Consider the following 115,343-nt stretch of genomic DNA (forward strand, 5'->3'; position numbering starts at 1 on the left):
CTAATTAGTTAAACTTAGTTTTAACAAAATGATGACATAAAATAGTAATAGGAGGTATGACAATGGGATCAGCATTTTTTGGTATTGGGGTTGGAACCCAAGGCCTATATACAGCAAAAACTGCACTGGACATCACCAACCATAATATCGCCAACGCTGAGACTGTTGGCTACAGCCGTCAATATGGCTTACAGTCCGCCACCAGACCATTGCCTAACGGTATGAGGGGCATGGTCGGTACAGGATCAGAAATTACCAATATTCTTCAACACAGAGACAGCTATCTGGATAATAAATATTGGAGCATGGTCAATGAACTGGGCGAATACCAAGTCAAAGATGAAATACTCAGCCAGATGGAGATACTCTTTAATGAGCCTTCAGAAACCGGTTACAGTACGTTTTTTAATAATATTTTTGAGAGTCTTCAGACCTTATCTAAGAACCCAGGCGACACAACGGTTAGAAGTGCCTTTGTGACTTCACTGGAATCTTTTGCAACCTATATGAACGATGTGAGTAAGCAATTAACCACTTTACAAAAAGAAACCAATTTTGGACTCAAGACCAATATAGACCAGATAAATTTCTTCTCCCAACAATTGGCATCCTTGAATCATCAGATTGGGAATATGGAATTATCTGGTAAGTCGGCCAATGACTTAAGGGATGAAAGAAACCGTATTATTGACAATTTGTCAAAAATAGTCAATGTCGATACAAAAGAAATAACCGATGCAAACGGCAAGAAAACCTTCCGTGTGTCCATCAACGGCCAAAGTCTAGTATATGATACAACGGCCAATTACTTAGAAGTAAAGCCGAGAACTTATCTAAACAACCCGGAAGATCAGGTAGATATGTATGACATCTATTGGAAGTCAGGAAAAGAGCTCTATCTGAACAATGATAACCTTTCAGGTGAATTAAAAGGCTACATCGATCTTAGAGACGGTAATAATGGACAGAATTTCAAAGGTGCCATCTTATCAGGCGAGGGTACCAATACGCTTGTCATAAATAATCCATCACGCACAGATATTCCGACAGCAGGAGAGATGAATATCGGTGGGACCTTGATTACCTATAGCAGCGCGACTTATGACCCAGTACTGAACCAAATGACCTTTAACTTAGATGCAGCTGCACCGGCAGGTGTTGACGGTACAACTAGCTTTATTGGCGACAACCAATCCTTTAAAGGCATACCCTATTACACACAAGAGCTCAACCATTTTGTTAGAACCATAGCAAGAGAGTTTAACGCCATTAACGAAAGCGGCAATGGTGGGACAGGTACTCAGTTATTTACCTATAAGGGTTATACAGGCACACCCCCTCTTGATGTGAATGATCCAACCAGTTATGAAAAGATGGACATATATAACTTTACCGTAAACCAAGCGGTTATAGATGATTTATCGTTGGTAGAAACATCAGCGACAGTAGATTACGGAGAAAGTGCCAACGACTTAATCTTGAAGCTCATAGAAAAAAGACATGACTCAAATATGTTCGCCAAAGGAAAACCGGACAACTTCATGCAATCCCTTCTTGGAACCTTAGGGATCGATGCCAAGCAAGTCATAAGTTTTAAAAAGGGTCAGGAAAACCTCATGCTCCTAGTGACCAATCAAAGATTATCCGTATCCGGTGTGGACTTAAATGAAGAAACCTTGAATATGTTGAAGTTTCAGCAAGCTTATAATGTATCGGCTAAGATTATCAGTGTTATGGATGAGATTTATAATGTGACCATCAATCAGATGGGCGCGAGATAAGAGGTGATTAGATGCGTATAACCAATTCAATGATGACCAACAACGTACTTCTGAATATTAATAGGAATAGAGAAACACTTAGTTTATACGAAACACAGATGGCTACAGGCAAGAAGATTCAAAAGCCTTCAGACAATCCCATCGTGGCTATTAGAGCCCTGAAGTTCCGTAACAATGTAAACGAGATTAAGCAATATCAGACCAATGCAGAAGATGCTATATCATGGGCAGGCGTTACGGAGCAATCGGTTACCAATGTAACGGAGATTTTGAAAAGGGTTCGAGACCTAAGTGTTCAAGCCACTTCAGACATACTAAATATTGATAACAGGAAAAATGTGGTAACGGAAATTGAACAGCTTATGGAACAGTTTGTGAACGAAGGCAATACAACCTATGCCGGCCGTCATGTTTTTTCCGGTTACAAAACCAACATGCCCCTGGTATTTACTGAAACATCGGGGGACACCTATGAACTCACACAAAGCTTCAAGGCTTCAGATGTGGAAAAGACGAAACGGGTGGTTGATAATGAAATTATTGATGTGCACAGAATCCGTTTAGGCTATACCAATGTTTCTAATCCTGATACGACTTCACTAACCCCCCCTTTTACAACAGTTAATACAATGAACGCCGCAGATCCAGGTGCCATGACCCCTGTTCTTGGTGAGGTGAATTTTATACAAGATACGGGTGAATTGATTTTTCATCCTGATGATGTTGTGAATATTCCTGATCCCTTAGATTTTACCTATGAAAAAACAGGTTTTGATAAAGGGGATCTTATGCCGGAACATTATTACGATGGGCAGAATTTGACTACAGGTACTGTCTTTACTGTCAGTAATGAGAAAATGCTTTATCAAGTTAGTTACAGTCAACAGATGTCCATTAATACTATGGGCTATGACGTCATTGGGATTGATTTGGTTCGAGATATAGAAGAACTGATTAATGCCACAAAAAGCATCACAGATGATGAGACCTTAACCACCGCCCTTCAGGAAGACTTATTAGGTGATGTCTTTAATAAGCTTATAGGAAAGATGGATAAACATATCGGTACATTACTCAACACCAGAGCTGAGATTGGTGGTAAGATTAACCGCTTAGAATTAACCATTAACAGGCTCAGTGAAGACAATCTGAATTTTACAGACTTGCTATCTAAGAACGAAGACGTGGACTATGCAGAGGTCATCATGAAGATGGCGGCTCAAGAAATGGTTTATAATGCAAGCTTGTCCGCATCCTCTAAAATTATTCAACCGACTTTATTGGACTTTATTCGTTAATGAAGAACAAAGAGGTGGTTTAAGAATTATTTGCTAAATAGAGTTAAAAAAGATATTATAGATATAATATCGAAAAGAAATAATATAGAAAACATATAAGGGAGTGTCTATGATGAAAATTAATACCAAGCATTTTGGAGAAGTAGAAATCGATGAAGAAAGAATTGTAGTGTTTGAACAAGGCATCTTTGGATTTGAAGACAGTAAACGCTACGTTATGCTCTATGAAGATGAAGACACAAAAAATGGATTATGTTGGATGCAATCGGTCGATGATGAAGGTTTGTCTTTGCCGGTCATCAACCCTATGTTTTGGTTTCCAGACTATAGCCCGGAAGTGGCAGATGAGCAGATTGCAAGAATCGGTGCGTTGAAGGAAGAAGACTTGAATTTGTTTTCCGTTGTTGTGATTACTGATAATATAGAATCCATGACCACCAACTTGAAAGCGCCAATTGTTATAAATATCCAGACAAAAAAGGGTATGCAGGTCATTGTAGCCAATGAGGAATACGAGATTAAGCACAATCTCTATGAGCAAATGAAGCTTATGAAGGCTGGTGAATAATCATGTTGGCCCTATCAAGAAAGCTAGGAGAGTCCATTATCATTAATGATGACATTGTCATTACAGTACTAGATATCTCAAGAGATCAGATTAAGATTGGCATCGAGGCGCCTAAAAGTGTCCCTATTCATAGAAAAGAAGTTTATCTACAGATTCAAGAAGAAAATAAAGCCGCTGCCGCTGGCAACGACAGCGCCCTCAGCAAGCTGAAAGACTTTATGAAATAAAATAAAACTTTTTTGAATTTACTATTAAGGTCTTTGAAAAAAGGGACGATATATTACCTGTAACGAACAAAGCTCGTTGGCCAACGAGTGCCAGCATGGAAGCTGGCATATTCGACACTAACTTGGTTATTGTAAAATCTAAGTACAATAGCCAAAACTCATGAAATTCAAGGAGGAATAAATTATGAGAATTAATAACAATCTAATGGCAATGAACACACACAGACAATTAGGTATGGGACAAGCAAACGGCGCTAAATCAATGGAGAAATTATCATCCGGTTTTAGAATCAACCGTGCTGGCGATGACGCAGCTGGTCTTGCAATATCTGAAAAAATGAGAGGCCAAATCAGAGGCTTAAATCAAGCTTCAAGAAACTCTCAAGACGCTATTTCTTTAGTACAAACTGCTGAAGGTGCTCTTAATGAGACTCAAGCGATTCTTCAACGTATGAGAGAACTTGCTGTTCAATCTTCAACGGATACGAATGTAGACGTTGACCGTGGAGCGCTTCAAAACGAAGTTAATGAACTTGCAAAAGAGATATCTAGAATTTCAGGTACAACAGAATTTAACACTCAAAAATTACTTGATGGTAATTTTGAAGGTACATTCCATATTGGCGCTAATGAAGGACAAAACTTGAGTTTGACAATCAATGCAATGGATGCAAATACTTTGGGTGTTAGTGGAGATGTTTATACAGCAATTGATTTAGTTGGTAACACTGATCTCGAAGTAAGAAGTTTGACGGGTGATGCATTAGCTATTAATATTACAGTTGGTGGTGATGCAACGACTGCAGCAGATTTTGCAATTGATACAAGTACAGAAGGTGTAATAGCTGTAACTCTTGCATCTGCAGTTGATAGTGCAGATTCTATTACAACATTAAACAATCTTATGGCAGAATTGAATAAAATTGGTGGATTTGAAGTATCCGTAAAAGAAGGTTCAACAGTTGTGGCTGGAGATTTAGCAGCAGCCGGCAATACTACCGTACCAACAACGCTTGATGAAAACTTTGAAGGTACTATTAATGGAATTAATATCTCAACTCAAGAAGTCGCTTCATCAGCAATAACTACTATCAATGATGCACTTGAATCAGTATCAGCTGAGAGATCTAAGCTTGGTGCAGTTCAAAACAGATTAGAGCACACTATCAAGAACTTAGATACATCATCTGAGAACTTACAAGCTTCTGAATCACGTATCAGAGACGTAGACATGGCGAAAGAAATGATGGAATTCACTAAGAATAACATCCTTACTCAAGCTGCACAAGCGATGTTGGCTCAAGCAAATGCTGCACCTCAAGGTGTTTTACAACTTCTGAGATAAGCATTAAGGGTCCTATAAGATGAGAATCTTATATGCACATTGGGTGAATTGCTGGAACTTCCTTAAGCTCTACATACTACAACGTAACTGGAAACGGTATGCGTGAATGTTTGAAAAATATAGAGATTGGATAATCAGCAGCCAAGCTCCTGTACCGAAAGGTTGGAGAAGGTTCAACGACTAGGATATACCATCTAAGGCGAAAGCTATGATGATGAAATCCGTAGGATCAGAGGTGGTCTGAAGTGCCCAACAACCTAATGGTCATTTATTAAAGACAAAATGACTGGGTTGAAGATATAGTCTGGCCGTTAATGAAAGTTAATGGATGGTCCGCAAGCAAACCAAGCACCTCAAGGCGTACTTCAATTATTAAGATAATTAAAATAGTTTAAGCATTAAGGGGTCAGGGGATTTTTCCTCTGACTCTTTTTATCATTTTTCATAGCGGTCAATGATGATTTCATGATTGGGATAATGTATTTGATATCTGGCTTTTGTGGAAATGAGAGCGGATTCTAGATCCATTTTATAGTGCATACATTCTAGTAATGGATGTTGATGTTGAATAATTTGAAGGAAGAAGATAATATGATCTCTATAGTTACACTGTAAGACATAGCCTTTACCATCTTTACGTTTCTTCAAGATGAATTGAATGCCAAAAGTATCAAGAATATGTTTCTGTAATAATATGTTTTCATTTTCTGAAAAAGATTGAGAATAGATTGTAATTCTTGGAAAAAGATGAATTCTGTTTTTTCTAATATATCGATCAATAACAAGTGTACCATCATCTAGGTATAGACAGAGCAGTCCAATGGGATGATTGAGTTTGGTAAGAATTTGAGGTGTAATTCTTTTACGCCCATTACAATAAAAAAGTTTATGATAATAAGTATATAAAAGGTTACTTGGAGATTTAATACTTGGCGCTTCATATTGATCATAATACTTGAAATCAAGAGAGGCCAGCATTTCTGCTTTCCATGCGCGATAGTCAGCTTGTTTCCTGCATCCATGTTCACGATAAAATGATTCTTTGCTACGCCCATAGCAGGCTAGGCTCCCATCACCAAGCAAACTTCCAACAATAATATTTTCTTGAATTTGTGATGGCTTGTACTTTATGATGTTGTCTTCGTATGCCAAAGCTCTTTTGTGTTGTAACTCACGAATAAGCTGTTGTTTAAATGCATGGCTTTTTGAAATTTTGTTTTTTGAAACGATGCGTCGAAGCTGATAAATTGATAGATTAAGCTCCTGAGCTAGTTTTTCAGTATTCATATTTGGATATTTCTCTTTGATTATTTTTAACAGTTCAGTATTTATTTTAGTCATTGAAGTCACTCTCCCTATTCAAGAAATCATCAGAACATACGTTCTATTTTATTGTATCATATTTTAATGAAAAGCATTAGAAAAAGTAAAAAATAAGGCTAAAGTCTTAGGCAGAAAATGTCCATAGGACAGTTTCTGGGTAGACCGAGGGACAGTTCTTGCGGTCAGCTTGGGACAAGTGAAAGGAAGTTTTGTAAATGCAGAATGAAAGAGCTTTACTTGAAGCGGAACTTGAAAGAGTCAAACAAAAAATCGTACTACTTGAAGAAACAGAAGTACGTCTATTAAGTATGCGTGTTATTGCCCAGGATGCGGCAGATAGAAAACTGGATCAAAAAGAAATAAGCGCTTATCAAAGTAGATTAAGTGAACTCGAAGCCGAAGTACGCTTACTAAGCGCAGATCTGAATATAACTTAAACCGAACTTAATACCTTAAATGATCAATCGCCTATTAACTTTCAGCTTGAGAAGCCGATATATAATGTAGGATATAACAATACAAGGAGGTATTACTATGAGAATTGATTCGGTTGGCGGTGCAAACACGATGCCAACACCCCAAAGTGTAGAACGAGTAGGTAGAACGGAAGCTCCAGCTCCAATACAACCTGTGAAAAAATCAGGCAATCAGAATGCATCAGCGGCTAAGCAACAAGAACGTATTCATGTTGATGCAGAAGTGGCAGCGGCAGAAAACACACTTCAACAAGAACAGCAAGTGATTAAGGCTATAGAAAAAGCCAATAAACACATTAGAACCTATGACAGACGACTAGAATTCTCTATACATGATACGACCAAGCAGATTATGGTAAAAGTTATTAACACAGAGAATGATTCAGTCATACGAGAAATACCGTCCGAAAAAGTTTTAGATATGGTCGCCCATCTGTGGGAGATCTCAGGCATACTTGTGGACGAACATAGATAGGAGGTACTTCTATGGCAATACAATTTACAGGACTGGCTTCAGGCCTTGATACTCAGAGTATTATAAGAGATCTTATGAAAGTAGAACGAACAAGGGTGGTGACTGTAGAAAAGGATAAAGTCTTAGCCGAGTGGAAAAAAGAAGCTTGGTCATCCGTAAATGCCAAACTTTACAGTTTTTATAAAGAAGAGCTTTTTTCTTTCAAATCAGCAGGTACCTACAGTAAGAAAAAACTAACCAGCTCCAATGAGAGTATGGTTTCTGTTAATACATCATCAGCAGCCATAAGAGGCAGCCATAGCATTGAGGTTACGACCATGGCAAAAGGCTCTTTCTTATCAGGGGACACCTTAACAGATGTTACGGCTTCAACGACAGCCGGTACGATGATGGGATTTGACGCTTCGACCACAAAAAATCTCACCTTCAGTTTAGATGGCGGAAAGAATACACAACAAATAACCATCGAAGCCAGTGATACTATGGCAAGCATTGTCAAAAAAGTAAAAGACTTAGGTATGGATATGAATATAAGCTATGATAGCAACTTCAATAGAATGTTCCTATCCTCTACCAATACAGGTGCAGGTGTTGAGCTTCAAGTAGGTGGTGACGCACAAGCCTTAGCTGGTCTAGGGTTTACAAATGTAAATGGATCTATTGGTAATGATGCAGCCTTTAAATATAATGGTACAGATTTGACCAGTACTACCAATGAAGTGGTTGTTAACGGTTTATCCTTTAACATATTAGGTGAAGGTGGTAGTTCTACGATTTCCGTTACCCAAGACACAGAAGCCATATATGATTCAGTTAAGAAATTTGTCAACAAATACAATGAACTTATGTTGGAGATGGATGAAAAAATCAGTGCAGATTCAGCCAGAACCTATAAACCATTAACATCAGAAGAAAAAGAAGCCATGACCGATGAAGACATTAAGCTATGGGAAGATAAAATAAAAAAATCCCTGCTAAGAAGGGATGACACCCTAACAAGTATTATGAGTGGTATGAGAAATACTTTAACTTTATCTTCCGGTGTGAACACTGTTGGCTTTACTTTTAGAAGCTTCAGCAGCTTAGGTATTGTTACGGGTAGTTATACTGAAAAAGGTGTCTTACATATTGAAGGCGATGAAGATAATAGTTTATACAGTGTAAAAGAGAATAAGCTCAGAAATGCGATTGAAGAAGATCCGGATGCTGTTATGGAGCTTATGACAAGTCTAGGTAATAAACTTTATGAGGACATGAGCAAAAAAATGCGATCATCTTCACTTAGTAGCGCGTTGACTTTCTATAATGATAAAAGTATGGATAAACAAGTAAAAGATTTTGATGCAAAAATGAGTGATCTTGAAATACGTCTATCTATGATAGAAGACCGTTATTATAAACAGTTCACGGCAATGGAACAAGCCATGCAACAGTCCAATTCAACAAGCAACTGGTTAACGCAACAATTAGGAGGTCTCTAAGATGACAAGTAATCCATACACAAAAATAAAATCTAATTCCATTATGACCGCCTCCCCTCAAGAATTAACGTTAATGCTCTATGATGGTGCCATCAAGTTTGGCAATCAAGCAAAAGTGGCCATGGTGGAAAAAGATATCGAAAAAAGCCATAATCTGATTATGCGGGTGTTGGCCATCATCGAAGAATTCCAGATCACTTTAGATAAGAGTTATGAAGTTGCCGTAGGTCTTGAACTCATGTATGATTATATTAGCAGAAGGCTGATGGAAGCCAATGCATCTAAAGATCCTGAGATACTTGAAGAAGCCATAGGATTTATAAGAGATTTAAGAAATACATGGAAAGAAGCTATGCAACTTACAAAACAAGGAAATACAGGGAGTGAAAATTCTCTAAACTTGACAACGAAAGCACAATGATTTAGACTTATGTAAAAGAATTGATTAAGTTAAGAATTGGTATCACGTGAACTTTTATAAAAGTAAATCATTAGGAGTGAGTTCTATGGATATAGCAGCAATGTCTATGATATTATCCCAAGGCCAAGTGAGACAACAAGCCGGCATACAACTGGCTGCCAAGATTATGGATATGTCAGAAGTTCAAAGCAATGAACTTGTTAAGAGGATGGAACAAAGTGTAACCCCGGAAATCGGTCGAAGCATCGACATACAGATATGAACAATTTGCTTTTTAATTGTTCACGGAGGGAAAACACCTATAATCTTTCAGCCAGGTATCAAGGCTGAAAGCTCAAATTTTCCTGAAAGTAATGAGTAATGAGGATCTGGTCAATGGACTGGGTCCTTATCATTTATTCTCGTGGTGGTAAAATACATCATAATTTGTTATACTCTTAATTAGTAGAAAAAAGGTGGTGCGTTATGGGCGACATGCATGTACAAGTGGATATCCTTCTGGATGCGTTAGAAAGAAAAAAAGTTTTATTAGAAGAGATTCTGGCATATACAAAAGAACAATCGGACTTGCTTGGGAAGGAAGACTTTAATACCACAAGTTTTAATAACATTATGAGCAACAAGCAAATTCGTATCGATAAGCTGATTCAGATTGATGAAGGTTTTGAGAGCGCTTTTGATAGAATCAAGTCGACCTTAAAGTCTCAACCGGCATTATATAAAGAAGCGATTGGGAAGATGAAGCAATATATAACGGATGTAAGTGACTTGGGTGTGGAGATTCAAGTGGCTGAAATGCGTAACAAGCAAAGGTTTGATCTTAAGAGTCAGAACATCAAAGGCGATGTTAAGAACTTTAGGAATCAGAAGTCAGCGGTCTCTAGTTACCACAACAATTACAACAAGCAGAAGAAGGCAGATCAACCCCATTTCTTTGATTCTAAGAAATAGATGACAGTCGTAACCTTATATTCTAGATGAAGCTTGACGATTTATTACTATTTTACACTATCCATTGTATTATTATCAGCTTTTTGAGTGTGACCTTTGAAGCTGTTAAAAGAGCTTGACAAGATGTTGTACCTATGATAAATTTATAGTTGCACGTTTGTAGGGCTTTTTTTTATGCGCTATTTTTAAAAAGAAAGCAGCTTCAAACACAACATATTTTAACAGTAGAACAAGTGGAGGTGGAAGTTGTGCGCGTTAAAATCACGCTAGAATGTACGGAGTGCAAGCAAAGGAATTACAATACAACCAAGGAAAAAAGGTTGCACCCAGAACGTATGGAAACAAAAAAATATTGTAGATTTTGTAGAAAACATACCAATCACAAAGAAACAAAATAGTTTTCTATAAAAGCACAGAAGGAAGTGAAACAATGGGTGATTCAAACACTACGAGAAAAACTGATTTTTTCAAAGGTCTGAAAAGCGAGTTTAAGAAAATCGTATGGCCTAGTTTCCCAGTTTTAATGAAGCAGACAGGTATTGTTATCGCTGTTTCATTAGTTGTCGGCGGTATAGTTGCAGGAATTGATACAATATTCGGTGCAATTGTACGTTTCTTACTACTATAAACAACAGAAGGATGGTTCTATGTCTGAAGAAGCAAAATGGTATGTAGTTCATACCTATTCAGGGTATGAAAACAAGGTGAAAGCCAACATTGAAAAGTTAATTGAAAACAGAAAACTACAAGATCAGATTGTAGAAGTTATCGTCCCCCTTCATAAGGTACTGGAAGATAAGAATGGTCAGCGCAAAGAAGTAGAGAAAAAACTCTACCCAGGCTACGTCATACTCAAGATGTTGATGAATGATGAGACTTGGTACGTTGTACGTAACACAAGAGGTGTTACAGGCTTCGTAGGACCGGGATCCAAACCAGTGGCTTTAACAGAAGCGGAAATCAAAACCATGGGCATCGATTTACATATTACAAAGATGGACGTGGCTATTGGTGATACGGTAACGGTAACAGATGGACCATTCGATGGTTCGGTTGGTGTCGTAAAAGAGATTCACGACCACAAAAGAACCGTTATTGTTAATCTGTCAATATTTGGTAGAGAAACGCCGGTTGAATTGGACTTTTCCAATATGGTAAAAGTCTAGAATCGTAACAATTTGTCCATAACGGACAAGTGGGAGGGAAATCCCCGTAAATACCACATCGGATATAGCTGATTTCCCATAGGCGCTTTGCGCTATTAGTTATATTTTAGAAATCAGGAGGTACGCTATCATGGCGAAAAAAGTTACAGGACTTATTAAATTACAAATTCCTGCTGGGAAAGCAACACCAGCACCACCAGTTGGACCGGCTCTAGGTCAGCATGGTGTCAACATTATGCAGTTTACTAAAGAGTTCAATGCAAAAACAGCGGATCAACCAGGTATGATTATTCCTGTTGTTATTACTGTATATGCAGACAGAAGTTTTAGTTTCATCACAAAGACACCACCTGCTGCGATTTTGCTTAAAAAAGCATGTAACATTAAATCCGGTTCAGGTGAACCTAATAAAACAAAAGTGTCTAAGATTTCAAAAGCAGAAGTTCAAAAAATTGCAGAGCTTAAGATGCCGGACCTAAATGCGGCCAACATCGAAACAGCGATGTCAATGATCGCAGGAACAGCAAGAAGCATGGGTATTGTTGTAGAAGACTAACAACAAACCGGACAATTTGAAAACATCGGTCGACCGATAATCCGTGGAAGGGTAAAACCCGATACTACCACAAGGAGGTATAACAATGAAAAAAAGCAAAAGAAAGATTGAATTACATAAATTAGTTGATAAAACGAAGCAATATGATCCAGCAGATGCTTTAAGCTTAGCTATTGAAACAGCAAAAGCAAAATTTGATGAAACCGTAGAGGTCCATGTTAGACTTGGTGTTGACGGACGTCATGCTGAGCAACAAGTGCGTGGTGCAGTTGTACTACCACACGGTACTGGTAAGAGTGTTCGAGTGCTTGTATTTGCAAAAGGTGCAAAAGCAACAGAAGCAGAAGCAGCAGGCGCAGATTTTGTTGGTGCAGAAGACCTGATTCCAAAAATCCAGAATGAAGGATGGTTGGAGTTTGACGTTGTCGTTGCAACACCTGATATGATGGGTGTGGTTGGTCGTCTTGGTAGAGTCCTTGGTCCAAAAGGCCTTATGCCAAACCCAAAAGCAGGTACTGTAACCATGGATGTAGGTAAAGCAATAGAAGAAATCAAAGCTGGTAAAATTGAGTATAGATTAGATAAAACGAACATCATCCATTGTCCAATAGGAAAGGCTTCTTTTGGCCAGGAAAAACTTGCAGATAACTTCCACACTTTAATGAATGCAATTATAAAAGCAAAACCATCCGCTGCAAAAGGTACCTACCTTCGTAGCGTATCCGTAGCTTCAACAATGGGCCCTGGCGTGAAGGTAAACCCAATGAAGTTAGACAGCTCAGTAGCAAAAAAATAATATATCATGCCTTTGGATCAGCTGTTATGGCTGATCTGAGGGTAAAAAATAGTTGACATAGGGTCTGGCATTTGTTATACTCTATCTCGCAGGTCAGACGGATTCCAGATGACCACTATATCGCTGTAGACAGTAGGTGCGTAAGCATAAAGATATCATTCACCTACCGAGGAGACTTTTTTATCATGAATGATGATATGAATCGACCTTTGTCTATTGACAAGGGTCTTTTGTTTATAACAAGTCTATGGCAAGCCCCAATAAATAATTCAAGGAGGTGTACTAAATGCCAAGAATCGAAGAAAAACAATCAGTAATCAAAACCATCAAGGATTCAATAGAAGGTGCAACATCCATCGTGTTGGTTGACTACCGTGGCCTTTCCGTTGAACAAGATACTGAACTTCGTAAGTCATTGCGTGAAGCCAATGTAACTTACAAAGTGTTTAAGAACTCAATGATGAGTTTTGCATTCCAAGGGACAGAATTTGAAGCATTAGAAAAGCATTTGGCAGGACCTAGTGCAATAGCCATCAGTTATGAAGATCCTACTGCAGGACCTAGAGTGTTGCTTAAGCAATCAAAAGCATTCAAGAACCTTGAGTTCAAAGCTGGTGTTGTAGAAGGTGTTTATTATGACGACGCAACGATTGTCAAAATTGCCGCTATTCCATCTAGAGAAGAACTGCTTTCAAAATTACTTGGAAGTATCAAATCACCAATATCTACATTTGCACGTACCATCAAAGCCGTTGCGGATAAAGCGGCTGAAACTGGCGTGGCGACAGCTGCAGAACTTGTTTCTGACAATGTAGCAGTTGTTGCTGAACCTGTAGCAGAAGTCGTAGAAGAAGTTGCAGTTGAAACTGAAGTAACCACAATAGAAAAAACAGAATAATAATAATATACGGAGGTGTCATACAATGGCAAAATTATCAACTCAAGAACTCATAGAAGCAATCAAAGAATTAACCGTACTTGAACTGAATGAACTTGTATCAGCATGTGAAGAAGAATTTGGCGTGTCAGCAGCAGCGGGCGTAGTCGTAGCAGCAGGCGGCGGCGAAGCAGCGGCAGCAGAAGAAAAAACTGAGTTTGATGTTGAGTTAACATCAGCAGGTTCTCAAAAAATTAAAGTCATCAAAGTTGTAAGAGAAATCACCGGCCTTGGTCTTAAAGAAGCAAAAGACTTAGTTGAAGGTGCACCAACAGCAGTTAAAGAAGGCGTAACAAAAGCTGAAGCAGATGAAATGAAAGCTAAGCTTGAAGAAGTTGGCGCTGAAATTACACTTAAATAATATTATATCTAACCCCTGGATTGCATAATCTAGGGGTTAATTATCATCATTAAACTAGAACAAAAATTATTTGTTTTAGTTTTTTTGTATAATGGCATCAATGGTTAAGTGGAACTTACAAGATGGTTTTCGTAAAGGTTTAGAGAAAGATCGTGGTTTTTACGAAGGTCATCAGAAAAAGCATATTAAGAATGAAACAATCTGCAATCAGAATGTATTTTTTTGTTGGAGTATTATTCTTGACACCTAATATAAGGTGTGATATTATTTGTTAATGCGTTAATATGGCTTTGTATGCTCATTTATAGGTTTTTGTGGATTTCATAAGCCATAAAAGCCAGTTAAACAGGGCGTTTAGCAGGGTATCGTCACTTTTATACACAAACATGAAGTGTGTATTTATAATAAATCATATAGCCAAGGGGTGAAACTAAACCATGGAGAAAAACAGGATTAAACCTACCAAGTACGGAACAGGTCTTAGAATGAGCTATTCTAGTGAAAAAGAAGTTCTTGAAATGCCAAACTTAATTGAGGTACAAAAGAATTCTTATCAATGGTTTCTAGAAGAAGGATTGAAAGAAGTATTTCGCGATATTTCCCCAATAAGCGATTACAGCGGCAATCTGAAGCTTGAATTTATTGACTTTGCTCTGAACAAAGAAATCAAGTATTCAATGGAAGAGTGTAAGGATCGTGATGCCACCTATGCGGCCCCACTAAAAGTCAAAGTCCGACTTTTTAACAAGGAAAAAGACGAAATCAAGGAACACGAGATTTTCATGGGTGACTTACCACTCATGACACCAACAGGAACTTTTGTTATCAACGGTGCAGAGAGAGTTATTGTAAGTCAGCTGGTTCGTTCACCTGGTATTTATTATAATATCAATTATGATAAGATTGGGAAGCAACTTTATTCTGCAACGGTTATACCCAATAGAGGTGCATGGTTGGAGTTTGAAACAGATTCCAATGATATTTTCCATGTTCGTGTGGATAGAACAAGAAAAGTCCCTGTTACTATTCTGATCCGAGCTCTAGGTATAGGCAAAGACGCAGAAATCAAGGAACTTTTTGGTGAGGAAATAAAAATTCTTGCAAGTATCGAAAAAGATAATACAGGGAGTTATGAAGAAGGTCTTATTGAGATTTATAAACGTATACGACCGGGAGAACCACCATCAGTTGAAAGTGCTGAGTCTTTAATCAATTCTATGTTTTTTGATCCAAGAAGGTACGACCTAGCAAAAGTAGGCCGTTACAAATTCAATAAAAAACTTTCATTTATGTTTAGGATTGCAGGACAAACTTTATCGGAAGATGTTATTGACCAAACCACTGGAGAAGTTATTGCAGAAGCCGGTGAAGTGTTAACACCTGAAAAAGCAGATGACATACAAAATGCTGCGGTGCCTTATGTTTATGTGACGGTAGAAGATAAAAAAGTTAAAATTCTATCCAATATGATGGTAGATATTGACAGGTATGTCCAAGTTGATCGAAAAGAGTTAGATATATTTGAGCATGTTTATTATCCTGTTCTTGCTGAATTAATGGCAGAGTATGAGGGTGACGAACTTATTGAAGCCATTTCCAAAAATGTGGCAAGGCTTGTACCAAAGCATATAACAAAAGAAGATATCATTGCTTCTATTAATTATAATATCCATCTAGAGCACGGCGTAGGTGTTAAAGATGATATTGACCATTTAGGTAATCGACGTATTAGAGCCGTTGGTGAATTACTTCAGAACCAATTCCGAATCGGCTTATCAAGAATGGAACGTGTAGTTCGTGAGCGTATGACCATTCAAGATCCTGAAGGCATTACACCTCAAACTTTAATTAATATTCGACCTGTGACAGCAGCCATCAAAGAGTTTTTTGGCAGTTCTCAGTTGTCACAGTTTATGGATCAAACCAATCCACTGGCAGAGTTAACCCATAAAAGACGTTTATCAGCCTTAGGCCCCGGTGGTTTATCAAGAGAACGGGCAGGTTTTGAGGTTCGAGACGTTCATGACTCTCATTACGGCCGTATGTGTCCTATTGAAACACCAGAGGGTCCAAACATTGGTCTAATCAACTCCCTTGCTTGCTATGCCCGTATTAATGAATATGGCTTTATAGAGGCACCTTATCGTAAGATTGATAAAACAGGTGAAAAACCGGTCGTCCTTGATGATATTGTTTATATGACTGCCGATGTTGAATGGAATTATCGTGTAGCTCAAGCCAATGAGCCTCTTGACGAAAACAATCACTTTGTACATAAGTATGTAACAGGGCGTTTTGGCGAGCACATCATTGAGATGGAAGACATTAGAATCGACTTGATGGACGTATCACCTAAGCAGGTATTTTCTGTTGCAACAGCTATGATCCCTTTTCTAGAAAACGATGATGCAAATAGAGCCCTTATGGGTTCAAACATGCAACGTCAAGCGGTACCTCTCTTGGTGACAGAATCATCTATTGTAGGTACGGGGATGGAACACAAATCAGCCGTTGACTCAGGTGTTATGGCAATCGCTAAAAGTGACGGTGTTGTTGAACGCGTATCATCAGAAGAGATTGTAGTAAAGACGAAGGCAGGACAAAAAGATTATTATCGTCTCACGAAGTTCTCCAGAAGCAATCAAGGTACATGTATCAATCAAAGACCTTTGGTTAATAAAGGACAAAAAGTCTTAAAAGGTGATGTATTAGCGGATGGACCCTCAACCAGCAATGGCGAAATTGCTTTAGGTAAGAACCCATTGATTGGTTTCATGACATGGGAAGGTTACAACTTTGAGGATGCTATTCTCTTAAGTGAGAATCTGGTAAAAGACGATGTATATACATCACTACATATTGAAGAATACGAAGCAGAAGCACGAGACACCAAGCTGGGTCCTGAAGAAATAACGAGGGACGTACCGGGTGTTGGCGACGATGCATTAAAAGACTTAGACGAACGGGGTATTATAAGAATTGGAGCTGAGATTAGATCTGGCGATATTCTCGTTGGTAAAGTAACACCAAAAGGTGAAACGGAATTAACAGCTGAAGAAAGACTGCTTAGAGCCATCTTCGGTGAGAAGGCCCGTGAAGTTAGAGATACATCTCTAAAAGTACCCCATGGTGCAAAAGGCATTGTTGTAGATGTTAATGTATTTACAAGAGAAAACGGAGATGAATTAGCACCGGGTGTTAATCAATCTGTTAGAGTTTATATTGCTAAAAAAAGAAAAATCTCCGTCGGTGACAAAATGGCGGGTCGTCATGGTAACAAAGGTGTAATATCTCGAATATTACCGGTTGAAGACATGCCTTTCTTACCAAACGGTAGACCGCTAGATATCGTACTCAATCCCCTAGGTGTACCTTCACGTATGAACATCGGTCAAGTTCTTGAAGTTCACCTTGGCCTAGCTGCAAAAGCACTGGGCTTCAAAGTGGCGACACCGGTTTTTGACGGCGCCAATGAGATTGATATCATGGAAACACTAGAACTAGCCAATGATTATGTCAATTCTGAGTGGAAAGCATTCTGTGGTAAATGGGAAGACAAATTAAACGAAGGTTTATTACAATACCTTGAGGAAAATCAGAAACACAAGGAAGAATGGGCAGGTGTACCAATTACATCTGATGGAAAAATTGCCCTTAGAGACGGAAGAACCGGTGAGTACTTTGATAATCCGGTTACCATCGGTTACATGCACTACTTAAAGCTTCACCATTTGGTTGAGGATAAGATTCATGCACGATCAACCGGACCTTACTCACTTGTAACGCAACAACCACTGGGTGGTAAGGCACAATTCGGAGGTCAGAGATTTGGAGAGATGGAAGTTTGGGCGCTTGAAGCATATGGTGCTGCCTATACATTACAAGAAATCTTGACTGTTAAATCAGACGATGTTGTTGGACGTGTTAAGACTTACGAAGCCATCATTAAAGGTGAAAACATACCTGAGCCGGGTATTCCAGAATCCTTTAAAGTACTACTTAAAGAATTACAGTCACTATGTCTAGACGTAAAAGTTTTAACAAGTGACAATATAGAAATCGATGTCAAAGAGGATTTTGAAGACGACTATGATTTGTCAACGAATACGGCTGTAAGCGATGAAAAGATACCGGATACGGCTGCCGTTGGGAAAGTGGAAATCGGATCTGATATTGAAGACGATACAGACTTGTTGGAAATACAGGATGAAGAAGAAGAAGCTTCCCTTGAAGATAGTTTCATTATTCAAGATGAAGAAGAGTTGTTTGAATAAGCCACATCGATAAAGTAGGTCGTAAGGAAGGAGTTTCCCAATATGCAAAGTGAAGTTAAGCAACAATCTGAAGCGTTGGTATTTGACGCTATTAAAATAGGTCTTGCTTCACCCGAACGGGTCAGAGAATGGTCCAGGGGCGAAGTTAAAAAGCCGGAAACCATCAATTACAGAACCTTAAAGCCTGAAAAAGACGGACTTTTTTGTGAGAAAATATTTGGCCCCAGTAAGGACTGGGAATGTAATTGTGGTAAATATAAGAAAATACGTTACAAAGGTGTGGTTTGTGATCGTTGTGGCGTAGAAGTTACAAAATCAAAAGTGAGAAGAGAGCGTATGGGCCATATTGAGCTTGCTGCGCCTGTATCTCATATATGGTATTTTAAAGGAATTCCTAGCCGAATGGGTTTAATCCTAGATATGTCGCCTAGAACACTTGAAAAAGTATTATACTTTGCCTCTTATATCGTCATTGATGCCGGTGAAACATCACTACAGTACAAGCAAGTACTTACAGAAAAAGAGTACACGGAAGCCTATGAGAAATATGGCCATAAATTTAGAGCAGCTATGGGTGCGGAAGCCATTCGTGAGATCTTATCGCAAATTGATTTAATTGGTGAATCTGAACAATTGAAAAAAGCGTTAAAAGATGCTTCAGGACAAAAGAGAGCCCGTATTATTAAGCGTCTTGAAGTTATTGAAGCCTTCAAAGAATCAGGTAATCTGCCTGAATGGATGGTTTTATCTGTTGTACCGGTTATACCACCGGATATCCGTCCTATGGTTCAGTTAGATGGTGGACGCTTTGCCACTTCAGACCTTAACGATTTGTACCGACGTGTGATCAATAGAAACAATCGTCTACAAAGACTGTTGGATCTAGGTGCACCTGATATTATTGTAAGAAATGAAAAAAGAATGCTTCAAGAAGCCGTTGATGCTTTGATTGACAATGGTAGACGGGGAAGACCTGTTACAGGACCTGGTAACAGACCACTTAAGTCCTTATCTGATATGTTAAAAGGTAAGCAAGGACGTTTCCGTCAGAATCTACTTGGTAAACGTGTGGATTATTCAGGGCGTTCTGTTATCGTTGTTGGACCGGAACTTAAAATCTATCAATGTGGTTTACCAAAAGAAATGGCCATAGAACTCTTCAAGCCATTTGTAATGAAAGTACTCGTAGAAGATGGTCTAGCACATAATATTAAATCAGCAAAGAAAATGGTGGAAAGACTTGAGCCTGGGGTTTGGGACGTATTAGAAGACGTCATCAAAGAACACCCTGTTATGCTTAACCGTGCCCCCACTTTGCACAGACTTGGTATACAAGCCTTTGAACCTGTACTGGTTGAAGGTAAAGCCATTAAGTTGCACCCTCTTGTTTGTACAGCTTATAACGCTGACTTCGATGGTGACCAAATGGCAGTGCATGTACCCTTATCAGTGGAAGCACAAGCAGAATGCCGTTTCTTATTGCTATCTCCTAACAACCTGTTAAAGCCTTCAGACGGGGCACCGGTATCCGTTCCTTCACAGGATATGGTTCTTGGTATTTACTATTTAACATTAGATAAAGCAGGTGAACCGGGAGAAGGTTCTATTTTCAAAGATGAAAATGAAGCGATTTTAGCCTATGACAATAAAGTGATTAGCTTGCATGCGCGTATCAAGGTAGAACGCGTTCGCATCATTGATGGTAAGAGAGAAAGACGACTTATAGAGACAACCGTAGGGCGTATTATTTTCAACGAAGCCATTCCTCAAGATCTTGGATTTATTGAAAGACTTACTGTAGATGACCAACTATTATTTGAAGTCGATTTTCTAGTTGGCAAAAAACAAATGCAGCAGATTTTGAATTATTGTATTAATGTTCATGGTGCTACAAGAACAGCAGAAGTTTTAGATGAAATCAAAAAACTCGGTTTCAAATATTCAACACAAAGTGCCATTACCGTATCTATATCGGACATGGAAGTCCCGGAAGAGAAAAAAGGCTTTGTTGATGAGGCTGAAAAAACCCTTGAAGACATTATTAAGCAGTTCAAGCGTGGCTTGATGACAGAAGAAGAACGTTATAACAGTGTTATTCAAACATGGCGTGAATGTGATGATAAAATCACTAAAGCACTTCTTGGCAATCTAGATAGGTATAACAATATTTATATGATGGCCCATTCCGGAGCCCGTGGATCGGATAATCAGATTAAACAGCTTGCAGGTATGCGTGGTCTTATGGCGGATACATCCGGTCATACGATTGAACTACCGATTAAATCTAACTTCCGTGAAGGTCTTGATGTACTTGAGTATTTTATATCCGCTCATGGTGCTCGTAAAGGTCTTGCAGATACAGCTCTTAGAACAGCAGACTCAGGTTATTTGACAAGAAGGTTGGTTGATGTTTCTCAAGATTTAATTATCAGAGAAACAGACTGTTGTAAAGATGAGCCGGAAGTTGCAGGAATGATTATAAAAAGCTTTATGGATGGTGAGGAAGTCATAGAAGGCTTAGAAGAAAGAATGACCGGACGTTGGTCCATTGAGGATATTAAGCATCCAAAGACCGGTGAAGTTCTAGCAAGAGCCGACCGTATGATTACACCAATCAAAGCAAGAAATATTATAAAAGCAGGCATCGATCAAGTTAAGATTAGAACAGTTTTATCTTGTAAATCAGAAGTGGGTGTGTGTGCTAAGTGCTATGGTTCAAATATGGCAACAGGCATACCGGTTCAAGTGGGTGAGTCTGTGGGTATTATTGCAGCTCAATCTATTGGTGAGCCGGGAACACAGCTTACTATGCGTACTTTCCATACAGGTGGTATAGCAACAGCAGATGACATTACCCAAGGTCTTCCAAGGGTTGAAGAACTTTTTGAAGGAAGAAAACCCAAAGGTTTGGCCATCATCGCGGAGTTTAGTGGAAAAGCTGTTATGCAAGAAACGAAGAAGAAACGTGAAATGGTCATTACCAATGCTGATACAGGTGAATCAAAAGCATATCTAATCCCCTATGGATCAAGAACAAGAGTTGCGGATGGTAGCATGGTAGAAGCAGGGGATGAGTTGACCGAAGGTAGTGTTAACCCTCATGATACCCTTAGAATCAAAGGTGTGAGAGCGGTACAAGACTATATGTTACAAGAGGTACAACGTGTCTACAGGCTCCAAGGTGTTGAAATCAATGATAAACATGTTGAAGTTATTTGCAGACAGATGCTTAAAAAACTCCGTATAGAAGACAGTGGTGACACATCCTTCTTACCGGGCAGTTTGATTGATCGACTTGAATTTGAGAAAATCAATAAAGAAATGGAAGACAAAGGACTTGAACTTGCTGTAGGTACCCAAGTGTTGCTTGGTATTACGAAAGCATCTCTGGCTACGAATTCCTTCTTATCAGCTGCCTCTTTCCAAGAAACAACTAAGGTACTGACAGATGCAGCCATTAAAGGAAAATCAGACCCTTTAATCGGCCTTAAAGAGAATGTTATTATCGGTAAGTTAATTCCGGCAGGAACGGGTATGAAGCGTTACAGAAAATTGAATATCATTGAAAAAGATATTGAAAATGATAATGTAGAAGAACTATTGTTTCAGGACGAATATTAGACGTGAGTACCACTTGGGGAGCCTAGACAGGCTCCCTTTTTAATTTCCAGGAAAGTCTATGCTACGTAAGTATCTGACAGGCTAATCATTTGTCAATATGAATAAAACTGTTTTTCTTGACAGAATAGGTAACTCATGATAGAATTCATCAGTGTGCATTTTGATGCGTATTTTGTCTGTAAGAAACAGTGTATAGACAAGAATGAATTCTTTAATGAAAGAGATGGTTACTATGCACAGATTACAAGAAGGTTCCAAAGTTGTAGGTACAAAGCAAACTCTAAGAGCACTTGAGCGTAACCAAGTAGAGGTGTTGTTTGTTGCAGAAGATGCGAATAAACGATTACTGGCAAAGCTCACAGAAATGGCTGAAACCAACCATATAGCGATTGTATATGTAAAAACAATGGAAGAACTAGGCAAAGCTTGCAATGTTAAAGTGAAAGCCGCAACCGCAGCACTGATCGTAAACAACTTATTTTCAGGAGGTGAAAAGAATGCCAACGATTAACCAGTTAGTTAGAAAAGGCAGAAAAGAAATCGTTAAGAAATCAACAGCGCCAGCACTTCAAAAAGGATTTAACTCCTTACATAAGAAGTCAACAAATATCTCAGCGCCTCAAAAGCGTGGTGTTTGTACAGCTGTAAAAACTGCAACACCTAAGAAGCCTAACTCAGCCCTTAGAAAAATCGCCAGAGTGCGTTTGACAAATGGACTTGAAGTAACAGGTTATATTCCAGGTGAAGGCCACAACTTACAAGAACATAGTGTTGTTCTCATTAGAGGTGGTAGAGTAAAAGACTTACCAGGTACACGTTATCACGTAGTCAGAGGTACATTAGATACAGCAGGCGTAGCTGACCGTCGTCAATCTCGTTCAAAATACGGAGCAAAACGACCTAAAGTAAAAAGCTAATTAAAGTATTAAATGGAACACCTTCTAAATGAAGAAGCGTTGTTCGATGTAGTGCGAGTTATGAATGTATATAACCTGTGGTTGCAGGATCAAATATATGAAAAACTAGCACGACACACAGAAACCATAAGGTTTCTGCGAGTACCTGTGAATTAATTTAGCGCAAAGGCGCAAATCAATAATTAAGGAGGGAAGAACCGTGCCACGTAAAGGACATACACCCAAAAGAGATGTATTACCAGATCCAATATATGGAAACAAGGTTGTAACCAAACTGATCAACAACATCATGTTAGACGGTAGAAAAGGTGCAGCACAAAAGATCGTATACGGTGCTTTTGAAAAAGTAGCAGAAAAATCAGGTAAAGATGCATTAGAAGCTTTCCAAGAGGCTCTTGGCAATATCATGCCTGTACTAGAAGTAAAGGCAAGACGTGTCGGTGGAGCAACTTACCAAGTGCCAATCGAAGTGCGTCCGGATAGAAGACAAGCCCTTGGACTACGTTGGTTAACAATCCACACAAGAAAACGTGGGGAAAAAACCATGGTAGACCGTTTGGCTGGTGAATTATTAGATGCACTGAATAATACCGGTGGGTCTGTTAAGAAGAAAGAAGATACACATAAAATGGCAGAAGCAAACAAAGCATTTGCACATTTTAGATGGTAAAATCTGTCTTGGCTTTATAGTCAAATAATACAGATTGTAATTCATTAACAGTTTAGTACCAAAGGAGGAAATACTTTGGCAGGTAGAAATTATCCGTTAGATCGGACCAGAAACATCGGCATCATGGCACATATTGATGCCGGTAAAACTACCTTGACTGAGCGTATACTATTTTATACAGGCATAAGCCATAAGATCGGTGAAACTCATGAAGGTGCAGCAACAATGGACTGGATGGAGCAAGAGCAAGAAAGAGGTATAACCATTACTTCTGCAGCGACAACATGTTCATGGTTAGATAATAGAATTAACATCATAGACACACCAGGTCACGTTGACTTCACTGTTGAAGTTGAACGATCTCTCCGTGTACTAGATAGTGCGGTTGGCGTTTTCTGTGCAAAGGGTGGGGTTGAACCTCAATCTGAAACAGTATGGCGTCAAGCGGACAAATATGAAGTACCTAGAATGGCATTTGTAAATAAGATGGACATTATGGGTGCAGATTTCTTTAATGTTGTAAGTATGATTAGAGAACGTCTTGGTGCGAACGCCGTGCCAATTCAGTTGCCTATTGGGGCTGAAGAAGACTTTGTAGGTCTAATTGACCTTATGACAATGAAAGCTTATATTTATAATGATGATTTAGGCGAAGATATTTCAGAAGTTGATATTCCGGCAGATATGTTGGAATTAGCTACAGAGTATCACAATGAAATGGTAGAAAAAATAGCGGATACAGATGAAGATCTTATGATGATGTATTTAGAAGGTGAAGAGATAGCGACGGATGAACTTAAAGCAGCCCTTCGAAGAGCAACCATAGGGGTAAAAATCATACCTGTTTTCTGTGGTTCTGCATATAAGAATAAAGGTGTTCAAAAACTTTTGGATGCGGTTATAACGTATATGCCTTCACCACTTGATGTACCTGCAATCCAAGGTATTGATATGGATACAGAAGAACCGGTTGAAAGACCGGCATCCGATGAAGCACCTTTTTCAGCATTGGCCTTTAAGATTATGGCGGACCCATTTGTTGGTAAGCTAGCATTCTTTAGAGTTTATTCAGGAACCATCAATGCAGGTTCTTATGTTTTAAACTCAACTAAAAACAAAAAAGAACGTATGGGAAGAATTCTTCAAATGCATGCGAACAAAAGAGAAGAACTTGAAAAAGTTTACTCTGGGGATATTGCCGCAGCTGTTGGTCTTAAATTGACAACAACAGGGGATACCCTTTGTGACGAAAAACACCCGGTTATTCTTGAATCAATGATATTCCCAGAACCGGTAATATCGGTAGCTATTGAGCCTAAAACAAAAGCCGGCCAAGAAAAAATGGGTATCGCCCTTGCAAAACTTGCAGAAGAAGATCCAACCTTTAAAACATTTACAAACACGGAAACAGGACAAACCATCATAGCAGGTATGGGTGAACTTCATCTTGAGATCATCGTAGACCGTATGCTAAGAGAGTTTAAAGTTGAAGCGAATGTAGGTGCACCACAGGTTGCTTACAAAGAAACCCTTACAAAAGCCGTTGATGTGGATAAGAAATATGCACGTCAATCCGGTGGACGTGGACAGTATGGACATTGTAAAGTAAGATTTGAGCCAATGGATGTTAACGGTGAAATCACCTATGAATTCGTTAATTCAACGACAGGTGGATCCATCCCAAGAGAATACGTACCGGCAGTAGATGCAGGTATCAAGGATGCAATGCAATCCGGTGTTCTTGCAGGTTATGAAGTTGTTGGTGTTCGTGCTGACTGTTACGACGGTTCTTACCATGATGTCGACTCTTCAGAGATGGCGTTTAAGATTGCCGGTTCAATGGCGTTTAAAGATGCTATGAAAAAAGGTGATTCCGTATTACTTGAACCAATTATGAAAGTAGATATACTAGTACCTGAAGAGTATATGGGTGATGTCATTGGTGACATTAACTCAAGACGTGGAAAAATCGAAGGTATGGAGCCAAGAAATGGTGCTCAATCCATACATTGTTATGTTGCTTTATCTGAGATGTTTGGATATTCAACGGACATACGTTCCAAATCACAGGGGCGTGGAACATTCTCCATGCAGTTTTCACATTATGAACAACTTCCAAAGAGTATTCAAGAGAAAATTCTTTCCGGAAAAGGCCTTGAGTAAGGAAATAGTCCTTGCAATTGGATGTACAATAAAATATAATTCTAATTAGAAAAAACTGATAAGTTATGACGAAGGGATTTTTAAAATGCCTTGGTGTCATTGATTAAAGGAGGAAAAAAAGTAATGGGTAAAGCTAAGTATGAAAGAACGAAACCGCATGTAAATATTGGAACAATTGGTCACGTTGACCATGGTAAAACAACTTTAACAGCAGCAATCACAAAAGTACTATATGATAGACTTGGTACAGGATCAATCGTTGATTTTGATAACATTGATAAGGCACCAGAGGAAAGAGAAAGAGGGATTACAATCTCTACAGCACACGTTGAGTACGAGACTGAGAATCGTCACTACGCTCACGTTGACTGCCCAGGTCACGCCGACTACGTTAAGAACATGATTACCGGAGCAGCTCAAATGGACGGTTCTATCCTTGTTGTTGCAGCAACTGACGGACCTATGGCTCAAACAAGAGAGCATATTCTTTTAACACGTCAAGTTGGTGGTACACATATCGTTGTATTCATGAACAAATGTGATATGGTTGATGATGAAGAATTACTAGAATTGGTTGAAATGGAAATCAGAGAATTATTATCTGATTATGGATTCCCTGGAGATGATCTTCCTGTAATCCAAGGATCAGCACTTAAAGCACTCGAAGATACAAGCAGCAAATGGGGCGATATCGTTCTTGAATTAATGCAAGCTTGTGACGATTATATTCCAGAGCCAATTCGTCAAACAGATAAGCCATTCTTGATGCCTATCGAGGACGTTTTCTCAATCACAGGTCGTGGTACTGTTGCGACTGGTAAAGTTGATCGTGGTGTTCTACACGTTCAAGACAACGTTGAGATTGTTGGTCTTAAAGAAGAGTCAAGAAAAGTTGTTTGTACTGGCGTAGAGATGTTCCGTAAGCTTCTTGATGAAGCTCAAGCGGGTGACAACATTGGCGCATTGCTTCGTGGTGTACAAAGAGAAGAGATTGAACGTGGACAAGTACTTGCAGCGCCTGGTTCAATTACACCTCATACAACATTTAAGGCACAAGTATATGTACTTAAAAAAGAAGAGGGTGGGCGTCATACACCATTCTTTGGAAACTACAGACCACAATTCTACTTCACAACGACTGACGTAACTGGTGTTATCAATCTACCAGAAGGCGTAGAAATGTGTATGCCTGGCGACAACATCGAGATGGACGTTGAATTAATTGCGCCAATCGCGATGGAAATCGGTCAAAAGTTCTCAATCCGTGAAGGTGGAAGAACAGTTGGTTCAGGATCTGTAACTGTAATCAGCAAGTAATATTATTAAAAGCACAGGGTTACCCGTCAAGGGTAGCCCTGTTTTACTCTGTAGGAGCACAACTTAGAAAAATAAGAAAAAAAGCTTGCATTAGATAAAACCATAAGTTATAATATAAAGGCTGTGACAATAAAAGCAATGAAGTTAGAGGTTGCCGTATAAAAACTGCGGGTAATTCTAATGGAGCGGATGTCATGTTCAAGAAACTGACGACAAGATCACTGTACGAATAAGATGCCATCAATTTAGTTTGATGAAGGACGTGTGAATGAATGACACGCCAGGCAAGATGTACAGTCACCACTTGTCGTACTCAAGTACGAAAAGGAGGCGACTTTTTTTATGGCAACTCAAAAAATGAGAATTAGCTTGAAAGCGTATGATCATCAATTAATCGACCAATCATCAGAGAAGATTATCGAAACTGCAAAGAAAACAGGAGCGAAAGTGAGCGGACCTATCCCACTTCCTACTAAAAAAGAAATCACCACAATCCTAAGAGCCGTACATAAGTACAAAGACTCTAGAGAGCAGTTCGAACAAAGAACACACAAAAGATTAATTGACATCTTAATGCCAACAGCTAAAACAGTAGATGCACTTATGCGTCTAGAACTACCTGCTGGGGTAGACATTAAAGTAGATGTAAAATAATATCCACATTAGAGGTTTATATAGAAGGTCATGTTTTATATAACCGTCTAGGATGATTACGTCAATGTAATCCGCTGTAGATCAATAGGAGGTGCAATATGCAAAAAGCAATTATTGCGAGAAAAGTAGGTATGACACAAATCTTCATGGAAGATGGCGCGTTGGTTCCTGTAACCGTATTACAAGCCGGTCCATGTACAGTTGTTCAAGTAAAAACCTTAGATAACGATGGCTATAGTGCTGTTCAAATCGGTTTTGAAGACAAAAAGGAAAAACACACAACACAACCTTTACAAGGACATTTCCAAAAAGCTGGTGTTACTGCAAAGAGAGTACTTAAAGAATTCAGACTTGAAAATGCAGAAACATTTGAAGCCGGTCAAGCAATCACAGCTGACATATTTGCTGTTGGCGATATGATTGATGTAAGTGGCACAAGTAAAGGTAAAGGGTTCCAAGGTAACATCAAGCGCCATGGACAAACAAGAGGCCCTATGGCTCACGGTTCTAAGTACCATAGAAGACCGGGTTCAATGGGACAAGCATCATCACCTTCAAAAGTATTCAAAGGTAAGAACTTACCTGGACATATGGGTGCTGTAAAAGTGACGATTCAAAATCTTGAAGTTGTAAGAGTGGACGCAGAGCAAAATTTGATTTTAGTAAAAGGTGCTGTACCTGGACCTAAAAAATCTATCTTAACAATTAGAGACGCAGTTAAGGCGTAGTAATTGCAGGAAGGAGGAACGAAAATGGCAAAAGTATCTGTATACAATATGGATGGTAAACAAGTAGAAGAATTGGAACTTAATGATAGCATTTTTGGAGTAGAAATCAAAAACCATTTAATGCACATGTCCGTTGTTCAACAACTTGCAAATAAACGCCAAGGAACACAAAGCGCCAAAACACGTGCAGAAGTACGTGGTGGTGGTAGAAAACCTTGGAGACAAAAAGGAACGGGTAGAGCTAGAATCGGTTCAATAAGAGCACCACATTGGACAGGTGGTGGTGTGGTTTTTGCACCAAAACCAAGAGACTACTCATTCAAACTTAATAAAAAAGAAAAAAGAATTGCCCTTAAATCTGCACTATCAGTAAAAGTTGCTGATGGAAAATTCATCGTTCTGGATGAATTGGCTTTTGATGGTATAAAAACAAAAGATATGGTTAAGGTGCTTGACAACCTAAGTGTTAAAAAGGCCCTCATCTGTATTAATGAAAACAATAAAAATGTATTATTATCAGCTAGGAACATAGCAAATGTAGCAACAGCTCAAACCAATACGATTAATGTGTATGATATTCTAAAATACGATACATTCGTAACGACTAAGGCAGCTGTGGCAACAATAGAGGAGGTGTACGCATAATGGCAAGCATAAATTACTATGACGTACTACTTAAACCTGTAATCACTGAAAAAAGCATGGATCAGATGGGCGATCGTAAATACACATTTTCAGTGCATCCAGAAGCGACCAAGGTTCAAATCAAAGAAGCGGTTGAAAAAATGTTTAAAGGTGCTATCGTTCAAAAAGTCAATACTATGAATAAAGACGGTAAGACAAAAAGACGTGGTACAACAAGCGGTAAAACAGCTAAAACAAAAAAAGCGATCGTAACTTTGACAGCAGAGAGTAAAGAGATCGACTTCTTCGAAGGAATGTAAAAAACACATTCCGGGGACACACACGGTAGCGTGGTAAGACGCTACAGGAAAGGAGCTAAAAGACAATGGGTATTAGAAAATACAAACCTTATACACCTTCCAGAAGACATATGACGGCTTCTACTTTTGAGGAAATCACAAAATCAACACCTGAAAGATCCTTAGTAGTGGCAATTAAAAAGAATTCAGGAAGAAACAATCAAGGTAAAATTACTGTGAGACACCGTGGTGGTGGCGCTAAAATAAAATATAGAATCATTGATTTTAAAAGAAACAAAGATGGAGTGCCAGCTAAAGTAGCATCTATTGAGTACGATCCAAACCGTACAGCTAACATTGCATTGCTTCAATATGCAGATGGTGAAAAGAAATACATTCTTGCACCTGTAGGCCTTAAAGTTGGATCCACATTAATGAGTGGCGCAGATGCAGAAATAAAAACAGGTAATGCATTACCACTTAGTAATATTCCGGTCGGTTCACAAATACACAACATCGAGATGAAGCCGGGTAAAGGTGGACAACTTGTACGTTCAGCCGGTAATGTAGCACAACTTATGGCAAAAGAAGGTAAGTTTGCAACATTAAGACTTCCATCTGGTGAGATGAGAATGGTACCAAGCGAGTGTAGAGCAACCATCGGTCAAGTTGGTAATGTTGACCATGAGCTTATTACCATAGGTAAAGCGGGACGTAAGCGTCATATGGGTATTCGCCCAACTGTACGTGGTTCTGTAATGAATCCTTGTGATCATCCACATGGTGGTGGTGAAGGTAAATCACCAATCGGTCGTCCAAGTCCAATGACACCTTGGGGTAAACCGGCACTTGGCCTTAAGACAAGAAAGAAAAACAAACATTCTAACAAATATATCGTGAGAAAACGTGGCAGTAATAAATAGTCACTCATCCATATCGATTAATGCAAAAGGAGGCTTTATAAATGGCTCGTTCATTGAAAAAAGGACCATTTATTGATGGGCACCTACTAAAAAAAGTAGAGGCACTCAATGAAACCGATAGCAAACAAGTTATTAAAACTTGGTCAAGACGTTCCACTGTATTCCCTGAGATGGTTGGACATACAATCGCCGTTCATGACGGTAGAAAACATGTACCGGTATACATCAGTGAAGACATGGTTGGTCATAAACTTGGAGAATTCGTTTTAACCAGAACCTTTAGAGGTCATGGCAAAGATGAAAAGAAATCAAAAGTACGTTAATTATATGTACGAAAGGAGGCACTTTTAGATGGCTAAAGGACATAGAAGTCAGATTAAACGTGAAAGAAATGCAAACACAGATAATAGAGCGAAAGCTAAAGTATCTTTTGCAAGAGTTTCTGACACAAAAGCACGAATTGTACTAGACACCATAAAAGGTAAAGACGTTGTATCGGCCCTTGGTATATTAGCTTTTACACCAAGAAAAGCTGCACGTGTTATAGAAAAACTATTGAATTCAGCAATTGCAAATGCTGAAAATAATCTTGGACTTGATCCAAACAACTTATACATTCAAGAGACATTTGCCAATAAAGGACCAACACTTAAGAGAATCAGACCAAGAGCTCAAGGTAGAGCTTTTAGAATTCAAAAAAGAACCAGTCACATCACGATTATCTTAAACGAAAGGTAAAGGAGGTAAGGCATGGGACAAAAAGTTAATCCACACGGCTTAAGAGTCGGTATCATCAAGGATTGGGATTCAAGATGGTATGCCGAGAAAAATTTTTCAGATCTTCTGGTAGAAGACTTTAATCTTAGAAAATTTTTAAAGAAAAAACTATACTCTGCAGGTATCTCAAAAATCGAAATTGAAAGAGCATCTGAAAGAGTGAAAGTCAACATTCATACTGCTAAACCTGGTATTGTTATTGGTAGAGGTGGAACAGCGATTGACGAGACTAAAAAAGAAGTTGAAGCTATGGTAACAGGAAAAGTGATTGTCAACATTGTTGAAGTCAAAAGACCTGAGAAAACTTCTCAATTAGTAGCTGAAAACGTAGCGCTTCAATTGGAGAACCGTGTATCATTTAGAAGAGCTATGAAACAAGTTATGGGACGCGCATTAAAATCAGGCGCAAAAGGAATCAAGGTACAATGTTCAGGACGTCTGGGTGGTGCTGAAATGGCACGAGTTGAAAGTTACAACGAAGGTAATATTCCACTTCAAACCCTTAGAGCTGACATTGACTATGGATTTGCTGAAGCAGATACAACTTACGGTAAAATTGGCGTAAAAGTATGGATTTGCCATGGTGAAGTTCTTCCTAAGAAAGCTAACAAAGGAGGAAACAAATAATGTTAATGCCAAAAAGAGTAAAAAGACGTAAACAATTTCGTGGACGTATGACAGGTAAAGCCACTCGTGGTAACCAAATCATCTATGGTGAATTTGGAATCGTTGCAATGGAAGCTGCTTGGGTACGTTCCAATCAAATAGAATCAGCCCGTGTTGCCATGACACGTTACATCAAGCGTGGTGGTAAAGTTTGGATCAAGATTTTCCCAGACAAGCCTGTAACTACTAAACCAGCAGAAACTCGTATGGGTTCTGGTAAAGGTTCACCTGAGTATTGGGTTGCGGTTGTAAAACCGGGACGCGTTATGTTTGAACTTGCAGGAGTTCCAGAAGAGACAGCTAGAGAAGCCCTAAGACTTGCAATGCACAAGTTGCCATTGAAATGTAAAATTGTTTCTCGCGCAGATTTAGAAGGCGGTGAATAATTGTGAAGTCAGCAAAATATTTAGAAGAGTTAAGAAATAAGTCAGCAGCTGAATTACAAGAAGCGTTGGTACTTGCGAAAAAGGAATTATTCAACTTAAGATTCCAAAATGCAACCAACCAATTAGAGAATACAGCTCGCATCACAGCAGTAAGAAAAAATATTGCAAAGATCCAAACAATTATTGCTGAGCAATTGCAAGCAGCTAAGTAATAATCTCGAAAGGAGGCATTGTTGTGACAGAAAGAAATCTGAGAAAAGTAAGAACCGGACGTGTTGTTAGTGACAAAATGGACAAAACTGTTGTTGTTGCCATTGAAGGCACAGTAAAACATCCATTGTATCATAAAGTAGTAAAAAGAACATACAAGCTTAAGGCTCATGATGAAAACAATGAGTGTGAAGTTGGCGATAGAGTAAAAGTGATGGAAACCAAGCCAATCTCAAAAGATAAGAGATGGCGTTTAGTGGAAATCATCGAGAAAGCAAAATAGTATTCCCGAAAGGAGGTTTTCAGCATGATTCAACAAGAATCTAGACTTAAAGTAGCTGATAATACAGGTGCCAAAGAAATCCTATGTATTCGTGTACTGGGAGGATCCACTAGAAGATATGCTAGTGTTGGTGATGTAATCGTTGCTACCGTTAAAGATGCAACACCAGGTGGCGTTGTAAAAAAAGGCGACGTGGTTAGAGCCGTTGTCGTTAGAACAGTAAAAGAAATCAGACGTAAAGATGGTTCATATATAAGATTTGATCAAAACGCAGCAGTTGTGCTTAAAGATGATGGTACTCCAAGAGGTACACGTATCTTTGGTCCTGTGGCAAGAGAACTTCGTGAGAAGAAGTATATGAAAATCTTATCACTAGCACCAGAAGTATTATAAGGAGGTGTACACATGTCAAAGATGAAACTTAAAACCGGCGATACTGTAAAAGTAATCACTGGTAAGGATAAAGGCAAAGAAGGCAAGATTTTAGATGTCAACAGCAAGTCAGGTAGAGTACTGGTTGAAGGCATTAACAAAGCAACTAAGCACACGAAACCAAGTGCGGCCAATCAACAAGGTGGTATCATACACAAGGAAGCCATGATTGATGCTTCTAATGTTATGTATATGCACAAAGGTAAGCCGACCAAACTTGGCGCAGTCGTTTCCACGGTTGAGCGTAATGGCAAAACCAAAACTGTGCGTAAGCGTGTAGCTAAGACTACCGGTGAAGTCGTCGACAAATAATCGAAAGGAGGTCCATTCAATTGAGTAGACTTATTGATACTTACAGAAATGAAATCGTTGAAGGTATGATGAAAAAATTCAACTATACTAATAAATTACAAGTGCCAAAGATTGAAAAAATCGTCATCAATATGGGTGTCGGTGAAGCTAAAGAAAATCAAAAAGCTATGGATTCTGCAGTGAGTGATCTTACAACTATTGCAGGTCAAAAGCCACTTGTAACAAAAGCAAAAAAATCAGTAGCAGCCTTTAAATTAAGAGAAGGTATGAGCATTGGTACGAAGGTAACCCTTCGTGGCAAGAGAATGTATGAGTTCCTAGACCGACTTGTCAACTTATCTTTACCACGTGTTCGTGACTTTAGAGGTGTTAACCCTAACTCTTTCGATGGTAGGGGTAACTATGCAATGGGCATTAAGGAACAACTTATATTTCCGGAGATCGAATATGACAAGATTGACAAAATCAGAGGTATGGATATCATCATTGTTACAACTGCTAACACAGATGAAGAAGCTAGAGAGCTACTAACTCAATTCGGAATGCCTTTCAGAAAATAAAGGAGGTAATAATCAATGGCTAAAACGTCAATGAAGGTTAAACAACAACGTAAACCCAAATTCTCCACACAAGCTTACACCCGTTGCAGACTTTGCGGAAGACCTCATAGTGTATTGAAAAAATACGGTATATGCAGAATTTGTTTCAGAGAACTTGCATACAAAGGACAAATCCCCGGTGTTAAAAAAGCTAGTTGGTAAACAACATATAGGAAGGAGGCAATTATCATGACAATGAGTGATCCTATTGCAGATATGCTTACAAGAATTAGAAACGGTAACACAGCAAAGCATGACATTGTAAAAGTTCCATCATCAAAGATGAAACTTGCTGTTGTTGATATATTAGTAAAAGAAGGTTATGTCAAAAACTATAAAGTTATAGCGGACGGCGCTTTCAAATCAATTAGAATCGAACTTAAGTATGGTGCGGATAAGAATGAAAAAGTTATTTCCGGTATCAAAAAGATATCAAAGCCAGGACTTAGAGTTTATGCAAGCAAAGATGAGTTACCATCAGTACTTGGTGGACTTGGTACAGCGATTATATCAACAAATAAAGGTCTGATTACAGACAAAGAAGCTAGAAAGCTAAATGTTGGTGGCGAGGTTATAGCCTTTATCTGGTAAATCAACCGGTTATGCTACCAAGCATTATAAAGATTTCTTAAAGCACTAGAAATTAACTTTAAACTATGATAGTCTGTTTAAGACTGTCAATAGACACCTTGAGTATATGCAAAATCCATGCAAGTGTCTGATTAGGTGAAAAGATAGTTTCAAGATAGAAGCTGTTTTAATTTAACCGTAAGGAGGAAAAAAGAATGTCTCGAATTGGAAAATTACCAATTACTGTTCCGACTGGTGTTGATGTTACAATAACAAAAGAAAACTTTGTTACTGTAAAAGGACCAAAAGGAACAATAGCAAAGCAAGTACCAAAAGAAATGGAAATAAAACTTGAGGGTTCAGAAGTCGTGGTTACAAGACCGAGTGAACTTAAAAAGATGAAATCATTACATGGGCTTACAAGAACGTTAGTCTTTAATATGGTTGAAGGTGTAACGAATGGTTACACAAAAGTACTCGAGATCAATGGTGTCGGATATAGAGCTAAAAAAGACGGTAGAAAACTAGACCTAAGTTTAGGTTATAGTCATCCTGTAGTTATGGAAGATCCAGAAGGTATTGAATCTGTGGTTGAAGGCAATAAGATAACCATCAGCGGGATCAGCAAAGAAAAAGTTGGTCAATACGCAGCCGAAATCAGATTCAAAAGACCACCAGAGCCCTATAAAGGCAAAGGTATCAAGTACATTGATGAAATCATCAAACGTAAAGAAGGAAAAGCTGGTAAGTCATAAGCATAGACTTAGTCTTGCCTAAGCACCTTTATATGAAATTGATGATTCTTCGGACAACTTTCATAATAAAATTGACAAAGGGGTGAAATCCAAATGATTAAGAAAATATCCAGACAAGCAGTTCGTGTTAAAAAACACTTGAAAATAAGAAACAAAATTTCAGGTACTCCTGCTAGACCAAGATTAGCTGTTTATAGAAGCAATACGCATATCTATGCTCAGATAATTGATGATGTTAAGGGCAACACACTCGTTGCAGCTTCAACTGTAGAAAAGGCAATCAAGGAGACATTGGAAAAAACCAACGATATAGCCGCAGCAAAAGCTGTTGGTGATGCTGTTGCGAAAAAAGCAATTGAAAAAGGCATCGACGCTGTTGTTTTTGACCGTGGTGGGTATATTTACCATGGCAAGATCAAAGCATTAGCTGACGCAGCTCGAGAAGCTGGGTTAAAATTCTAAGTAAGGAGGTTGACACATGAAGCGAAACATTATAGATTTTAATGGCTTAGAACTTAAAGAAAAAGTCGTAACCATTAAACGTGTAACGAAGGTTGTAAAAGGTGGACGTAACTTCAGATTCACAGCAACGGTTGTTGTTGGGGATGAAAACGGACACGTTGGTGCCGGCATGGGTAAAGCTGTGGAAATTCCAGAAGCAATCCGTAAAGGTATAGAAGATGCAAAGAAAAAAATGATTGAGATTCCACTAGATGAAAATAACAGTATACCACATGACTGGTTAGGGAAATTCGGTAGTGCTTCTGTTTTACTAAAAAGAGCACCTGAAGGTACCGGTGTTATAGCTGGTGGCCCTGCACGTGCTGTGCTTGAGCTTGCTGGTATCAAAAACATCAGAACAAAATCCCTAGGTTCAAACAATAAGGCAAATCTTGTTGCAGCAACCATTACAGGGCTTAGTCAGTTAAAAACACCAGAGCAAGTAGCCAATCTTCGTGGTAAAACAGTAGAAGAAGTATTAGGTTAGGAGGGAACCAAGATGGCAGATAAATTAAAAATTACTTTAGTTAAATCGACAATTGGCGCCAAACCTAAACACAAGTTAACCGCTGAAGCCTTAGGTTTAACAAAACTTAACAAAACAGTAGAACAAAGTGACAATGCGGCAATTAGAGGTATGATTCAGTCGATCGTGCACTTAGTAAAAGTTGAAGAAGTTTAGTCGAAAAAACAATAAGGAGGTGTAACCGACATGAATTTAACAGATTTAAGACCTGTATCGGGTTCAAAAAAGAAGAAATTCATAAAAGGTAGAGGTCACGGTTCTGGAAACGGTAAGTTTGCAGGTAGAGGTCGTGATGGTCAGAACTCACGTTCAGGCGGGGGTACTAGACCGGGCTTTGAAGGTGGACAAATGCCTTTATATAGACGTCTTCCAAAAAGAGGATTTACTTGTCTGAATTCAAAAGAGATCGTTGCCATTAATGTGGACGCGCTAAATGTATTTAGAGCAGGATCCGTCATCACAGTTGAAAAATTACAGGAAAAAGGGATTATCAACAACCCACAAGACGGTGTCAAAATCTTAGGAGATGGAGAATTGACTAAGAAATTGACGGTTCAAGTGAATGCTTTTAGTAAATCAGCCATTGAGAAAATCGAGGCTGCTGGTGGGAAAGCAGAGGTGGTATAATTGTTTAAGACACTTCGAGATGCTTTTAAAATAGAAGACTTAAGAAAAAGAATACTGTTTACATTTTTCATGTTATTTGCCATTCGTTCAGGTGCTGCCATTCCTATCCCAGGGATTGACAGCCGTGGTATCCTAGAGTACTTTAATAATAATAGTGAAGGACTACTAGGGATGTTTGATGCTTTTTCAGGTGGTGCATTCAAGAACATGACCATTTTTGCTCTTGGTATTATCCCGTACATCAACTCATCCATCATCATGAACCTTCTTACAATTGCGATTCCTGCACTTGAAGAAATGCAAAAAGACGGTGAAGACGGTAGGAAAAAGATTGCGAAAATCACAAGATATGCAACGATTGGATTCGCAGTGATTCAAGCAACTGCTATTAGCATCGGATTTAGAAGTTATTTTGTTAACTACAACTTCTGGTCTGTTATTGCAGCCATTGTTACAATGACGGCTGGAACAGCATTCTTGATGTGGTGTGGTGAAAAAATCACTGAAAACGGCGTAGGTAATGGTATTTCACTCATTATTACCGTAAATATCTTATCAGGTCTTGGTAGTGGCGCTTTAACATTATACGAGTTATTTATGAGCAGTGAAGTGGTAAAAGCAATTATACTCTTGGTTGTTTTCTTCTTAATGATTGTGTTTGTCGTCTTGATCCAATTAGGTGAAAGACGCGTACCGGTTCAGTATGCAAAAAGGGTCCAAGGACGTAAGGTGTATGGAGGTCAATCGACCCACATACCCATGAAAGTGAATATGGCTGGTGTTATTCCTGTAATATTTGCATCATCCTTATTACAATTTCCAGCGACCATTACTTCTTTTATCACTGCAAGCCCTTCAGGTTGGTGGGGTAAGACTTTAGAAGTGATTAGTATCAGTAATCCCTATGGTGCTGCAATATACTTTGTACTCATTATAGCGTTTGCTTATTTCTATACAGCCATAACATTTAATCCTTATGATGTGGCAAACAATATGAAAAAGAATGGTGGTTTTATACCAGGGATTCGTCCTGGTAAACCAACAGTAGAATATTTATCAAAGGTGCTTAGTAGACTTGTATTAATCGGTGCTGTCATGCTGGGTATCATAGCTTTAGCTCCCGTAGGGCTAACCGCAGTTACGAAGATTCAATTGAATTTCGGTGGAACCTCACTGATCATCGTAGCCGGAGTTGCACTTGAAACTGTTAAGCAGGTTCAATCACAACTTGTCATGAGACATTACAAAGGTTTCTTAGGATAAGAACTGAAAAACGATTATATAGTTTTTGAATAGCTTTAATTCGACTAGGAGAAGATGGTAAGGGCGATCCGCCTACATCCTTTTAGTCGATTTAGAAGCTTTCATCTATTCACTGAAAAACGAGTACTTTGATGCAAATTGAGTATCTGCTCAAGAAGTGTCTAAAGGAGGTATATGATGAAAATCATTATGTTAGGCGCACCTGGTGCCGGCAAAGGAACACAAGCTAAAAAACTATCAACAAAATACAGTATTCCACATATTTCTACAGGTGATATTTTCAGAGCTAATATCAAAGGTGAAACGGAACTTGGACTAAAAGCAAAAAGCTTTATGGATCAAGGATTGTTGGTACCGGATGAATTGGTTGTAGATCTTGTAGCAGACCGTATTGTAGAAGAAGATTGTTCTAAGGGATTTGTTTTAGATGGTTTTCCAAGAACCATACCACAAGCAGAAAGCTTGGATGCAGCTTTAGAAAAAATGGGTACTTCTATGGACTATGCTATAGATGTGGATGTACCTGATGAAGTTATTGTTAAAAGAATGTCCGGTAGAAGAGCATGCGTAAAATGTGGTGCAACATACCATACAGTATATATAGCACCAAAAGTTGAAGGCATCTGTGATGTGTGCGGCAGTGAGCTGATTCTAAGAGATGATGACCAACCTGAAACTGTACTAAAAAGATTAGGTGTCTACCATGAACAAACCCAACCACTTATTGAATACTACACAAACAAAGGCATACTAAAAACAGTGGACGGAACTCAAGACATAGATGTGATTTTTGAATCCATATGTGAAATTGTAGGTGCGTAGTAGATGGCAATATTAATAAAAAGCGATTCAGAGATTGAGATTATGCGACAGGCCAATGCCATTGTAGCTAATGCCCACGAAGCAGTGGCAAAGGCTATAAGAGTAGGTGTGTCAACTTATGAGCTTGATAGGATTGCTGAAGACTTCATACGGAGTCAAAACGCTACCCCTTCCTTTCTAGGTTATGGTGGTTTCCCTGCTTCTATATGTACTTCTGTCAACGAAGCTGTTGTTCATGGTATTCCCAGTAAACATCAGATTATAGAAAATGGAGACGTTTTAAGTGTTGATATTGGCGCCTATTTCAATGGTTATCATGGTGATGCAGCAAGAAGTTATGCTGTAGGTCAAGCATCTGAGGATGCCATCAAACTCATTGAAGTGACGAAGGCAAGTTTCTTTGAAGGTATTAGATATGCTAAGCCCGGTGCTCATTTACATGAAATATCTGCAGCCATCCAAAATTATGTGGAGGCGCATGGTTTTTCAGTCGTAAGAGATTTGGTTGGACACGGTATAGGTAAAGATTTACATGAAGAACCTCAAATACCTAACTACAAGCCCATCGGACGCGGGCCAAAACTTCAAAAAGGCATGGTACTTGCCATTGAACCAATGGTTAACGCAGGACGCTATAATGTTCGAACTTTAAGTGATGACTGGACAGTTGTGACTTTGGACGGATCATTATCTGCCCACTATGAAAACACAATACTGATAACGGATACAGGTTATGAATTACTGACGATTTTGAATCAAGGTGAGTGCAATGATAAAAATTGAGCTTGGTCAAGTTGTAAAATCTACGGCAGGTCGAGATTGTGGAGAGCTCTTTATTATATTAGATATAAAAGAGGCATATGTATATATTGCAGATGGTAAACGCAGACGCATAGAAGCTCCCAAAAAGAAGAAGTACAAGCATATTCAAATCACTTATAAGATTGCAGATGAAATAGCCGGTAAATTAAAGCACAATGAGAAAATCACCAATGCCGATATCAGAAATAGTTTAAAAGATTATCAACAAACCCTAGAATAAGCCTAATTAGGAGGTAGACCATGTCGAAAAAAGACGTAATAGAAGTTGAAGGTAAGGTTAAAGAAAAATTGCCCAATGCCATGTTTCAAGTTGAACTTGAAAATGGTCATGTTATTTTAGCCCATATATCCGGAAAACTCAGAATGCACTATATCAGAATTTTACCAGGTGACAAAGTAACCATAGAAATGTCACCCTATGATTTGACAAAAGGTAGAATAATCTGGCGAGACAAATAAATGAAAAGCCCTAGATTTCGATCATAGATCAAGGAAGGAGTACCAAAAATGAAAGTAAGAGCTTCAGTTAAACCAATTTGTGAAAAATGTAAAGTTATCAAAAGAAACGGAAGAATCAGAGTAATCTGTGAGAATCCAAAGCATAAACAAAAACAAGGGTGATATACGCCTTTGAAGTTGTAGATATTTACTTGACCTCATTAAGAAGCATTTTATAGTGGGTAAAAGTGGTATATAGTAAGGACTACAAATTTAGACTTGTACTATTGGTCAGAATGTTATATAATATCTAATTGTGATGTTTATACAGACTAATGAACAAAACCACCAGGACATGTTGTGTAAACAATTGAACCTTGTTCCTTAATCAGGGTGAAATTGGATGAAGCGAAGGTACTAGGTGGCTAGTCTAATGAGATGATAATATGATTCAGTACTTTATAGAATGAGAGTTGCATTGAATAAAGAATTGAATGGTATTGAGACCAATGGCATACAAGGGGAGGCAATATTTGCTGACCGAATCTTGTTGCCGACCTATCAAATTTAATGGAGGTGTACAGAAAACATGGCTCGTATTGCTGGTGTTGACTTACCTAGAGAAAAACGTGTAGAAGTTGGTTTGACGTATATTTATGGAATTGGAAGACCAACGGCTGAAAAAATCGTAAAAGAAGCAGGAATTAGTGTTGATACAAGAGTAAGAGATTTAACGGATGCTGAAGTCAGTAGTCTACGTGAGATTATTGAGAAAACAGCACAAGTTGAAGGTGATCTTAGAAGAGAAATCGCTCTTAATATTAAGAGACTAATGGAAATTGGATGTTATCGTGGTATTCGTCATAGAAGAGGTCTTCCTGTAAGAGGACAAAAAACTAAAACGAATGCAAGAACCAGAAAAGGTCCACGTAGAACAGTAGCTAACAAGAAAAAATAGTTGTAAGGAGGCTTAGTAATGGCAAAAGTAGTCAAAAGAACGGCTAAAAAGCGTGTTAAAAAACATGTTGATCGTGGACAAGCACATATTCAATCTACGTTTAACAATACAATAGTAACCTTGACAGATGCACAAGGTAATACATTATCATGGGCAAGTGCCGGCGGTTTAGGTTTTAGAGGCTCAAGAAAAAATACACCTTATGCAGCTCAAATGGCAGCAGAAACAGCAGCCAAAGCAGCTATGGTTCACGGTCTTAAGACGGTCGAAGTCATGGTTAAAGGACCTGGATCAGGTAGAGAAGCAGCTATTAGAGCACTTCAAGCAGCGGGTCTTGATGTAACTAGTATTAAGGATGTGACGCCAGTTCCTCATAATGGATGTCGTCCACCAAAACGTAGAAGAGTTTAATGGAGGTGTCAATAGATGGCTAGATATACAGGTGCTGTTTGTAGACTTTGCCGTAGAGAAGGCGATAAGCTTTTCCTAAAAGGCGAGAGATGTTATACAGCAAAATGTGCAATGGAACGTAGACCATACGCACCGGGACAGCATGGAAACAGAAGAGCGAAAGTCTCTGAATACGGTCTACAATTACGTACAAAGCAAAAAGCAAAAAGAATATATGGTGTTTTAGAAACACAATTTAGAAACTACTATGAAACGGCTGCACATCAAAAAGGCATCACAGGTGAAAACCTATTGGTACTTCTTGAAATGCGCCTTGATAATGTAGTTTATAGAGCAGGTCTTGGACGTTCAAGAACTGAGGCGAGACAAGTTGTTCGTCATAATCATATCCTTGTTAATGGTAAAAAAGTGAATATCCCTTCTTATCAAGTAAAAATTGGTGATGTAATTACGGTTAGAGAAAAATCACAAACAATTCAAGGTATGAAGAATATTATCGAAACTACAGCATCAAGATCCGTTACAGAATGGTTAGATGCAGATCTTGAAAACTTTACTGTTAAAGTACTAGCTAAACCGGAAAGAGATCAAATCTTGATCCCAGTAGAAGAAACTCTTATTGTCGAGTTATATTCTAAATAATGGTTTCTATCTGTATAAACCTTGGTTTATACAGATTATATGCTTAATGAATACAAGTAAAGTAACCAATTAAAGTTAGGAGGGTCTTGTTAGTGTTTGATTTCGAGAAACCAAGAATTGACATTTTATCAATTTCAGAAGACAACAAACATGGTTCGTTTGTTATTGAACCTCTTGAAAGAGGTTATGGTACGACTTTAGGGAATTCTCTAAGAAGAATCATGCTATCATCTTTACCGGGTGCTTCTGTAAGCAGTATTAAAATCGAAGGCGTGCTTCATGAATTTAGTACGATTCCTGGCGTCAAAGAGGATGTTACAGAAATTATTCTTAACATCAAAAGGTTAGCAATTCGTAATAACAGTGATAGTTCAGAGCCAAAAGTAGCGTACATAGAATTTGAAGGTGAAGGTGTCGTTACTGGTGCTGATATTCAAGCAGATCCTGACATAGAAATTGCAAATCCAGATCTACCAATAGCAACTCTTAGTGGTGGATCAGACAGCAAACTTTTTATTGAGCTCACAATCAATAAAGGTCGAGGCTATGTTACAGCTGACAAGAATAAATCTGACGATCAACCGATCGGTGTAATTCCAATTGATGCCATCTACACCCCTGTAGAACGTGTTAATATTAAGGTGGAAAATACCCGTGTCGGGAATGTAACAGATTATGATAAATTAACATTAGAAGTATTCACCGATGGCACCTTGTCACCAGATGAAGCAGTTAGTCTAGCGGCCAAAGTACTCAGTGAACACTTAAGCTTATTCATAGATTTATCAGAAAACGCGAGAAATGCTGAAGTTATGGTGGAAAAAGAAGACGATGAAAAAGAAAAAGTGCTTGAAATGAGCATTGATGAGCTAGAGTTGTCTGTACGATCCTATAACTGTTTAAAAAGAGCCGGGATTAATACTGTTGAAGAATTAACCAACAGAACCCCTGATGATATGATGAAAGTTAGAAATTTAGGACGCAAATCATTAGAAGAAGTACTTGCTAAGCTTCAAGAATTAGGTTTACAACTTAGACCTGGTGACGAATAGGCAATCTTCTTAAAATACACATTATCTGGAAAAGGAGGCTGTATCCATGCCTGGTTATAGAAAACTTGGGAGAGTATCATCCCAAAGAAAAGCATTACTAAGAAACCAAGTAACGAACCTTTTGTATCATGGTAAAATCAAAACCACTGATCCAAAAGCCAAAGAAGTTCGTAAGATTGCTGAGAAGTTGATTGCAATGGCAGTAAGAGAAAAAGACAATTATACTGAAGTAACGGTTACTCAAAAAGTGCCTAAAAAAACTGCTGATGGTAAAAGAGTCAAAGAGGTCGTTGATGGCAAGAAAGTAACACAATTTGAAGAAATTCAGAAGGTCATCAGAAAAGACAGTGCAACAAAGCTCCATGCAAGAAGAGAGATATTGAAAGTATTATACCCTGTAACAGAAGTGCCAAAAGAGGCAGCTGGTAAAAAGGCAAATACTAAAAAAGTAGACCTTGCAGAAGTTTTATTTAACGAGATAGCACCCAAATATTCAGATCGAAATGGTGGTTACACAAGAATCATTAAAATCGGTCCACGTAAAGGTGACGCTGCAGAAGAAGTAATTCTTGAATTAGTATAATAAACAGGGGTTAAGTGCGCTGCACTTAGCCCCCTTTTTGTACTTCTCTAGGAAAGACAATGCTATGTTAATGCGTTGAAGCATCGCATTAACTATCAAGGACCTTTCCTTTCGAACCGTTCAGAAATATGAGCAGAGCTCATAACGAAGCGAAGCATCTTTTCTTGATTAGAAAAGATGCATAAACACAGTCAGTAGTAATAGTTGAGAATCTAATACCTTGGGTTCTGACCTATTCTAAAGACAAAGAGAGAATAGGAGTGACATTAATATGGTAAAAGCGAATAATTTGATATTTGAATATGTTGCTCATAATGATCGAGGTGAAGTGGAAGGTGTTCACAGAGCCATCGATGATGTCTCCTTTGATGTAAAAAAAGGAGACTTTATTGCTATCTTGGGTCACAATGGATCAGGAAAATCTACGTTGGCAAAACACTTGAATGCACTCTTAAAACCAAAATCGGGATCATTGCTTATTAAAAACATGGACACTAAAGATGAGCATCATGTATGGGATATACGACAATCTGCTGGTATGGTGTTTCAAAATCCGGACAATCAGATTATAGCGACAATTGTTGAAGAAGACGTTGCCTTCGGTCCGGAAAATATCGGAATAGAAGCAGAAGAAATCAGAAGAAGGGTGGATATGGCCCTAGAAGTTGTCGAGATGACAGACTATGCAGGACACTCACCAAATAAATTATCAGGCGGTCAAAAACAACGTATTGCAATTGCCGGTGTACTGGCCATGAAGCCGGATTGTATTATTCTAGATGAACCCACAGCGATGTTGGATCCATCAGGGCGAGAAGAAGTCTTAAAAACCGTACAAAAGTTAAATAAAGAAGACAAAATAACAATTATACTGATTACCCATTTTATGGAGGAAGCTGTTATGGCAGATCATGTTTATGTTATGGCGGAAGGTAAGATTGCTTTAGATGGTATTCCTCGAGATGTTTTTACAAAAGTAGAGACCATGAAAGACTTGAAATTAAATGTGCCTGAAGTAACAGAACTTGCCTATGAACTGAAACAAGCAGGTATCCATATTCCGACGGATTTATTAACGATAGATGAAATGGTGGAAAGCATATGTCAATTACAATTGAAAACTTAAATTACACTTATGGCGCCGACACAGCATTTAAAATGCAAGCTTTAAAACAAATCAACTTAAGAATTAGTCCTGGTGAGTTCGTGGGATTGATTGGTCACACGGGATCCGGTAAGTCCACACTTATACAACAAATCAACGGCATATTGAAACCGGATTCTGGAAAAGTGAAAATAGGCGACATATCTATTTTTGAAAAAGGTGTGGATTTAAGGAGCATAAGGCAAAAGGTAGGTTTGGTGTTTCAATACCCGGAGCATCAGCTTTTTGAAATGACGGTTTTTAAAGACGTGGCATTTGGCCCAACCAATATGAAGCTTGGGGAAGATGATATTAATGAAAGGGTTAAGCATGCTTTGAGTATCGTTGGTATTGATGAATCCCTATATGAATCGTCACCCTTTGACCTTTCAGGTGGACAAAAACGGCGTGTAGCCATAGCAGGTGTTCTAGCCATGATGCCCGAAATACTTATTCTAGATGAGCCGACAGCAGGACTTGACCCTCAGGGTCGTTATGAGATATTAAATGAGATTCAGAACTTACACAAAAGCCTGGGTATTACGGTTATTTTGGTTTCTCATAGTATGGAAGACATAGCTCGTTATGTTAACCGAGTCGTTGTTATGGATAAAGGTGAAATCAAGATGGATGGTCTTGTTAAGGACGTTTTTAAAGAAACAGAGGCCCTTGAAGCTATGGGCCTTGCTGTACCCCAAATCAGCTATCTTATTCAAGCATTAAACAAACATGGTTTTAATCTATCTGAGGATATTGTAACACTTGAAGAAGCCAAGAAAGCACTGATTACCTTACTTAAAACAGATTCTGAATAAAGAGGAAAACAATATGATTAGGGATATAACCATCGGACAATTTTATCCGGCTAGGTCAAGGATTCACGAGTTGGACCCACGTACAAAAATCAATGGTACATTCTTTTTTATACTATCATTGTTTATAAATCAGTCTTTCATGACTTATGGTATAGCCTTTTTAGCACTTTGTGCGGTTATCATGGCAACGACCATACCGGTTCGCTTTATGTTAAAAGGTTTAAAATCCATTTTTATCATTATAATGCTTACCATTGTGCTGAATCTTTTTTTGACACCAGGCACAACAATTCTATTAACACTTGGTCGTTTTACAATCACCTTAGAAGGTTTGCAAACAGCTTTCTATATGGGTACAAGGCTCATTATGCTGATTATAGGTTCTTCGGTTTTAACACTGACCACTTCACCTATAACCTTAACGGACGGCATAGAGGCACTCTTAAAACCCTTAGAGCGCATCAAGGTACCCGCTCACGAGATTGCTATGATGATGACGATTGCTCTGCGCTTTATTCCAATTTTATTAGAGGAAACAGATAAAATCATGAAAGCACAGCTTGCGCGAGGTGCAGATTTTGAATCAGGTGGATTGATAAAAAAAGCAAGAAGTATGGTTCCTTTGTTGGTTCCTCTATTTATATCTTCATTTAGAAGAGCAGATGATCTTGCACTCGCTATGGAGGCTAGATGTTATAGAGGTGGCGAAGGCCGAACCCGTTTAAAACAACTCAGATATAAAAAAATTGATTTTTGGGCATACACTATCTTGATGCTTTATCTAATCGTTTTCATTGTCATGAGAGTGTTAGCATAAAAAAGGAGCACCAATATGTATTATTACAAATTAACAGTAGCTTATGACGGTACGAATTACTGTGGGTGGCAAGTACAAAAAAACAATGTAACTGTACAAGGTGTTATGATGAAGGCGGCCAAATCGCTGTTTGGTGAAGACGTCACCTTAACAGGGGCCAGTAGGACGGACTCAGGTGTTCATGCTAATGGACAAGTGGTTCTCATGGCAAGCAAGAAAGCGATGGAGACTTACAAAATACCTCTAGCATTGAACATGCATATGCCAAGAGATATTGTTGTTACCAGTGCAGAAGTAGTTGATGCAACCTTTCATCCTAGATATGTGCCCCATCAAAAAACATACGTGTACCATGTGTATAACGGCCCTCACCACTTACCAAGAGATCAACGTTACAGCATGCACTATAGATATCATTTAAAGCTTGAGCCGATGCTGGAAGCGGCTAAGTATTTCATCGGTACCCATGATTTCGAAAGTTATAGTTCTATTAAGAAAAGTGTCGATCAGACGACTAGAACAATATATGATTTGAAAATAACCCGGGAGGGTTTGATGTATCGTTTCGAAATAAAAGGCAACGGATTTTTGTACAATATGGTAAGAATTATGGTGGGGACATTGCTTGAAGTTGGTAATGGCAGGAGAAAACCGGATTCCATAAGAGAAGGCTTGGAAAAGAAGTCGAGAAAAGCAGCAGGGAAAACTGCACCGGCAAAAGGACTAACACTGGAATGTATAGATTACTCACAAGGAGATTAGGATGATGAAAAAGAATATACTGCGTATTGGCATCATGTTTTTTCTGATACTATTTATAACAGGGTGTGAAAAAAGAGCAAATACATCTGAAGAACAAGATGTTTTTATAGGAAAAATACTCACGATTACTAAAGATGAGATTAATGTCATCGAAACATCAGGAGGTGGCTACGAACAAAGAATACAAGAAGCAGAGGTCGAATTGCTAGATGGTCCATATGAAGGTGAGGTCATCACCGTCATTAATTCAATGGATCAGATGTATGCTTATGATTTGGAGTTGTTTGAAGGCTCAGAGATTTATACCTTTGTTGAATACGATGAAGACGGTAATATATTAGAAGGGTTTGTTTATAGCTATAGAAGAGACAAATATATTTATATACTGGTAGCTATATTTCTTGTTCTTATGGTCGCCGTTGGAGGCTATCAAGGTCTTAGAACACTTTTAACCCTTGGTTTGACCCTTACAGGTATTTATTATATGCTGATTGGGATTGCAGCTGGGGGTAATGCTATACTACTATCTGTGGTAATCTGTGCACTCATTGCTGTTGTAACCATGTTTTTAGTTACTGGATTTAATAGAAAATCAATTTCTGCCATTATCGGGACCATTGGAGGCGTATTGGTATCCGGTACGATCGCAATGATAGTTAGCGACTATGCGGTACTTACAGGTCTAGGAACAACAGAAGCACAAATGTTGGTTTATACTCAAAGCGACGTTAATTTAAACTTTACGAGTATTTTATTTGCCAGTATATTACTCGGAACACTGGGTGCGGTCATGGACGTATGTATGTCCATCGCTTCTGCCATAAATGAAATAACAGAAGCCAATCCTTTTATGAGTACAAAAGATCTTTTCAAATCAGGTATGAATATTGGTAGAGATGTTATGGGTACAATGGCAAACACACTTATACTAGCTTATGCCGGTCCATCTATCTTCTTGATTCTTCTTTTTTTCATGAACAACATCCCATATTTTGATATTATCAATATGGATGAAATTGCAACGGAAATTGTAAGAGCCTTATCCGGTACCATTGGGCTTGTTTTAAGTATTCCTTTAACCGCGTATGTAGCAGCTATTTTGGAAAAGAAAAACGAAAGTAATTATTAGTACGTATTTCACTTGACACACCAGGGTGAATGTACTATAATGTTGTAGCGTGAGTTTGTATTATAAACCCCTTAGCCCCGGGTTTTGACCTACAAAAAACGAAACTAAGAATTCAATAGGAGGTAGAACCCATGAACACATTCATGCCAAACGATCAAACAGTTGATAGAAAATGGTATGTTGTTGATGCGACAGGACTGACACTCGGACGTCTTGCATCTGAAGTTGCTAAAGTACTTAGCGGCAAAACAAAGCCGATTTACACACCACATGTAGATACGGGTGACCATGTAATCATAATAAATTGCGAAAAAGTAGTATTGACAGGTAAAAAACTTGACCAAAAATTATACAGAACATATAGTGGATACATTGGTGGTCTTAAGGAAACCAAGTACAGAGATATGATGAAGAATAAGCCTGAACTTGTAATGACGCATGCTGTAAAGGGTATGTTGCCAAAAAACAAGATTGGTACGGCTATGCTTACCAAATTGCGTGTCTATAGAGGCGCTGAACATAACCACGAAGCTCAAAAACCAGAAGTATTAGAATTTAAATTCTAATAGTCTCGAGAGGAGGAATAGACGTGGCACAAGTAAAATATTACGGAACAGGTCGAAGAAAAAGCAGCGTTGCAAGAGTCTATCTTGTACCTGGAAATGGAAAAATTACAATTAATAAAAGAGATATAGATGATTACTTTGGTTATGAAACCTTAAAAGTAATTACAAAACAACCACTTGTATTAACAGAGACATTAAGTAAATTTGATGTAATCGTTAACGCACATGGTGGAGGATTCACAGGTCAAGCCGGTGCAATCAGACATGGTATCTCAAGAGCATTGCTTGAAGCGGACATTGAGTACAGACCCGCACTCAAAAAAGCAGGATTCTTAACAAGAGACCCTCGTATGAAAGAGCGTAAAAAATACGGTCTTAAAGCAGCCAGAAGAGCACCTCAATTCTCAAAAAGATAAGCAGTTACTTGCGAATCAGAACACATATCAGAGCCCCGGAATGCTTGCATTCAAGGGGCTTTTGTTATTACTATGGGAATTTTCATAATAGAGCATATGACATTGAACCATTGTCATTTGCGTTAATGAAAAATTCCCTCCGTCAGAAACTTCCCTTTAGGAAGACGAGGCGTTACCTCTTTTCTCGATTCATTAGAATGCAAGAAATGGCCGAGGCGTAACGAAGTGAAGTAGAGGCTTTTATGGGGGTCCCATGAAAACCCTTACGCAATGTGTATGATTACGATCTCCGATTGGTGCATCCATGCACCAAAAGTCGACGGTCAGCATCCATGCTGACTTGCTCCACCATACACACTGCTCCAGGAACTTCATGGTCGGTACTTATAGTGGTGATGTTTAGTGGAGAACTGGGGGTCCTATGAAAATCCTTCCACAGTGTGTATGATTAAGCTGTAGATTTATAATCCTATTCATATTATAATGTTTTATAGAAACGAAATAATTTGATTAAAGAAAAGAGGATAATTATGGGTAGAATATGGGGCGTTGTTGCAAGTTTGATTATTGTAATGACGATGTTGTCAGGGTGCATGGATGTTCGTTTAGACTTTTTCTTAAATAAAGATGGTTCGGGAGGCATTCATTCATTTGTTGCTTCCAATCAAAGCTTAGTGGGTGATGGTGAAACGGTTGATATGGATACGGACTTACTTGAAGAAATAGGTATCGATGAAGATCACGCGCAGATAGAGCGTAAACCCTTAGAATTTTATAAAGATGAAATGTTATTTAGAGGAGAAGAAAATAGGGTTCTGTTTAATCATCCACTTATTGCGTTCAACGATATTTCGCAAGAAGAGGAGCTACAGTGGTCCTATCAAGGTGATGGTGTATATCGTTTTGAGATTCCTTTAAGTGAACTAAGTAGTGAAGTTGATGGTCAGAAAATAGGAGATATGGGTGTTATCTTCAAAGCTATGGGTGGCCAGATTATATATTCATTTGAGACAGATTATGAAGTCGTAGGTCATAATGCTGATTATATCAAGGAGAAAGCTATTTATGTCTGGGATCTAACGGATGATATATTTTTACAATCATCAGGACGTGAATATGGATTTATGGAAATCCGTATCGATGTGGCACCAAGTAATAACCTATTAAGACGTGCCCTTGAAGAAGAGAATGATTTAGACAGAGCCCATAAGGATTTTCACGGAGAGATACTAAAAGCATTAGGTTACTTAAAAGGAACAGATAAAGGCTTAGAACTTAATCGGGAACTTACACGAGCAGAAGGTGCCATCATGTACTCAAGGCTACTTGATTTAGAAGATGAGGTAATTGCTTTTGCCAGTGAGCGTTCGGACTATGTTTCAGGCTTTACCGATGTTCCGAGTTGGGCAAGAGATACCATCAATTATCTTCATTATAAGGGACTGGTTAGGGGTCTTTCAGATGAATTATATGGATCCAATGCCAAAATGACAGAGGCCCAATATACCACACTTGTTTTAAGAGCTTTAGGGTACAAGGATCAAGAAGGCGATTTCCTTTGGAATGCTTCCACAGATAAGGCCATAGAGATTGGATTATACGATGATGATCTACGAGAGTATGTATACATACATGACAGTAAGGAGGATATGGAATTTACACGACGCAAAATGAGTTACATATCCTACAATGCTCTTTTCTTTAAAAATATTAAAACGGGTGAAATATTGTATAAAGGTAATTAGGGGTCTCATGAAAACCCTTCCACAGTCTGTATGACTAACGGCCTCCAGTTGGTACGTCCTGTACCAAAAGTCGGCGGTCAGCTTCCTGCTGACTTGCTTAAGTCATACAAACTGCTCCAGGAACTTCATGATCGGTACTGGTGTGGTGATGGTGAATGAATAAATGGTAGTCTCATGAAAACCCTTCCACAGTCTGTATGACTAAGGGCTGACCTTTGGTGTGTATTAGATTGACCTTATGAAGTCAAAATGATATCATTATTGTGTGATAAATCAATATAAAGATAACATTGTAACGTATACCAAGGTGAAGGGAAAGTGAATCATGAAAATACGTAAAGTAATTATTCCAGCTGCCGGGCTTGGAACAAGATTCCTACCGGCTACAAAAGCACAACCAAAAGAAATGCTCCCCATAGTAGACAAACCGACCATACAATATATTATTGAAGAGGCTGTGGCTGCAGGTATTGAAGATATTATTATTATTACAGGTAGAAATAAACAATCTATTGAAGATCATTTTGATAAAAACATTGAACTTGAATTAAGTTTACAAGAAAAAGGTGAAATGGAACTGCTTAAGATTGTTGAAAAATCTACCAATCTAGCTAACATTCATTTTGTTCGCCAAAAGGAACCAAAGGGCCTTGGCCATGCCGTTTTGGTTGCCAAGAATTTTATTGGCAATGAACCTTTTGCGGTTATGCTTGGCGATGATGTGGTTGTATCCAAAGAGCCATGTATTAAGCAATTGATGGATGCGTATGATATTTACGGAAAAAGTATACTCGGGGTACAAACAGTAGCGCCCAGTGAAGTTTCGAAATATGGCATAGCCGATGTTACCATGGTGGAGGGTCAGATTGCTAAAGTTAAAGGCCTTATAGAAAAACCGAGCATAGATGTAGCACCAAGTAATCTAGCGATTTTGGGACGTTATGTTATTACACCAAGAATATTCCATTATCTAGAAACCCAAACCCCTGGCTCAGGTGGAGAAATACAATTAACAGATGCTTTAATGAAATTATCCAAGGAAGAAGATATGTATACCTATGATTTTAAAGGTAAACGATATGATGTGGGAAACAAGCTTGGTTTTATCTCAGCAACTTTAGAATTTGCTTTAAGAAGGGATGATTTGAAGGTGGAAGTTTCTTCTTATTTAAGTAATCTAATGGAGGATTTGGAAAAAAACCTTGAGTACGATTAAATATTAAAGAAGTATCAGGAAAGCAGATGGTAAAGTATCTGCTTTTTTTTCTCAGGTTCTATTTTAGTACATGGGAAAACTTGAGAAATAAAGAATAAAAAGGTATACTATAGGCAACGGAAATTATAGCTTAAACGAAAAAATAAAATAACGGTTAAAGTGTCATAACTAAGCTTCTCGAAATTACAGATAACTATATAGTTTTGTCACATTAACTAACAATTGGAGGAAAAATAATGTCAAAAGAGAAAATATTATCCTGTAAGAAGATACTTACAGTAGATGGTAAAGCATATAACTACTATGATTTGAAAACATTTGAAACATTGGGGTATGGGGACGTAGCGCGTCTACCTTATTCTATGAAAGTGTTACTAGAGGGCGCAATAAGACAGTTTGATGAAAAAACCATCACCTTAGATCATATAAAACAAATAGCATCATGGACATCAGATCGTGAAAAAGTTAAAGAAATACCTTTTATACCGGCAAGAATTATTTTGCAAGATTTCACCGGTGTGCCGGCGGTTGTTGACTTAGCGGCCATGCGTTCTACCGTTAGTAGAGCAGGTTTTGATCCTAAGAAAATTAATCCGTTGATACCGGTGGATCTGGTCATTGATCACTCCTTGATGGTAGATGCCTATGGAACCAAAGAGGCCCTTGAGATTAACAATAATAAGGAATTTATTCGTAATGACGAACGTTATAGATTCCTTAGATGGGCACAAACAGCATTTGACAACTTTAGAGCGGTACCCCCAGCAACAGGCATTATCCACCAAGTTAATCTGGAATATTTAGCAACAGTGGCAGCAACCAAAGAAATTGATAATGAGACATGGGTTTTCCCGGATTCTCTTGTTGGAACAGATTCCCACACGACTATGATTAATGGTCTTGGTGTTGTAGGATGGGGCGTTGGTGGTATTGAAGCAGAAGCAGGAATGCTTGGACAACCTTTGTACTTTGTTATACCGGAAGTCGTTGGTTTCAAACTATCAGGAACACTGCAAGAAGGCGCAACGGCTACAGACTTAGCACTTACAGTAACTCAACGTTTACGTGAAGAGAAAGTAGTGGGTAAATTTGTTGAGTTCTTCGGACCGGGACTGGATACCATGAGTCTAGCAGATCGTGCTACCGTAGCTAATATGTCACCAGAATATGGTGCGACAATGGGGTTCTTCCCTGTTGATCAAGAGACCCTTGATTATTTACGAGCGACGGGAAGAAACGAGTCAGAGATCAACTTGGTTGAAGCCTACTACAAGGCCCAAGGTTTATTTAGAGATAAAAACAGTTTAGAACCTCAATACAGCAAGGTTGTTGAGTTAGATATGTCAACAATTGTACCTAGTTTAGCAGGACCTAAAAGACCTCAGGACCGTGTCGAATTAACACGTATGAAGGAAGATTTTAATGAAGTGATTAGAAAACCTTTTGCAGAAGGTGGCTTTAATTTATCAGAAGATGAAATTGCTAAGGCTGTAGATGTTGAAGTGGATGGAGAAAAAGATACCATTAAAACAGGATCTGTTGTTATTGCAGCCATTACAAGTTGCACCAATACGTCTAACCCAAGTGTTATGTTAGGCGCCGGTCTCGTGGCCAAAAAAGCTGTTGAGCTGGGACTAAAAAAACCGGTTTTTGTTAAGAGCAGTTTAACACCCGGATCCCTTGTCGTAACAGAATACCTAAAAGAAGCAGGCTTGTTACCATATCTTGAAACACTTGGTTTTAATGTAGCAGGATATGGCTGTGCAACCTGTATCGGTAATAGTGGACCCCTTAAAAAACCGATTAGTGACGCGATCTTAGACCATGATATAACAGTAGCGTCTGTATTAAGTGGTAACCGTAATTTTGAAGGTCGCATCCATGCTCAAGTAAAAACCAATTACCTAGCATCTCCAATGCTGGTTGTAGCTTATGCCCTTGCCGGTAATGTGAATATTGATATGATGACAGAACCTATAGGTTTTGGTCATGAAGGACAACCCGTTTATTTGAAGGATATATGGCCAACTTCTCTAGAAATCAAAGAAGCAGTAGCAATGGCGGTTAAGCCGGAGATGTTTAGACAAAAGTATGCCGACGTTTTTTCAGGCAATGTAAGGTTTAACAACATTCCTGTACCGGAAGGCGACCTTTATGAATGGGACAAAGACTCAACGTATATTCAAGAACCGCCGTTTTTCATGAACTTGAAAAAAGAGATCTTTGATATAGAAGATATTAAAAGTGCAAAAGTACTAGCCCTTCTGGGTGATTCGGTTACAACGGATCATATATCACCAGCCGGAAATATCGGTAAAAACAGCCCTGCAGGTGAATATTTAAAAGCCTGTGGTGTAGAACCTCTTGATTTTAATAGTTTTGGTTCCAGACGTGGTAATCATGAGGTAATGATGCGTGGTACCTTTGGAAACATCCGAATACGCAATCAAATTGCGCCAGGCACAGAAGGTAGCTATACAACCTATTTTCCAACAGGCGAAGTGATGTCAATCTATGATGCATCTATGAAGTATCAAGAAGAAGGTAGGCATCTAATTGTTATAGCCGGTAAAGAATACGGTACAGGTAGTTCGAGAGATTGGGCAGCAAAAGGTACTGCTTTGTTAGGTATTCAAGCTGTTATAGCAGAAAGCTATGAGCGGATTCATCGATCTAATTTGGTTGGTATGGGCATACTACCTTTACAATTTCTAGAGGGTCAAAATGCACAAACGCTTAACTTAAAAGGTACAGAAGTTTATGAGATTAAAGGCCTTAGTAATGATATCCAACCAGGCGCTTTAATAGATGTGACGGCCACCTCAGAAGATGGAAAAACCATCTCGTTTAAGGCCAAGGTCAGAATGGATTCAGTAGTGGATCAAGAATACTATCGAAACGGTGGTATCCTTCATACAGTCTTAAGGAGAATGATTCATTAAAGAGTTTTGTTCACACTTTAACCATTAACTTAACTAAAGTTAGTATTTAGATTATAGAAAGCTAGAGCCTATAGGCTCTAGCTTTCTATTTTTTTGTCCTCTAGGAGCGTGTCCAGCAAAGCTAGCCGCTTGCAAATCATACTCTTGCATTTGCGTCAAGGTCCTTTCCTTTCGAACCGTTCAGAAATATGAGCAGAGCGCTTCTATTAACCTATCTATAATGTGGTTTTGTTAATATTGACTAAAAATTCAAGCGAAAAATATAAAAAGTTTGACAAATAAAATTTAATAGGTGTATAATAACAGTAGGAATATTTAATGAGACTAAACAGACCACAAAGCAATAAAAGAGGTAATGGGGCCTTTTATATAAGACAAGTTCTTCTATAAAAGGTTTTTTTGTTACAGACTGTTCTCTATAACCTAGAGTAGGAGGAAACTATGTGTGATGGTATTGTATTAGCCGGAGGGTTTTCCAGCAGAACGCAAATGAATAAAATGGAGTTGCCTATAAAAGGAGAACCGATTTTACGCATAGTTGTCATGACATTACAACAATGTTGTGACAACATTGTTGTTGTAGGTGGTCATTATTATAATGAAGTTGCGAAAATGCTAAAAGATATGGAACGAGTAAAAGTTGTAAATAACCCTAATTATAATGAGGGTATGTTCAGTTCTGTTTTAACAGGCGTGGCTTATATGACTCGAGATTTTATTTTGATTCCCGGTGACTATCCACTCATTCGAGAATCGACCTATAAAAGTATTATTGAGACTAAAGGCGAGATGGTTGTACCGACTTATAAAGGACGGAAAGGTCATCCGATACTCATTAGGCAACATTTGATTCACCCCTTGCTCATGGAATCACCATTATCCAATTTAAAGAAATTCAGAGACCGATATCAAGTGACCTACTTACCTGTTGAGGACGAAGGTATACTTATGGATATAGACACAATCGAAGATTATGAAAATATGAAAGCACAAATAGAAGGGGGTTATTGATTTGAAGATTAAAGCTTACACAATGCCTAATGATTTGGAGGAGGCTTATCAATTACTACAAGAAGAGGATGCTGGGATTATTGCAGGAGGCGCATGGCTTAAGTTGTTACCGAAAACTTTAGCGCCTGCCATTGATTTGTCAGGACTCAAGCTGGACACCATTAATGAAACAGAAGAAAACTATACCATTGGAAGCATGGTGACATTAAGACAGATTGAGACACATGGTAGCCTTCAAACTTATATGAGCGGTGTACTACAGGAAGCCATCTCTCACATCATGGGTGTGCCCATACGCAATATCGCTACTATTGGAGGTACGGTTGCCGGCAGATATGGTTTTTCGGATTTATTAACACCCTTACTTGCTCTTAAGGCCAACCTGGTTTTTTATAAAAAAGGTCAGATGACTTTGGAATCTTTTTTAAAAGAACCACCAAAGGAAAAAGATATATTGCTTGAAGTTATAATAAAAAAAGAATATGGCAAGGCAAATTACACGACCGTTAAGAAAACCGCAAATGATTTTCCTATATTGAATGTAAGTGTTATGAAGATTGGTAGTCACTTTAGAGTGGCGGTAGGCGCTAGGCCTTCTGTAGCTACTTTGGCAACAAAGACCATGACTTACTTAAATGAAAGTAAAACATTAACAGAAGAAGTCATTGAAGAAGCGGCTAGGATTGCGGTTGAAGAAATAAAGTTCGGGAGTAATGCCAGAGGTTCTAAAGCTTATAGAGCCCAGTTATGTAAGGTTCTGGTAGAAAGAGGTATTAAGGAGGTGGCTTATGAAAATACAAATTAAAGTGAATGGAAAAATTAAGACTTTTGAGGTGGAACCGGATGAGTATCTGGTGGATACACTAAGAAAGCATCATTATTATAGTGTGAAAAAGGGGTGTGATACATCCTCATGTGGCGTGTGTACAGTCCTTCTTGATGGTAAACCTATTGCCTCATGTAGCTATTTATCTGTAAAAGCAAACGGACATGCTGTGACCACCGTTGAAGCCATTGAAGAAGAGGCAACATATTTGGCGGAGCTTTTTGGAAAAGAAGGCGCTGATCAGTGCGGTTTTTGTAACCCGGGATTGGCGCTAACAGTCTATGCGATGAAAAAAGAGTTAGCAAACCCTACAGATGAAGACATACGCGATTATTTAGTCGGTAATTTATGCCGTTGCTCAGGTTACGTATCTCAACACCGGGCTATTAAAGCTTATATGGAGGTGAGGAAATTATGAAATGTGTAAACCATAATACAGGTTCAATAGACGGAAAAGGACTCATGCTGGGGCGGTCTGCTTACACCAATGATTTGGCAGACCCTAATGCTTTAACGGTTAAGGTTTTAAGAAGTCCTCATCCCCATGCAAAAATACGAAATATTGATATTAGGAAAGCCTTGTTACTTGAAGGCGTAGAATGCGTTTTAACTTATAAGGACTTCAAAAGAATACCGGTTACACGTGCCGGACAAGGGTATCCTGAGCCTTCACCTCACGATAAGTTTGTACTTGATTCTGTAGTTAGGTATGTGGGTGATGATGTAGCTATTGTAGCTGCAGAAACAGAAGCCATAGCCAGTAGAGCGCTTGAGTTGATTCACGTTGACTACGAGATTCTTGAACCTATTTTGGACTTTGAAAAAGCTTATGAAAATGAAAGTATCATACATCCTGAACCGGAAATTCATGAAATGTTTCCTATTGGCTTTGAGCCACAAAAAAATGTAGCTGCATCCTACCACATGGAAATTGGCTCAGTTGATGAGATTTTGAAGCATTGTGATGTTACCGTATCAACATCTCATTATACCCAAGCCCAAGCCCATGTCATGATGGAACCCCATACAGCTAATGCCAGGTTGGACTTTCAAGATCGTCTGGTCATATACTCATCCACCCAAACACCCTTTCATGCCAGAAGAATTGTTTCACAAGCCCTTGAAATTCCCATGAGTAGAATAAGGGTTATCAAACCTAGAATCGGAGGCGGTTTTGGCGGCAAGCAATGTTTGCATGGTGAATTCTTTGTTGCAGCTGTGACCTTGAAAACCAAAAAGCCTTGCAAACTTGTGTATACCAGGAAAGAAGTTTTTGAATCCAGTTATTCAAGACATCCTATGCGTATTGATGTCACCTTGGGGTCAACAAAAGATGGAAAACTAAAAGCCCTTGATGTAAAGGTTCTTTCTGATACAGGTGCTTATGGTGAGCATGCACTCACTGTATTTATGGTAGCAGGCGCAAAGACATTGCCACTGTATAATAAAGTTGAAGCGGTTCGTTTTGGTGGTAGAGTTGTCTATACCAATCACACACCGGGAGGTGCTTTTAGAGGCTATGGTGCTATACAAGGTAACTTTGCGGTGGAATCTGCTGTAGACCAATTATGTGAAAAACTAGGTATGGATCCAATCAAGTTCAGACAAAATAATATGATTGCTGAGGGCGAAACCTCTCCGGTCTTTGCAAAAATGGGCGAAGGTACTGAGGGTACAGCTATGAATATGGATAGCTGTAAATTAGATTACTGTGTCAATCGAGGCATGGAACTCATTGGTTGGAAAGATAAATACCCAAGAAAAACAATTTCTAAGACAAAAGTAAGAAGTGTAGGTATGTGTCTTGCTATGCAAGGATCTGGTATACCTTATATTGATATGGGCTCGGCTATCATTAAGCTTAATGATACTGGTTTTTATAACTTAATGGTAGGTGCTACAGATATTGGACAAGGAAGTGATACCATCTTGGCACAGATTGCAGCGGAGAGCTTAAAAACAACCATTGATAAAATCATCGTCTATTCCTCGGATTCAGATTTAACACCTTTTGATACTGGTGCCTATGCTTCAAGTACAACCTACGTATCCGGAAATGCAGTAAAAAAAGCTGCGGATCAGATGCTTGAAATGATTGTTGAAGAAGGTGCAAAGGCTCTAAAGGTTAGACCGGAAGACATACACTTTGATGGTGACGTATTAACAGTTAAAGAAACCGATACATCTATGACTTTGGAATCATTATCCAATCGACTCTTTTATAATGAAGATCAAAAACAATTGGTAGCTACGCATTCATATGTAGGTACAAAGTCACCACCACCTTTTATGGCGGGCTTTGCTGAAGTCGAAGTGGACCTTGAAACAGGCGCGTTTAAAGTGTTGGATTATGTCGCTGTGGTGGATTGTGGTACTACCATCAATCCAAGCTTAGCGAAAGTCCAAGTAGAAGGAGGCATCCTTCAAGGCTTAGGTATGGCAATGTTTGAAGAGGTTATTTACAATAAAAACGGTAGCCTCATTACCAATAATCTAATGAACTACCGAATACCAACCCGTAAAGAAGTCACGAACATACGCGTTGAATTTGCTGACAGTTATGAAGCATCCGGTCCTTATGGTGCCAAATCTGTTGGAGAGATTGGTATTGACACACCACCGGCTGTTATTGCCAATGCTATATATAATGCGATTGGTGTTAGAATAAATAGCCTACCTATTACATCCGAAAAGGTATGGGCAGCGATTCATAGTAAGGAAATATAATGAAAAGCATGAAGGAAGGACTATAAGAATCATGGACATATATGAGGAAATCATAAAAATGAAGAAGGCCAATGAACCTTGTATGACGGTGACAGTTGTTGAAAAAATAGGAGACGGTCCGGTAGAGCTAGGTAAAAAAATGTTGGTAGGTGGTAGTGGTAAGCTCATAGGCACTGTCGGTGGTGGCGCCCTAGAACACCTTGCCATAGAAACTTGTAAAGACTTAATAAAAATTCGGAAAAGTCAAATGGAAAAATACCTTTTAAAAGAGGGTGAGATAGTCGATAAGGCAACTACATTGCCTATGACCTGTGGCGGTATTGTTACACTTTTTTACGAGTATATTGGACATGGAGCTCATATCTACCTTTTTGGTGGTGGACATGTCAGTCAAGCGCTCTGCAATGTTCTAAAGACCATGAACTTTTATGTGACCGTTATTGATGATCGTAAAGAAGTCGTCGATCAATTTATCGGTGGTGACAAGGTATATCATCATGACTTTGTGGACTTTATTGAAACGCAAGGTATAACAAAAGGCGCCTACGTGGTGGTGTGCACACCTTCCCATAAGTATGATTATGAGGTCATGCATAAAATCATTGAAAAACAATTGGAATTAAAGTACGTAGGCATGCTTTGTTCTAAGAACAAATTGAAGGATTATTTGATAAAGACCCATGAAAAATTCGGTCAAAACCTTGACCTAACTAACCACTATGCACCTATTGGTATTGATACCGGTGGCGGTTCGCCGGCAGAGATTGCGATATCTATAAGTGCAGAAATATTGGCCGTATATTATGATAAAACGGGCAATAAACACATGCGAGATGCCTATTTCGATTTAGAAAAATAGGTGTAGAAGGAGAAAAATATGTATGATTTGGCAATATTAAACGGACAACTTTATATAGAGGGTAGTCTAAAAAAGCAACATCTCTATATCAATGGGGATCATATTGTTGCCATAAGCGATGAGGTGCATCAAGCTAGAGAGAATTACGATGCGACGGATAGATGGGTCATGCCGGGTTTAATTGACCCTCATGTTCATTTTGAGTTAGATTGTGGCAAATATACATCTTCAGATGATTTTTACACTGGATCTATAGCGGCGGCATATGGTGGAATAACCACAGTAATAGATTTCCTTGATCCTATATCCAGCGAAAAAGAGTTGGAAAAGGCCTTCAATAATCGGAATCAACTGGCTAGTAAGTCCATGATTGACTATAAGTTTCATGTTACTGTAAAAGATCCGGTGAATGAAGTAGCATCTATAGTTGCGACCATGAAAAGTTTAAATCTAAACAGTATCAAATTGTTTACAACCTATTCAGACTCCGGAAGACGCACATATGACGGAGAAATCATTGAGCTTTTAAAGCTTTCACAGGAAGAAGGTTTTATCGTTTTAGCCCATATAGAAAAAGATGAAAGTATTACCATGGAGCCCAGTTATACAGCAGCTGATTTACCCATTAGTAGACCTGAGATGGCTGAAACAGAAGAAGCTTTAAAGCTGGCTGCTATAGCAAAAGAAACGGATGGCCGATTATATATGGTTCATGTTAGCAGTGGTAATACCTTAGAAGCCTTGGTAAGTAGTTTTTCAGAGATTCTTGGAAAAAACCTTTATCTGGAAAGCTGTCCTCACTACTTTGAATTTAATGAAGAACGTTTTGAAGGTAGCCAAGGGCATCTTTATACCATGGCACCACCACTTAGAAGTGAAGCTTCCAGAGAAAAACTCGTTAATGGCTTTGATTATTTGCATACAATTGGAACAGACCACTGTTCATTTACAGCCCAACAAAAAAAACAAAAACATCTTTTGGGGATGCCTTTGGGTATAGGTGGTGTTGAACATAGTTTTAGTTTGATGGCGACCAGATACGGCATAAAAGCGATTGATAAAATGAGTACCATGCCAGCTAAAATATTCGGACTCTATCCTAAAAAAGGAAGTCTTAACGTGGGAACAGATGCGGATTTAGCCATTTATAACCCTCATATGACCCATAAAATTGAAACAGATCATTCAAAAGCCGGCTATACAGTATATAAGGACATAGAAGTTAATGGTCAGATTGAAAGTACTTTATGTAAGGGACAGTTTATTATTAAAAACAATTCCCTCGTCATAGGAAGTGTAGGACACTTCATAAGTTAAAGTGGCAAAAGGCTATAGTTGAACTTACCATATAATATATAGTTGCAAATGTATCAAGGATTAAAGGAGGGTGACCATGATTGCACTAACCCATGTCAATTATTATGATTTTAAGACATATGCGAAGGACCAATATATCATTTTTGATGATAAAATAATTGAGGTAGGACCTATGGCGAACTTTGTGAACCAGGATTATGAAGTCATAGAGGGTATGGACCAACTGGTTATGCCGAGTTTGATTAATGGTCATCATCATATTTATTCAACCTTTGCAAGGGGCTTGTTATTACCTTTTGACCCTAAGAATTTCCAAGAAATATTGGACCAGTTGTGGTGGAAGCTAGATGGTAGCCAAGACCTGAACAATGTTTATTACTCCGGCATTGTAAGCGGTATTGAGGGTGTTAAAAATGGCATCACCACCATCATCGACCATCATGCCAGTGGCTTAGATATTAAAGGTTCATTGGAAACCTTAAAAAAAGCCATATGTGATGAAATTGGGCTTCGAGGGATATTCTGTTTTGAAAGCAGTGATCGTTTTGATATTGAAGCCTGCATTGAAGAAAATCTAAGCTTTGCCAAGAAATATAAGACCACTAAAACAGTAGGCCTATTCGGTCTTCATGCAGCAATGTCCTTATCAGAGGAGAGCCTTGCAAAGATTTCAAAAGTCATAGAAGACATACCAATTCATATTCATGTGGCTGAAAGTCATATGGACGAAGACTTAAGTATGGAGAGATATGGGGAAAGAATCATACACAGATTGGATCGACACCAACTCTTAAGAGAAAACAGTCTTTTGGTCCACTGCCTATATATTGATGAGGATGAGGCGCATCTTATTGGTCGAAGAAAATGTACAGTAGCCCTTAATGTCACTTCAAATATGAACAATGGGGTAGGTTTACCAGACCACGAGCTGTTTGAAAAAGAAGGTATACCGGTTATTATCGGTAATGATGGCATTGGAAGCGGCATAACGCCGGAATGGCTTAACTTGAATTTTGCCATGCATCATCGGGACCTCACACCGGTTCGATTCGGTCTAGATCAAGTGCTTAAAATGGTCAATCAAACATATGTTTATGCATCCAGTATCCTAGGTTGTAAACTTGGGCGGATTCAAGCAGGTTATGAAGCCGATTTGTTGATGATACCTTATATACCACCAACACCTATGAATAAGGACAATGCCTTTGGACATGTATGTTTCGGTCTGGCAAATAGCTTTAAACCAAGTTATGTTTGGTGTGGAGGAAAGAAGGTCTTGGATTATTATGAAGTTGAGGATAATCTTATGAACACCTATAGAGAAGCATCAAAGTCAGCTGAAAAGTTATGGGATAGAGTTCAAAAGACATCCAATTACGAGGGGGGAATAGTATGAAATTAGATATAACCTTTGATGGTTTAACACTAAAAAATCCATTAATGCCGGCATCAGGTCCATTGGTAGGAGACCTTGAAAAGTTGAACTTCATACGTGATGAAGGGGTGGGTGCTGTTGTTACAAAAACCATTTCATCAACTGCAGCCATCGTACCAAGGCCTTGTATATATGGTGACAAATATTTTGTTATGAATTCTGAGCTTTGGTCTGAACATAGCAAAGAAGTTTGGCTTGAAGATATTTTACCTAGCTATCGTAAAGAAGGTGTACCATTAATTATCTCTGTAGGGTATACCAAAGAAGATATGGCACTCTTGATACCCTTGCTGGACCCTTATGCAGATGCATTTGAGATCTCAACCCATTATGTTGGCAAGGACTTATCGGTTATTAGGGAAACAGTACGCACCATAAGAGCCCATACGAAAAAGCCTATCTACATGAAAGTCAGTCCACACATGGATGATCCGGTTGCCTTTGCCAAAGCCGTTAGAGAGGCAGGCGCCAGTGGCATCGCGGCTATCAATTCCCTTGGTCCAACAATGAAAATAGATATTAGCACAAGAGAAATAACATATGGTGGTGAAAGTGGGTTTGTATGGACGTCCGGTCCGGCCATTAAGAATCTAGCTTTGGCGACAGTCTATAGAATCAAGCAAGCCATGCCGGATTTTACTGTTATCGGTGTAGGCGGTGTTTCTAGTGCCGATGATGTCATAGAATTTTTATTAGCAGGTGCCAGTGGTGTACAGATGCTATCAGCAGCCCTGTTAAAAGGCAAGGATTTATATAGTAAGATTATCAAAGACTTACCAAAAGCACTTGAAAAATATGGTTTTGCATCCATTGAAGAAGTCACTAAGGCAGGACTTGGTAAAACACTAAACTATGAACCGATTGTACCGGAGGTAGATACGCAACTTTGTACCCAGTGTATGCTGTGTGTGAAGATTTGCCCGTATTTTGCGATTCGTTTTGAAAATCAGATTATGTTTGATCAGGAAAAATGCTTTGGTTGTCATTTGTGTGTCAGCAAATGCCCGGTTAAAGCCATATATGTAGATAACTATTAGTAAGATGTCACTGGGAGGTGGTATGGTGTTAGACATTAGCAAATCCATTAACAAGGTTGATAATTTTGAAAAAATAACAGGTACAGCAAAGTACATCGATGATATAAAGCCGGAAGGATGCCTTTATGCCAGAACACTAAGAGCAACCATTCCATGCGGTCGTATTGTTTCTAGACATTATCCTGATATGCCGGAAGGCTATGCCATTGTTGACCATCAAGATATAACCGGGCAAAACTTTGTAAAAATTATCTTTGAGGATATGCCTGTTTTTGTTGAAGAGACCGTCAATTATTATGGTGAACCCATTTTATTGGTGGTTGGTGAGGACAAAGCCACGATTGTAAGCTTGATGAATCAGATTAGCATCCAATATGAAACATACGAACCGGTTTATGATTATGTAGACAGTAAGATTCATAAGTCTTATATCAAAGGCCAAGGTGAAGCTGTTTTTGATAAAGCCTATAAGGTGATTGAACACACCTATGAGACGGGCTATCAAGAGCATGTTTACATTGAGCCTCAAGGTGTCATAGCTTTATATGAACCGGATAAGGTTTCCTTACTTGGCTCCATTCAGTGTCCATATTACGTTAAAAATGCTTTGATGAATGTGTTAGGATGCAATGAGGAGGAAGTTAGGGTTGAGCAAGCGACAACAGGTGGTGCTTTTGGTGGGAAAGAAGAGTTCCCGTCTTTGATAGCCTGTCAAGCTGTTGTAGCCTCGAAAAAAATGAAAAGGCCTATTAAGTTAATCTACGGCAGAGAAGAGGATATGGCCTATACAACAAAGCGTCACCCTGCAAAGATTAAGATAGAAGCAGCCATTTCAAAAGACCATGAGATTATAGGCCTTCGAACCCATGTTGGCTTAGATGGTGGTGCTTATATTGGCCTTTCAGGTGTTGTACTTTTAAGAGCCATGATTGCCGCTACCGGAGCTTATACCATTAATCATCTTCATATTACCGGCGATGTGTATATAACCAATACTGTACCAACCGGTGCGTTTAGAGGTTTTGGCGCACCACAAATGATTTTTGCCGTTGAAATGATGATGCATCATATTGCAAAAGAGTTAAATGAAGACCCTTCCACCTTAAGAATGAAATATTTGGCAAAAACAGGCGATGTAACATCGACCAGTGGTCATTTTATTGAACCTATTATTATGGAAAAGATGATTCAAAGGGCAATGGAGATATCTGACTTTGAACACAAGATAAAAAAACACAAGCATGAGCGTATTAACAAAGACAGTCATAAAGGTGTCTATAAAGGCATTGGCATGAGTTGGTTTTTACATGGTTGTGGTTTTACTGGAAGTGGTGAACAAGTCCATATAAAAGCCGTCGTCCGTCTTAAAAAGGATGAGCTAAATAGAGTCCACATACTGGTTGCAGCTACAGATATGGGACAAGGCGTTAAAACGACTTTTAGAAAACTAATTGCCCACAAATTAAATATACCAATTGAGCAAGTAATCTTTGAGAACCCGGATACGGATAAAGTACCGGATTCAGGACCGACGGTCGCATCCCGAACCATGATGATTGTAGGTGGGTTGTTGGCAAAAGCGGCAGATCAACTTAAACATCAATGGAATGATCAAAAAGAAGTTATGGTTGAAGAACGTTATAAACAACCTGAACATATAAAGTGGGATGATGAAACCTTACAAGGCGATGCCTACCCAGCTTATTCTTGGGGCATTAATATTGTTGAAGTAGAAGTGGATCCAGTTACTTTCGAAGTAACTTTGCAAGGTGTATGGTCGGTTTATGACGTGGGTAAAGCCATAGATGAGCAGGTTATTCTTGGCCAGGCAGATGGTGGTTTACTTCAAGGGATTAGCTACGGTATGCTTGAAGTCATGGAGAATAAAGACGGGCGGGTCCAACAAAAGACTGTGACGGACTACATCATACCAACAGCCAAAGACACCGTATTTATGGAGACAGAATTGATGGACAACCCATATGCCCTTGGCCCTTATGGTGCAAAAGGTGCGGGTGAGCTCACTTTGATTGGAGGTGCACCTGCGGTTGCACTGGCGATAGAAAATGCAATTGGAAAGCACGTAACTAGGATACCTGTGGTACCGGAATACATTATGGAGTTGATGAAAAATGGTTGAAGTAAGATTTGAATTAAACGGTGAAACAGTCATTGCAAAAGAAGATCCGACTAAAAGACTATTAGACGTTATCAGAACAAGCTTTGGATTAACCGGTCCTAAAGAAGGCTGTGGTGAAGGCGAATGTGGTGGATGTGCGGTTCTGATAGATCATAAGATCATGAATGCCTGTATAACACCTCTTGGGAATGTGCATGGAAAATCTGTAGTGACCATCGAGGCTTTTGCAAAAACTCAAAGAGGACAGACAATTAGAAAAGCTTTTGAAGCCCATGGAGCGGTTCAATGCGGCATATGTACACCGGGTATGGTCATTGCAACAGAATCTTTACTTCATGCTAACCCTCATCCGACAGAGGCAGAGATCAGAGAGGGTTTGTCCGGTAATTTGTGTCGCTGCACAGGTTATAATATGATTGTCAAAGCCATACAATCCTTAGTAGAAAAGGAGGGATCTTTGTGGTAAATACGTATTACCCTACTTCTTATGAAGAAGCCCTTGAACTATTAAATACCCACAAACCGACAATTATTGCAGGCGGCACAGACCTTATGGTCAGGAAACGAGCATGGAGTGATTTACCTACAGGCTTTGACCAAGATGTTTTATTCGTCGGACAATTGGAAGAACTGAACTATATAGATCGTCAAGGCACCAATATTCATATCGGTGCCGGTGTGACTTTAGAAGATATTATGGATCATTTTCATACACCGACTTTATTATCAGATGCCATTAAAATTATGGCCTCGCCAGCCATAAGACATAGAGCTACTTTAGCCGGCAATGTAGTGAATGCATCACCGGCGGGTGACACCTTACCTGTACTTTATGTTCTAGATAGTGTGGTGGTGTTGGAGTCTTTAGATGGTATTAGACATGTACCGATTGATAGCTTTATAAAAGGTCCGGGAAAAACAATCATCAACCATAATGAAATGATTAAGGAAATCATTTTATCCGGTCATAAGTTTAACCATAGTGTTTACAGAAAAGTTGGTGGACGTAAGGCAGATGCAATCTCAAAATTATCGGTATGTATGATTATGGACATCAAAAAAGGCATCATTCAGAATTTTAGAGCTGCTTTCGGCGCGGTTGGGCCAACAGTTGTAAGAGATTTGGCAATAGAGTCCAAGCTTATAGGTAAATCCCTGGCTTGGTTGGATGAAAATGTTGAAGAAATCGGAAAATACTATGAATCGATTATTAAGCCTATTGATGACCAAAGGTCCTCGGCAACCTATAGAAAAGCATGCACCATTAACCTGCTCACTGATTTTATAAAGCATATTAAGCATCACGCATAGAATCCCAATGATTTATAAGTGGAGGTAGGACAATGTTAGGCGAAAAAATAAGACTAAAACGTATTGAAAAAGCCATGAGCTTAAAAGACCTTGCAGAGGCGTCCGGTTTAACTTCCGGATTTATTAGTCAGATAGAAAGAGACCTTGCCGAGCCGTCCATTACATCTTTAAGAAAGATAGCAGAAGCTTTGGAAGTAGCTGTGTTTCATTTTTTTATAGAAGAAATGAATGAAAATCCGGTGGTTAGAAAACATGAACGACAGCCCATACAATTTCCCGGTTCTAAGGTTTCATATGAGTTATTATCACCGGACTTAAACCGTCAAATGGAGACTTTCCTTGGGAAGCTCAAACCTGGCGGTGTCACTTGTGATGAACCAATGGCCCATGCAGGTGAGGAAGTGATTTTCGTTTTAGAAGGGGAAATGCTCATACGCATTGGTAATACAACCTATAACTTATCAGAAGGTGACACTATTTACTATTATGCCAGTATTCCCCATCAGATTGAGAATCCCGGTAAAGATCTATTAAGTTTTATATCTACAATAACCCCACCAAGATTTTAGAGTCTTAACAGTTAATATAGTGTAGTAGGTAGGAGGAATGACATGCCCATAAAAGAGATGATTATAGCAAGAGGTGATCAAAAGGCAGAGCTGGTACTGAAAAACTGTCAAGTTGTTAATGTACTGAATGGACAGATTGAAACAGGTGATATTGCTATAGAAAAAGGTCGAATTGTTGGTGTAGGAGAATATGAAGGCATTAAAGAAATTGATCTGAATCACAAATATGTATGTCCCGGTTTCATTGATGGTCATGTCCATATTGAATCCTCGATGTTGACCCCATCACAATTTTCAAGATTGGTCATGCCCAAAGGTACTACCAGTATCATAGCAGATCCCCATGAGATAGCGAATGTATGCGGTTTAAACGGTATTGAATATATGTTAAAGGCCAGCGAAAAAGTACCCCTTGATATCTATATCATGTTACCTTCTTGTGTGCCGTCAACAGAGTTTGAAGTAGCAGGCGCCGTCTTATTGGCAAAGGATCTTAAGAAGCTAAAAGATCACCCTAGGGTCATTGGTCTTGGTGAGATGATGAATTATCCAGGCGTTATTGCCGGTAATTCCATGGTCCATGAAAAAATAGATATGATGTCAGATCGTTTAATTGACGGTCATGCACCGGAAGTAACAGGTAAAGCATTAAATGCCTACATCTCAGCCGGGGTAAAGACAGATCATGAATGTACCACCAAAGAAGAAATGTTAGAAAAAGTCGGTAAAGGGATGTATGTTCATTTAAGAGAAGGTTCAGCTACCAGAAACCTAGATGAACTTTTAAAAGGCGTAACACCAAGCAACAGCCGTAGGCTTATGTTTTGCTCAGATGATAAACAACCCATTGATATCATGAACGAGGGCCATATGGATCATAATGTTAGACGGGCCATAGAACTGGGTCTAAGTCCGATTACAGCGATTCAAATGGCCACCCTAAACATTGCAGAATGCTATAGTTTAAAAGGCAAAGGTGCCATAGCACCAGGTTATGAAGCAGATCTATTGATACTAGATAACCTAGAAAAAGTAAGCATCCGTCAAGTGTACAAAAAAGGTATACTGGTGGCAACGGATCATCAGCCACTTTTTGAAGCACCTCAGATTGAAGATGAAAGTGTGCTTAAAACAGTTAAGCTTGAAAATATTAGGGCTATTAATCTAGACCTTAAGATACCAACAGGTATTGCGAAAGTTATTGGTTTAAGAGAGAGAAGTATTATAACGGATTTAGTAATTAGAAAAGTAGATACAAAGAATGATCTTTTTATACACAACCCTAAACTAGATCTTCTTAAATTGGCAGTTATAGAACGTCATAAGAACTCAGGCAACGTAGGTATAGGTCTTGTAGAAGGTTATGGTTTAAAACATGGCGCAGTAGCCCTTACCATAGCCCATGATTCACACAATGTCATTGTTATAGGAGATAACGATGCAGATATGAGGCTAGCCATAGAAGAACTCAAAAGATGTGACGGTGGTATGACCATCTGTAGGGACGGTGTGGTTATTGAGACATTAAGATTAGAGGTAGGAGGACTTATGACCAATGCACCCCTTGAAGAGGTCATAGCAAAGATTGAGAAAATGGATCGTTTGGCCCTTGATAGTGGTGTCAGTACAAAAATCGAACCATTTTTAACATTGGCGTTTTTGGCATTACCGGTCATACCGGAATTAAAACTTACAGATCAAGGTCTGTTTGATGTTACACAATTTGCCTTTGTTAAAATTGATGTATAGAAGGAGGACCTAGAATGTCCTATGTATCAGGTTATACATGTACATTGTGTGAAAAAGAATATACAAATGAACAAGGACCCATGACCACTTGTCCTCAATGTGGTGATTTGGGTATTATAGATGTAAATTATGATTATAAAAGTATAGCAAAGGTCTTAACAAGAGACGGTCTAAAAAAGCATGAAGATCCATCTATTTGGCGTTATGCACCTTTATTACCGGTTGAATCTACGCATTTAAAAAAGACTTTAAAGGTTGGTGGCACACCCTTATATCGAAGCCATCAACTGGCTCAGCATATGGACATAGATACCTTATATATAAAAGATGATGGTGTCAATCCAACAGCCTCTTTAAAAGACCGAGCATCCATCATTGCGGTTGTAAGAGCTTTAGAAGAAGGTAAGGATACCATAGCCTGTAGTTCAACAGGCAATGCAGCCTCATCCTTAGCCGGTAACGCAGCTCACATGGGTCTAAAGACAGTCATTTTTGTTCCAAAGCGCGCCCCAAAAGGCAAATTAACCCAACTTATGGTTTATGGTGCTAAGGTTATATCCGTGGATGGTGATTACAAAAGTACCTTTGAGTTATCCAAGGCGGCCATTGATCATTATGGTTGGTATAATAGGAATGCAGCGATTAACCCCTATCTTGTTGAAGGTAAAAAGACAGTGGCCCTAGAAATTGCAGAACAGTTATCTTTTGATGTACCGGACTGGGTAGTGGTATCTGTAGGAGATGGATGCACCATTGCCGGAGTGTATAAAGGCTTCTTCGACCTTGTATCCATTGGCTTAATAGATAGAATGCCTAAGCTACTTGGGGTTCAGGCAGAAGGTTGTGCCCCCTTTTATCATGCCTTTAAAGAAAAAAAAGCATTAGAAGCCACAGAAGAAAATACATTAGCAGATAGTATTGCGGTTGGTGTACCTAGGAATCCGGTTAAAGGTATTCAAAGCGTTATAGCTTCTAATGGTACCTATCTAACCGTAACAGATCAAGAAATACTAGCATCAATAGCCTTACTTGGTAAAACAGAGGGTATTTTTGGAGAACCTGCCGGTGTAGCCGGTGTAGCCGGTCTGAAAAAAGCACGAGATGAAGGTATCATTCATAAAAAGGATAAAGTAGCAGTTATCATTACAGGTAACGGACTTAAGGACGTTGAACATGGCATGGAAGCGGTAGGAGAACCTATGCGACTAAAGCCGGACATCCAGAGTTTTATAAAAATAATGAACGAAGCGGAGGGCATAACAAATGAGTAAAATACCATACGGACCAACTTATGATGAAATGTTGGATCCTTCCAAGATCTCAGAAAACATTATGGAAAAAGTGATTCTTGCCAAAGAGGAAGAACTGAATCCTTTAAATCTTTTTAATATTACATGGCGAGATTCAAGCAATGAAATCCGAAAAGTGGTGCTACCAAAGGCCATAACCGGCGTGGATGCCAATATAGTGGTTATGCTTGGCAAATATTTCCCATCCGGTTCTCATAAGGTAGGGCCAGCCTATGCAACCCTTATCGAAGGTTGTGTGGATAAAGAAATTCTACCAGGAGAACATACCATTTTAGGACCTTCTACCGGTAATTTTGGCATTGGCGTGTCTTATATATGTAATCTCATGGGCTATGATGCCATTGTTATTATGCCAGATAATATGAGTAAAGAACGTTATGAGAGAATTAAGAGGTATGGGGCGAGATTAGATCTAACACCCGGCACCGAATCGGATGTTATATTGACCCTAGAACGTACCTATCAATTGATGAAAGAGCCGAAGAACAAAGCCTTAGCTCAGTTTGAATTGTTTCCAAACTATAGATTCCACAGACATGTCACAGGGCATAGCGCGGTTGAAGCGGTCAAAGGCATAGGAAACGGCCGTATTGCTGCTTTTACATCAGCCCTTGGTTCTTCAGGCACCATAGCAGCCGGCGATCATATAAAACAAGTCTACCCCGATGCGAAAATCGTAGCCCTTGAACCTTATGAATGTTCAACCTTGACAGATGGTGGCCGTGGCCAACATAGAATCGAAGGTATAGGCGACAAAATGTGTACCTTGATTCATAATGTTTTAAACACAGATTTTGTTGTCATGATTGAAGACGATGATTGTGTCAAAGGTTTAAAAGTCATCCATGATGGGGCACACATTCTTGTTGAAGCAGGTGTGGACAAAGACTTAGCGGAGTGTTTAAGAGACCTATTTGGCGTTTCAGGTATTTGTAATATACTTGGTGCTATAAAAATGGCCAAACATCTTAAGCTTGGACCGGATGACAATGTTGTGACCATAGCAACAGATGGTTTTGATCGGTATGACTCTGTTATTCTTGACCTTGAACGACGTTCTCTTGAGACTTCTGATAATGTACTGCGAAGATGGAAAAAAGATGTTTTTGATGAAGCCGATACAGGTAGAATTACAGACTTTAGAAGTCATGAAATGAAAGAGCAACTTTTTAATCAAAAAGAAAAAGACTGGTTACCTTTTGGTTATAAAAAAGAATTTTTGGAGGCTATGAAAGTCCAAGAATTCTGGGATACAGAATATGCAAAAGTACAAGCTTACAATGCAAAAATCAAAGTACTAAGAGATGAGGATGATGATAATGACAATACCCTTTAATATGATATTAGAAAGTGCAAAAACTTACAGGGATGACATTTCCACCTTTCTTCGGGATATGATTCGTATATCCAGTGAAAGCTGTGATGAAAGATTGGTTGTTCTTAGAATAAAGGAAGAAATGGAGAAAGTAGGATTTGATCACATAGAAATAGATCTGATGGGCAACATTCTAGGTTACATAGGCCAAGGATCTACTTTGATTGCCATGGACGCACACATTGATACAGTGGGTATCGGTGAGCTGGCTAACTGGGACTATGATCCTTATGAAGGTTACGAAGATCATGAGATTATTATTGGTCGGGGCGCCAGTGATCAAGAAGGCGGTATGGCTTCTATGGTATATGCCGGTAAGATTATAAAAGATCTGGATTTGGCCGATGATTATACTTTACTTGTTACTGGAACGGTACAAGAAGAAGACTGTGATGGATTATGTTGGCAATATATTATTGAAGAATCAAAAATCAGACCGGAATTTGTCGTCATTACAGAACCCACCTCCCTAAACATCTACCGAGGTCAACGTGGGCGTATGGAAATCAAGGTGGAAACCATGGGTGTTAGTTGCCATGGTTCAGCACCTGAGCGTGGAGATAACGCCATTTATAAGATGGCGCCGATTATAAACGAACTTAAAGTACTCCATGAAAATCTCCTAGATAATGCATTCTTAGGAAAAGGCAGTCTGACTGTATCTGAGATTTTCTTTAGTTCACCTTCAAGATGTGCTGTAGCCGATGGCTGTGCCATTTCCGTTGACCGTCGTCTAACCCATGGTGAAACCTATGAATCTGCCTTAGAAGAAATTCGCAACCTACCGTCTGTAAAAGCAGCAGAGGCAAAAGTGTCCATGTATACCTATGAGCGTCCTTCCTATACCGGTCTGGTTTATCCAACAGATGCCTATTTTCCTACATGGGTATTGCCAGAAGAACATGAGGCCACTCAAACGCTGGTAGATGCTTATAGAGGCCTATTTGATAAAGAACCTTTGGTGGATAAGTGGACGTTTTCAACCAATGGTGTTTCGATTATGGGTCGATATGAGATCCCATGCATCGGTTTTGGACCCGGTCATGAGGACCAGGCCCATGCCCCTAATGAAAAAACATGGAAAGATGAATTGGTGTATGCGGCAGCGATGTATGCCACCATTCCAAAAGCCTATATAAAAAGAAAGAGAGGTTTATAATATGCAGACACGTTTTAAAGGAAAACATTTCATTACTCTTCAAGATTGGACCAAAGAAGAAATCGATACGCTGCTTGAGGTGTCTTTTGATCTGAAAAAGAAATTCGCCATGGGTATACCAACCCCATATCTACCTTATCAAACGATGTTTTTAATGTTTTTTGAGCAATCTACTAGAACCCGTAACTCTATGGAGGCAGGTTTTGCACAACTTGGTGGGCATGCCAATTATCTGGATACTTCCACTATGCAGATCAGTCACGGTGAGGTGGCCAAAGACACAGCCATTATTTTATCCAGTTATGGTCATGGGATTGCTTGTAGAAACTGCTTCTGGGAAATTGGTAATAAATACTTAAGAGAACTAGCAGAGCATTCAAGCGTGCCGATTATGAACCTTCAATGTGACCTATATCATCCAATGCAAGGGATAGCTGACTTAATGACCATCAAGGAAAAGGTGGAGACCACCAAAAACCTTAAAGTATCCATTATATGGGCCTATGCAAAAAGCCATAAAAAACCTATATCTGTACCTTTAACTCAAGCATTGCTATTCCCAAGGTACGGTATGGATGTGACATTGGCTTATCCGGAAGGGTATGACTTGCCGGACTGGGCGATTGAGCAGGCGAGAGAAAATGCGAGACAAAATGGCGGAAGTTTTAGAATTACCCATAACATGGAAGAAGCTTATAAAGATGCGGATGTGGTTATTCCCAAAAACTGGGGTAGTTGGGTGAACAATCAAAGTGACGCTGTTATTGATGATCTATTAGAGTCTTATAAAGGCTGGAAATGTACAGAAGAAATGATGGCACTAGCCAATGAGAATGTTATGTATATGCATGCTTTACCGGCAGATAGAGGTAACGAAGTTGAAGACAGTGTTATTGATGGTCCTCATTCTATCGTTTTTGATGAAGCAGAAAATAGGATTCATACATCGAAAGCGGTTATGGTTCTTACTATGGGCGGTAAAGGTTGATATGGCATTAAATGATGGAGGCGAGGCATCAGATGGAAAAATTAGCGGTTATTGCCATTGGCGGTAATTCCTTAATCAAAGATAGTGAGCATCAATTTATTGAAGACCAATACATGGCTGTCTGTGAAACGGTCCGTCATATTGTGGATCTTATTGAACTGGGGATTAATGTGGTCATCACCCATGGCAATGGTCCACAAGTGGGTTTTATCATGAGACGTTCAGAAATCGCCGAAGAAGTAGAACATATGCATCCGGTGCCTTTGGTAAGTTGTGACGCAGATACCCAAGGCGCTATAGGGTATCAAATCCAACAAGCCATGCAAAATGAGTTTAATAAAAGAGGCATGGCAAATAAGGCCGTTACATTGGTGACTCAGGTGGAAGTCAAACCGGATGATCCGGCATTTCAAGCGCCTTCAAAACCCATCGGTACATTTTATACAGAAGCACAAATCGAACGGATTATAAGTCAACATCCGGACTGGCATATGGTTAAAGATGCCGGTCGTGGGTATAGAAGGGTTGTACCTTCCCCTATGCCACAGAAAATTGTTGAAAGAGAAGCCATTGAGACACTTATTCAAGCAGGGTTCTCGGTGGTGGCTGTCGGTGGTGGTGGGATTCCGGTTACAAGAGATGCAGATGGAAAGCTCGTTGGTGTCAATGCGGTTATTGATAAGGATTATGCCAGCAGTTTGTTAGCTACCCAACTGGATGCAGATTATTTTATTATTTCTACAGCGGTGGATCAGGTTTATGTTAATTATAATAAGCCGACTCAAAAAGCGTTGAGTGTGTTGACCTTGGATGAAGTAGAAGCATTGAAGCAGGATAATCAATTTGCACCAGGTAGCATGTTGCCAAAGATTAATGCGGCGACGGATTTTATTAGGGCAGGTGGGAAAAAGGCGATTATTACCAGCCCGGCCTGTTTGAGTGATGCGGTTAATGGCCTTGCAGGGACAACGATCATCAACCAGGGGGGCAGTTCTTCCGACTGAAACTTAAGAGATTGGTCCAATAGCCTCACGGTTATTGGACCTTAATATTAAAGCGACATTTTCTGATAATATACTCGGAAAACCTTTATACACAGGAACAAACTGACTTCGACTAGGGTTGATCTGCTCTATATTTGTTCAAGGGTTTGGAAGTTCTTTCGGAATCGTTTCGGGGTCATGTTCTTATAGAGCTTGAACTGTTCTATGAAATAACTGGTGGTAGAGAAGCCGACGTTTAATGCGATGTCGGTGACACTCAGCTCTGAAGTAGTTAGTAAGCTCTCGGCTTTTGAAATCCTGATGAAATTAACATAGGCACTAAAATTTCTATTCATGGCAGATTTGAAAAACCTAGAAAAATAGCTATAACTCACAGCGCATAGTTTTGCCATATCTTGAATAGAAATTTCTTGGTCAAAATGTTCGTCCACATAGTCGAAGACTTTTTGCAAGCGTTCTATATTGGTTTTATCAAGAGCTTGAGTTAGATTTAAATCAAGTCCTTTTTCCTGCCAACTTCTAAGAATCCAAAGAAATACTTCACCAATGTAGGTGCGAATTGCCAGTTCGAAACCATAGGCTCTTTCTTGATCTTCAAGTAGAATTTTTTTAATAAGTTCCGGTATGGGTGTGTTGACTGTTTCTTCATAAGTAAATAATTTTTGGTGAACGGATGTTTTCATGGTAAAGGGAAGTACATATCTGGATTCGAATATAGACTGAGTAGTGGTATAGAGTAACTCAGGATCAAACCGGATTACTATGTATTTGTTAACACCTTCTGAGGCAGCAAAGATATTATGAACTTCCATGGAGTTGATTACCACCATATCACCTACACCAAAAACATAACCCTGACCATCCAGAAAGATATTAATACGACCGGACAAACAGAATAAAATCTCAATATGGTCATGATAATGTGAACCGACAATCAGTTTGCGACCTTCAATAGCTTGGGTATGGGTTCTGAAAGGGTAAGATATACCATCTTCAATAAATTTTTCATTTTCTAAGTAGCCTTCCATAGTTATCTCCTTAAGGACAAATAATTGATATTTTTTTATGATTTTATTATATTATATATAATGACGATTGGCTATACTTAAAACATGGAAAAACCGATTAAATCATATTGTGAAGGAGTGAAGGAATTGAAAAAAATAAAAATTGGAATTATCGGATGCGGCGGCATTGCCAATAACAAACATATGCCGGCTCTTCTAGAACTTGACAATGTTGAGATGGTGGCATTTTGTGATATTGATGAAGAAAAAGCTCAAAAAGCGGTCAAAGAGTTTGGTGCTAAGGGTGCAAAAGCATATATCGATTACCAAGACTTGTTGAAGGATAAGAACATACAAGCTGTTCACATCTGTACGCCAAATAAATCTCATGCAAAGATTACCATAGCATCTTTAGAGTCAGATAAACATGTTATGTGTGAAAAGCCTATGGCAAAAACCGCAAAAGAGGCAAGAACTATGCTAGAGGCAGCAAAAAGAACACGAAAGCTTCTAACTATAGGTTATCAGAATCGTTATAGAGAAGACAGTCAGTATTTATATAAAGCTTGTCAAAGAGGTGATCTTGGTGAGATTTACATGGCAAAAGCCCATGCGATTCGCAGACGTGCTGTACCTACCTGGGGTGTATTTTTGAATGAAGAAGAACAAGGTGGTGGACCTCTCATTGACATTGGTACTCACGCTCTGGACTTAACACTTTGGACCATGAACAATTATAAAGTAAAGAGTGTTAAAGGTAGTGTTTATAGAAAACTGGCGGATCAAACAGAAACAGGCAATGCTTGGGGAGATTGGGATACAAAAGCTTATACAGTTGAAGATTCAGCATTTGGTTTTATAACCATGGAAAATGGTGCGACTATATTCCTTGAATCAAGTTGGGCTCTTAATACTCTAGATGTTGGTGAGGCCCAAACCACCTTATGTGGCACCAAAGCCGGTGCAGATATGAAAGAGGGCCTTAGAATTAATAAAGTTGATTTCAACGAGTTAACGACGGTGAAACCAAGTCTTGGGGGTGAAGGTGTTGCTTTTTACGAAGGTAGTGCAGAAGAACCTGAAGTGACAGAAGCTAAAACCTTTTACAATGCCATAATAAATAGGACAGAACTTACGGTAAAACCTGAGGAGGCTCTAGTAGTCACAGAAATCCTTGAAGCCATCTATGAATCGGCAAAAACAGGGAAGACCATTGAATTCTAAAACAACACATGAATCAATATAATACTTTTAGAAAGAGGTGTATCATGAAATTAAGTGTTTTTACAGTACCTTATAGCGGTTTATCTTTAGAAGAAACCTTAAAAAAGCTTAGTGCTATGGGGGTTCAAGCAGTTGAATTAGGCGCAGGTGGTTATCCGGGTAATGCTCATCTAAATGCAAAGGCGCTTTTGGCTGATGACGAGAAAGTGCAAGCGGTTAAAGCCTTGGTAAAAAAATACAATATAGAAATTGCAGCTATATCTTGTCACGGGAATCCCGTACATCCCGATGCGACCATAGCAAAGGACTTCCATGACCAATTTATCGATGCTGTTTTATTGGCGGAAAAACTAGAAGTACAAACAGTCATCACCTTCTCAGGTTGTCCTGGTGATAGTGAAGGGTCCAAATACCCGAATTGGGTTACCTGCCCATGGCCGGATGATTTTGGCACCATATTGGACTATCAATGGAATGAAGTGTTGATTCCTTATTGGAAAGATACAGTTGATTTTGCTAAACAGCATAATGTCAATAAGATAGCTCTTGAAATGCATCCTGGATTCTGTGTGTACAATCCTGAAACATTATTGCGCCTTAGGGAAGCCGTTGGTGATGTTATTGGCGCCAACTTTGACCCAAGTCATTTGTTCTGGCAAGGTATAAACCCTGTAAGTGCTATAAAAGCATTAAAAGGTGCAATTTATCATTTCCATGCAAAAGACACCAAAATTGATGAAAGAAATGTAGGCATCAACGGTGTTCTTGATAATAAAAATTATGGTGATGTACTTGGCCGCTCTTGGGTGTTTAGAACAGTTGGTTATGGACACGATCAAGAGATATGGAATGATATGATTAGTATGTTAAAGGCTGTAAAATATGATGGTCCTATAAGTATAGAGCATGAGGATGCATTAATGTCTATAGATGAAGGTCTTTCAAAAGCGATTGAGTTTTTAAAAGAAGTGATTATTTTTGAAACCCCTACAAGTATGTGGTGGGCCTAGTTAGGAGAAAAAAATGTTAAAGCTTGGCATAATTGGATATGGTGGTATTGCGGCCTATCATTATAAAAATCTGAAAAAATATAGAAGACTAAAGGTAAAAGGCATATATGACCTTAACCCACTAAGGCAAGAAGCAGGTAAGAAGGATGGCCTAATAGCCTATACTTCAAAAGAAGCATTATTAGCGGATTCTGAGATTGATATTGTTTTGGTAGCGACAACCAATGAAGTTCATAAGGAGTTATCAATTGAAGCTATGGCAGCCGGTAAACATGTGATATGTGAAAAACCGGTTACCATGTCTTCAAAAGAACTGGAAGAAGTTATGGAAGCGGCTAAGAAATACAACAAGGTATTTACCATTAATCAAAACAGACGGACCAATAAAGATTTTGTTTTAATGAAGCGTTCAGTGGAAGCAGGGCTACTGGGAGATGTTTATGTTATAGAATCCAGAGTTGAAGGTTCAAGAGGTATGCCTAAAGGGTGGCGCACGATAAAAGCGCTTGGCGGTGGTATGATGTTCGATTGGGGGGTTCATTTGATTGATCAATTGATGTATATGATTGATGAGCCTGTCGTAAATGTCTTCTGTAAGATGTATAACATCGAGTACCCTGAAGTAGATGATAACTTTAGGTTAACCATGACATTTGAAAGTGGCTTGACAGCTCAAGTGGAAGTATCTACCAATAATTATATCACCCATCCTAGATGGTATGTTCTAGGAACTCATGGAACCCTAAGAATTGAGGATTGGGACTGTGACGGAAAAATAGTAAGGTGTTTGGACAAGGAAAGTGTATGGGAAGATGAGATTGTCTATACCAAAGCAGGACCAACCAAAACCATGGCGCCAAGACGCCCGGAAACGATTGAGACAATTATCTTATCGGAACCCATGGATGTGGAAGACAGCATTACTAAAGTCTATGACAATCTTATAGATGCTATTGAAGGTATTAACTCACTGACCATAACAGCAGAACAAGCTATGAGGGTGATGAAGGTGATGGAAGCTGCCTTTGAGTCCGTAGAAAAACAACAAGCGATACAAGTTAAGATCTAATTGTAATAGTATTAAGCATTGAGAAGGCTGCCTCTAAATGAGGCAGCCTTCCTTAAGTCACATAGCCAGTTTTAGGAACTTCATGGTTGAGGTAGGTTGCTGTTGAAGGATGGGTAGTATATTTGCATGGTTAGTTCATTGGGGTGATTATTTTTTCAACAGAGAAATCGTGACAATATAAAATAATTTCTTTTTCGGTCATGGGTTTGCCATAATAATAACCCTGTATAATATGACAACCTTTTGCTTCTAAATACCCAGCTTGGAACTCTTTCTCCACACCTTCAGCGACCACTTTTAGATTGAGGCCTTGAGCCAACATAATAATGGAGTCAATGAGGATATAGTCTGTATCCGGTTGGGTGATTTCATCGATAAACTTCTTGTCAATTTTTAGTTCTGTTAGAGGTAATTGTTGTAGGTAACTCAGTGAGGAATACCCTGTACCAAAATCATCCAAAGATAGTGAAATACCATGAGCTCTAAGCTTCTTAAGCTTACCTAATAGGATTTCATAGGATTCAATGAGTATAGATTCAGTAATCTCTAACTGAAGATAGCTGGGCTCAAGGTCAAAAGAAGCGAGCGTCTCTAACAGATCCTCAACAAAAGAAGCTTCTAAGAGTTGAATGACCGATATGTTCACCGAAACAAGGAAAGGCTCTTCCATATAATCTAACATATCTAGAGTAAATCGTATAGCTTGTTCCAAAACACATTGACCTATTGGTAGAATGAGGCCACTAGATTCTGCAAGTGGAATGATCTTAAGGGGCGATACGATTCCAAGTTCAGGGCTTTGCCATCTGAGCAAAGCTTCAAAACCAACAATTTTATGGGTTTTTGAATCAATCTGTGGTTGAAAGTTCAAGGATAGTTCTTTATTTTCATAGGCTTTCCTCAAGTGGGAGACCAAGATAAAATCATTTTCCATTTTATCACTCATTTGAGGTTCATAATGCCTATAAGTGGATTTTCCCGTTTTTTTTGCATGATACATAGCCATATCTGCTTGTATCAAGAGTTCATCTAGATCCGGGCCGTCATCAGGGAAAATACTATATCCTATACTGGAGGTTAATCGAATATTTTCATCATCGATGTGGACTGGACGGATGAAAAGATTTTTTAGGCTATTCATTACTTGAAACAAGTAAGCTTCAGTATCATCTTGCGCTACTGGAATAAGAAGAATGAACTCATCGCCATTAAGTCTTATTGTAAAGGTACTTTCTTTAAAGTCATTAAGTCGAACAGCAATGACTTTTAAAACCCGATCACCAAAGGGGTGGCCATAAGTATTATTAATATATTTGAAATTATCTAGATTAATAAAAACCAAGGCTGTTTTTTGGGTCTGATTATCTGAGGACAGTACCATTTGACTAAAATGTTGGTTTAAAAAATTACGGTTAGGCAATGAGGTGAGAGGGTCATGATAGGCTTCATGTTCCAGATTCAATTGATAAGATAAAAGGGCATCATTCTGAATTTTGAGAGCCTGTTCGGAAGTGGATAATTGTTCATTTAATATTTGTAAATCATTTTTCTGAGAAAGGATTTTCTGTTCAGACAACCTATACTTTCGTATACCAATCATAAGAAAGAAAATAAAAAGTATGAGGATACCAAGGATTATTTCGATGGTTAAAACCAATTGGGAATAGGTTTCAAAAAATGAGAATTGTTCATTTAATATCACAATATCTTTTGGCAAAGCATTTTTATCCAATTTAAAACGGTTCATTTGATTTTCATCTACAGCGGTAAAAACAGTTGCTTCTTTTACATGTTCTAGGTCATCTGCGTGCCTACCCTCTAGAATTTGGATTGCCAGTTTGCCCATTTCATGGCCTTGCAATCGACCACTCAAAAAAGTGCCACCGATGATGCCTGTACCAAGTAAAAATTCATCAATAGAATAAACAGGGACAGCACTTGTAGAGGATATCATCCGACCAAAGTATTCCGGTATCTCCATCAAGCCATCTACTGAACTATTATAAGAAATCATCATAATGACACTGTCTTCTTCAAAAGTCGCTACTTCAAGTAGAAGATCATCAAAGGACAAATGTGAAATATTATTAATTTCATATGCGTTTGAATCGAAGCGGTCAAGTGCATCAAAAAAAGCATCCGCTGTTCGGAGTCCGCTTTCGCTGAAATCATGAATTAGATGGATTTTGTTTACATCAGGTTGTAAAAGAGAAATCAAATTAAGAGTCCCCTCAGGACGCATTACCTCATAGACGCCGGTTACGTTTGTAGCTTCACCTAGAATCTCATTAGCTGTAGACTCAATTATGCCACTAAACACGATAGGGGCATCATGAAACAATTCTAGACGGTGATCCAATGCAAAAGTCAGACCCATGTCATCCGTGGTTAATATAAGATCGATTGTTATATCTTTATATTTATTTTCGAAAAAATGACGACTTTCATCTAGAAGTGAGGTTTTTGGAAATCTTTTCCAGTCTAAAAATTCAGTATAAATGATGGCATTGGGATACTGGTCCTTTAAGATTTCAATTAAACCTTGGTTTTGCTCCAGAGTCCACTCATAAGTAAAGTGGTAGGCGTTAATTATTAATATATTTCTGGAGCGTGATTGCTCACTGGCACTTGTAAAGCTTGAAGCCATATAAATCAAAAATAGGGACACAAAAACAAGCAGAAAATTTTTCATAAATAACCTCCTTAAACCCTCATATGTAGTACCCTTATACTACAAACTTAACTTAACGACTTATAAAAAAGTTGAGCTATTATTATTGTACCATACATGAACAGGTATTCAAACATTACCTTTAGGACAAGATTGATTTTTTGAAGTTATTATAATATGATAGTTGATAGGAAGCGCGAGATAGAAGGAGGCTTTAATATGTTCAGGGAACAAATAAGCAGTTATACACCGGTAAATGAACAAGAACGTAGTGATAAGAGGCATATTTATCACTTTATTGAGCAGTTTCCATATAACATTCTATATAGAGAGAACACCTTAGCTCACATCACAAGTTCGGGCTTTATAATGAATAAAGATTTAACGAAGGTCTTGGTTATTTATCACAAGATTTATCAAGCTTGGGGGTGGACCGGCGGACATGCCGATGGAGACGAAGACTTATTGAAGATTGCCTTAAAAGAGGCAAAAGAAGAAACAGGTCTAGTGAACATCAAACCATTATCAAAACAGATTATGGCAATGGATATATTACCGGTTTGGGGTCATATGAAGCATGGTCGTTATATAAGTGCGCATTTACACTTGAATGTAGCATATGTGTTAATTGCGGATGAATCAGAACCTATTCATGCTAATGAAGTAGAAACAAACGGTGCAAGGTGGATCAATATCAGTGAGATTGGTCATCAGTCATCAGAACCAAAATTAATCTATGTTTATGAAAAGCTAATAAAAGCGGCTCAAGCATTTGATCCTAAAAAAGAGTATACTAACAGCGCTAAAAAAGAAACGAAAAAGACCAGTGCTTATGACGCTATTAAAAATGCGGCCATTCCTATTGCCATCCATGAATCGAAAAGTGCTTATTATAAAGCTAAGCTTGTTAAAGAGATTGTTGTTAGAGGTGGTGGTGGCATAAAAGGCACTTCAAGTAGTATCATTAGGCAAATCATGAAAAGCAAGAAGAAATAAAGTATGAATCATCATACTTCCATCACACTTCCATCACAATTGGTTTGTATAATACAAACATAAAGTTAATCATACTTTAAAACAAATCATAAGGAGATGGAAAAAATGAAAAAAGCAAAAAAATTAGTCGTAACAATGGGTGCTTTAGTATTAGTAGCAGCAACAAGTATTGGTGTATATGCAGCGGAACAAGGTAGTCCGGCACAAATCCTATCAGAATGGACAGGTAAGAGTGTTGAAGAACTGTATGAGGCAAAAGGGGATTCGACATTTGGTGCATTAGCACAAGAACTTGAAGTTGCCGAAGCATTTAGGACAGATATGGTAGCGAATAAATTGGCAATTATTGAAGAACGTGTTGCCCTGGGAACCTTAACGAGAGATGCAGCGAATGAAATGATAGACGTTTTTTTAGAAAATCAAGAAAATTGTGACGGTTTAGGGTTGAGTCAAGATAAAGCAAAACTTGGCTTAGGATTTGGACGAGGTAATGGTATGGGCAATGGTAATGGTGAAAAAGTTGGAGGTGGCAATGGGTTTGGAACTCAAAGTCGATCCGGACAAGGTCAAGGTACACGTAATAGATAGCACAACATTCTTAGAAGATTTCTAAATATGGGTAAAGGGTCAAAGCTAAGTTTCACTAAATTTATGAAGTCCTCAATAGAACATTGGGGGCTTCTTTATGTGTTATTAAGTAATAATACTATGCTTCACGATAGGCGTGAATAAATGATATAATGGTTAAAGAAAGAGGTTAATTATATGAAGCCAGTAAAAGTTCTAATTGCAGACGATGAAAAAGGTATACGTAATATTATTGCAGAATACTTAAGCCAAGAAGGCATTGAGGTAATTGAAGCTGTTGATGGTGTGGATGCATTGAATCAATTCAAAAATCATAGCGTAGATCTTGTGATTTTAGATGTGATGATGCCCAAAATGGAAGGCTGGACTGTATGTAAAGAGATTAGAAAAGTTTCTAAGATACCAATCATCATGTTAACGGCTCGAGGAGAAGAATACGATAAACTATTAGGTTTTGAACTGGGGATTGATGATTATGTGGTTAAACCTTTTAGTCCTAAGGAACTAAGAGCCAGAGTCAAGGCACACCTAGCAAGAAGACAGGATTTATTAGATGAAATACCAAAAAAGCAGGAGATGACTTTTGGTGAACTCAGAATTAACTTGGATGCAAGAAGTGTTTGGCTTATAGATGGCTATCTGCAATTAACACCAAAAGAATATGAATTGCTTGTCTTTTTTGCTAAGAATCCGAATAAGGTATTTAGTAGGGAACAACTATTGAGCGCAGTATGGGGCTATGATTATTTTGGTGACGACAGGACGGTCGATACCCATGTTAAAACATTGAGAGAACATTTGAAAAGCTATAGAAAATGGATTGTGACCATTTGGCGCATAGGGTATAAATTTGATCCGGAGGCTGATTTATGAAAAAAATAGGCACAAAACTTTGGATAGGCATGATGGTATTAGTTGTTTGTATGCTTCTGCTATTGTGGCTTTTTCAAGTGGTATTTCTAGAAAAATTCTATATGTCAATGCAAATCAATAAACTAGAAAGCAGAAGCGAACAAATTGTATCCAATTTGATGAAACAAGAAGGTGATTTAAGCAAAGTTCAAGTCATGAATATGCGAGATGAACTTGAGGCTTTTGTGTATACCTATAATACGAGTGTACAAATTATTGATGCTACCGGTGAAATTGTTTTTCAGATGGATTACAATAATGAACAGCCTTTCTCAGGAATGAACAGAAGACAAAATACTCAAATTCTAAACAACACCTTGAATGGAAAAAAAGATAGAAGTCTTTTTAAACATCCTAGATTTGATATAGATTACCTAACTTTAGGTGTGCCGATTATGAGTATGGACACGAGTCAAGTACAAGGCGCACTGTTAATTATGACGACTATGGCGCCTGTTTCAGATACAGCAGGTATTATTAAACATCAACTCATTTATATAACCGCAATCTTATTATTAGTAGCATTTGGAATAGCCTACATGATATCTTATCATTTGAGTCAGCCAATCATGAAGATTAATAGAGCGGCCCAAGAAATAGCACAGGGGAACTGGGATATTCATATGAATAAAATGGGAGAAGACGAAATAGGTCAGTTGGCTGAAACCATAAAGAACATGGCCGTATCCCTAAAAAAAACAGATAAATTAAGGAAGGAATTAATTGGGAATATATCCCATGAACTTAGGACACCTCTTAGTCTCATTCGTGGGTATGCAGAAACCATTCGGGATATTAGTGGGAAAGAACAGGAAAAAAGAGAAGGACACTTGGAGATTATTATAGACGAATCTGAAAGATTAGGACGCTTAATTGACGACATTTTAAACCTGTCTCAATTAGAAGTGGATGGGATCAAATTGAAACAAGAACCGATAGATATAAAAGTACTTTTTGATAGTATAAAAAATAGGTTTATGGATTTGGCACAAAAAAAAGCCATAAACCTAGAAGTAATCCTAGGAGACGCCCAGGTTGGTTTTGGTGATTATAAGCGCATCGAACAAGTCATGATTAACCTAGTGGGCAATGCATTTAATCATACCCCATCAAATGGTCATATTTTTATAAAAACCAATCAGATAAAGAATTATATTAACATAGAAGTCATCAATGAAGGTGTTGAAATTAGAGAGGAAGATTTAGAACATATTTGGGACCGTTATTATAAAGTTAATCGAGTCACCGATGAAAACTCGATAGGTAGTGGCTTAGGGCTCGCTATTGTAAAAAATATTTTACACGCTCATAAGGTTGATTTTGGCGTAGAAAGCCATAAAGGTGGTACAACTGTTTTTTGGTTCCAATTAAACCGTGGTGATTCTAGCATCAAAAAATAAGACGAATAATACCGACAGCTATGGCAAGACAGACTATAGGAATAATAAGCGCTAGCCCAACAGGTATAAGAACAAAAAACAGTAGTACACCAACAATACCAAGAGCAAGACGAATAATTCCGATGCTGACTTTAAATAGTAGGCTTAAAATAAGACCTAGGATAGCAAAAAATAACAATAATTCTAACATATTCAATCATCCTTTCTTAACAGATGTCATTCAGAGAAACTATATAGTTTTGAAACCTTAACCATAGTATAAGAGTATATATTTATCAGGCCCTTAATAGAGGATTAAGATTTAATTAAAAAGACGATTTGCAAATCTTTACAAATATGAAGGTATATGGGATTATTAATGTAAGCTTAATATATAGATGAATAGCTTCTTAATATGAGAAGCATGAAAGGGTGACAAGATGAAAAAAGATTGGAATAACCCATTGGTGATTGGTATAAATAAAGAGAAAGCAAAGCACGAAGCCGAGAGTCATCATTCTCTTGAAGACTATTTGAATCAAGTGTCAAATAGAAAATCCTTAAATGGTATTTGGAAATTCTATTATTGTAAAAATGATATGGAACGACCCAATGGTTTTTTTGATAAGGCGCTGGATACCAAGGGCTGGGATCATATTAATGTGCCTTCTGTTTGGGAAACGCAAGGCTATGACAAACCTTATTATTTAGCCTTTGATTATCCGCCGGCAATCAGCAAAAAAGCCAAGGAGATACCTAGGGTAGATGAAGAGAAAAATCCTGTAGGTATATATAGAAAGGATTTCACCTTAGAAGACACAGGGACTCAGAATGATATTTTTTGCCATTTTGGAGCTGTAAAGTCAGCTTTTTACCTATATGTTAATGGTCATCAAGTAGGATATTCTCAAGGTTCAATGACACCATCCGAATTCAATATAACTGGGTTTGTAACGCCGGGTGAAAACCAAATGACCGTTGAGGTGTATAAATACAGTGACGGTACATATCTTGAAGATCAGGACATGTGGTTTATGGCCGGTATTTATAGGAATGTTTACATCTATCAAGAATCAAGAAGTGGCATTAAGGACTTTTATTTCTATAATACCTTTGATGCTGCTTATGAGAATGCTTTTTTACACAGCGAAATAACACTTAAATCTTTTAGTGATGTTCACAGCTTAGAAGTATATATAAGTGAAAAAGAAGGGGAATTGGGCCGGTGTATCTTGAACAAGTCTGAGTTAACGATGGTGAATCAAGATGTACTTCAGATTCAAAATCCTAATAAATGGAACCATGAAACGCCCAATCTATATTTTTTAACTTGTATCCTTAAGAATGAAGATGGAGAAATTATTGAAATAAAAGGTACGTCTTATGGCTTTAGAACTGTAGAAATCAAGAATGCCCAGTTTTTAATTAATGGTGTTCCAATCATTTTCAAAGGGGTTAATCGACATGAGTTTAATCCAGACACAGGCTGGTATTTGCCAAGGGCTTTAAGAGAACAAGACATTAAGATTATAAAACAGCATAATATCAATGCAATTCGTACAGCACATTATCCCAATGATCCTCATTTGTATGAGCTTTGTGATCGTCATGGTCTGTATGTTATTGATGAGGCAGATGTTGAAACCCATGGTGTACGTAAAAAAAATATACCTGGTGATAATCCCATGTGGACCAATGCTGTCGTAGATCGTATGAATCGTATGGTCCTTAGAGACCGACAACACCCAAGTGTTGTGATGTGGTCTCTTGGCAATGAAGCCGGATATGGTGATAATTTTAGAATTATGAAAAAAGAGGCTATGAAGTTAGACCAGACAAGACCGTTTCATTATGAGGGTGACTTAGATTTGAAAGTGTCAGACGTTCTGAGCATGATGTACCCTTCTCCGGATAAGGCAGCACAGTATGGTAGATTAGAGAATACGAGAATAACCCTAGTCCAGAATATAATGAATCAACTATCAGCAGACCAAAAAGCCTTCAAGCGAGAACAATATATGGACAAACCAGTCATGAGTTGTGAGTTTGCTCATGCTATGGAAAACAGCTTAGGGAACTTTGCAGAGCATATCAAGGTTTTCGAAACTTATGACAACTGGTGCGGTGGTTTCATTTGGGACTTTGTAGATCAATCCCTTAGAAAAGGCACCAAAGAAGATAAAGATTACTGGGCCTATGGTGGTGATTATAATGAAGAAAAACACCATGGACACTTTTGTGCCAATGGCATTGTTTCGGCAGACCGAACCTTACATCCTGCTATATTGGAAGTGAAAAAAGTATATCAAGATTTTGAGATTCGTAAAGAAAAGGAAGGCTATTTTTTAATTAACAAGAGATTTTTTACTGGACTTGAAAACTATGAGTTCGTTTTCTTAAGAAAAGTAGAAGGTTACATTGTAGAGGAAAGAGTTCTAGAGACACCTTGGATTGAACCTGGTACTTCAAAGTTGATTTTGGTACCGGAAAGTTGGGAAAATAAGGAAGATACTGTTCATGATGTATTTGTTGCCAAACTTAAAAAGGATAATTGGTTTGCAAAAGCTGGTTATGAAATGGGTTTTGAGCAGTTTTGTGTTCAAGAGGTAAGCACTTCTGTGATTGAGGAAGGTGATAAGGTTCAAGTTAAAAAGATCGATGAAGGTCTAATGGTTAAAGGTGGAGAACTGGTGGTTCATTTCATGCGGGAGGATGGATTGATTCACAAAATTCTATTTGACGGGCAATTAATTTTGGATCATAAGTTTCAAATGAATTTCTGGAGACCGCCAACGGATAATGATATGGGCTTGGCAAATTTTAGACCTGAGCTACAAGGACTTATAAATAGAAGTGTATACAAAAAACTAACTGAACACCCCCCTAAAGCTGAACGTTTTCTTGTGAATAGAAAAGAGGATAATGTGATCATCACATCTATTTATGATGTTCCTGTGTTTAAAAAGCTTGAAATCAGATATTATGTGAACAGCCTTGGCGATCTGCAGATACGAACGATAGCTGAGCCCAAAAAAGATATGATTAGACTGGGTTTTACTTCAGAGTTTAGTGGTGCTTTCAATAAAGTAGCTTGGTTTGGAAGAGGACCACATGAAACTTATATGGATAGAAAAAGCGGTGGCAAGTTTGGACGGTATCAACAGGATGTCGAGGATATGCCTCATCATTATATGCGACCTCAAGAGAATGGTCTAAGATCAGATGTTTATGAAGTAAGGTTGATGGCTCCTGACAAATCATTAAAAGTACAATCATGTCAAACACCTTTATCTTTTTCAGTATGGCCATATAAGATGAGTACTTTAGAGCGTGCGCGCCATAGTTATGAAATGAAAAATGAAGGCATTGTTACCATGAATATTGATGGTTATCATAGAGGGGTGGGTGGTGATGAACCTGGTATGCTAAGTCTGCTCGAAGCCTATAAATTGCCAAAGCATAAGTTGTATGACTATCGATTTGTGATGCGTTTTTCAAATAATGGTAGACAGTAATCACATAATGTGATAATATATATCCTATAAGATTCATTATTACCTAACAGGACAAGGGGGCTCGGATTATGAATGAAATTAGCAATAAGATTCTATATTATGCTTATCGAGCAGGGGCTCAAGAAGTCATTCGACATAGAAACCAACTTAACAGCATTAATGTCTTCCCAGTGGCAGATGGAGATACAGGTTCTAATCTTTCTTCCATGATGCATAGTATACTAAATGAATCAAAACTGGAGAAAGATGTGGGAAATACTATGCGTTCTATTGCAGATGCAGCCATCATTGGAGCGAGAGGCAACTCCGGTATTATATTTGCTCAGTATTTAAGTGGTATTAGTATTGGTTTGGAAAATGGTGCAGGTATTATTAATGTTCATCATTATGTAGAAGCCAACAAAACAGCGGTAGATTATGCCTATGATGCTGTAGAAATGCCGACAGAAGGCACAATGTTAACCTTGATTCGAGTCTGGTCCGAGGCCCTATACCGCTTTATGAAAAAGACGACAGACTTTGGTGAATTACTTAGTTATGCTTATGGTGATATTGAAGAGGCTTTAATAAAAACACAATATCAATTGGCCAGTCTTAAAAAAGCAGCGGTTGTTGATGCAGGAGCCAAAGGATTTGTCCATTTTGTCGACGGATTTTTAAGATTTCTAAAAGGTGATTATGACGCTGAGAATGAAAGTGATTTTACGGATATAGATCAAGAGCTAGAACCGTTGGTGAAAATGGACCATCATGAAGAGATTGATTTGGCGCATCGTTACTGTACAGAAGCGATGTTGAAAGACTTAAAGAGACCACTAAAAGATATTAAAAAAGACCTTCGTGTTTTAGGTGATTCATTAATAGTAGCCGGGAATGAAAGAAGGATGCGTGTCCATATTCATACCAATCAACCAGCCACCTTTTTTGAATCACTTCGCGCTTTTGGTCAGATCACGTATCAAAAAGTAGATGACATGGTTATGCAAAGTAGTTTAGTGAATGAACGTAAATACAAAGTTGGATTAGTGACAGATTCCATTGCAGATATTCCCCAGTCTTTTATTGAGGCGCATCAGATACAAGTGGTTAATTTGAATATCCTTCATAAAGACGATATATATATTGATCGGATCACCATCAATAATGAAAGGGCCATTCGATTACTAGAAGAAAGCAATGAACGTGCAACATCTTCACAACCGGATAAGCAAACCGTCATGTTACAACTTCAAAGCCTTCAGGCCTATTATGATGAGATTATCGTTATTACAGTTTCAAAAGCCTTAAGTGGTACTTATAATGTTTTTAAAAAAGCGGCAAATGAGTTAGAAGCTCATCCATCCAAAATCACAGTGGTTGATTCAAAGCAAAACTCTGCGGCCCAAGGTTTGTTGGTTATGGAATGTGCGAAACTTATAGAACAGGATATGCCTTATGATCAAATAATTGAAACAATGAAGCTATTGGTGGGTAAAAGCAAGATTCTAGTGAGTGTTAAAAACCTTAATGCAATGATCATGTCAGGCAGACTCAGCACAAAAGGTGGAAAAATTGCCAATCTTATAAATCTTAAGCCTATTGTCACATTAGATAAGGACGGAGAAGGTGGACTTGGAGGATTTGCATTTAGTCATGAAGCCAGTCTTAAGAAAATCAAGAAAAAGCTCATTAAGATTAATGATACAATAGGTTTAAAAGCTTATTGCGTGGTTCATGCACAGAATTTTGAAGCGGCTAAAGCCTACACTGAGGGTCTAGAGCAAGCTTTAAGTATGCCGCCGACTTACTTAGAAGATGTTTCCTCAATCATTGCAATTGGCGCAGGTGACGGTGCAATAGCCGTCGGTTATATCACTCAATAGGAGGGGATATCATGTTTTTGCAAGCATTAATCATACTTTTTATATATTTTACAGGTTTATTTATATTAGGACAAGTCTTAGCGGACAATTCTATTGTAGATATTGGATGGGGTGGCGGTTTTGTTATTTTGGCCATTGCCGGATTGCTTCTAGGCAGGGAAATAGGAGCAGTGCATATACTTACTACGTCTTTTGTTCTTATGTGGGGAATTAGATTGGTTATACATTTGGCAAAACGAAACATTGGCAAGCCAGAGGATTATAGATACGTCCAAATGCGTATCAGATGGGGAGAAAAATGGCCAAGACTAAAAGCTTTTTTTAATGTTTATATGCTTCAGTTGGTGGTTATGTATGTTGTAGCGTTACCAATTATTGCTCTAGCAGGTGAGTCGGTTGATGGTTTAGGTTTTTTTTCTCTAATAGGAAGCATTGTCTTTGCGATTGGTTATCTTTTTGAAGTGATTGGTGATGAACAATTAAGACGGTTTAAAACTTTACCGGAGAATAAAGGTAAGATTATAACGACGGGGTTATGGCGATATACTAGGCACCCTAACTATTTTGGTGAAGCTATGATTTGGTGGGGTATATACTTAACAGTGCTTGAGGCTTCCGGAACAGCTTGGACTTTTATTGGTCCGTTGTTGATTAATCTATTTCTAAGGTATGTATCAGGTGTTCCATTATTGGAGAAGAAGTATAAGGATCGAGAGGATTTTAAGGCGTATAAGGCGGTTACGCCGGTTTTTGTGCCTTGGTTTCCTAAAAGGTGAATTAAATTAAAAGAGTTCTATGTAAATAGGTCCCAAGAAAACCCTTCCATACACACATTGCTTCCAGGAACTTCATGGTCGCTTTTGATTATTGCAATAGGTCCCATGAAAACCCTTCCATAGTGTGCATGACCATCGAAATATTTTAATATTAGTGTATTGTAACAAGTGTTCATTTGTCGCATCTCTCTATGAGAAAAGATAGAAAATGAATGCTTGTTTTTTTCTGTCGTCAAATCATAATTGTGCCATATTTTGATTCTATAATGAGACTATAGTAAGAATATAAGAAAACGAAGGAGGTAGTACAATGATGATACTTATTTGGGCACTGATTGGATTTGGTATCTATTATATGATTAGAGAACAAAAAGGTTCTGGGTTTGGAAATGATGTTAAGACAAGTCCGGAAGAAGTATTGAAACAAAGATACGCAACTGGCGAAATAGATGAAGAGACTTTCATTAGAATGATGAAGACCATTAAAGGTTAAGGAGGAATAAAAGATGATGATGTTTCAAAGAGGCTTTCAAGGTGGTTACAGAGGTGGTGCATGTTGGTCAGGTGGTTACTTAGGTGGCGGATGGCATATGCTGTTTATGGCGGCTGTTCTATTGGTTGTAATTCTCACAATTATTTATCTGGTTAACAAATCAACACATAGACAGGACAACAAAGATGTTCTAGATATTCTGAAGATGAAATATGTTCAAGGTGAACTGACAGAAGAAGAATATATGAAGAAAAAAGAGCTGCTGTTAAAAAAGTAGGAAGAAAGATTTAGGATGATGGACAATTCAGTCATGCTCCTGTAAAATCAGAATGAGGTGATTGAATGAAGTATCAGATTATGATGGTTGAAGATCAAAAGGATATACGAGATATTGTAGTCAAATATCTAGAAAAAGAAGATTATGAGGTTCTCATAGCTGAAGATGGTTTTTTAGCTCTCGAACTTTTTAGTCAATCTTTGATCCATCTCGTCCTACTTGATATCATGATGCCCGGCATTGACGGATTTGAGGTCTTGAAAGAGATTCGAAAAATATCCGACGTGCCGGTAATTATGTTAACAGCAAAGAAAGAGGAAATAGATAGAATTAAAGGCTTTGATCAAGGTGCGGATGATTATGTGCTTAAACCCTTTAGTCCCAGAGAACTTATGGGAAGAATTAAAGTTCTTTTAAAAAGGGTTTATCATGAATCAGAGACTATGGTTTATAGATTTAAAGATTTAAGTTTACACATGGGAAGCATGAAGCTATACAAAAATCAAGAGGAAATCACCATCACCTCTGCTGAGTATGGCTTGTTATGCGTGTTTTTCAAAAATCAAGGTCAGGTTCTTAGTAGAGAGCAGCTGATTAGATTGGCTTATGGACAGAATTATGAAGGCTATGACCGCAATATCGATAGTTATATCAAGCGTATTCGACAAAAAATAGAAGTCAATCCCAAAAAACCGGAAATACTAATAACAAAATATGGTGCCGGTTACATGTTTGGAGGTAAATGATGGTATCTGTAAGACAACAGTGGTTAGGTGTTCTTATCTTTATAGCCGTCCTATCTGTAGCTGTTAATGCTTTGGTCCTTAGTGCACTTATTAATCGATATTTTGTTGAATATACGACAAAAAATTATGAAGCACATGTGGAACAGATCACAACTTACTCGAAAAGAATATTGGAAGAATCAAATACCAATAGAACACAAATGGCCATGGACATGGAAACACATCTTAGTGACCCGATTACCAGTATTAAGTTGTATGATGCCCAAGGTGGGCTTTTGATTGATGTGGCACGTGAACTGAGATTAGGACCGGACATGATGCGCGAAGGCATGATGTCTAGAATGATGGGTAGTTTCTTTGAGGAAATGGATTATATTGAGATTGAAGATGATCTAGGTATGAAAATTGGTCAACTTAATATTTTGCGTTATAGCTCCCTTGAAAACTCTATGGCAACAAGGATGTTTAGAGTGGCACTTTTTACCAACAGCTTGATATCTATAGGATTGGTACTGATTTTGTCAGTTGTTATAGGTTTAATTGTGAGCAAAAAAATGAGTAGGGATCTTACAGATACATCTGTTTTAGCACAGAAGATTGACATTGGAGAAGATTTGGAGATTCAGTCATCTAAAGTCATGGAAATCCGAATCATACAGGAACGCTTGGAAGCACTAAGATCCAAGCTAAAGCTAAAGCAAAGAAGTCGAAAAAATCTGACAGATGCCTTATTGCATCAAACAAGAACACCTTTAACAATTTTGAAGTCACATTTTGAAGGCTATGAGGATGGTTTAATTCATTTTTCAAAAGATGAATTAAAAACCTGTGAGAACCAAATAGAAGACTTGACAGCGATTATTGAAAATATGAGTGGTATGATAGATGCAGATCAAGATATGGATAAGGTTAGAGTTGAAGAGTTTGATCTTCATACTATGCTAACTAGAATTGTGAAGGGTTTATCTGTCCAATTTGAAAGAAAAGCAATAGCCTTGATACTCAATAATCATAGGAAAATCAAAATGAAAACAGACCCATATATGTTAAGCCAGGCAATTTATAATATTTTGACCAATGCCTATAAATATACCAATGCTAAAGGCCAAGTCATCTTAGATTATCAAGAAAAAGAAGAAAGCATAAATATTACGATAAAAGACGATGGTATGGGTATAGAAAAAGAAGAACTATCCTATATCTTTAATGCTTATTACCGAGGCAGTAATGCTAAGGGAACACAAGGAGAAGGCATAGGTTTACATGTTGTGAATGAAAACATAAAAGGAATCGAAGGCACTGTTGCTGTGACTTCGATACTGGGTGAAGGTACTGAATTTGATATTTGGATACCGAAGGAGATATAGTAAGAAGCCATTTTAGTCCTTGGCTAAATCAACAATGATATTCCATAAATCTTTTAAGAAGAATTCAACTTCATCATTAGGATCATATATTAAAAAGGGTTTGTTATGGTCAGATGCATTTTGAGCAAAAGTGACAATCTCATCAATATTATCATCCACTTGAATCAAATAGACAAAAGGTAGGTTTGATCCATACTGTGTTGAAATTATTGTATCAGCATTATTAGGGAGTTGTAATGTACCATCCAAAATTATTAAAGCAAATTCGTTTTTTGATAAAGGGTTGTGACAATGGTAACTTACAATGTTTTTTTGGTCCCTTGCAGTAATGTTATAGCCATAATCATGTATATAGTTCAGAACTTTTTCGTGCTTCATGTGGATACCTCATTCGTTTTTTGGCAAATAGAGCGTCAATTAGAATCAACTATTACTATATCATCTAAATATTATTTTTAAAAGAAAAAAATAGAAAAATCATATAGTATAAATAAAAAGACGACTAATAATCGTCTTTTTATTTATACTAATAATTTAATAATAAAACATATAAATAAAACAAATAAAATAAAAAAAATAAAAATCAATATAAACACAATATATTATTATTTAAAAATAATTAAAAAAAATACTTTTATTAAGATAATAATAATTATTATTAAAAATAAGATAAAAAGATATTAAAAATTGATGAAAATTAATTGTTTTTTCCCAAGACTTATGGTATGATGATTCTAATATTATTTCGGGAGAGTGATGATATGTTACGTTTCAAAAACATGCGCCAGCGTGTTGAATTTGCCTACGAAAGAATGAATATCGATATTTACTATGAAGGTGATTACCGTTACACCATTGAGCATCATAGTGATCATAAGATTTTTGAAAAGCTGTCTGAAGAACAGGTAGATGAAGTCTTGAATCAGATATGGCAGGAATTAAAAGTAGAAAAAGTTGGGTAGGGGACTGGTATGCATGGATTTCAAGAGATTAGAGCAGATGTTCTGATTAATAGTGATGATTTGAGAAGAAGATTCAAAGACGTAAGAGAGCTGGTACATAGCCGAGGGAATGCGGGTGTGTTGGTCAACAATCGAGTTGATATGGTTCTTATGGATATTGAAGTGTACAATAAATTAATTGAAAATCAGTCTGTAGGCCAGGGTGAATCCGTTTAGAAAGATGGGTTTGCCTTTTATTGTTAGAAAACAAATCGGTGAAGGGAGATAAATGATGAAGAGCTTTAATATGTACATACCAACAAGAGTATATTTCGGTGAGGGTGCCATTAAGGATTTGAACATTGAGATAAAAAAATATGGTAATAGGGTTCTAATGGTTTATGGTCACGGAAGCATAAAACGTAACGGTATTTATGAGGATGTTATGGCTGCTTTTGAGTTAGGTGACATTACCTATGTGGAGCTTTCAGGCGTTGATGTGAACCCTAGGTTAGTAACGGTGAACGAAGGGGTAAGACTCTGCTTATCAGAGGGGATTGATCTTATTCTTGCCGTGGGTGGTGGAAGTGCTATTGATTGTGCAAAGGCTATAGCTGCAAGTGTATACTATGCAGGTGACCCTTGGGAACTTGTGACCTATAAAACTAAAATTCAAAAGGCTATGCCCTTAGGCGTTGTATTAACACTCTCTGCAACAGGTTCGGAACTTAACGGTAACGCTGTAATAAGCAATATGCAGTTAAAAGAGAAGCGAGGTTTTTCGAGTGAATGGATGTGGCCTAAGTTTTCGATATTGGATCCAACCTATACCTATACTGTATCTCAGCATCAAACGGCTTGTGGTATTGTCGATACCTTAACCCATTTATATGAATTTTATTTTAGTGCTAAAGATGAGGCAGAGCTCTCGGACGCTATGAGTGAAGCCGTTATGGCAACTGTTATTAAATACGGCAAAAAAGCCATGACCGAGCCTGACAATTATGAGGCTCGATCCAATTTGATGTGGGCAAGTGCGGTTGCTCTAAGTGGGATGACCAATCGAGGAAAAACATTTGAAGGGTTTAATCACGCAGTTGAACACGGGCTAAGTGCGATTTATGACATAACCCATGCGGATGGTCTAGCCATATTGGCCCCCTATTGGATGGAATATGTTTTGGATGAAAAAAATGTGATTAGATTCGCCAGATTTGCCAGAAAAGTATGGGGCATCGTTGGTGAAGATGATATGAAAGTTGCAAAAAAGGGCATTGAGCGTACCAGAAGGTATTACGAGTATTTGGAAATGCCAAGTAAGTTGAGTCATTTGAAAATAGATGATGCACGTTTTGATGAAGTTATTGATCATGCTTTTTTAGGTGAAACGGTAGGTCATTTAAAAGCTTTAAGAAAACAAGATGTAAGAAGAATTTTAGAAGCGGCATTATAAGGAGAAGGTGTTACAGGTAACCCTCAATTAGGGTTAAAGGGTCGAAATTAAGCGTGATACTATAAAAGTGGCTATGTCAAAGAATAATTCGACATAGCCACTTTTTATTTCATGCAACATTGTTTGTATTTTTTTCCGCTACCACATGGACAAGGATCATTTCGTCCTATTTTTTTATCTTTTACGATAATTTTAGATTGATTATAAGCCTTTTTAATTTCTTTTCTTTTTTCCATGGTGAATATGTTATCCCAAGCAGGGAGGTTATAGAGCCAGTCAGCTTTAGCATGTAACATATTAAAATAGAGCTTTTCAAGATCGACATCAAGGTGAATTATGCTACTTGCTTTGACATCTTCTAATATAAGTTCATCTTTGAGGCTTGTATTAATTCCATCCAAGAATCCGACCAAGGTTTTATGATCCATGTTGTAAGCTTTGGCTAGATCAGATACAGTTCCTTTAATGATCTGATTAGGTGTGGCGAGTATTGCTTCATAAATAACCTGTTCTTTAGGAAGATAATCTCCCCAAAAAGCATCATATGCTTCCCCGTTTCTATCCTGATAGGCAAGATCCTTCCAAGCTGATATAAGTGACATAATAGATATCCTTTCTTCTGTGTCTATAATCAATGATTATTATAGCATATATGGTTAAAGAATCAAAACTAAGTTTCACTAAATTCACATATAGGTGGAGGTGAAATTACATTACATTGTTTTTATATAAGTGCTTTGCGATATTCTATTCTCAAAGGGTAATTATATAGGCCGGACGCTACCTCTTTCTATTAGAGAGTAACTAGCAACATATTTGGTGATTTTATTAGGGTTTTCTTTATCCATAAGACTTAGGAGGAGTTCTGCAGCTTTGGTCCCGACCGCATGTGTGTCAGTATGGATGGTTGTTAGTGGTGGTTGATAGAAAGCTGAAACATGAACATCATCAAAGCCCATTACGGAAATGTCATCAGGCACTTTTAACCCCATTTCGTTAGCACAGCTGATTGCACCAATAGCCATAAAGTCGGTGGTAGCAAAAACAGCTGTAGGCCGGTCAGAAGGATTCTTAAGTAATATTTTCATAGCCTCATAACCACTTTCTATACTGAAGTCACCTTCTGTCATTCTACTTGGGTTAAGAGTTAGGTTGTGGACCTCGTGAGCAAGCCTATACCCTCTTTTACGCTCTAGTCCGGCTGCTTCATCATAATCAGGTAAGCCGATAAAGCCAATATCTTGATGGCCCATTTGAATTAAATATTCTGTAGCAGTTTTAGCAGCATAGAAATCATCATGAATAACATAAGGCATATCAATATAATTGCTTTTTTGTCCAATCATGACAATAGGAATCTTATAATTTTTCAACATAGCATAATGTTTCTTAGCAAAACCTGCAGCAAAATATAAGATACCATCCACCCTCTTTTCTTTAAAGGTATTAAAAATACTTAATTCCTCATCAGCATGGTATCGACTGTTTGCAAGCATGATATTATAATTGTTGGCTTTTAAAACATCGGTAATAGCATTGATGGATTGACTAAGTGAACTCATACTTAGCTCTGTAACGCAAATTAGGACCCCAATGGTGTAGGTTTTGTTTTGTTGAAGCTCTCTTGCCAGTGAATTGGGTCTATATCCGGTTTCTTTTAGGACGGCCTCCACCCTTTTTCGTGCATCTTCACTAACTTTTGCTGTATTGTTGATGACCCTTGAGACAGTACTAATCGAGACACCGGCACAATTGGCCACATCTTTGATATTCATTTAGTCACTCCTTGAAAATTTTCATAGTTTAATAGTTATATTTTACTAGATAGATATACTTAAGTCAATTGACATAAAGCATAGAAAAAGGACTGTAGATTAGGAAGATTAGCCGGAAGTAGAAATGTGAATAGACGTTAAAATCATGAAATTAGCTTACAGAATACCATGAAAAGCTTTTCGAACCAATCAATATTATTTTCTTTTTAAAATCTCTATTATCTATAAAATTGTATAAAAATATGGTATAATTGTTATATTGAGAATGAAATTCATATACATAGAAAGGTGTGATTTTATGAAAGCTACAAAAAAGGTATTATGGACGTTTATGCTTATTGCAATTTTAACACTAACAGCTTGTAGCAGTTCGCCGCCACAAGAGTCAGATAGTGCTGGTGAATTAGAATCTGTTAAAACGGAAAACAGTCAGTTATCATCCCAATTGTTGGAAAAGGATGAAGAGATTCTATCCTTAGAAGAGACGGTTACTACTTTGGAAAATGATATTGAAGCATTAGAGCTAGAGCTTGCAAGTAACTCTAGTGGGCCTAGCTCCAGTGTTTCAAATACATCAGCAGATGTCATTGAAGCGATGAGTAATCAAGACTTTGCAACTTTATCCACTTTTATTCATCCTACCCAAGGGGTTAGATTCACGCCTTATACTTATATTGATACTGTAAACGATGTGGTTTTTACCAGCGCGCAGGTTGCCAATATGGCTGTAGATTCATCGGTTATATTATGGGGCGCTTATGATGGAACAGGCGATCCGATTCAGATGACTGCTTTGGATTATTTTGAGGCCTTTGTTTATGATGAAGATTATATGAATCCCCATATAATGGGATTCAATACGACGATACAGACGGGCAGTATGATTGATAATTTGGAGGTTATTTATCCAAGTGGTGATTACATTGAATATCATTTTACTGGCTTTGACCCTACATATATGGGTATGGATTGGTCCAGCCTAACCTTAGTTTATGAAGAGGTTGGAGGGGTTTGGTATTTGGTTGGCATCATCAATCACCAGTGGACAATCTAATAACACAACTTCACCAGATGGTTCCTAAGCTAGCAAGTTCACCTAATCTATAACTAAGAAATCCAATAAGTGTGAAGTTTGAGTTAGTAATAAGCACCTATTGGTTTAGGCTGTTATATTATGAGGGTTAGTATCTTTAGGGTGAAAAGTAATGGTATTCTTACCATTACTTTTTGCTTGATACATAGCGGAATCGGCCATAGATAGAACATCTTTCGACTTCATACCTTCATGAAGCGAAACATATCCTATACTAAGACCGGTTCGAACCTCATTCATTTTTATTCCCATTTTAGCAATCATATCATTATAGTCCTTAAGAATGCTTTCTAGGCTCTTATGGACTTTTTCTCTTGTCATTGATTTGAAAATAATGAGGAACTCATCACCACCAAGACGACCGCTTAAAGTGGACGGGGCAGATTGTTTTTTTAATATTTCACCCAAATTTTTTAGAACAAGGTCACCCTTATGATGACCGTAGTTATCATTAATAATTTTGAAGTGGTCAACATCAATTATTGCAAGGTAATGATCCTTTAGATGGACAGCATTCAATAAGTGATTAAGATTCTCTAGAGCATAGTTTCTACTATATAACTTTGTAAGATCATCATATAGGTAGGCTTGATAATATGACTCACGCATGACAATCGTCTCTTTGATCATCTTAAAAGTATAAATGGTTTTTAAAGTTGCAAAAAGTAAAGTACTCCTATATAAGCTTGGATTGCTATAAGGGTAATTGCTAATTATATAGCTTATATAGGTAGTGTGGATCAAATATAGTAAGATTGCACCATATAAAAGCCAAATCTCTTTAAACATAGGCTTATTACGATAATACAGAAGGACAAAATCAACAAGCACATACAAGGCGAGTGAAATGGAATAAAGTTGGAAAATAAAAAAATAAGGTCCTTTAACAGCGGTGGGCGTGCTACCATACTGAACGCCTCTAGTTATGAACCATGTATCGTTCATAAAGATTAAGCTAATAATGATAGTGCTTATAAAAATAGCGATTATGAAAGGGATGATGGTTTTCTTCTTGGTCATCCAAGATGTGGCACCTACGATTACAACAGCTAATAAATTATAAGACAGATATACCAATCTCGAATAATTAAAAATCTGTAGATCGGAGGTAGCATGCGTCAATAGTAAATAGAACACCAAAGTTATAAGTATGGAGCATTCAATAAGAACAGCCTGTCCCACATACTTAAGATGCTGTACAAACAATGTTGTAACAATGTATAGTGCTATTAGAATGAGTAAGATTATAATTGTGGGTAAAGTTCCGAGTAGAGTAAGGTTAATATCAAAAGTATTGTCTAAAATACTCACCATCCCACCATCCCTTCATCATGAACAACAATCTTATAGTTGCCGTCTTTTTTTGCTTCATACATAGAGAAATCAGCATGTATAAGGGCATCGTGCCCACAATAATCATGAAAAGCTGCTATACCGATGCTGAGACCAATAGAGGGGTCGGTAATGTTATTTTGCATTAGAATCATTTTGAACTTTGCAAATAGCGCATCTAAGAAATCGTGAATCTGTAAGGATGTAATTGATTCATCATAAAGGAGTAGAACAAACTCATCTCCACCATAACGACAGGGAAGGAAATTGATAGGATTGCCTTCAAGTAGATAGTCAGAAAAATCAACAAGTAGCTGATCCCCGATCAAATGTCCGTATTGGTCGTTAACTGTTTTAAAATAGTTAACATCAATAAAGAGTAGGGTACCCTTTTCGATGTGGTTCAAAGATTTGAGAAAATAGCTTCTTGAGTATAAATGGGTCAAGCTATCGTGGGTCAATTTTTCATAAAGGTAATCTTTTTCAAGAATAACCTTTTTATAGCGAACAAGAAATATAAAGATGGACATGAAGACCAAAATCAGTGAAAAAATCCAATCAAAAGACCTTAAGAATCCATGGTCATAAATAATCCAGTATACTAAGGCATAGTAAATTAATAGAGAAAAATAAAAAGCGAGATATAGAATATATTTGTTTAAAAATCGATGGATTATTTCATATAAAGTCAAATAAAAACAATATAAAACGACCAAACTCAAATAGGTGATAAATAATGGAAGCATAAAACGATAGTTGTAAAGGCTAAGACTATAAAAAGCTGGCACTAGAATGAAATAAAGGAAAGAAAGCCATAGATTTTTGCGTTGGAAAATGTACATGGTGCCACATAGAATTGAAAAAAGTATGCCATAATCAAGAAAAAGAATGAGTGTCGTGTAGAGTGATTTATCCACTAAAGATGGTTCCGATATTTGTATTAGAAGAAAGTAGTTGCTTGTTAACAAGCTTATGAATACAAAGGTGAAATAACTAATCAGGTAGATGAGCAGTCGGTCTTTGTCAATATAAATGTAATATAAAATAGAAAGCAAAGAAAAGGCACCTACCATCACAATAGCGATAAGTGTACCAATAAAATTTCCATTTACTGTAAGTGTATAGATAGGCTCAACCAACATAGTATTTACCCCTTAGGCATTCCAACACTCTAATCTCAATAGGTCAATTGTACCATATAACATAGGCCCCATCAATGGATAACTGATTTCTTTTTTTGAATTATATAAAGTCGATTGCGTGTCGTATCAGTTTATGGGATAATATAAAAGTTAAAGAGACAAAGACATATGGATAGGACAATTATTATAGATTAAGAGGTTGGGAAAATGGATAAAATTGCAGTACTAGGACCGAAAGGAACATTTACAGAGCTTGCGACAAAAAAATATCTGGAAACACAAAGTTTGGAGATGGAGTTAGCCTACTATCCTTCCATGCGTAAAACGTTTGAGGCAGTAGGCAGCAACTGTAAATATGGGGTTATACCCATCGAAAATACCTTAGATGGATTTGTACAGATTATCTTGGATCTGCTGACCCATACGAACCTCAAGATCATTCATGAGATAGTACTGCCTGTTCGATTTGCTTTTGTAGGAAACAGTATGTGTATCAAAGATATTAAAAAAGTATATGCCCAGTTTAAGTCGGAAAATCAATGTTTGGATTTCTTGGAGCAGTTTAGAGATGTTGATATCATTACAACAGCAAGCAACAGTCAGTCTTATGAAGAAGTCATAAAAGGTGATGATGGGGTAGGCGCTATTATCCCAATACATATGCTTCATAACCGTCATGATTTTAGGATGGTAATAGAAAACATTACAGACTCCATGGACAATGAGACAAGATTTATTATAGTATCTCAGCATCTAAATGAAGAAGTTGTCGCCAATCGATCTTGGAAAACCTTCTTTGTGGTTAGTGATGATTTAGACCGTCCGGGCCTATTATGTGACATATTGAATACTTTTTCAAGAGAAAAAATCAATCTAAAATCTATTATATCTAGGCCGACAAAAACAGGTCTAGGGAATTATAATTTTTTCATAGATATTGATGGGTGCTATCAAAAAGATGAGCATGTGCGAGAAGCCATTGCTCATGTTTATGATAAATACAATATTAAAATATTAGGTTCATATTATAGAGTTCTTCCTAAAGAGGATGAGAAAAAGTGATTGGACTAAAAATTCTTAACATATCCAATGCCGATAACACCTTTGCCAAGATGACAACCAACTGCAGGTGAAATTGGTGCATCAATAAGTGAAGATGTATCAATGCCAACTTCTTCAAAACGTGCTTTAACGGTTTCAAGATGCTCTGGTGCTTCTGTGTGAAAAAGGAAAATGAAGCGCGTGTCGGCACCGTTATTGGTGGATTCAAAGAATCTTTCGATGACTCGGTTTATAGCTTTTTTGGTGGTTCGTATTTTTTCAGAAGCTACAATCTTACCTTCCTCATTCATTTCAAGGAGCGGTTTTATTTTCAACATGGAAGCCATAAAAGCAGCACTATTAGATAAACGGCCGTTTTTTACTAAATATTTAAGATCATCAACCATAAAATAGATATAATCATTTTCTTTTATTTTTTCAAGGTGGTTCAAAATAGTATCAACAGAAGCACCTTCCTCAACTAGACGGTAGGCTTCCATTGCCATATAGCCTGTGATATAAGAGGCTGAACCGCTATTAAAAGGATGAATAATTAAGTCATCAATATAGCTCTTTGAAAGGCAAACACCTTGATAGGTTCCACTTAAGTTTTCAGATATAGAAATATAAATGGCATCGGTATACCCTTCATCTTTAAGTTTTTGATAGATATCAAGAAGTTGGCCTGGTGAAGGTTGAGCGGTTTGAGGAATATCTTCAAGACAATCCAGTTGGTTATAGAAGTCACTAGGTTTAAGATCAAGTCCGTCCATGTATTCTTTTTGGTTCATTATGATGGTGGTTCTTGCTATTTTTACATTTTCATAGCCTTTTATATAATCAAGTCCACTTGTACTACATGTGATAATTGCTATTTTACTCATAGATACCTCACTTGGGTCGTATTTGGGCTCTGTTTGCTCGTAATTAGGTGTCGAAATAAAGTTGATTATAATCCTATATTGTCTTATAGATATAATAGCATAAAAGAAGATATTTTTGTATCTGAACTTAAAGAAACTTTGGCTTTAAACCCATGTATGTTAGTAAAATCTAAAATAAAAACGCCATATTCTTGTTAAATAAGAAATTAGGCGTTTTTATATGAAGCGCGAAACGAGATTCGAACTCGCGACCCTCGCCTTGGCAAGGCGATGCTCTACCACTGAGCCATTCGCGCATAATTGGCTACCGTTGAAGCAAGTATTATTATAACCAGTAACCAGTCTAAGGTCAAGTCTTTTTTTTAAAGAATTATTGTCTCTCCATAGAATAATGAAAGGTTATAATTGATCTATGGTCTTTAAGTGTAAATGTTATCGAATTGTTTAAGTATAAAAATAAAAAATACATATATTAGGAACAATTGCTTGAATATATATGGTAATCACCTTGAAGGCATAATAATCTTGTGATATTATTATATGATTAAGGCGACAAAACTATATTGTTGCCCTTTCATATACTATGTGAATTTAGCAAAACTTAGTTCTGATCTTTTCCATTATATGAAATAATAACTAGGGAGGTTTCTATATGATTATTGGTGTGCCAAAAGAGGTTAAGAACAATGAGAATCGCGTAGCACTAACACCAGCAGGTGTCCATACCCTGACAAAAAAGGGGCATATTGTACTTATTGAGACACAAGCAGGTATTGGCAGTGGTATTGAAGATGAGGCTTTCATCTCAGCGGGTGCAACAATTATAAACCATGCAGATGAAGTTTTTAAAAGTGCTGAAATGATTATGAAGGTTAAAGAGCCCATACCGATAGAGTACGACAGGCTAAAAGAGGGTCAAATTTTATTTACATACTTACATTTAGCGCCTAACCAAGAATTAACCGACGTGTTGATGAGAAAAAAAATCACAGCAATCGCCTATGAAACAGTTGAACTCAAGGACCATAGCCTACCATTACTGACGCCAATGAGTGAAGTTGCTGGTAGAATGGCCACTCAAGTGGGTGCTTTCATGCTACAAAAATATACAGGTGGCTGTGGCGTTCTACTTGGAGGTGTCCCAGGTGTCATGCCGGGCGAGGTTGTGGTTATTGGTGGAGGTATAGTAGGTCTAAATGCCACAAAAATGGCAGTAGGCTTAGGCGCTCATGTAACCTTATTAGATATCAGTCCAAAAAGATTGGCATATATAGATGACATCTTTAATGGTCGCGTAGCTACTTTATACTCCAATCCTTTTAATATTGCAAAAGCAGTTGAAAAGGCAGACTTGCTCATAGGTGCGGTTTTAATACCCGGCGCCAAAGCACCAAAGCTTGTAACCTCCAAGATGGTTGAATCTATGAAAGATGGTGCTGTAATTGTTGATGTAGCTATTGATCAAGGTGGTTTGGTTGAAACAATAGATCGTATTACAACACATGACCAACCTTCATATGTAAAACATGGTGTTGTACATTATGCGGTTGCCAATATGCCGGGTGCCGTTCCTAGAACATCCACTTTTGCCCTCACGGGTGTAACTTTACCTTATGCGCTATTACTTGCCGACCAAGGTTTTGAAGGTGCTATTACCACCAATGAAGCATTGAGAAAAGGTGTGAATACTTATAAAGGACATATTACACACAAACAAGTTGCAGAAAGCTTTGGCTACGAGATGAAAGAAGCCATGTCTCTAGTTGAAAATTGTGAAGATACAAGGAGAACGTAGATGAAAAAAATAGCAGGGTTAGGGATTGTCATAATTTTATTGCTGATGATTGTATTTAATGTAAAAGACGACAAGCAAAATCCGGCTGAATTAATTGTTGCAAAACCGAGTGATGAGTCTGATTATGTGGATGAAAGTAATGTGGAAAATCCGGTAAATGAAGTTGTAGATGTACCACCGGTTGAGCCTAAAATGGAAGCGGTTATAAGTGAAATAGATGAAGCTATGCAGGCTGCCATGTTGGGCAAATCCTATCATGATAATGAGCATATTAAGTTCTCGGATTTAAGGTTGGTAAAAGTTGTTTATTACGGTTTCGATGATTTGGAGCATCAAGGCCAATTGATTGTACATAAAGAGATTGCTCAAAAAGTACTGGATATTTTTGAGGATCTTCATAAAGCTTCATTTCCAATAGAAAAAATTGAATTGATCGATATTTATGATGGTGATGACAATTTATCGATGGTTAACAACAATACTTCGGCATTTAATTACCGCGTGGTTGAAGGCACGAGCAAACTTTCTAACCATAGTTATGGACTTGCTATCGACATCAACCCATTGGTTAACCCATATGTTACAAAAAACGGTGTGTATCCAGTAGAAGGGACCTCATATGTGGACAGGGAAGTTCCTGTTAAAGGCATGATTTTTAAAAATGACGTTTGTTATGAAGCCTTTGTTTCTAGAGGGTTTTCGTGGGGTGGTGACTGGAAAAACAGTAAAGACTATCAGCATTTTGATATTTATATAAAAGGTATAAATCAATAGGATTTCAGCTTAGACTTGAATTTGACCATGATATTGGTATAATAATATTAGAATCAGTAAATGGTTAAAGAGTCAATACTTGACCTTACCATACATAGAAAACATTTATGAGGAAGATGGAGGCGTTAATATGTTTTGTTATCAATGCGGTAAAGAGTTAGAAGAGAATTCTGAATTTTGCACAAAATGTGGCGCAAAAACAGAAAAGCCAACTGGAAATTCAGCAGTTACAATGGCTGAAATGCAAGCAAATCAGGAAGAATCAGTCAATAGGTCACAATCTTCACCACAGCCAGCGCCGATACCGGTGCCGGTACCTGTTGTATCTCAATCACAATCACAGCCAGCACCAACACCACAGCCAGCACCAACACCACAGCCAACACCAACACCACAGCCAACACCAACACCACAGCCAGCACCGGCGCCACAGCCAACACCAACACCACCACCAACGCCACAACCGACACCACAACCGACACCACCGCCTCAAGTCAACAATATGAATCAACAACCGCATTATAATGCGGTCGGCGTTGACTTAAATGATAAAAACAATCAACCGATGACGGTTTTAGGGTGGTTAGGAACCTTCCTTGTTATGTTAATACCGCTGGTTAATATTATTATGGTATTTGTTTGGGCTTTTGGTTCCAATGGCAACCGAAGTAGAAAAACATTTTTCCAAGCGTATTTGATTCTTTTTGTTGTCTTTATCATATTAGGAATCGTTTTTGGATCAGCAATAGCACTATTAATTGGCTCCATGGTAGATGGTGGCAGTTATTATTATTAGCATCCACTTTCAAAATACCAAAATTACGTAACAAAAATCCGTAAGCATATTAAAATTGCTTACGGATTTTTTATTATCATCTATTGCGGATTAATCTTCTATGATTTCAAGGGCATGAACGAATAGACGCCCGTCATTAACATCATAATTGCATGTGATTAATGATAAGATGCGATCTGTTGCCTTTGGATGAAGGTCATAATCAAGACTAGATTTATCCTTAAGTTTTTTGAAAAACAGTTCAATGTCTGATGTGGAAAAATCGGTTTGGATGATTTCGGTATCCGCTTTGGCATAATAACTGGAGAACACATGGTATTTGCGAAGACCGTATAAATCGTGTACATAAATGATTGGATTGGTAAGGGCAAAATCATAATCTAAATACAAATCCAATTGTCCAAACATAGAACCGTTTTTCATATTGTGGCCATAGATTAAGGTATGCTGATCGAAGCCAAAACCAAAATTGCGATAATCCATGAAGATGCTTCCTGCATCAGCCGGTTGTTGTTCGAAGTTCTTGTTAAGATAAAAATCATTGTCAGGACCTTTGACTACAGGGTAATCAATCGTAGTGTTCTCTATTTGAATCCATCCAACATAATCTTTGTTTTTATTTAGAAAGTCTATGCTTGGATTTGATCGAATCTGAAAAAAATCATTATTAGTCTCGACGATAGCAAATTGTGAAACTTCATCAATGGATTCTGGAGGCTTTAATGTAAACGTTTCTAGGGGACTTGTAAGGGTTAAATTAATTAGAACAATCATAAGAAGTATTGAAAGTCTAATGAGGTTAAATAGCATGTAATCACCACCTTTTACTAATTATATCACGAATTGAAATATAAATGCAAATATATTTGAAAATAATTATCAATAACCCTTGACAGATATCACGTAAAGTGATATATTTAAATCAACTTAAAGATGGTTAAAAACTAAAACGAACAGATAAATTTTTGCATACAATCTATCTAAAGTTAAGTCACTTAGTTCTAACACCATAACCAACAATCATAAAAATCAAGTATTTATAGGAGGTTAACAATATGAAGAAAATAGCAAGTTTATTAATGGCACTCATGATGGTTTTTAGTTACACACCAGTAATGGCAGCAGAGGGCGATATCGTCGATGTGGCTGTCAATAATGGTTCATTTACAACCCTGGTTGCAGCACTCACAGAGGCAGAACTTGTAGGTGCCCTACAAGGCGAAGGTCCATTTACAGTTTTTGCGCCAACAGATGCGGCTTTTGAAAAATTACTTAATGGATTAGGTATTACAGCAGGCGATTTACTTGCACATCCTGATTTGAGTAAAGTACTTTTATATCATGTGGTAAGTGGTCAAGTACTTAGTTCAGATTTGAGTGACGGCATGATGGCTCCAACTTTAAACGGCAATAATATTACTATAGATTTAAAAGACGGTGTGAAGATTAATGATGCAAATGTTGAAGCAGCAGATGTTTCAGCTACCAATGGTGTTATTCATGTTATTGATACAGTACTTATTCCAGCTGATTTTGTTTTAAGTCAACCTGAACCAGCAGAAGTGACAGCCCCTGCAGCAAATCCTAGTATCGTTGAAATAGCACTAGGTAACGACGACCTCAGTATGCTGGTAGCATTGTTGCAAAAAGCCGGACTCGTTGAAGCATTGATGGCAGATGGTCCTTTTACAGTATTTGCACCAACCAATGCAGCTTTTGAATCATTACTGTCTCAATTAGGTATTTCAGCAGAAGCATTAATGGCACAGCCAGATTTAAGTAAAGTTCTTCTCTACCATGTCATAAGTGGACAAGTGCTTAGTACCGATTTGACTGAAGGGCTTAGGGCAGGGACTTTAAATGGCAATGATGTTGTAGCTTCATTAAGTGATGGTGTTAAGATTAATACTTCAAATGTTATTGCGGCAGATATCATGGCCAGCAACGGCGTGGTACATGTTATTGATCAAGTATTAGTGCCTTCAGATTTCACCCTTTCAGAGGTAAATCAGGAAGCAACAGAGGTTCCCAAAACAGGAGAAACCAATATTTTAGGTCTAAGTCTTTTAGGTGTTTCATTTGTCATAGGATCATATGCGTGGGCTAGAAGAAGTAAAAAATCCAAAGCCTAGGTTTATAGCCCTAGTTAATAGTAAACAACATGTAACTTGACCTTTTAGCCATAGCATTATAAGAAAACCATCTTACGCAAGATTTGGACGTAAGATGGTTTTTGCTATGGAAAATTATTGAAACACACATTGTCACTTTTATAAGAAAAGTGTTATAATCATAGCAGACATAAATATTTTGCTTTATTTGGAGGACAATATATGGATTATTCGTGGCAAACGGTTATGTTTGCATTTGCCTTAACCTTATTTGCAGGTTTATCGACAGGCATAGGAAGTGTACTTGCTTTTTATACAAAACAGACCAATAAAAAGTTTCTTTCATTAGCTTTAGGCTTCTCAGCAGGTGTTATGATTTATGTATCATTCATAGAGATATTTCCAAAAGCAAATGAATCATTATCCGAAGTGGTCGGCGAAACTGGCGGACTATGGCTGACAACAATTGCATTTTTTGGCGGAATCGCTTTGATTGCTCTTATTGATAAGTTGGTGCCAAGTTATGAGAACCCTCATGAGGTACATGATTTATCAGAAATAGAAGCCTTAGATGATTTAGTTGAAAAAGAAGGCTATAAACCACCTAAGATTAAAGTGAAAGAAGATAAGAATCTATTGCGTATGGGACTTTTTTCTGCTCTGGCCATTGCGATTCATAACTTTCCGGAAGGCATGGCTACATTTTTTGCAGCTCTTGAAAATCCTACATTAGGTATCAGTATTGCTATAGCGATTGCTATTCATAATATACCTGAAGGGATTGCCGTATCAGTACCTATATATTTTGCTACAGGTGATAAGAAAAAGGCATTTAAATTATCTTTTTTGTCAGGTCTTTCAGAACCGGTAGGTGCAATTGTCGGTTATTTCTTATTGCTTAGGATATCTAGTGATTTAATGTTTGGCATTATTTTTGCAGGTGTTGCCGGAATTATGGTCTATATATCCTTAGATGAGCTTTTGCCAACAGCTGAAAAGTATGGAGAACATCATATAGCCATTTATGGATTAATTGGTGGCATGGCAGTTATGGCACTAAGTTTAGTCATGCTTGCCTAAAACTTAACTCGGAGCGGATTACGCCCTCCGAGTTTTCTTGTATTTGTTAAGGGGAGATGAGATGAAGATATTACATACAGGGGATTGGCATATTGGTAAGTTGGTCCATGGTATTCATATGACAGAAGATCAAAGATACCTGCTTGACCAATTAATGGATCTGATAAAACAAGAAAAACCGGATGTTATGATTATTGCCGGTGATATATATGATCGTTCAATACCACCAGTTGAAGCGGTAGAACTTCTAGACAGCTTTTTTTCTGAAGCTGTTTTGACACATGAGTTGAAGATTATTGCCATTGCAGGTAACCACGACAGCTCTGATCGCTTGGGATTTGCCAGTCGATTGCTAACAGATCAGGGGCTTCATATTCATGGAAACATAGAAAAAGATATGAAGCCAATCCTCATAGAAGATGCAAGTGGGCCGGTTTATTTTTATCCGATTCCTTATGTAGAGCCAGCAATTGTGCGAGCAATATATAATGACGATGACATCAAAGATCATGATACAGCCATGAAAAAGATAATCTCAGATATTCATGCCAATAAACCTAGTACCGGTCGACATATATGCATTGCTCATGGCTTTATTATGGGCAGTATGGAACCTGAAACAAGTGAATCTGAAAGACCCTTATCCATAGGTGGCTCTGAGCATGTGGATGTTCATTATTTTGAGGGCTTTGATTATGTGGCATTAGGCCATTTGCATAAACCACAGAAGGTCAAATATGAACACATACGTTATGCAGGTTCTTTGCTCAAATACTCTTTTTCAGAGGCCAATCAGAAAAAATCTGTTACCATGGTAGATATGGATGCTAAGGGCAGTTTAGATATAAGGCAAATCAGTTTAAAGCCCTTAAAAGACATGAGAATTATTAAAGGTAAGCTTGGAAAACTAATGGACTCTAAAATATATGCAGATACAAATACAGAGGACTACATAATGGCAGTATTAACAGATCGAGGGGCGCTTATGGATGCTATTGGAACACTTAGATCCATATACCCTAATATCTTAAAACTAGAAAGAGAAGTCTTTGAAAGAGAAGCTGGTTTGATGCAAACATCGGCAGGTCAAGCGTTTGCGAAGAAAAGCATATTGGCCTTGTTCGGGGAGTTCTATGAAAATGTCTCTGCAGAGGCATTCACAGAAGAAAAGCAAGATGTGATTGCATGCATAATGGACGCTCTAAAACAAGAGGGGAGGGCGTTATAATGCGACCCATCAAACTAACGATGACCGCTTTCGGTCCATATAAGCACAAGGAAATAATTGATTTTGGTGAGTTAGGACATAAGAAATTATTTTTGATTACTGGGCCGACAGGTTCGGGCAAGACCACAATTTTTGATGCTATAAGTTTTGCTGTGTATGGTGAATGTAGTGGTCATATGCGTACAGCAGAAAGTCTGAGAAGTCAGTTTTCAGAGAGGGATCTATTAACAGAAGTTGAACTTGAGTTCGAACTTAGAGGTAGAAAATACCACATCCATCGTATACCTAAGCAGGATAAGCCAAAAAAAAGAGGTGAAGGGACAACGGAACAAAAACCGGAAGCCTTTCTGACCATCTTTAATCAAGAACCAAAAACCATTATTGTGGGTGTTATATCGGTTAATGAAAAAATTGAATCTCTACTGGGTATCAATGCAGAACAATTCAGACAAATCATGATGATTCCACAAGGAGAGTTTCAAAAACTATTAACATCGACCAGTGAAGAAAGGGAAAGTGTCCTTAGGCAACTCTTTGATACAAGTATGTATAGTTTATTTCAAAACCGCCTTGAAGCAAAATCAAACATGTTAATGAATAGCATTAAGAGAGATAGAGAAATCAGAGACCATGATATCACCAACATAGATTGGGCCAATCATGAAGACTTAGGTAAGATGATACAGGCAAATGATAAGCCGATTGAAGAGATTCTTAAATGCGTAGAAGAGTTGAACTCTAAGGATCGGTTAGAGTTAGACCACTTAGAAGAAGAAATAAGTATGCAAAGTCAAGCTCTTGAAAATGAGATTGAAAGACGTGAAAAGGCCAAAGAAATCAACAAAAAGATAGAAGAAAGAAAGAGGATTCAGGAAGTTCTTGATGAAGAAAAAATAAAAATACCAGTAATAAAAGCTTTAAAAGACCAGGTTAAGCAAGCTATGGAGGTTCAAGCCCTTGAGCCTTTGGAAGAGAATATTAATACTATAAAAGAGGATCTGGCTAACAAGAGAGATGCCTATAAAAAATCAGCTCACAAAATAAGAACCCTTCAATTACAGTTAGATGCTGCATTTAAACTTTATGAAGAAGAAACTTCGAGTAGAAGAAAAGATGAACGACGCAGTCAGTCTGAGGTATTGATGCGGCTGAGATCATACGAAGATAAGGTAAAAAGTCTTAAGACCTTAGAAGACAAGGTTAAGGAGACAGAAGTTGCATTAAAACGTTTAGAGGAGCAAGTGCAAAAGCACAAGGATTTCTTGTCTTTGACTCACAAAGAGGTCGATCACCTTAGTCTGGAAAAGGAAAAAGCAGATAAAGCAAGGCTTGATATAGTAGAAAAAAGAGCAGAACTGGAAAAGATAAAAAAAGAAAAAAGTGATCTTAAAAAAATCATTGAGCTTCAAAGTGAGATCCTAAAGGAAAAAGAACAATATGAAAAAGAGAAAAATGAGCGGGATATCCTGAGTCATACCTTATTAGGTCTTGAAAAAAACTATGACAATAACTATCAAGAATTTCTACAAAATATGGCAGCCATATTTGCCAGAGACCTAGAAGATGGACGACCATGTCCGATATGTGGAGCTAAGGAACATTTGGAGTTAGCCACTTTTAGTGGAAAAGAAGTAACAGAAGAAGCTATCA

General features: G+C 38.1%; 122 protein-coding genes, 1 tRNA gene and 1 other annotated feature (1 of these 124 running past the window's edge). Of the genes, 111 read left to right on the forward strand and 12 right to left on the reverse strand.

Translation table 11 applies throughout. The annotated features are described in order from the left end of the window. Positions 1 to 62: 62 nt before the first annotated feature. From flgK to P0N36_RS00825, 5 genes are all read left to right on the forward strand, one after another. Positions 63 to 1,781 carry a flagellar hook-associated protein FlgK gene (flgK, locus tag P0N36_RS00805; protein ID WP_275840801.1) on the forward strand — a complete coding sequence of 573 codons (1,719 nt, stop codon included), beginning with the start codon at positions 63 to 65 and terminating at the stop codon, positions 1,779 to 1,781. An 11-nt stretch (positions 1,782 to 1,792) separates the two neighbouring features. Beyond that, positions 1,793 to 3,079, forward strand: coding sequence for a flagellar hook-associated protein FlgL (gene flgL / locus P0N36_RS00810; RefSeq protein ID WP_275840802.1), 1,287 nt, complete (start codon positions 1,793 to 1,795; stop codon positions 3,077 to 3,079). Between the two features lie 109 nt (positions 3,080 to 3,188). Then, positions 3,189 to 3,647, forward strand: a complete 459-nt coding sequence (gene fliW, locus P0N36_RS00815) for a flagellar assembly protein FliW (protein ID WP_275840803.1) — start codon at positions 3,189 to 3,191, stop codon at positions 3,645 to 3,647. Positions 3,648 to 3,649: 2 nt separating this feature from the next. Continuing rightward, positions 3,650 to 3,874 carry a carbon storage regulator CsrA gene (gene csrA / locus P0N36_RS00820; RefSeq protein WP_275840804.1) on the forward strand — a complete coding sequence of 75 codons (225 nt, stop codon included), beginning with the start codon at positions 3,650 to 3,652 and terminating at the stop codon, positions 3,872 to 3,874. Between the two features lie 184 nt (positions 3,875 to 4,058). Next, positions 4,059 to 5,219 carry a flagellin N-terminal helical domain-containing protein gene (locus tag P0N36_RS00825; RefSeq protein ID WP_275840805.1) on the forward strand — a complete coding sequence of 387 codons (1,161 nt, stop codon included), beginning with the start codon at positions 4,059 to 4,061 and terminating at the stop codon, positions 5,217 to 5,219. 435 nt (positions 5,220 to 5,654) lie between these two features. On the opposite strand, the gene P0N36_RS00830 is transcribed toward P0N36_RS00825, so the two are convergent. After that, positions 5,655 to 6,560, reverse strand: a complete 906-nt coding sequence (locus P0N36_RS00830; protein WP_275840806.1) for a hypothetical protein — start codon at positions 6,558 to 6,560, stop codon at positions 5,655 to 5,657. A 197-nt stretch (positions 6,561 to 6,757) separates the two neighbouring features. On the opposite strand from P0N36_RS00830, the gene P0N36_RS00835 reads away from it, so the two are divergent. The 80 genes from P0N36_RS00835 to arcC all read left to right on the forward strand — a co-directional run bounded on the left by P0N36_RS00835 (position 6,758) and on the right by arcC (position 76,356). Then, complete coding sequence (locus P0N36_RS00835; protein ID WP_275840807.1) at positions 6,758 to 6,979, forward strand: hypothetical protein; 222 nt, start codon at positions 6,758 to 6,760, stop codon at positions 6,977 to 6,979. Between the two features lie 97 nt (positions 6,980 to 7,076). Beyond that, a complete protein-coding gene (locus P0N36_RS00840; RefSeq protein ID WP_275840808.1) occupies positions 7,077 to 7,493 on the forward strand; it encodes a flagellar protein FlaG in 417 nt (138 codons plus the stop codon). Between the two features lie 11 nt (positions 7,494 to 7,504). After that, positions 7,505 to 8,974: a flagellar filament capping protein FliD gene (fliD, locus tag P0N36_RS00845; RefSeq protein ID WP_275840809.1), complete on the forward strand. Its 1,470-nt coding sequence runs from the start codon at positions 7,505 to 7,507 to the stop codon at positions 8,972 to 8,974. A 1-nt stretch (position 8,975) separates the two neighbouring features. Further along, positions 8,976 to 9,395, forward strand: coding sequence for a flagellar export chaperone FliS (gene fliS / locus P0N36_RS00850; protein ID WP_275840811.1), 420 nt, complete (start codon positions 8,976 to 8,978; stop codon positions 9,393 to 9,395). Between the two features lie 85 nt (positions 9,396 to 9,480). Beyond that, positions 9,481 to 9,657, forward strand: a complete 177-nt coding sequence (locus P0N36_RS00855; protein WP_275840812.1) for a YjfB family protein — start codon at positions 9,481 to 9,483, stop codon at positions 9,655 to 9,657. Positions 9,658 to 9,860: 203 nt separating this feature from the next. Continuing rightward, on the forward strand, positions 9,861 to 10,346 hold the full coding sequence (gene flgN, locus P0N36_RS00860) for a flagellar export chaperone FlgN (protein WP_275840813.1): 486 nt from the start codon (positions 9,861 to 9,863) through the stop codon (positions 10,344 to 10,346). A gap of 248 nt (positions 10,347 to 10,594) precedes the next feature. Next, positions 10,595 to 10,744, forward strand: a complete 150-nt coding sequence (gene rpmG, locus P0N36_RS00865) for a 50S ribosomal protein L33 (protein WP_125137674.1) — start codon at positions 10,595 to 10,597, stop codon at positions 10,742 to 10,744. Positions 10,745 to 10,776: 32 nt separating this feature from the next. Continuing rightward, positions 10,777 to 10,974 (forward strand): preprotein translocase subunit SecE, encoded by a 198-nt coding sequence (gene secE / locus P0N36_RS00870; protein ID WP_275840817.1) that lies wholly within the window; start codon positions 10,777 to 10,779, stop codon positions 10,972 to 10,974. A gap of 19 nt (positions 10,975 to 10,993) precedes the next feature. Next, the gene (nusG, locus tag P0N36_RS00875; protein WP_275840818.1) at positions 10,994 to 11,512 is read left to right on the forward strand and encodes a transcription termination/antitermination protein NusG; all 519 of its coding nucleotides are present in this window, start codon (positions 10,994 to 10,996) and stop codon (positions 11,510 to 11,512) included. A gap of 130 nt (positions 11,513 to 11,642) precedes the next feature. Continuing rightward, entirely contained in the window at positions 11,643 to 12,068 is a 426-nt protein-coding gene (gene rplK / locus P0N36_RS00880; protein WP_275840819.1) for a 50S ribosomal protein L11, read from the forward strand. Positions 12,069 to 12,153: 85 nt separating this feature from the next. Next, complete coding sequence (gene rplA, locus P0N36_RS00885) at positions 12,154 to 12,864, forward strand: 50S ribosomal protein L1 (RefSeq protein WP_275840820.1); 711 nt, start codon at positions 12,154 to 12,156, stop codon at positions 12,862 to 12,864. 105 nt (positions 12,865 to 12,969) lie between these two features. After that, positions 12,970 to 13,107 (forward strand) — a sequence feature (ribosomal protein L10 leader region). Positions 13,108 to 13,150: 43 nt separating this feature from the next. Then, entirely contained in the window at positions 13,151 to 13,762 is a 612-nt protein-coding gene (gene rplJ / locus P0N36_RS00890) for a 50S ribosomal protein L10 (RefSeq protein WP_275840822.1), read from the forward strand. Between the two features lie 25 nt (positions 13,763 to 13,787). Next, positions 13,788 to 14,162: a 50S ribosomal protein L7/L12 gene (rplL, locus tag P0N36_RS00895; protein ID WP_275840823.1), complete on the forward strand. Its 375-nt coding sequence runs from the start codon at positions 13,788 to 13,790 to the stop codon at positions 14,160 to 14,162. Positions 14,163 to 14,599: 437 nt separating this feature from the next. Then, on the forward strand, positions 14,600 to 18,436 hold the full coding sequence (gene rpoB, locus P0N36_RS00900; protein ID WP_275840825.1) for a DNA-directed RNA polymerase subunit beta: 3,837 nt from the start codon (positions 14,600 to 14,602) through the stop codon (positions 18,434 to 18,436). A gap of 42 nt (positions 18,437 to 18,478) precedes the next feature. Further along, positions 18,479 to 22,057: a DNA-directed RNA polymerase subunit beta' gene (gene rpoC, locus P0N36_RS00905; protein ID WP_275840827.1), complete on the forward strand. Its 3,579-nt coding sequence runs from the start codon at positions 18,479 to 18,481 to the stop codon at positions 22,055 to 22,057. A 232-nt stretch (positions 22,058 to 22,289) separates the two neighbouring features. Beyond that, positions 22,290 to 22,568 carry a ribosomal L7Ae/L30e/S12e/Gadd45 family protein gene (locus tag P0N36_RS00910; protein ID WP_275840829.1) on the forward strand — a complete coding sequence of 93 codons (279 nt, stop codon included), beginning with the start codon at positions 22,290 to 22,292 and terminating at the stop codon, positions 22,566 to 22,568. Beyond that, positions 22,555 to 22,974 (forward strand): 30S ribosomal protein S12, encoded by a 420-nt coding sequence (gene rpsL, locus P0N36_RS00915; protein WP_125137684.1) that lies wholly within the window; start codon positions 22,555 to 22,557, stop codon positions 22,972 to 22,974. The genes P0N36_RS00910 and rpsL overlap by 14 nt, the downstream gene beginning before the upstream one ends. A 199-nt stretch (positions 22,975 to 23,173) precedes the next feature. After that, on the forward strand, positions 23,174 to 23,644 hold the full coding sequence (rpsG, locus tag P0N36_RS00920) for a 30S ribosomal protein S7 (protein ID WP_330683920.1): 471 nt from the start codon (positions 23,174 to 23,176) through the stop codon (positions 23,642 to 23,644). Between the two features lie 75 nt (positions 23,645 to 23,719). Beyond that, positions 23,720 to 25,807 carry an elongation factor G gene (gene fusA / locus P0N36_RS00925; RefSeq protein WP_275840830.1) on the forward strand — a complete coding sequence of 696 codons (2,088 nt, stop codon included), beginning with the start codon at positions 23,720 to 23,722 and terminating at the stop codon, positions 25,805 to 25,807. 123 nt (positions 25,808 to 25,930) lie between these two features. Further along, positions 25,931 to 27,124 carry an elongation factor Tu gene (tuf, locus tag P0N36_RS00930; RefSeq protein ID WP_275840831.1) on the forward strand — a complete coding sequence of 398 codons (1,194 nt, stop codon included), beginning with the start codon at positions 25,931 to 25,933 and terminating at the stop codon, positions 27,122 to 27,124. A gap of 342 nt (positions 27,125 to 27,466) precedes the next feature. Next, complete coding sequence (gene rpsJ, locus P0N36_RS00935) at positions 27,467 to 27,778, forward strand: 30S ribosomal protein S10 (RefSeq protein ID WP_275840832.1); 312 nt, start codon at positions 27,467 to 27,469, stop codon at positions 27,776 to 27,778. Between the two features lie 98 nt (positions 27,779 to 27,876). Then, positions 27,877 to 28,506 carry a 50S ribosomal protein L3 gene (gene rplC, locus P0N36_RS00940; protein ID WP_275840834.1) on the forward strand — a complete coding sequence of 210 codons (630 nt, stop codon included), beginning with the start codon at positions 27,877 to 27,879 and terminating at the stop codon, positions 28,504 to 28,506. 24 nt (positions 28,507 to 28,530) lie between these two features. Next, positions 28,531 to 29,151, forward strand: a complete 621-nt coding sequence (gene rplD, locus P0N36_RS00945) for a 50S ribosomal protein L4 (protein WP_275840835.1) — start codon at positions 28,531 to 28,533, stop codon at positions 29,149 to 29,151. Further along, positions 29,151 to 29,450, forward strand: a complete 300-nt coding sequence (gene rplW / locus P0N36_RS00950) for a 50S ribosomal protein L23 (RefSeq protein WP_275840837.1) — start codon at positions 29,151 to 29,153, stop codon at positions 29,448 to 29,450. The genes rplD and rplW overlap by 1 nt, the downstream gene beginning before the upstream one ends. Positions 29,451 to 29,515: 65 nt before the next feature. Continuing rightward, on the forward strand, positions 29,516 to 30,352 hold the full coding sequence (rplB, locus tag P0N36_RS00955; protein ID WP_275840838.1) for a 50S ribosomal protein L2: 837 nt from the start codon (positions 29,516 to 29,518) through the stop codon (positions 30,350 to 30,352). A gap of 41 nt (positions 30,353 to 30,393) precedes the next feature. Further along, complete coding sequence (gene rpsS / locus P0N36_RS00960) at positions 30,394 to 30,675, forward strand: 30S ribosomal protein S19 (RefSeq protein ID WP_125137693.1); 282 nt, start codon at positions 30,394 to 30,396, stop codon at positions 30,673 to 30,675. Between the two features lie 28 nt (positions 30,676 to 30,703). Beyond that, positions 30,704 to 31,090 (forward strand): 50S ribosomal protein L22, encoded by a 387-nt coding sequence (gene rplV / locus P0N36_RS00965; RefSeq protein WP_275840839.1) that lies wholly within the window; start codon positions 30,704 to 30,706, stop codon positions 31,088 to 31,090. 12 nt (positions 31,091 to 31,102) lie between these two features. Then, positions 31,103 to 31,756 carry a 30S ribosomal protein S3 gene (gene rpsC, locus P0N36_RS00970; protein ID WP_275840840.1) on the forward strand — a complete coding sequence of 218 codons (654 nt, stop codon included), beginning with the start codon at positions 31,103 to 31,105 and terminating at the stop codon, positions 31,754 to 31,756. Further along, a complete protein-coding gene (rplP, locus tag P0N36_RS00975; protein ID WP_125137696.1) occupies positions 31,756 to 32,181 on the forward strand; it encodes a 50S ribosomal protein L16 in 426 nt (141 codons plus the stop codon). The genes rpsC and rplP overlap by 1 nt, the downstream gene beginning before the upstream one ends. A 2-nt stretch (positions 32,182 to 32,183) precedes the next feature. Continuing rightward, complete coding sequence (rpmC, locus tag P0N36_RS00980; RefSeq protein ID WP_125137697.1) at positions 32,184 to 32,393, forward strand: 50S ribosomal protein L29; 210 nt, start codon at positions 32,184 to 32,186, stop codon at positions 32,391 to 32,393. Positions 32,394 to 32,416: 23 nt separating this feature from the next. Continuing rightward, a complete protein-coding gene (gene rpsQ / locus P0N36_RS00985; RefSeq protein WP_125137698.1) occupies positions 32,417 to 32,674 on the forward strand; it encodes a 30S ribosomal protein S17 in 258 nt (85 codons plus the stop codon). A 24-nt stretch (positions 32,675 to 32,698) separates the two neighbouring features. After that, positions 32,699 to 33,067, forward strand: a complete 369-nt coding sequence (gene rplN, locus P0N36_RS00990) for a 50S ribosomal protein L14 (protein WP_275840841.1) — start codon at positions 32,699 to 32,701, stop codon at positions 33,065 to 33,067. A 12-nt stretch (positions 33,068 to 33,079) separates the two neighbouring features. Further along, positions 33,080 to 33,418, forward strand: coding sequence for a 50S ribosomal protein L24 (gene rplX / locus P0N36_RS00995; protein WP_125137700.1), 339 nt, complete (start codon positions 33,080 to 33,082; stop codon positions 33,416 to 33,418). Positions 33,419 to 33,438: 20 nt separating this feature from the next. Beyond that, positions 33,439 to 33,978: a 50S ribosomal protein L5 gene (rplE, locus tag P0N36_RS01000; RefSeq protein ID WP_275840842.1), complete on the forward strand. Its 540-nt coding sequence runs from the start codon at positions 33,439 to 33,441 to the stop codon at positions 33,976 to 33,978. 15 nt (positions 33,979 to 33,993) lie between these two features. Then, positions 33,994 to 34,179: a type Z 30S ribosomal protein S14 gene (locus tag P0N36_RS01005; protein WP_125137702.1), complete on the forward strand. Its 186-nt coding sequence runs from the start codon at positions 33,994 to 33,996 to the stop codon at positions 34,177 to 34,179. A 27-nt stretch (positions 34,180 to 34,206) separates the two neighbouring features. Further along, complete coding sequence (rpsH, locus tag P0N36_RS01010) at positions 34,207 to 34,608, forward strand: 30S ribosomal protein S8 (protein WP_275840844.1); 402 nt, start codon at positions 34,207 to 34,209, stop codon at positions 34,606 to 34,608. A 194-nt stretch (positions 34,609 to 34,802) separates the two neighbouring features. After that, positions 34,803 to 35,342 carry a 50S ribosomal protein L6 gene (gene rplF, locus P0N36_RS01015; protein WP_275840846.1) on the forward strand — a complete coding sequence of 180 codons (540 nt, stop codon included), beginning with the start codon at positions 34,803 to 34,805 and terminating at the stop codon, positions 35,340 to 35,342. 93 nt (positions 35,343 to 35,435) lie between these two features. Further along, positions 35,436 to 35,804: a 50S ribosomal protein L18 gene (gene rplR, locus P0N36_RS01020; RefSeq protein ID WP_275840848.1), complete on the forward strand. Its 369-nt coding sequence runs from the start codon at positions 35,436 to 35,438 to the stop codon at positions 35,802 to 35,804. A gap of 16 nt (positions 35,805 to 35,820) precedes the next feature. Then, positions 35,821 to 36,330 (forward strand): 30S ribosomal protein S5, encoded by a 510-nt coding sequence (gene rpsE / locus P0N36_RS01025; RefSeq protein ID WP_125137706.1) that lies wholly within the window; start codon positions 35,821 to 35,823, stop codon positions 36,328 to 36,330. A 12-nt stretch (positions 36,331 to 36,342) separates the two neighbouring features. After that, a complete protein-coding gene (gene rpmD / locus P0N36_RS01030) occupies positions 36,343 to 36,525 on the forward strand; it encodes a 50S ribosomal protein L30 (protein ID WP_125137707.1) in 183 nt (60 codons plus the stop codon). Positions 36,526 to 36,555: 30 nt separating this feature from the next. Then, positions 36,556 to 36,996 carry a 50S ribosomal protein L15 gene (gene rplO, locus P0N36_RS01035; protein ID WP_275840850.1) on the forward strand — a complete coding sequence of 147 codons (441 nt, stop codon included), beginning with the start codon at positions 36,556 to 36,558 and terminating at the stop codon, positions 36,994 to 36,996. Beyond that, positions 36,997 to 38,259: a preprotein translocase subunit SecY gene (gene secY, locus P0N36_RS01040; protein WP_275840851.1), complete on the forward strand. Its 1,263-nt coding sequence runs from the start codon at positions 36,997 to 36,999 to the stop codon at positions 38,257 to 38,259. A 177-nt stretch (positions 38,260 to 38,436) separates the two neighbouring features. Continuing rightward, on the forward strand, positions 38,437 to 39,081 hold the full coding sequence (locus tag P0N36_RS01045) for an adenylate kinase (RefSeq protein WP_275840852.1): 645 nt from the start codon (positions 38,437 to 38,439) through the stop codon (positions 39,079 to 39,081). 3 nt (positions 39,082 to 39,084) lie between these two features. Then, a complete protein-coding gene (gene map, locus P0N36_RS01050; protein WP_275840853.1) occupies positions 39,085 to 39,864 on the forward strand; it encodes a type I methionyl aminopeptidase in 780 nt (259 codons plus the stop codon). Further along, a complete protein-coding gene (locus P0N36_RS01055) occupies positions 39,851 to 40,123 on the forward strand; it encodes a KOW domain-containing RNA-binding protein (RefSeq protein ID WP_275840854.1) in 273 nt (90 codons plus the stop codon). The genes map and P0N36_RS01055 overlap by 14 nt, the downstream gene beginning before the upstream one ends. A 20-nt stretch (positions 40,124 to 40,143) precedes the next feature. After that, entirely contained in the window at positions 40,144 to 40,362 is a 219-nt protein-coding gene (gene infA, locus P0N36_RS01060; protein WP_125137712.1) for a translation initiation factor IF-1, read from the forward strand. 48 nt (positions 40,363 to 40,410) lie between these two features. Beyond that, a complete protein-coding gene (gene rpmJ, locus P0N36_RS01065) occupies positions 40,411 to 40,524 on the forward strand; it encodes a 50S ribosomal protein L36 (RefSeq protein WP_125137713.1) in 114 nt (37 codons plus the stop codon). Between the two features lie 406 nt (positions 40,525 to 40,930). Further along, the gene (rpsM, locus tag P0N36_RS01070; protein WP_275840857.1) at positions 40,931 to 41,299 is read left to right on the forward strand and encodes a 30S ribosomal protein S13; all 369 of its coding nucleotides are present in this window, start codon (positions 40,931 to 40,933) and stop codon (positions 41,297 to 41,299) included. Between the two features lie 18 nt (positions 41,300 to 41,317). Further along, positions 41,318 to 41,710, forward strand: coding sequence for a 30S ribosomal protein S11 (gene rpsK, locus P0N36_RS01075; RefSeq protein ID WP_275840859.1), 393 nt, complete (start codon positions 41,318 to 41,320; stop codon positions 41,708 to 41,710). A gap of 15 nt (positions 41,711 to 41,725) precedes the next feature. Then, on the forward strand, positions 41,726 to 42,352 hold the full coding sequence (gene rpsD / locus P0N36_RS01080; protein WP_275840860.1) for a 30S ribosomal protein S4: 627 nt from the start codon (positions 41,726 to 41,728) through the stop codon (positions 42,350 to 42,352). 92 nt (positions 42,353 to 42,444) lie between these two features. Continuing rightward, positions 42,445 to 43,404, forward strand: a complete 960-nt coding sequence (locus tag P0N36_RS01085) for a DNA-directed RNA polymerase subunit alpha (protein ID WP_275840862.1) — start codon at positions 42,445 to 42,447, stop codon at positions 43,402 to 43,404. A gap of 46 nt (positions 43,405 to 43,450) precedes the next feature. Next, positions 43,451 to 43,987: a bL17 family ribosomal protein gene (locus tag P0N36_RS01090; RefSeq protein ID WP_275840863.1), complete on the forward strand. Its 537-nt coding sequence runs from the start codon at positions 43,451 to 43,453 to the stop codon at positions 43,985 to 43,987. A 265-nt stretch (positions 43,988 to 44,252) separates the two neighbouring features. Beyond that, complete coding sequence (locus P0N36_RS01095; RefSeq protein ID WP_275840951.1) at positions 44,253 to 45,113, forward strand: energy-coupling factor transporter ATPase; 861 nt, start codon at positions 44,253 to 44,255, stop codon at positions 45,111 to 45,113. Next, complete coding sequence (locus P0N36_RS01100; RefSeq protein WP_275840864.1) at positions 45,089 to 45,946, forward strand: energy-coupling factor transporter ATPase; 858 nt, start codon at positions 45,089 to 45,091, stop codon at positions 45,944 to 45,946. Before P0N36_RS01095 ends, P0N36_RS01100 begins: the two co-directional genes overlap by 25 nt. 13 nt (positions 45,947 to 45,959) lie before the next feature. Beyond that, on the forward strand, positions 45,960 to 46,763 hold the full coding sequence (locus P0N36_RS01105) for an energy-coupling factor transporter transmembrane component T family protein (RefSeq protein ID WP_275840865.1): 804 nt from the start codon (positions 45,960 to 45,962) through the stop codon (positions 46,761 to 46,763). 15 nt (positions 46,764 to 46,778) lie between these two features. Next, positions 46,779 to 47,525, forward strand: coding sequence for a tRNA pseudouridine(38-40) synthase TruA (gene truA, locus P0N36_RS01110; protein ID WP_275840866.1), 747 nt, complete (start codon positions 46,779 to 46,781; stop codon positions 47,523 to 47,525). 1 nt (position 47,526) lies between these two features. Then, entirely contained in the window at positions 47,527 to 48,654 is a 1,128-nt protein-coding gene (locus tag P0N36_RS01115; protein ID WP_275840868.1) for a YibE/F family protein, read from the forward strand. Positions 48,655 to 48,785: 131 nt separating this feature from the next. Next, positions 48,786 to 49,220, forward strand: a complete 435-nt coding sequence (gene rplM, locus P0N36_RS01120) for a 50S ribosomal protein L13 (protein ID WP_275840869.1) — start codon at positions 48,786 to 48,788, stop codon at positions 49,218 to 49,220. Between the two features lie 23 nt (positions 49,221 to 49,243). After that, positions 49,244 to 49,636: a 30S ribosomal protein S9 gene (gene rpsI / locus P0N36_RS01125; RefSeq protein WP_275840870.1), complete on the forward strand. Its 393-nt coding sequence runs from the start codon at positions 49,244 to 49,246 to the stop codon at positions 49,634 to 49,636. Positions 49,637 to 50,166: 530 nt separating this feature from the next. Then, a complete protein-coding gene (locus P0N36_RS01130; RefSeq protein WP_275840872.1) occupies positions 50,167 to 51,381 on the forward strand; it encodes an S-layer homology domain-containing protein in 1,215 nt (404 codons plus the stop codon). Positions 51,382 to 51,706: 325 nt separating this feature from the next. Then, positions 51,707 to 52,597, forward strand: a complete 891-nt coding sequence (gene galU, locus P0N36_RS01135; protein ID WP_275840874.1) for a UTP--glucose-1-phosphate uridylyltransferase GalU — start codon at positions 51,707 to 51,709, stop codon at positions 52,595 to 52,597. Between the two features lie 236 nt (positions 52,598 to 52,833). After that, positions 52,834 to 55,539 carry an aconitate hydratase AcnA gene (gene acnA / locus P0N36_RS01140; RefSeq protein WP_275840875.1) on the forward strand — a complete coding sequence of 902 codons (2,706 nt, stop codon included), beginning with the start codon at positions 52,834 to 52,836 and terminating at the stop codon, positions 55,537 to 55,539. A 441-nt stretch (positions 55,540 to 55,980) separates the two neighbouring features. After that, positions 55,981 to 56,550, forward strand: coding sequence for a nucleotidyltransferase family protein (locus P0N36_RS01145; RefSeq protein WP_275840876.1), 570 nt, complete (start codon positions 55,981 to 55,983; stop codon positions 56,548 to 56,550). Position 56,551: 1 nt separating this feature from the next. After that, the gene (locus P0N36_RS01150; RefSeq protein ID WP_275840877.1) at positions 56,552 to 57,355 is read left to right on the forward strand and encodes an FAD binding domain-containing protein; all 804 of its coding nucleotides are present in this window, start codon (positions 56,552 to 56,554) and stop codon (positions 57,353 to 57,355) included. Beyond that, on the forward strand, positions 57,339 to 57,794 hold the full coding sequence (locus tag P0N36_RS01155; protein WP_275840878.1) for a (2Fe-2S)-binding protein: 456 nt from the start codon (positions 57,339 to 57,341) through the stop codon (positions 57,792 to 57,794). The genes P0N36_RS01150 and P0N36_RS01155 overlap by 17 nt, the downstream gene beginning before the upstream one ends. After that, positions 57,791 to 60,103: a xanthine dehydrogenase family protein molybdopterin-binding subunit gene (locus tag P0N36_RS01160; RefSeq protein ID WP_275840879.1), complete on the forward strand. Its 2,313-nt coding sequence runs from the start codon at positions 57,791 to 57,793 to the stop codon at positions 60,101 to 60,103. Before P0N36_RS01155 ends, P0N36_RS01160 begins: the two co-directional genes overlap by 4 nt. A gap of 31 nt (positions 60,104 to 60,134) precedes the next feature. Further along, positions 60,135 to 60,962 carry an XdhC family protein gene (locus tag P0N36_RS01165; RefSeq protein ID WP_275840880.1) on the forward strand — a complete coding sequence of 276 codons (828 nt, stop codon included), beginning with the start codon at positions 60,135 to 60,137 and terminating at the stop codon, positions 60,960 to 60,962. An 18-nt stretch (positions 60,963 to 60,980) separates the two neighbouring features. Beyond that, a complete protein-coding gene (locus P0N36_RS01170) occupies positions 60,981 to 62,279 on the forward strand; it encodes a dihydroorotase (RefSeq protein ID WP_275840881.1) in 1,299 nt (432 codons plus the stop codon). A 76-nt stretch (positions 62,280 to 62,355) separates the two neighbouring features. After that, positions 62,356 to 63,675, forward strand: coding sequence for an amidohydrolase family protein (locus tag P0N36_RS01175; RefSeq protein ID WP_275840882.1), 1,320 nt, complete (start codon positions 62,356 to 62,358; stop codon positions 63,673 to 63,675). Continuing rightward, positions 63,672 to 64,751 (forward strand): 4Fe-4S binding protein, encoded by a 1,080-nt coding sequence (locus P0N36_RS01180; RefSeq protein ID WP_275840883.1) that lies wholly within the window; start codon positions 63,672 to 63,674, stop codon positions 64,749 to 64,751. Before P0N36_RS01175 ends, P0N36_RS01180 begins: the two co-directional genes overlap by 4 nt. Before the next feature lie 22 nt (positions 64,752 to 64,773). Beyond that, complete coding sequence (locus P0N36_RS01185) at positions 64,774 to 66,891, forward strand: xanthine dehydrogenase family protein molybdopterin-binding subunit (protein ID WP_275840884.1); 2,118 nt, start codon at positions 64,774 to 64,776, stop codon at positions 66,889 to 66,891. Beyond that, entirely contained in the window at positions 66,884 to 67,357 is a 474-nt protein-coding gene (locus P0N36_RS01190; RefSeq protein WP_275840885.1) for a (2Fe-2S)-binding protein, read from the forward strand. The genes P0N36_RS01185 and P0N36_RS01190 overlap by 8 nt, the downstream gene beginning before the upstream one ends. Continuing rightward, complete coding sequence (locus P0N36_RS01195) at positions 67,351 to 68,202, forward strand: FAD binding domain-containing protein (protein WP_275840886.1); 852 nt, start codon at positions 67,351 to 67,353, stop codon at positions 68,200 to 68,202. The genes P0N36_RS01190 and P0N36_RS01195 overlap by 7 nt, the downstream gene beginning before the upstream one ends. Before the next feature lie 32 nt (positions 68,203 to 68,234). Beyond that, the gene (locus tag P0N36_RS01200) at positions 68,235 to 68,771 is read left to right on the forward strand and encodes a helix-turn-helix domain-containing protein (protein ID WP_275840887.1); all 537 of its coding nucleotides are present in this window, start codon (positions 68,235 to 68,237) and stop codon (positions 68,769 to 68,771) included. Positions 68,772 to 68,813: 42 nt separating this feature from the next. Next, the gene (ade, locus tag P0N36_RS01205; RefSeq protein WP_275840889.1) at positions 68,814 to 70,520 is read left to right on the forward strand and encodes an adenine deaminase; all 1,707 of its coding nucleotides are present in this window, start codon (positions 68,814 to 68,816) and stop codon (positions 70,518 to 70,520) included. Between the two features lie 14 nt (positions 70,521 to 70,534). After that, on the forward strand, positions 70,535 to 71,791 hold the full coding sequence (thrC, locus tag P0N36_RS01210) for a threonine synthase (RefSeq protein ID WP_275840890.1): 1,257 nt from the start codon (positions 70,535 to 70,537) through the stop codon (positions 71,789 to 71,791). Beyond that, positions 71,784 to 73,166 (forward strand): PLP-dependent cysteine synthase family protein, encoded by a 1,383-nt coding sequence (locus P0N36_RS01215; RefSeq protein ID WP_275840891.1) that lies wholly within the window; start codon positions 71,784 to 71,786, stop codon positions 73,164 to 73,166. The genes thrC and P0N36_RS01215 overlap by 8 nt, the downstream gene beginning before the upstream one ends. Continuing rightward, a complete protein-coding gene (locus tag P0N36_RS01220; RefSeq protein ID WP_275840952.1) occupies positions 73,150 to 74,364 on the forward strand; it encodes a YgeY family selenium metabolism-linked hydrolase in 1,215 nt (404 codons plus the stop codon). Before P0N36_RS01215 ends, P0N36_RS01220 begins: the two co-directional genes overlap by 17 nt. Before the next feature lies 1 nt (position 74,365). Then, positions 74,366 to 75,352: an ornithine carbamoyltransferase gene (locus P0N36_RS01225; RefSeq protein ID WP_275840893.1), complete on the forward strand. Its 987-nt coding sequence runs from the start codon at positions 74,366 to 74,368 to the stop codon at positions 75,350 to 75,352. 32 nt (positions 75,353 to 75,384) lie between these two features. Beyond that, positions 75,385 to 76,356 carry a carbamate kinase gene (gene arcC, locus P0N36_RS01230; RefSeq protein WP_275840895.1) on the forward strand — a complete coding sequence of 324 codons (972 nt, stop codon included), beginning with the start codon at positions 75,385 to 75,387 and terminating at the stop codon, positions 76,354 to 76,356. A 128-nt stretch (positions 76,357 to 76,484) separates the two neighbouring features. Here the strand turns inward: arcC and P0N36_RS01235 are convergent, their stop codons facing one another. Further along, entirely contained in the window at positions 76,485 to 77,384 is a 900-nt protein-coding gene (locus P0N36_RS01235; RefSeq protein WP_275840896.1) for a helix-turn-helix transcriptional regulator, read from the reverse strand. A gap of 117 nt (positions 77,385 to 77,501) precedes the next feature. Between P0N36_RS01235 and P0N36_RS01240 the strand changes: the two genes are divergently transcribed. From P0N36_RS01240 to P0N36_RS01250, 3 genes are read left to right on the forward strand one after another with little or no spacing between them, the layout of a single operon-like run. Continuing rightward, positions 77,502 to 78,587 carry a Gfo/Idh/MocA family protein gene (locus tag P0N36_RS01240; protein ID WP_334305342.1) on the forward strand — a complete coding sequence of 362 codons (1,086 nt, stop codon included), beginning with the start codon at positions 77,502 to 77,504 and terminating at the stop codon, positions 78,585 to 78,587. 44 nt (positions 78,588 to 78,631) lie between these two features. Further along, positions 78,632 to 79,597 carry a sugar phosphate isomerase/epimerase family protein gene (locus tag P0N36_RS01245; RefSeq protein ID WP_275840899.1) on the forward strand — a complete coding sequence of 322 codons (966 nt, stop codon included), beginning with the start codon at positions 78,632 to 78,634 and terminating at the stop codon, positions 79,595 to 79,597. 13 nt (positions 79,598 to 79,610) lie between these two features. Beyond that, positions 79,611 to 80,666, forward strand: a complete 1,056-nt coding sequence (locus P0N36_RS01250) for a Gfo/Idh/MocA family protein (RefSeq protein WP_275840901.1) — start codon at positions 79,611 to 79,613, stop codon at positions 80,664 to 80,666. A 130-nt stretch (positions 80,667 to 80,796) separates the two neighbouring features. On the opposite strand, the gene P0N36_RS01255 is transcribed toward P0N36_RS01250, so the two are convergent. Next, positions 80,797 to 83,358, reverse strand: a complete 2,562-nt coding sequence (locus tag P0N36_RS01255; protein ID WP_275840902.1) for an ABC transporter substrate binding protein — start codon at positions 83,356 to 83,358, stop codon at positions 80,797 to 80,799. A 198-nt stretch (positions 83,359 to 83,556) separates the two neighbouring features. Between P0N36_RS01255 and P0N36_RS01260 the strand changes: the two genes are divergently transcribed. The 4 genes from P0N36_RS01260 (at position 83,557) to P0N36_RS01275 (ending at position 87,233) form a co-directional block, all read left to right on the forward strand. Continuing rightward, positions 83,557 to 84,333 (forward strand): NUDIX hydrolase, encoded by a 777-nt coding sequence (locus tag P0N36_RS01260; protein ID WP_330683923.1) that lies wholly within the window; start codon positions 83,557 to 83,559, stop codon positions 84,331 to 84,333. A 105-nt stretch (positions 84,334 to 84,438) separates the two neighbouring features. Then, positions 84,439 to 84,921: a hypothetical protein gene (locus P0N36_RS01265; protein WP_275840903.1), complete on the forward strand. Its 483-nt coding sequence runs from the start codon at positions 84,439 to 84,441 to the stop codon at positions 84,919 to 84,921. 177 nt (positions 84,922 to 85,098) lie between these two features. Beyond that, entirely contained in the window at positions 85,099 to 85,794 is a 696-nt protein-coding gene (locus P0N36_RS01270; protein ID WP_275840904.1) for a response regulator transcription factor, read from the forward strand. Next, positions 85,791 to 87,233 (forward strand): sensor histidine kinase, encoded by a 1,443-nt coding sequence (locus P0N36_RS01275; RefSeq protein WP_275840906.1) that lies wholly within the window; start codon positions 85,791 to 85,793, stop codon positions 87,231 to 87,233. Before P0N36_RS01270 ends, P0N36_RS01275 begins: the two co-directional genes overlap by 4 nt. Here P0N36_RS01275 and P0N36_RS01280 read toward each other — a convergent pair. Beyond that, the gene (locus P0N36_RS01280) at positions 87,223 to 87,423 is read right to left on the reverse strand and encodes a hypothetical protein (protein ID WP_275840907.1); all 201 of its coding nucleotides are present in this window, start codon (positions 87,421 to 87,423) and stop codon (positions 87,223 to 87,225) included. The genes P0N36_RS01275 and P0N36_RS01280 overlap by 11 nt on opposite strands. 229 nt (positions 87,424 to 87,652) lie before the next feature. On the opposite strand from P0N36_RS01280, the gene P0N36_RS01285 reads away from it, so the two are divergent. From P0N36_RS01285 to P0N36_RS01315, 7 genes are all read left to right on the forward strand, one after another. Continuing rightward, complete coding sequence (locus P0N36_RS01285) at positions 87,653 to 90,727, forward strand: glycoside hydrolase family 2 TIM barrel-domain containing protein (RefSeq protein ID WP_275840908.1); 3,075 nt, start codon at positions 87,653 to 87,655, stop codon at positions 90,725 to 90,727. A gap of 68 nt (positions 90,728 to 90,795) precedes the next feature. Further along, the gene (locus P0N36_RS01290) at positions 90,796 to 92,589 is read left to right on the forward strand and encodes a DegV family protein (RefSeq protein ID WP_275840910.1); all 1,794 of its coding nucleotides are present in this window, start codon (positions 90,796 to 90,798) and stop codon (positions 92,587 to 92,589) included. 11 nt (positions 92,590 to 92,600) lie between these two features. Beyond that, positions 92,601 to 93,365, forward strand: a complete 765-nt coding sequence (locus tag P0N36_RS01295; protein WP_275840912.1) for a DUF1295 domain-containing protein — start codon at positions 92,601 to 92,603, stop codon at positions 93,363 to 93,365. A gap of 310 nt (positions 93,366 to 93,675) precedes the next feature. Then, positions 93,676 to 93,858, forward strand: a complete 183-nt coding sequence (locus tag P0N36_RS01300) for an SHOCT domain-containing protein (RefSeq protein WP_275840913.1) — start codon at positions 93,676 to 93,678, stop codon at positions 93,856 to 93,858. A 13-nt stretch (positions 93,859 to 93,871) separates the two neighbouring features. Continuing rightward, positions 93,872 to 94,135, forward strand: coding sequence for an SHOCT domain-containing protein (locus P0N36_RS01305; RefSeq protein WP_275840914.1), 264 nt, complete (start codon positions 93,872 to 93,874; stop codon positions 94,133 to 94,135). A gap of 65 nt (positions 94,136 to 94,200) precedes the next feature. Further along, entirely contained in the window at positions 94,201 to 94,881 is a 681-nt protein-coding gene (locus P0N36_RS01310) for a response regulator transcription factor (RefSeq protein WP_275840915.1), read from the forward strand. Then, complete coding sequence (locus tag P0N36_RS01315) at positions 94,878 to 96,248, forward strand: sensor histidine kinase (protein WP_275840917.1); 1,371 nt, start codon at positions 94,878 to 94,880, stop codon at positions 96,246 to 96,248. Before P0N36_RS01310 ends, P0N36_RS01315 begins: the two co-directional genes overlap by 4 nt. 12 nt (positions 96,249 to 96,260) lie before the next feature. Here P0N36_RS01315 and P0N36_RS01320 read toward each other — a convergent pair whose 3' ends face one another. After that, complete coding sequence (locus tag P0N36_RS01320) at positions 96,261 to 96,626, reverse strand: hypothetical protein (RefSeq protein ID WP_275840918.1); 366 nt, start codon at positions 96,624 to 96,626, stop codon at positions 96,261 to 96,263. Positions 96,627 to 97,009: 383 nt separating this feature from the next. Here P0N36_RS01320 and P0N36_RS01325 point away from each other — a divergent pair, with 383 nt between their 5' ends. Genes P0N36_RS01325 through P0N36_RS01335 form a run of 3 tightly spaced genes read left to right on the forward strand, consistent with a single transcriptional unit; the run spans position 97,010 to position 98,642 of the window. Continuing rightward, entirely contained in the window at positions 97,010 to 97,210 is a 201-nt protein-coding gene (locus P0N36_RS01325; RefSeq protein WP_275840921.1) for a hypothetical protein, read from the forward strand. Between the two features lie 9 nt (positions 97,211 to 97,219). Further along, on the forward strand, positions 97,220 to 97,426 hold the full coding sequence (locus tag P0N36_RS01330) for a hypothetical protein (protein WP_275840922.1): 207 nt from the start codon (positions 97,220 to 97,222) through the stop codon (positions 97,424 to 97,426). Between the two features lie 52 nt (positions 97,427 to 97,478). After that, entirely contained in the window at positions 97,479 to 98,642 is a 1,164-nt protein-coding gene (locus tag P0N36_RS01335) for an iron-containing alcohol dehydrogenase (RefSeq protein ID WP_275840924.1), read from the forward strand. 104 nt (positions 98,643 to 98,746) lie between these two features. Here P0N36_RS01335 and P0N36_RS01340 read toward each other — a convergent pair whose 3' ends face one another. Further along, positions 98,747 to 99,244, reverse strand: a complete 498-nt coding sequence (locus tag P0N36_RS01340; RefSeq protein WP_275840926.1) for an SEC-C metal-binding domain-containing protein — start codon at positions 99,242 to 99,244, stop codon at positions 98,747 to 98,749. A 162-nt stretch (positions 99,245 to 99,406) separates the two neighbouring features. After that, positions 99,407 to 100,417, reverse strand: coding sequence for a LacI family DNA-binding transcriptional regulator (locus tag P0N36_RS01345; protein ID WP_275840928.1), 1,011 nt, complete (start codon positions 100,415 to 100,417; stop codon positions 99,407 to 99,409). A 298-nt stretch (positions 100,418 to 100,715) separates the two neighbouring features. Between P0N36_RS01345 and P0N36_RS01350 the strand changes: the two genes are divergently transcribed. Then, positions 100,716 to 101,471 (forward strand): hypothetical protein, encoded by a 756-nt coding sequence (locus P0N36_RS01350; protein ID WP_275840929.1) that lies wholly within the window; start codon positions 100,716 to 100,718, stop codon positions 101,469 to 101,471. Positions 101,472 to 101,576: 105 nt separating this feature from the next. On the opposite strand, the gene P0N36_RS01355 is transcribed toward P0N36_RS01350, so the two are convergent. Together P0N36_RS01355 and P0N36_RS01360 are read right to left on the reverse strand one after the other, a co-directional pair. Then, complete coding sequence (locus tag P0N36_RS01355) at positions 101,577 to 102,824, reverse strand: GGDEF domain-containing protein (RefSeq protein WP_275840930.1); 1,248 nt, start codon at positions 102,822 to 102,824, stop codon at positions 101,577 to 101,579. Continuing rightward, positions 102,818 to 103,984, reverse strand: coding sequence for a GGDEF domain-containing protein (locus P0N36_RS01360; RefSeq protein WP_275840932.1), 1,167 nt, complete (start codon positions 103,982 to 103,984; stop codon positions 102,818 to 102,820). The genes P0N36_RS01355 and P0N36_RS01360 overlap by 7 nt, the downstream gene beginning before the upstream one ends. Positions 103,985 to 104,191: 207 nt before the next feature. Here P0N36_RS01360 and P0N36_RS01365 point away from each other — a divergent pair, with 207 nt between their 5' ends. Then, entirely contained in the window at positions 104,192 to 105,046 is an 855-nt protein-coding gene (locus P0N36_RS01365; protein WP_275840933.1) for a prephenate dehydratase, read from the forward strand. Between the two features lie 5 nt (positions 105,047 to 105,051). Here the strand turns inward: P0N36_RS01365 and P0N36_RS01370 are convergent, their stop codons facing one another. Together P0N36_RS01370 and P0N36_RS01375 are read right to left on the reverse strand one after the other, a co-directional pair. Next, the gene (locus P0N36_RS01370; RefSeq protein ID WP_275840935.1) at positions 105,052 to 105,909 is read right to left on the reverse strand and encodes a DegV family protein; all 858 of its coding nucleotides are present in this window, start codon (positions 105,907 to 105,909) and stop codon (positions 105,052 to 105,054) included. A gap of 224 nt (positions 105,910 to 106,133) precedes the next feature. Next, positions 106,134 to 106,205 (reverse strand) — tRNA-Gly (locus P0N36_RS01375). A 356-nt stretch (positions 106,206 to 106,561) separates the two neighbouring features. Here P0N36_RS01375 and ald point away from each other — a divergent pair. The 3 genes from ald to P0N36_RS01390 all read left to right on the forward strand — a co-directional run bounded on the left by ald (position 106,562) and on the right by P0N36_RS01390 (position 109,274). After that, a complete protein-coding gene (ald, locus tag P0N36_RS01380; RefSeq protein ID WP_275840936.1) occupies positions 106,562 to 107,704 on the forward strand; it encodes an alanine dehydrogenase in 1,143 nt (380 codons plus the stop codon). Continuing rightward, positions 107,705 to 108,478, forward strand: coding sequence for a M15 family metallopeptidase (locus P0N36_RS01385; protein WP_275840938.1), 774 nt, complete (start codon positions 107,705 to 107,707; stop codon positions 108,476 to 108,478). It begins immediately after the preceding gene. A 130-nt stretch (positions 108,479 to 108,608) separates the two neighbouring features. Then, positions 108,609 to 109,274 (forward strand): zinc ribbon domain-containing protein, encoded by a 666-nt coding sequence (locus tag P0N36_RS01390; protein ID WP_275840940.1) that lies wholly within the window; start codon positions 108,609 to 108,611, stop codon positions 109,272 to 109,274. A gap of 90 nt (positions 109,275 to 109,364) precedes the next feature. On the opposite strand, the gene srtB is transcribed toward P0N36_RS01390, so the two are convergent. Beyond that, positions 109,365 to 110,084, reverse strand: a complete 720-nt coding sequence (gene srtB, locus P0N36_RS01395; protein WP_275840941.1) for a class B sortase — start codon at positions 110,082 to 110,084, stop codon at positions 109,365 to 109,367. 245 nt (positions 110,085 to 110,329) lie between these two features. Between srtB and P0N36_RS01400 the strand changes: the two genes are divergently transcribed. From P0N36_RS01400 to P0N36_RS01415, 4 genes are all read left to right on the forward strand, one after another. Then, positions 110,330 to 111,406 carry a fasciclin domain-containing protein gene (locus tag P0N36_RS01400; RefSeq protein ID WP_275840943.1) on the forward strand — a complete coding sequence of 359 codons (1,077 nt, stop codon included), beginning with the start codon at positions 110,330 to 110,332 and terminating at the stop codon, positions 111,404 to 111,406. A 201-nt stretch (positions 111,407 to 111,607) separates the two neighbouring features. After that, the gene (gene zupT / locus P0N36_RS01405) at positions 111,608 to 112,465 is read left to right on the forward strand and encodes a zinc transporter ZupT (protein ID WP_275840944.1); all 858 of its coding nucleotides are present in this window, start codon (positions 111,608 to 111,610) and stop codon (positions 112,463 to 112,465) included. 61 nt (positions 112,466 to 112,526) lie between these two features. Further along, positions 112,527 to 113,693, forward strand: a complete 1,167-nt coding sequence (locus P0N36_RS01410) for an exonuclease SbcCD subunit D (RefSeq protein ID WP_275840945.1) — start codon at positions 112,527 to 112,529, stop codon at positions 113,691 to 113,693. Next, positions 113,693 to 115,343: the 5' portion of an SbcC/MukB-like Walker B domain-containing protein gene (locus P0N36_RS01415; protein WP_275840946.1), read on the forward strand. The gene runs 1,505 nt beyond the window's last position; the window shows 1,651 of its 3,156 coding nt (coding positions 1-1,651); the start codon lies at positions 113,693 to 113,695; the stop codon falls past the right edge of the window. Before P0N36_RS01410 ends, P0N36_RS01415 begins: the two co-directional genes overlap by 1 nt.

This window comes from Petrocella sp. FN5, from assembly GCF_029210395.1.
GTDB lineage: Bacteria > Bacillota > Clostridia > Lachnospirales > Vallitaleaceae > Petrocella.

Coding starts and splice junctions, on each gene's coding strand:
- flgK (WP_275840801.1), top strand. CDS start 63: ATGGGATCAGCATTTTTTGGTATTGGGGTTGGAACCCAAGGCCTATAT.
- flgL (WP_275840802.1), top strand. CDS start 1,793: ATGCGTATAACCAATTCAATGATGACCAACAACGTACTTCTGAATATT.
- fliW (WP_275840803.1), top strand. CDS start 3,189: ATGATGAAAATTAATACCAAGCATTTTGGAGAAGTAGAAATCGATGAA.
- csrA (WP_275840804.1), top strand. CDS start 3,650: ATGTTGGCCCTATCAAGAAAGCTAGGAGAGTCCATTATCATTAATGAT.
- P0N36_RS00825 (WP_275840805.1), top strand. CDS start 4,059: ATGAGAATTAATAACAATCTAATGGCAATGAACACACACAGACAATTA.
- P0N36_RS00830 (WP_275840806.1), bottom strand. CDS start 6,560: ATGACTAAAATAAATACTGAACTGTTAAAAATAATCAAAGAGAAATAT.
- P0N36_RS00835 (WP_275840807.1), top strand. CDS start 6,758: ATGCAGAATGAAAGAGCTTTACTTGAAGCGGAACTTGAAAGAGTCAAA.
- P0N36_RS00840 (WP_275840808.1), top strand. CDS start 7,077: ATGAGAATTGATTCGGTTGGCGGTGCAAACACGATGCCAACACCCCAA.
- fliD (WP_275840809.1), top strand. CDS start 7,505: ATGGCAATACAATTTACAGGACTGGCTTCAGGCCTTGATACTCAGAGT.
- fliS (WP_275840811.1), top strand. CDS start 8,976: ATGACAAGTAATCCATACACAAAAATAAAATCTAATTCCATTATGACC.
- P0N36_RS00855 (WP_275840812.1), top strand. CDS start 9,481: ATGGATATAGCAGCAATGTCTATGATATTATCCCAAGGCCAAGTGAGA.
- flgN (WP_275840813.1), top strand. CDS start 9,861: ATGGGCGACATGCATGTACAAGTGGATATCCTTCTGGATGCGTTAGAA.
- secE (WP_275840817.1), top strand. CDS start 10,777: ATGGGTGATTCAAACACTACGAGAAAAACTGATTTTTTCAAAGGTCTG.
- nusG (WP_275840818.1), top strand. CDS start 10,994: ATGTCTGAAGAAGCAAAATGGTATGTAGTTCATACCTATTCAGGGTAT.
- rplK (WP_275840819.1), top strand. CDS start 11,643: ATGGCGAAAAAAGTTACAGGACTTATTAAATTACAAATTCCTGCTGGG.
- rplA (WP_275840820.1), top strand. CDS start 12,154: ATGAAAAAAAGCAAAAGAAAGATTGAATTACATAAATTAGTTGATAAA.
- rplJ (WP_275840822.1), top strand. CDS start 13,151: ATGCCAAGAATCGAAGAAAAACAATCAGTAATCAAAACCATCAAGGAT.
- rplL (WP_275840823.1), top strand. CDS start 13,788: ATGGCAAAATTATCAACTCAAGAACTCATAGAAGCAATCAAAGAATTA.
- rpoB (WP_275840825.1), top strand. CDS start 14,600: ATGGAGAAAAACAGGATTAAACCTACCAAGTACGGAACAGGTCTTAGA.
- rpoC (WP_275840827.1), top strand. CDS start 18,479: ATGCAAAGTGAAGTTAAGCAACAATCTGAAGCGTTGGTATTTGACGCT.
- P0N36_RS00910 (WP_275840829.1), top strand. CDS start 22,290: ATGCACAGATTACAAGAAGGTTCCAAAGTTGTAGGTACAAAGCAAACT.
- rpsL (WP_125137684.1), top strand. CDS start 22,555: ATGCCAACGATTAACCAGTTAGTTAGAAAAGGCAGAAAAGAAATCGTT.
- tuf (WP_275840831.1), top strand. CDS start 25,931: ATGGGTAAAGCTAAGTATGAAAGAACGAAACCGCATGTAAATATTGGA.
- rpsJ (WP_275840832.1), top strand. CDS start 27,467: ATGGCAACTCAAAAAATGAGAATTAGCTTGAAAGCGTATGATCATCAA.
- rplC (WP_275840834.1), top strand. CDS start 27,877: ATGCAAAAAGCAATTATTGCGAGAAAAGTAGGTATGACACAAATCTTC.
- rplD (WP_275840835.1), top strand. CDS start 28,531: ATGGCAAAAGTATCTGTATACAATATGGATGGTAAACAAGTAGAAGAA.
- rplW (WP_275840837.1), top strand. CDS start 29,151: ATGGCAAGCATAAATTACTATGACGTACTACTTAAACCTGTAATCACT.
- rplB (WP_275840838.1), top strand. CDS start 29,516: ATGGGTATTAGAAAATACAAACCTTATACACCTTCCAGAAGACATATG.
- rpsS (WP_125137693.1), top strand. CDS start 30,394: ATGGCTCGTTCATTGAAAAAAGGACCATTTATTGATGGGCACCTACTA.
- rplV (WP_275840839.1), top strand. CDS start 30,704: ATGGCTAAAGGACATAGAAGTCAGATTAAACGTGAAAGAAATGCAAAC.
- rpsC (WP_275840840.1), top strand. CDS start 31,103: ATGGGACAAAAAGTTAATCCACACGGCTTAAGAGTCGGTATCATCAAG.
- rplP (WP_125137696.1), top strand. CDS start 31,756: ATGTTAATGCCAAAAAGAGTAAAAAGACGTAAACAATTTCGTGGACGT.
- rplN (WP_275840841.1), top strand. CDS start 32,699: ATGATTCAACAAGAATCTAGACTTAAAGTAGCTGATAATACAGGTGCC.
- rplX (WP_125137700.1), top strand. CDS start 33,080: ATGTCAAAGATGAAACTTAAAACCGGCGATACTGTAAAAGTAATCACT.
- P0N36_RS01005 (WP_125137702.1), top strand. CDS start 33,994: ATGGCTAAAACGTCAATGAAGGTTAAACAACAACGTAAACCCAAATTC.
- rpsH (WP_275840844.1), top strand. CDS start 34,207: ATGACAATGAGTGATCCTATTGCAGATATGCTTACAAGAATTAGAAAC.
- rplF (WP_275840846.1), top strand. CDS start 34,803: ATGTCTCGAATTGGAAAATTACCAATTACTGTTCCGACTGGTGTTGAT.
- rplR (WP_275840848.1), top strand. CDS start 35,436: ATGATTAAGAAAATATCCAGACAAGCAGTTCGTGTTAAAAAACACTTG.
- rpsE (WP_125137706.1), top strand. CDS start 35,821: ATGAAGCGAAACATTATAGATTTTAATGGCTTAGAACTTAAAGAAAAA.
- rpmD (WP_125137707.1), top strand. CDS start 36,343: ATGGCAGATAAATTAAAAATTACTTTAGTTAAATCGACAATTGGCGCC.
- rplO (WP_275840850.1), top strand. CDS start 36,556: ATGAATTTAACAGATTTAAGACCTGTATCGGGTTCAAAAAAGAAGAAA.
- P0N36_RS01045 (WP_275840852.1), top strand. CDS start 38,437: ATGAAAATCATTATGTTAGGCGCACCTGGTGCCGGCAAAGGAACACAA.
- map (WP_275840853.1), top strand. CDS start 39,085: ATGGCAATATTAATAAAAAGCGATTCAGAGATTGAGATTATGCGACAG.
- P0N36_RS01055 (WP_275840854.1), top strand. CDS start 39,851: ATGATAAAAATTGAGCTTGGTCAAGTTGTAAAATCTACGGCAGGTCGA.
- infA (WP_125137712.1), top strand. CDS start 40,144: ATGTCGAAAAAAGACGTAATAGAAGTTGAAGGTAAGGTTAAAGAAAAA.
- rpmJ (WP_125137713.1), top strand. CDS start 40,411: ATGAAAGTAAGAGCTTCAGTTAAACCAATTTGTGAAAAATGTAAAGTT.
- rpsM (WP_275840857.1), top strand. CDS start 40,931: ATGGCTCGTATTGCTGGTGTTGACTTACCTAGAGAAAAACGTGTAGAA.
- rpsK (WP_275840859.1), top strand. CDS start 41,318: ATGGCAAAAGTAGTCAAAAGAACGGCTAAAAAGCGTGTTAAAAAACAT.
- rpsD (WP_275840860.1), top strand. CDS start 41,726: ATGGCTAGATATACAGGTGCTGTTTGTAGACTTTGCCGTAGAGAAGGC.
- P0N36_RS01090 (WP_275840863.1), top strand. CDS start 43,451: ATGCCTGGTTATAGAAAACTTGGGAGAGTATCATCCCAAAGAAAAGCA.
- P0N36_RS01100 (WP_275840864.1), top strand. CDS start 45,089: ATGTCAATTACAATTGAAAACTTAAATTACACTTATGGCGCCGACACA.
- P0N36_RS01105 (WP_275840865.1), top strand. CDS start 45,960: ATGATTAGGGATATAACCATCGGACAATTTTATCCGGCTAGGTCAAGG.
- truA (WP_275840866.1), top strand. CDS start 46,779: ATGTATTATTACAAATTAACAGTAGCTTATGACGGTACGAATTACTGT.
- P0N36_RS01115 (WP_275840868.1), top strand. CDS start 47,527: ATGATGAAAAAGAATATACTGCGTATTGGCATCATGTTTTTTCTGATA.
- rplM (WP_275840869.1), top strand. CDS start 48,786: ATGAACACATTCATGCCAAACGATCAAACAGTTGATAGAAAATGGTAT.
- P0N36_RS01130 (WP_275840872.1), top strand. CDS start 50,167: ATGGGTAGAATATGGGGCGTTGTTGCAAGTTTGATTATTGTAATGACG.
- galU (WP_275840874.1), top strand. CDS start 51,707: ATGAAAATACGTAAAGTAATTATTCCAGCTGCCGGGCTTGGAACAAGA.
- acnA (WP_275840875.1), top strand. CDS start 52,834: ATGTCAAAAGAGAAAATATTATCCTGTAAGAAGATACTTACAGTAGAT.
- P0N36_RS01145 (WP_275840876.1), top strand. CDS start 55,981: ATGTGTGATGGTATTGTATTAGCCGGAGGGTTTTCCAGCAGAACGCAA.
- P0N36_RS01155 (WP_275840878.1), top strand. CDS start 57,339: ATGAAAATACAAATTAAAGTGAATGGAAAAATTAAGACTTTTGAGGTG.
- P0N36_RS01160 (WP_275840879.1), top strand. CDS start 57,791: ATGAAATGTGTAAACCATAATACAGGTTCAATAGACGGAAAAGGACTC.
- P0N36_RS01165 (WP_275840880.1), top strand. CDS start 60,135: ATGGACATATATGAGGAAATCATAAAAATGAAGAAGGCCAATGAACCT.
- P0N36_RS01170 (WP_275840881.1), top strand. CDS start 60,981: ATGTATGATTTGGCAATATTAAACGGACAACTTTATATAGAGGGTAGT.
- P0N36_RS01175 (WP_275840882.1), top strand. CDS start 62,356: ATGATTGCACTAACCCATGTCAATTATTATGATTTTAAGACATATGCG.
- P0N36_RS01180 (WP_275840883.1), top strand. CDS start 63,672: ATGAAATTAGATATAACCTTTGATGGTTTAACACTAAAAAATCCATTA.
- P0N36_RS01185 (WP_275840884.1), top strand. CDS start 64,774: ATGGTGTTAGACATTAGCAAATCCATTAACAAGGTTGATAATTTTGAA.
- P0N36_RS01190 (WP_275840885.1), top strand. CDS start 66,884: ATGGTTGAAGTAAGATTTGAATTAAACGGTGAAACAGTCATTGCAAAA.
- P0N36_RS01200 (WP_275840887.1), top strand. CDS start 68,235: ATGTTAGGCGAAAAAATAAGACTAAAACGTATTGAAAAAGCCATGAGC.
- ade (WP_275840889.1), top strand. CDS start 68,814: ATGCCCATAAAAGAGATGATTATAGCAAGAGGTGATCAAAAGGCAGAG.
- thrC (WP_275840890.1), top strand. CDS start 70,535: ATGTCCTATGTATCAGGTTATACATGTACATTGTGTGAAAAAGAATAT.
- P0N36_RS01215 (WP_275840891.1), top strand. CDS start 71,784: ATGAGTAAAATACCATACGGACCAACTTATGATGAAATGTTGGATCCT.
- P0N36_RS01220 (WP_275840952.1), top strand. CDS start 73,150: ATGACAATACCCTTTAATATGATATTAGAAAGTGCAAAAACTTACAGG.
- P0N36_RS01225 (WP_275840893.1), top strand. CDS start 74,366: ATGCAGACACGTTTTAAAGGAAAACATTTCATTACTCTTCAAGATTGG.
- arcC (WP_275840895.1), top strand. CDS start 75,385: ATGGAAAAATTAGCGGTTATTGCCATTGGCGGTAATTCCTTAATCAAA.
- P0N36_RS01235 (WP_275840896.1), bottom strand. CDS start 77,384: ATGGAAGGCTACTTAGAAAATGAAAAATTTATTGAAGATGGTATATCT.
- P0N36_RS01245 (WP_275840899.1), top strand. CDS start 78,632: ATGAAATTAAGTGTTTTTACAGTACCTTATAGCGGTTTATCTTTAGAA.
- P0N36_RS01250 (WP_275840901.1), top strand. CDS start 79,611: ATGTTAAAGCTTGGCATAATTGGATATGGTGGTATTGCGGCCTATCAT.
- P0N36_RS01255 (WP_275840902.1), bottom strand. CDS start 83,358: ATGAAAAATTTTCTGCTTGTTTTTGTGTCCCTATTTTTGATTTATATG.
- P0N36_RS01260 (WP_330683923.1), top strand. CDS start 83,557: ATGTTCAGGGAACAAATAAGCAGTTATACACCGGTAAATGAACAAGAA.
- P0N36_RS01265 (WP_275840903.1), top strand. CDS start 84,439: ATGAAAAAAGCAAAAAAATTAGTCGTAACAATGGGTGCTTTAGTATTA.
- P0N36_RS01270 (WP_275840904.1), top strand. CDS start 85,099: ATGAAGCCAGTAAAAGTTCTAATTGCAGACGATGAAAAAGGTATACGT.
- P0N36_RS01275 (WP_275840906.1), top strand. CDS start 85,791: ATGAAAAAAATAGGCACAAAACTTTGGATAGGCATGATGGTATTAGTT.
- P0N36_RS01280 (WP_275840907.1), bottom strand. CDS start 87,423: ATGTTAGAATTATTGTTATTTTTTGCTATCCTAGGTCTTATTTTAAGC.
- P0N36_RS01285 (WP_275840908.1), top strand. CDS start 87,653: ATGAAAAAAGATTGGAATAACCCATTGGTGATTGGTATAAATAAAGAG.
- P0N36_RS01290 (WP_275840910.1), top strand. CDS start 90,796: ATGAATGAAATTAGCAATAAGATTCTATATTATGCTTATCGAGCAGGG.
- P0N36_RS01295 (WP_275840912.1), top strand. CDS start 92,601: ATGTTTTTGCAAGCATTAATCATACTTTTTATATATTTTACAGGTTTA.
- P0N36_RS01300 (WP_275840913.1), top strand. CDS start 93,676: ATGATGATACTTATTTGGGCACTGATTGGATTTGGTATCTATTATATG.
- P0N36_RS01305 (WP_275840914.1), top strand. CDS start 93,872: ATGATGATGTTTCAAAGAGGCTTTCAAGGTGGTTACAGAGGTGGTGCA.
- P0N36_RS01310 (WP_275840915.1), top strand. CDS start 94,201: ATGAAGTATCAGATTATGATGGTTGAAGATCAAAAGGATATACGAGAT.
- P0N36_RS01315 (WP_275840917.1), top strand. CDS start 94,878: ATGATGGTATCTGTAAGACAACAGTGGTTAGGTGTTCTTATCTTTATA.
- P0N36_RS01320 (WP_275840918.1), bottom strand. CDS start 96,626: ATGAAGCACGAAAAAGTTCTGAACTATATACATGATTATGGCTATAAC.
- P0N36_RS01325 (WP_275840921.1), top strand. CDS start 97,010: ATGTTACGTTTCAAAAACATGCGCCAGCGTGTTGAATTTGCCTACGAA.
- P0N36_RS01330 (WP_275840922.1), top strand. CDS start 97,220: ATGCATGGATTTCAAGAGATTAGAGCAGATGTTCTGATTAATAGTGAT.
- P0N36_RS01335 (WP_275840924.1), top strand. CDS start 97,479: ATGATGAAGAGCTTTAATATGTACATACCAACAAGAGTATATTTCGGT.
- P0N36_RS01340 (WP_275840926.1), bottom strand. CDS start 99,244: ATGTCACTTATATCAGCTTGGAAGGATCTTGCCTATCAGGATAGAAAC.
- P0N36_RS01345 (WP_275840928.1), bottom strand. CDS start 100,417: ATGAATATCAAAGATGTGGCCAATTGTGCCGGTGTCTCGATTAGTACT.
- P0N36_RS01350 (WP_275840929.1), top strand. CDS start 100,716: ATGAAAGCTACAAAAAAGGTATTATGGACGTTTATGCTTATTGCAATT.
- P0N36_RS01355 (WP_275840930.1), bottom strand. CDS start 102,824: ATGGTGAGTATTTTAGACAATACTTTTGATATTAACCTTACTCTACTC.
- P0N36_RS01360 (WP_275840932.1), bottom strand. CDS start 103,984: ATGTTGGTTGAGCCTATCTATACACTTACAGTAAATGGAAATTTTATT.
- P0N36_RS01365 (WP_275840933.1), top strand. CDS start 104,192: ATGGATAAAATTGCAGTACTAGGACCGAAAGGAACATTTACAGAGCTT.
- P0N36_RS01370 (WP_275840935.1), bottom strand. CDS start 105,909: ATGAGTAAAATAGCAATTATCACATGTAGTACAAGTGGACTTGATTAT.
- ald (WP_275840936.1), top strand. CDS start 106,562: ATGATTATTGGTGTGCCAAAAGAGGTTAAGAACAATGAGAATCGCGTA.
- P0N36_RS01385 (WP_275840938.1), top strand. CDS start 107,705: ATGAAAAAAATAGCAGGGTTAGGGATTGTCATAATTTTATTGCTGATG.
- P0N36_RS01390 (WP_275840940.1), top strand. CDS start 108,609: ATGTTTTGTTATCAATGCGGTAAAGAGTTAGAAGAGAATTCTGAATTT.
- srtB (WP_275840941.1), bottom strand. CDS start 110,084: ATGCTATTTAACCTCATTAGACTTTCAATACTTCTTATGATTGTTCTA.
- P0N36_RS01400 (WP_275840943.1), top strand. CDS start 110,330: ATGAAGAAAATAGCAAGTTTATTAATGGCACTCATGATGGTTTTTAGT.
- zupT (WP_275840944.1), top strand. CDS start 111,608: ATGGATTATTCGTGGCAAACGGTTATGTTTGCATTTGCCTTAACCTTA.
- P0N36_RS01410 (WP_275840945.1), top strand. CDS start 112,527: ATGAAGATATTACATACAGGGGATTGGCATATTGGTAAGTTGGTCCAT.